At 54.7% G+C, this 109401-nt stretch carries 123 protein-coding genes, 3 tRNA genes and 4 rRNA genes (2 of these 130 only partly in view); 88 read left to right on the top strand and 42 right to left on the bottom strand.

Features of this window, described 5'->3' with window-relative positions; translation table 11 throughout:
• A protein-coding gene (gene envZ, locus ACX3P5_RS17070) for a two-component system sensor histidine kinase EnvZ (protein WP_233986911.1) crosses the window boundary here: on the top strand, positions 1 to 1262 show its 3' portion. Its footprint begins 106 nt before the window's first position; 1262 of the gene's 1368 nt are visible here — the last part of the coding sequence; its start codon lies off the left edge, out of view; the stop codon is at positions 1260 to 1262.
• Positions 1263 to 1299: 37 nt separating this feature from the next.
• Here envZ and pckA read toward each other — a convergent pair whose 3' ends face one another.
• The 5 genes from pckA to ACX3P5_RS17045 form a co-directional block, all read right to left on the bottom strand.
• Positions 1300 to 2919, bottom strand: coding sequence for a phosphoenolpyruvate carboxykinase (ATP) (pckA, locus tag ACX3P5_RS17065; RefSeq protein WP_458969027.1), 1620 nt, complete (start codon positions 2917 to 2919; stop codon positions 1300 to 1302).
• 351 nt (positions 2920 to 3270) lie between these two features.
• Positions 3271 to 4137 (bottom strand): Hsp33 family molecular chaperone HslO, encoded by an 867-nt coding sequence (hslO, locus tag ACX3P5_RS17060; protein WP_233986913.1) that lies wholly within the window; start codon positions 4135 to 4137, stop codon positions 3271 to 3273.
• Positions 4138 to 4187: 50 nt separating this feature from the next.
• Positions 4188 to 4589, bottom strand: coding sequence for a ribosome-associated heat shock protein Hsp15 (gene hslR / locus ACX3P5_RS17055; RefSeq protein WP_233986914.1), 402 nt, complete (start codon positions 4587 to 4589; stop codon positions 4188 to 4190).
• A gap of 13 nt (positions 4590 to 4602) precedes the next feature.
• Complete coding sequence (gene yrfG / locus ACX3P5_RS17050) at positions 4603 to 5253, bottom strand: GMP/IMP nucleotidase (protein WP_233986915.1); 651 nt, start codon at positions 5251 to 5253, stop codon at positions 4603 to 4605.
• A gap of 53 nt (positions 5254 to 5306) precedes the next feature.
• Positions 5307 to 7442 carry an intracellular growth attenuator family protein gene (locus ACX3P5_RS17045; RefSeq protein WP_233986916.1) on the bottom strand — a complete coding sequence of 712 codons (2136 nt, stop codon included), beginning with the start codon at positions 7440 to 7442 and terminating at the stop codon, positions 5307 to 5309.
• Positions 7443 to 7830: 388 nt separating this feature from the next.
• Here ACX3P5_RS17045 and nudE point away from each other — a divergent pair, with 388 nt between their 5' ends.
• A complete protein-coding gene (gene nudE / locus ACX3P5_RS17040; protein WP_233986917.1) occupies positions 7831 to 8394 on the top strand; it encodes an ADP compounds hydrolase NudE in 564 nt (187 codons plus the stop codon).
• 55 nt (positions 8395 to 8449) lie between these two features.
• On the opposite strand, the gene ACX3P5_RS17035 is transcribed toward nudE, so the two are convergent.
• From ACX3P5_RS17035 to mrcA, 4 genes are all read right to left on the bottom strand, one after another.
• Positions 8450 to 9748, bottom strand: a complete 1299-nt coding sequence (locus ACX3P5_RS17035; protein WP_233986918.1) for a cytosine permease — start codon at positions 9746 to 9748, stop codon at positions 8450 to 8452.
• A 20-nt stretch (positions 9749 to 9768) separates the two neighbouring features.
• Positions 9769 to 10530 (bottom strand): helix-turn-helix transcriptional regulator, encoded by a 762-nt coding sequence (locus ACX3P5_RS17030; protein ID WP_409520465.1) that lies wholly within the window; start codon positions 10528 to 10530, stop codon positions 9769 to 9771.
• Positions 10481 to 10891: a GNAT family N-acetyltransferase gene (locus ACX3P5_RS17025; protein ID WP_336756742.1), complete on the bottom strand. Its 411-nt coding sequence runs from the start codon at positions 10889 to 10891 to the stop codon at positions 10481 to 10483. Before ACX3P5_RS17025 ends, ACX3P5_RS17030 begins: the two co-directional genes overlap by 50 nt.
• 669 nt (positions 10892 to 11560) lie before the next feature.
• On the bottom strand, positions 11561 to 14104 hold the full coding sequence (gene mrcA, locus ACX3P5_RS17020) for a peptidoglycan glycosyltransferase/peptidoglycan DD-transpeptidase MrcA (protein WP_233986920.1): 2544 nt from the start codon (positions 14102 to 14104) through the stop codon (positions 11561 to 11563).
• 117 nt (positions 14105 to 14221) lie between these two features.
• On the opposite strand from mrcA, the gene pilM reads away from it, so the two are divergent.
• The 12 genes from pilM to trpS all read left to right on the top strand — a co-directional run bounded on the left by pilM (position 14222) and on the right by trpS (position 24109).
• Positions 14222 to 15028: a type IV pilus biogenesis protein PilM gene (gene pilM, locus ACX3P5_RS17015; protein ID WP_458969026.1), complete on the top strand. Its 807-nt coding sequence runs from the start codon at positions 14222 to 14224 to the stop codon at positions 15026 to 15028.
• A complete protein-coding gene (locus tag ACX3P5_RS17010) occupies positions 15028 to 15570 on the top strand; it encodes a PilN domain-containing protein (RefSeq protein ID WP_458969025.1) in 543 nt (180 codons plus the stop codon). Before pilM ends, ACX3P5_RS17010 begins: the two co-directional genes overlap by 1 nt.
• A complete protein-coding gene (locus tag ACX3P5_RS17005; protein WP_458969024.1) occupies positions 15563 to 16057 on the top strand; it encodes a HofO family protein in 495 nt (164 codons plus the stop codon). Before ACX3P5_RS17010 ends, ACX3P5_RS17005 begins: the two co-directional genes overlap by 8 nt.
• Positions 16047 to 16430 carry a HofP DNA utilization family protein gene (locus tag ACX3P5_RS17000; RefSeq protein ID WP_336756736.1) on the top strand — a complete coding sequence of 128 codons (384 nt, stop codon included), beginning with the start codon at positions 16047 to 16049 and terminating at the stop codon, positions 16428 to 16430. Before ACX3P5_RS17005 ends, ACX3P5_RS17000 begins: the two co-directional genes overlap by 11 nt.
• Entirely contained in the window at positions 16369 to 17640 is a 1272-nt protein-coding gene (gene hofQ, locus ACX3P5_RS16995) for a DNA uptake porin HofQ (protein WP_336756734.1), read from the top strand. Before ACX3P5_RS17000 ends, hofQ begins: the two co-directional genes overlap by 62 nt.
• Before the next feature lie 363 nt (positions 17641 to 18003).
• Entirely contained in the window at positions 18004 to 18525 is a 522-nt protein-coding gene (aroK, locus tag ACX3P5_RS16990) for a shikimate kinase AroK (RefSeq protein WP_003852989.1), read from the top strand.
• 38 nt (positions 18526 to 18563) lie between these two features.
• Complete coding sequence (gene aroB, locus ACX3P5_RS16985) at positions 18564 to 19652, top strand: 3-dehydroquinate synthase (protein WP_233986926.1); 1089 nt, start codon at positions 18564 to 18566, stop codon at positions 19650 to 19652.
• 72 nt (positions 19653 to 19724) lie between these two features.
• Positions 19725 to 20768: an SPOR domain-containing protein gene (locus ACX3P5_RS16980; protein ID WP_336756732.1), complete on the top strand. Its 1044-nt coding sequence runs from the start codon at positions 19725 to 19727 to the stop codon at positions 20766 to 20768.
• Between the two features lie 95 nt (positions 20769 to 20863).
• Positions 20864 to 21679 (top strand): adenine-specific DNA-methyltransferase, encoded by an 816-nt coding sequence (dam, locus tag ACX3P5_RS16975; RefSeq protein WP_458969023.1) that lies wholly within the window; start codon positions 20864 to 20866, stop codon positions 21677 to 21679.
• 67 nt (positions 21680 to 21746) lie between these two features.
• Positions 21747 to 22430, top strand: coding sequence for a ribulose-phosphate 3-epimerase (rpe, locus tag ACX3P5_RS16970; protein WP_458969022.1), 684 nt, complete (start codon positions 21747 to 21749; stop codon positions 22428 to 22430).
• Positions 22414 to 23091 carry a phosphoglycolate phosphatase gene (locus tag ACX3P5_RS16965; RefSeq protein ID WP_233986929.1) on the top strand — a complete coding sequence of 226 codons (678 nt, stop codon included), beginning with the start codon at positions 22414 to 22416 and terminating at the stop codon, positions 23089 to 23091. The genes rpe and ACX3P5_RS16965 overlap by 17 nt, the downstream gene beginning before the upstream one ends.
• Before the next feature lie 16 nt (positions 23092 to 23107).
• Positions 23108 to 24109 (top strand): tryptophan--tRNA ligase, encoded by a 1002-nt coding sequence (gene trpS, locus ACX3P5_RS16960; RefSeq protein WP_094120242.1) that lies wholly within the window; start codon positions 23108 to 23110, stop codon positions 24107 to 24109.
• A 470-nt stretch (positions 24110 to 24579) separates the two neighbouring features.
• Here trpS and cysG read toward each other — a convergent pair whose 3' ends face one another.
• The 3 genes from cysG to nirB are packed head-to-tail and all read right to left on the bottom strand — an operon-like array spanning position 24580 to position 28853.
• Positions 24580 to 25944 (bottom strand): siroheme synthase CysG, encoded by a 1365-nt coding sequence (gene cysG / locus ACX3P5_RS16955; RefSeq protein WP_336756729.1) that lies wholly within the window; start codon positions 25942 to 25944, stop codon positions 24580 to 24582.
• 45 nt (positions 25945 to 25989) lie between these two features.
• Positions 25990 to 26316: a nitrite reductase small subunit NirD gene (gene nirD, locus ACX3P5_RS16950; protein ID WP_233986931.1), complete on the bottom strand. Its 327-nt coding sequence runs from the start codon at positions 26314 to 26316 to the stop codon at positions 25990 to 25992.
• Entirely contained in the window at positions 26316 to 28853 is a 2538-nt protein-coding gene (gene nirB / locus ACX3P5_RS16945; protein ID WP_458969021.1) for a nitrite reductase large subunit NirB, read from the bottom strand. Before nirB ends, nirD begins: the two co-directional genes overlap by 1 nt.
• A 221-nt stretch (positions 28854 to 29074) precedes the next feature.
• On the opposite strand from nirB, the gene ACX3P5_RS16940 reads away from it, so the two are divergent.
• Positions 29075 to 30352, top strand: a complete 1278-nt coding sequence (locus tag ACX3P5_RS16940) for a cytosine deaminase (RefSeq protein WP_233986933.1) — start codon at positions 29075 to 29077, stop codon at positions 30350 to 30352.
• Between the two features lie 37 nt (positions 30353 to 30389).
• Here the strand turns inward: ACX3P5_RS16940 and tsgA are convergent, their stop codons facing one another.
• Positions 30390 to 31568: an MFS transporter TsgA gene (tsgA, locus tag ACX3P5_RS16935; RefSeq protein ID WP_031376798.1), complete on the bottom strand. Its 1179-nt coding sequence runs from the start codon at positions 31566 to 31568 to the stop codon at positions 30390 to 30392.
• Positions 31569 to 31828: 260 nt separating this feature from the next.
• Between tsgA and ppiA the strand changes: the two genes are divergently transcribed.
• The 5 genes from ppiA to argD all read left to right on the top strand — a co-directional run bounded on the left by ppiA (position 31829) and on the right by argD (position 35171).
• Positions 31829 to 32401, top strand: coding sequence for a peptidylprolyl isomerase A (gene ppiA, locus ACX3P5_RS16930; protein WP_094120247.1), 573 nt, complete (start codon positions 31829 to 31831; stop codon positions 32399 to 32401).
• A 97-nt stretch (positions 32402 to 32498) separates the two neighbouring features.
• Positions 32499 to 32669, top strand: a complete 171-nt coding sequence (locus ACX3P5_RS16925; protein WP_233986934.1) for a YhfG family protein — start codon at positions 32499 to 32501, stop codon at positions 32667 to 32669.
• Positions 32659 to 33252, top strand: coding sequence for a putative adenosine monophosphate-protein transferase Fic (locus tag ACX3P5_RS16920; protein ID WP_458969020.1), 594 nt, complete (start codon positions 32659 to 32661; stop codon positions 33250 to 33252). The genes ACX3P5_RS16925 and ACX3P5_RS16920 overlap by 11 nt, the downstream gene beginning before the upstream one ends.
• A 41-nt stretch (positions 33253 to 33293) precedes the next feature.
• Entirely contained in the window at positions 33294 to 33869 is a 576-nt protein-coding gene (locus ACX3P5_RS16915; protein ID WP_336756724.1) for an aminodeoxychorismate synthase component II, read from the top strand.
• Between the two features lie 81 nt (positions 33870 to 33950).
• A complete protein-coding gene (gene argD / locus ACX3P5_RS16910; protein ID WP_233986937.1) occupies positions 33951 to 35171 on the top strand; it encodes a bifunctional acetylornithine/succinyldiaminopimelate transaminase in 1221 nt (406 codons plus the stop codon).
• Between the two features lies 1 nt (position 35172).
• Here the strand turns inward: argD and ACX3P5_RS16905 are convergent, their stop codons facing one another.
• Both ACX3P5_RS16905 and crp read right to left on the bottom strand, forming a co-directional pair.
• Positions 35173 to 37248 carry a YccS/YhfK family putative transporter gene (locus ACX3P5_RS16905; protein WP_458969019.1) on the bottom strand — a complete coding sequence of 692 codons (2076 nt, stop codon included), beginning with the start codon at positions 37246 to 37248 and terminating at the stop codon, positions 35173 to 35175.
• A gap of 57 nt (positions 37249 to 37305) precedes the next feature.
• Positions 37306 to 37938, bottom strand: coding sequence for a cAMP-activated global transcriptional regulator CRP (gene crp, locus ACX3P5_RS16900; protein WP_000242758.1), 633 nt, complete (start codon positions 37936 to 37938; stop codon positions 37306 to 37308).
• A gap of 303 nt (positions 37939 to 38241) precedes the next feature.
• Here crp and ACX3P5_RS16895 point away from each other — a divergent pair, with 303 nt between their 5' ends.
• Complete coding sequence (locus ACX3P5_RS16895; protein WP_094120252.1) at positions 38242 to 38646, top strand: OsmC family protein; 405 nt, start codon at positions 38242 to 38244, stop codon at positions 38644 to 38646.
• Between the two features lie 27 nt (positions 38647 to 38673).
• Here the strand turns inward: ACX3P5_RS16895 and ACX3P5_RS16890 are convergent, their stop codons facing one another.
• The 3 genes from ACX3P5_RS16890 to ACX3P5_RS16880 all read right to left on the bottom strand — a co-directional run bounded on the left by ACX3P5_RS16890 (position 38674) and on the right by ACX3P5_RS16880 (position 40844).
• Positions 38674 to 39543, bottom strand: a complete 870-nt coding sequence (locus tag ACX3P5_RS16890; protein ID WP_233986939.1) for a phosphoribulokinase — start codon at positions 39541 to 39543, stop codon at positions 38674 to 38676.
• A 61-nt stretch (positions 39544 to 39604) separates the two neighbouring features.
• Positions 39605 to 39823 (bottom strand): YheU family protein, encoded by a 219-nt coding sequence (locus tag ACX3P5_RS16885; RefSeq protein ID WP_094120254.1) that lies wholly within the window; start codon positions 39821 to 39823, stop codon positions 39605 to 39607.
• 4 nt (positions 39824 to 39827) lie between these two features.
• On the bottom strand, positions 39828 to 40844 hold the full coding sequence (locus tag ACX3P5_RS16880) for a hydrolase (RefSeq protein WP_458969018.1): 1017 nt from the start codon (positions 40842 to 40844) through the stop codon (positions 39828 to 39830).
• Positions 40845 to 40904: 60 nt separating this feature from the next.
• Here ACX3P5_RS16880 and ACX3P5_RS16875 point away from each other — a divergent pair, with 60 nt between their 5' ends.
• Positions 40905 to 41507, top strand: coding sequence for a LysE family translocator (locus tag ACX3P5_RS16875; protein WP_233986941.1), 603 nt, complete (start codon positions 40905 to 40907; stop codon positions 41505 to 41507).
• A gap of 1 nt (position 41508) precedes the next feature.
• Here ACX3P5_RS16875 and ACX3P5_RS16870 read toward each other — a convergent pair whose 3' ends face one another.
• The gene (locus ACX3P5_RS16870) at positions 41509 to 42489 is read right to left on the bottom strand and encodes a LacI family DNA-binding transcriptional regulator (protein WP_233986942.1); all 981 of its coding nucleotides are present in this window, start codon (positions 42487 to 42489) and stop codon (positions 41509 to 41511) included.
• A gap of 236 nt (positions 42490 to 42725) precedes the next feature.
• Between ACX3P5_RS16870 and tauA the strand changes: the two genes are divergently transcribed.
• From tauA to tauD, 4 genes are read left to right on the top strand one after another with little or no spacing between them, the layout of a single operon-like run.
• Positions 42726 to 43706: a taurine ABC transporter substrate-binding protein gene (tauA, locus tag ACX3P5_RS16865; protein ID WP_233986943.1), complete on the top strand. Its 981-nt coding sequence runs from the start codon at positions 42726 to 42728 to the stop codon at positions 43704 to 43706.
• Between the two features lie 10 nt (positions 43707 to 43716).
• Complete coding sequence (gene tauB / locus ACX3P5_RS16860; protein ID WP_336756717.1) at positions 43717 to 44484, top strand: taurine ABC transporter ATP-binding subunit; 768 nt, start codon at positions 43717 to 43719, stop codon at positions 44482 to 44484.
• Positions 44481 to 45308 carry a taurine ABC transporter permease TauC gene (gene tauC, locus ACX3P5_RS16855; protein ID WP_233986945.1) on the top strand — a complete coding sequence of 276 codons (828 nt, stop codon included), beginning with the start codon at positions 44481 to 44483 and terminating at the stop codon, positions 45306 to 45308. Before tauB ends, tauC begins: the two co-directional genes overlap by 4 nt.
• Entirely contained in the window at positions 45305 to 46144 is an 840-nt protein-coding gene (tauD, locus tag ACX3P5_RS16850; protein WP_233986946.1) for a taurine dioxygenase, read from the top strand. Before tauC ends, tauD begins: the two co-directional genes overlap by 4 nt.
• Positions 46145 to 46194: 50 nt before the next feature.
• Here the strand turns inward: tauD and ACX3P5_RS16845 are convergent, their stop codons facing one another.
• The gene (locus ACX3P5_RS16845) at positions 46195 to 48099 is read right to left on the bottom strand and encodes an ABC transporter ATP-binding protein (RefSeq protein ID WP_336756714.1); all 1905 of its coding nucleotides are present in this window, start codon (positions 48097 to 48099) and stop codon (positions 46195 to 46197) included.
• A gap of 112 nt (positions 48100 to 48211) precedes the next feature.
• Between ACX3P5_RS16845 and kefG the strand changes: the two genes are divergently transcribed.
• The 4 genes from kefG to slyD all read left to right on the top strand — a co-directional run bounded on the left by kefG (position 48212) and on the right by slyD (position 51552).
• A complete protein-coding gene (kefG, locus tag ACX3P5_RS16840) occupies positions 48212 to 48763 on the top strand; it encodes a glutathione-regulated potassium-efflux system ancillary protein KefG (RefSeq protein WP_233986948.1) in 552 nt (183 codons plus the stop codon).
• The gene (gene kefB, locus ACX3P5_RS16835; RefSeq protein ID WP_233986949.1) at positions 48764 to 50569 is read left to right on the top strand and encodes a glutathione-regulated potassium-efflux system protein KefB; all 1806 of its coding nucleotides are present in this window, start codon (positions 48764 to 48766) and stop codon (positions 50567 to 50569) included. It begins immediately after the preceding gene.
• 23 nt (positions 50570 to 50592) lie between these two features.
• Positions 50593 to 50787: a YheV family putative zinc ribbon protein gene (locus ACX3P5_RS16830; RefSeq protein ID WP_233986950.1), complete on the top strand. Its 195-nt coding sequence runs from the start codon at positions 50593 to 50595 to the stop codon at positions 50785 to 50787.
• A 198-nt stretch (positions 50788 to 50985) separates the two neighbouring features.
• Positions 50986 to 51552 (top strand): peptidylprolyl isomerase, encoded by a 567-nt coding sequence (gene slyD, locus ACX3P5_RS16825; protein ID WP_458969017.1) that lies wholly within the window; start codon positions 50986 to 50988, stop codon positions 51550 to 51552.
• 90 nt (positions 51553 to 51642) lie between these two features.
• On the opposite strand, the gene ACX3P5_RS16820 is transcribed toward slyD, so the two are convergent.
• A complete protein-coding gene (locus ACX3P5_RS16820; RefSeq protein ID WP_013359251.1) occupies positions 51643 to 51861 on the bottom strand; it encodes a SlyX family protein in 219 nt (72 codons plus the stop codon).
• Positions 51862 to 52129: 268 nt separating this feature from the next.
• On the opposite strand from ACX3P5_RS16820, the gene fkpA reads away from it, so the two are divergent.
• The 11 genes from fkpA to bfr all read left to right on the top strand — a co-directional run bounded on the left by fkpA (position 52130) and on the right by bfr (position 60375).
• Positions 52130 to 52966 carry an FKBP-type peptidyl-prolyl cis-trans isomerase gene (gene fkpA, locus ACX3P5_RS16815; protein WP_233986952.1) on the top strand — a complete coding sequence of 279 codons (837 nt, stop codon included), beginning with the start codon at positions 52130 to 52132 and terminating at the stop codon, positions 52964 to 52966.
• A 165-nt stretch (positions 52967 to 53131) separates the two neighbouring features.
• On the top strand, positions 53132 to 53854 hold the full coding sequence (locus ACX3P5_RS16810; RefSeq protein ID WP_458969016.1) for a helix-turn-helix transcriptional regulator: 723 nt from the start codon (positions 53132 to 53134) through the stop codon (positions 53852 to 53854).
• Positions 53854 to 54240 carry a sulfurtransferase complex subunit TusD gene (tusD, locus tag ACX3P5_RS16805; protein ID WP_458969015.1) on the top strand — a complete coding sequence of 129 codons (387 nt, stop codon included), beginning with the start codon at positions 53854 to 53856 and terminating at the stop codon, positions 54238 to 54240. Before ACX3P5_RS16810 ends, tusD begins: the two co-directional genes overlap by 1 nt.
• Positions 54240 to 54599, top strand: coding sequence for a sulfurtransferase complex subunit TusC (gene tusC, locus ACX3P5_RS16800; RefSeq protein ID WP_233986954.1), 360 nt, complete (start codon positions 54240 to 54242; stop codon positions 54597 to 54599). Before tusD ends, tusC begins: the two co-directional genes overlap by 1 nt.
• A gap of 9 nt (positions 54600 to 54608) precedes the next feature.
• Positions 54609 to 54896 (top strand): sulfurtransferase complex subunit TusB, encoded by a 288-nt coding sequence (tusB, locus tag ACX3P5_RS16795; protein WP_458969014.1) that lies wholly within the window; start codon positions 54609 to 54611, stop codon positions 54894 to 54896.
• Positions 54897 to 55020: 124 nt separating this feature from the next.
• Positions 55021 to 55395 carry a 30S ribosomal protein S12 gene (rpsL, locus tag ACX3P5_RS16790; protein WP_003852912.1) on the top strand — a complete coding sequence of 125 codons (375 nt, stop codon included), beginning with the start codon at positions 55021 to 55023 and terminating at the stop codon, positions 55393 to 55395.
• 96 nt (positions 55396 to 55491) lie between these two features.
• Positions 55492 to 55962, top strand: coding sequence for a 30S ribosomal protein S7 (rpsG, locus tag ACX3P5_RS16785; protein ID WP_003852909.1), 471 nt, complete (start codon positions 55492 to 55494; stop codon positions 55960 to 55962).
• A gap of 90 nt (positions 55963 to 56052) precedes the next feature.
• Positions 56053 to 58167, top strand: coding sequence for an elongation factor G (fusA, locus tag ACX3P5_RS16780; RefSeq protein ID WP_031376823.1), 2115 nt, complete (start codon positions 56053 to 56055; stop codon positions 58165 to 58167).
• Positions 58168 to 58235: 68 nt separating this feature from the next.
• Positions 58236 to 59420, top strand: coding sequence for an elongation factor Tu (gene tuf, locus ACX3P5_RS16775; protein WP_105099977.1), 1185 nt, complete (start codon positions 58236 to 58238; stop codon positions 59418 to 59420).
• Between the two features lie 177 nt (positions 59421 to 59597).
• Positions 59598 to 59792 carry a bacterioferritin-associated ferredoxin gene (gene bfd / locus ACX3P5_RS16770; RefSeq protein WP_094121651.1) on the top strand — a complete coding sequence of 65 codons (195 nt, stop codon included), beginning with the start codon at positions 59598 to 59600 and terminating at the stop codon, positions 59790 to 59792.
• A gap of 109 nt (positions 59793 to 59901) precedes the next feature.
• Positions 59902 to 60375: a bacterioferritin gene (gene bfr, locus ACX3P5_RS16765; RefSeq protein ID WP_094121650.1), complete on the top strand. Its 474-nt coding sequence runs from the start codon at positions 59902 to 59904 to the stop codon at positions 60373 to 60375.
• On the opposite strand, the gene ACX3P5_RS16760 is transcribed toward bfr, so the two are convergent.
• Positions 60362 to 61141 (bottom strand): prepilin peptidase, encoded by a 780-nt coding sequence (locus ACX3P5_RS16760; RefSeq protein WP_458969013.1) that lies wholly within the window; start codon positions 61139 to 61141, stop codon positions 60362 to 60364. The genes bfr and ACX3P5_RS16760 overlap by 14 nt on opposite strands.
• Positions 61142 to 61539: 398 nt before the next feature.
• Between ACX3P5_RS16760 and rpsJ the strand changes: the two genes are divergently transcribed.
• From rpsJ to ACX3P5_RS16600, 32 genes are all read left to right on the top strand, one after another.
• The gene (gene rpsJ / locus ACX3P5_RS16755; protein WP_001181005.1) at positions 61540 to 61851 is read left to right on the top strand and encodes a 30S ribosomal protein S10; all 312 of its coding nucleotides are present in this window, start codon (positions 61540 to 61542) and stop codon (positions 61849 to 61851) included.
• Between the two features lie 32 nt (positions 61852 to 61883).
• Complete coding sequence (rplC, locus tag ACX3P5_RS16750) at positions 61884 to 62513, top strand: 50S ribosomal protein L3 (protein WP_003850712.1); 630 nt, start codon at positions 61884 to 61886, stop codon at positions 62511 to 62513.
• A 10-nt stretch (positions 62514 to 62523) separates the two neighbouring features.
• Complete coding sequence (rplD, locus tag ACX3P5_RS16745; protein ID WP_003850711.1) at positions 62524 to 63129, top strand: 50S ribosomal protein L4; 606 nt, start codon at positions 62524 to 62526, stop codon at positions 63127 to 63129.
• Positions 63126 to 63428: a 50S ribosomal protein L23 gene (gene rplW, locus ACX3P5_RS16740; protein ID WP_094121649.1), complete on the top strand. Its 303-nt coding sequence runs from the start codon at positions 63126 to 63128 to the stop codon at positions 63426 to 63428. The genes rplD and rplW overlap by 4 nt, the downstream gene beginning before the upstream one ends.
• Before the next feature lie 17 nt (positions 63429 to 63445).
• Positions 63446 to 64267 (top strand): 50S ribosomal protein L2, encoded by an 822-nt coding sequence (gene rplB, locus ACX3P5_RS16735; RefSeq protein ID WP_094121648.1) that lies wholly within the window; start codon positions 63446 to 63448, stop codon positions 64265 to 64267.
• A gap of 16 nt (positions 64268 to 64283) precedes the next feature.
• The gene (gene rpsS / locus ACX3P5_RS16730) at positions 64284 to 64562 is read left to right on the top strand and encodes a 30S ribosomal protein S19 (RefSeq protein ID WP_001138115.1); all 279 of its coding nucleotides are present in this window, start codon (positions 64284 to 64286) and stop codon (positions 64560 to 64562) included.
• 13 nt (positions 64563 to 64575) lie between these two features.
• Entirely contained in the window at positions 64576 to 64908 is a 333-nt protein-coding gene (gene rplV, locus ACX3P5_RS16725) for a 50S ribosomal protein L22 (protein ID WP_008927136.1), read from the top strand.
• Between the two features lie 17 nt (positions 64909 to 64925).
• Positions 64926 to 65624 carry a 30S ribosomal protein S3 gene (gene rpsC / locus ACX3P5_RS16720; protein WP_009087585.1) on the top strand — a complete coding sequence of 233 codons (699 nt, stop codon included), beginning with the start codon at positions 64926 to 64928 and terminating at the stop codon, positions 65622 to 65624.
• A gap of 12 nt (positions 65625 to 65636) precedes the next feature.
• Complete coding sequence (rplP, locus tag ACX3P5_RS16715) at positions 65637 to 66047, top strand: 50S ribosomal protein L16 (RefSeq protein ID WP_008927134.1); 411 nt, start codon at positions 65637 to 65639, stop codon at positions 66045 to 66047.
• On the top strand, positions 66047 to 66238 hold the full coding sequence (gene rpmC / locus ACX3P5_RS16710) for a 50S ribosomal protein L29 (protein WP_003850146.1): 192 nt from the start codon (positions 66047 to 66049) through the stop codon (positions 66236 to 66238). The genes rplP and rpmC overlap by 1 nt, the downstream gene beginning before the upstream one ends.
• A complete protein-coding gene (gene rpsQ / locus ACX3P5_RS16705; RefSeq protein WP_003850147.1) occupies positions 66238 to 66492 on the top strand; it encodes a 30S ribosomal protein S17 in 255 nt (84 codons plus the stop codon). The genes rpmC and rpsQ overlap by 1 nt, the downstream gene beginning before the upstream one ends.
• Positions 66493 to 66851: 359 nt before the next feature.
• Positions 66852 to 68204 carry an 8-oxoguanine deaminase gene (locus tag ACX3P5_RS16700; protein WP_233986957.1) on the top strand — a complete coding sequence of 451 codons (1353 nt, stop codon included), beginning with the start codon at positions 66852 to 66854 and terminating at the stop codon, positions 68202 to 68204.
• A gap of 248 nt (positions 68205 to 68452) precedes the next feature.
• Positions 68453 to 68824 (top strand): 50S ribosomal protein L14, encoded by a 372-nt coding sequence (gene rplN, locus ACX3P5_RS16695; protein ID WP_006120590.1) that lies wholly within the window; start codon positions 68453 to 68455, stop codon positions 68822 to 68824.
• 10 nt (positions 68825 to 68834) lie between these two features.
• On the top strand, positions 68835 to 69149 hold the full coding sequence (rplX, locus tag ACX3P5_RS16690; protein WP_003850150.1) for a 50S ribosomal protein L24: 315 nt from the start codon (positions 68835 to 68837) through the stop codon (positions 69147 to 69149).
• A gap of 14 nt (positions 69150 to 69163) precedes the next feature.
• Positions 69164 to 69703 (top strand): 50S ribosomal protein L5, encoded by a 540-nt coding sequence (gene rplE / locus ACX3P5_RS16685; RefSeq protein WP_031376676.1) that lies wholly within the window; start codon positions 69164 to 69166, stop codon positions 69701 to 69703.
• A 14-nt stretch (positions 69704 to 69717) separates the two neighbouring features.
• Complete coding sequence (rpsN, locus tag ACX3P5_RS16680) at positions 69718 to 70023, top strand: 30S ribosomal protein S14 (RefSeq protein ID WP_094121646.1); 306 nt, start codon at positions 69718 to 69720, stop codon at positions 70021 to 70023.
• A 32-nt stretch (positions 70024 to 70055) separates the two neighbouring features.
• The gene (gene rpsH, locus ACX3P5_RS16675) at positions 70056 to 70448 is read left to right on the top strand and encodes a 30S ribosomal protein S8 (protein ID WP_031376675.1); all 393 of its coding nucleotides are present in this window, start codon (positions 70056 to 70058) and stop codon (positions 70446 to 70448) included.
• A 12-nt stretch (positions 70449 to 70460) separates the two neighbouring features.
• Entirely contained in the window at positions 70461 to 70994 is a 534-nt protein-coding gene (rplF, locus tag ACX3P5_RS16670; RefSeq protein ID WP_003850161.1) for a 50S ribosomal protein L6, read from the top strand.
• Positions 70995 to 71003: 9 nt separating this feature from the next.
• Positions 71004 to 71357, top strand: a complete 354-nt coding sequence (rplR, locus tag ACX3P5_RS16665; RefSeq protein WP_031376674.1) for a 50S ribosomal protein L18 — start codon at positions 71004 to 71006, stop codon at positions 71355 to 71357.
• Positions 71358 to 71371: 14 nt separating this feature from the next.
• Entirely contained in the window at positions 71372 to 71872 is a 501-nt protein-coding gene (gene rpsE, locus ACX3P5_RS16660) for a 30S ribosomal protein S5 (RefSeq protein ID WP_003850164.1), read from the top strand.
• Between the two features lie 5 nt (positions 71873 to 71877).
• The gene (rpmD, locus tag ACX3P5_RS16655) at positions 71878 to 72057 is read left to right on the top strand and encodes a 50S ribosomal protein L30 (protein ID WP_031376672.1); all 180 of its coding nucleotides are present in this window, start codon (positions 71878 to 71880) and stop codon (positions 72055 to 72057) included.
• Positions 72058 to 72060: 3 nt separating this feature from the next.
• Complete coding sequence (gene rplO, locus ACX3P5_RS16650; protein WP_009087579.1) at positions 72061 to 72495, top strand: 50S ribosomal protein L15; 435 nt, start codon at positions 72061 to 72063, stop codon at positions 72493 to 72495.
• A 7-nt stretch (positions 72496 to 72502) separates the two neighbouring features.
• Complete coding sequence (secY, locus tag ACX3P5_RS16645) at positions 72503 to 73834, top strand: preprotein translocase subunit SecY (RefSeq protein WP_003850175.1); 1332 nt, start codon at positions 72503 to 72505, stop codon at positions 73832 to 73834.
• 32 nt (positions 73835 to 73866) lie between these two features.
• Positions 73867 to 73983 carry a 50S ribosomal protein L36 gene (gene rpmJ, locus ACX3P5_RS16640; RefSeq protein WP_004160566.1) on the top strand — a complete coding sequence of 39 codons (117 nt, stop codon included), beginning with the start codon at positions 73867 to 73869 and terminating at the stop codon, positions 73981 to 73983.
• A gap of 146 nt (positions 73984 to 74129) precedes the next feature.
• Positions 74130 to 74486: a 30S ribosomal protein S13 gene (gene rpsM / locus ACX3P5_RS16635; RefSeq protein ID WP_003850176.1), complete on the top strand. Its 357-nt coding sequence runs from the start codon at positions 74130 to 74132 to the stop codon at positions 74484 to 74486.
• A gap of 16 nt (positions 74487 to 74502) precedes the next feature.
• Positions 74503 to 74892, top strand: coding sequence for a 30S ribosomal protein S11 (gene rpsK / locus ACX3P5_RS16630; protein ID WP_004160563.1), 390 nt, complete (start codon positions 74503 to 74505; stop codon positions 74890 to 74892).
• 33 nt (positions 74893 to 74925) lie between these two features.
• Complete coding sequence (rpsD, locus tag ACX3P5_RS16625) at positions 74926 to 75546, top strand: 30S ribosomal protein S4 (protein WP_008927131.1); 621 nt, start codon at positions 74926 to 74928, stop codon at positions 75544 to 75546.
• Between the two features lie 25 nt (positions 75547 to 75571).
• Positions 75572 to 76561 (top strand): DNA-directed RNA polymerase subunit alpha, encoded by a 990-nt coding sequence (locus ACX3P5_RS16620; RefSeq protein WP_003850179.1) that lies wholly within the window; start codon positions 75572 to 75574, stop codon positions 76559 to 76561.
• 40 nt (positions 76562 to 76601) lie between these two features.
• Positions 76602 to 76988, top strand: coding sequence for a 50S ribosomal protein L17 (gene rplQ / locus ACX3P5_RS16615; RefSeq protein WP_009087575.1), 387 nt, complete (start codon positions 76602 to 76604; stop codon positions 76986 to 76988).
• 109 nt (positions 76989 to 77097) lie between these two features.
• Positions 77098 to 77469 (top strand): DnaJ family domain-containing protein, encoded by a 372-nt coding sequence (locus ACX3P5_RS16610; protein WP_233986958.1) that lies wholly within the window; start codon positions 77098 to 77100, stop codon positions 77467 to 77469.
• Complete coding sequence (zntR, locus tag ACX3P5_RS16605) at positions 77470 to 77886, top strand: Zn(2+)-responsive transcriptional regulator (RefSeq protein WP_233986959.1); 417 nt, start codon at positions 77470 to 77472, stop codon at positions 77884 to 77886.
• 59 nt (positions 77887 to 77945) lie between these two features.
• Positions 77946 to 78254, top strand: a complete 309-nt coding sequence (locus ACX3P5_RS16600; protein ID WP_458969012.1) for an alternative ribosome-rescue factor A — start codon at positions 77946 to 77948, stop codon at positions 78252 to 78254.
• Here ACX3P5_RS16600 and mscL read toward each other — a convergent pair.
• The 5 genes from mscL to def form a co-directional block, all read right to left on the bottom strand.
• Complete coding sequence (gene mscL, locus ACX3P5_RS16595; protein ID WP_031376667.1) at positions 78181 to 78591, bottom strand: large-conductance mechanosensitive channel protein MscL; 411 nt, start codon at positions 78589 to 78591, stop codon at positions 78181 to 78183. The two genes, ACX3P5_RS16600 and mscL, sit on opposite strands and share 74 nt — an antisense overlap.
• Before the next feature lie 110 nt (positions 78592 to 78701).
• On the bottom strand, positions 78702 to 80078 hold the full coding sequence (trkA, locus tag ACX3P5_RS16590) for a Trk system potassium transporter TrkA (protein WP_233986961.1): 1377 nt from the start codon (positions 80076 to 80078) through the stop codon (positions 78702 to 78704).
• 18 nt (positions 80079 to 80096) lie between these two features.
• The gene (gene rsmB / locus ACX3P5_RS16585; protein ID WP_458969011.1) at positions 80097 to 81398 is read right to left on the bottom strand and encodes a 16S rRNA (cytosine(967)-C(5))-methyltransferase RsmB; all 1302 of its coding nucleotides are present in this window, start codon (positions 81396 to 81398) and stop codon (positions 80097 to 80099) included.
• Positions 81399 to 81447: 49 nt separating this feature from the next.
• Positions 81448 to 82392, bottom strand: a complete 945-nt coding sequence (fmt, locus tag ACX3P5_RS16580; RefSeq protein WP_233986963.1) for a methionyl-tRNA formyltransferase — start codon at positions 82390 to 82392, stop codon at positions 81448 to 81450.
• A 20-nt stretch (positions 82393 to 82412) separates the two neighbouring features.
• Positions 82413 to 82925 carry a peptide deformylase gene (gene def / locus ACX3P5_RS16575; protein WP_233986964.1) on the bottom strand — a complete coding sequence of 171 codons (513 nt, stop codon included), beginning with the start codon at positions 82923 to 82925 and terminating at the stop codon, positions 82413 to 82415.
• A 115-nt stretch (positions 82926 to 83040) separates the two neighbouring features.
• Here def and dprA point away from each other — a divergent pair, with 115 nt between their 5' ends.
• The 6 genes from dprA to ACX3P5_RS16545 are packed head-to-tail and all read left to right on the top strand — an operon-like array spanning position 83041 to position 86826.
• Positions 83041 to 84156 carry a DNA-protecting protein DprA gene (gene dprA / locus ACX3P5_RS16570; RefSeq protein ID WP_458969010.1) on the top strand — a complete coding sequence of 372 codons (1116 nt, stop codon included), beginning with the start codon at positions 83041 to 83043 and terminating at the stop codon, positions 84154 to 84156.
• Positions 84128 to 84601 carry a DUF494 family protein Smg gene (gene smg, locus ACX3P5_RS16565; RefSeq protein WP_069729811.1) on the top strand — a complete coding sequence of 158 codons (474 nt, stop codon included), beginning with the start codon at positions 84128 to 84130 and terminating at the stop codon, positions 84599 to 84601. Before dprA ends, smg begins: the two co-directional genes overlap by 29 nt.
• A 24-nt stretch (positions 84602 to 84625) precedes the next feature.
• Positions 84626 to 85171 (top strand): DNA topoisomerase family protein, encoded by a 546-nt coding sequence (locus tag ACX3P5_RS16560; RefSeq protein ID WP_094121637.1) that lies wholly within the window; start codon positions 84626 to 84628, stop codon positions 85169 to 85171.
• 6 nt (positions 85172 to 85177) lie between these two features.
• Entirely contained in the window at positions 85178 to 85750 is a 573-nt protein-coding gene (gene tsaC, locus ACX3P5_RS16555; protein ID WP_233986967.1) for an L-threonylcarbamoyladenylate synthase type 1 TsaC, read from the top strand.
• Between the two features lie 3 nt (positions 85751 to 85753).
• The gene (gene aroE / locus ACX3P5_RS16550) at positions 85754 to 86572 is read left to right on the top strand and encodes a shikimate dehydrogenase (RefSeq protein WP_458969009.1); all 819 of its coding nucleotides are present in this window, start codon (positions 85754 to 85756) and stop codon (positions 86570 to 86572) included.
• On the top strand, positions 86569 to 86826 hold the full coding sequence (locus ACX3P5_RS16545) for a DUF1488 family protein (protein WP_233986969.1): 258 nt from the start codon (positions 86569 to 86571) through the stop codon (positions 86824 to 86826). Before aroE ends, ACX3P5_RS16545 begins: the two co-directional genes overlap by 4 nt.
• On the opposite strand, the gene ACX3P5_RS16540 is transcribed toward ACX3P5_RS16545, so the two are convergent.
• Positions 86793 to 87347, bottom strand: coding sequence for a gamma carbonic anhydrase family protein (locus ACX3P5_RS16540; protein WP_458969194.1), 555 nt, complete (start codon positions 87345 to 87347; stop codon positions 86793 to 86795). The two genes, ACX3P5_RS16545 and ACX3P5_RS16540, sit on opposite strands and share 34 nt — an antisense overlap.
• 490 nt (positions 87348 to 87837) lie before the next feature.
• On the opposite strand from ACX3P5_RS16540, the gene ACX3P5_RS16535 reads away from it, so the two are divergent.
• The 7 genes from ACX3P5_RS16535 to rrf (ACX3P5_RS16505) all read left to right on the top strand — a co-directional run bounded on the left by ACX3P5_RS16535 (position 87838) and on the right by rrf (ACX3P5_RS16505) (position 93431).
• A 16S ribosomal RNA gene (locus ACX3P5_RS16535) occupies positions 87838 to 89379 on the top strand.
• 74 nt (positions 89380 to 89453) lie between these two features.
• Positions 89454 to 89530, top strand: a tRNA-Ile gene (locus ACX3P5_RS16530).
• 142 nt (positions 89531 to 89672) lie between these two features.
• Positions 89673 to 89748: transfer RNA gene (locus tag ACX3P5_RS16525), tRNA-Ala, on the top strand.
• Positions 89749 to 89960: 212 nt separating this feature from the next.
• Positions 89961 to 92866: ribosomal RNA gene (locus ACX3P5_RS16520) — 23S ribosomal RNA — on the top strand.
• A 210-nt stretch (positions 92867 to 93076) separates the two neighbouring features.
• A 5S ribosomal RNA gene (rrf, locus tag ACX3P5_RS16515) occupies positions 93077 to 93192 on the top strand.
• Between the two features lie 14 nt (positions 93193 to 93206).
• Positions 93207 to 93282, top strand: a tRNA-Thr gene (locus ACX3P5_RS16510).
• A 33-nt stretch (positions 93283 to 93315) separates the two neighbouring features.
• A 5S ribosomal RNA gene (gene rrf, locus ACX3P5_RS16505) occupies positions 93316 to 93431 on the top strand.
• The 16S, 23S and 5S rRNA genes sit together here with 3 tRNA genes alongside, the layout of an rRNA operon.
• Positions 93432 to 93602: 171 nt before the next feature.
• Here rrf (ACX3P5_RS16505) and ACX3P5_RS16500 read toward each other — a convergent pair.
• The 14 genes from ACX3P5_RS16500 to msrP form a co-directional block, all read right to left on the bottom strand.
• Complete coding sequence (locus ACX3P5_RS16500) at positions 93603 to 94364, bottom strand: amino acid ABC transporter ATP-binding protein (protein WP_094121126.1); 762 nt, start codon at positions 94362 to 94364, stop codon at positions 93603 to 93605.
• A gap of 8 nt (positions 94365 to 94372) precedes the next feature.
• A complete protein-coding gene (locus ACX3P5_RS16495; RefSeq protein ID WP_336756681.1) occupies positions 94373 to 95473 on the bottom strand; it encodes an amino acid ABC transporter permease in 1101 nt (366 codons plus the stop codon).
• A gap of 15 nt (positions 95474 to 95488) precedes the next feature.
• A complete protein-coding gene (locus ACX3P5_RS16490) occupies positions 95489 to 96667 on the bottom strand; it encodes an amino acid ABC transporter permease (RefSeq protein WP_458969008.1) in 1179 nt (392 codons plus the stop codon).
• Between the two features lie 68 nt (positions 96668 to 96735).
• Complete coding sequence (locus ACX3P5_RS16485; protein ID WP_233986972.1) at positions 96736 to 97761, bottom strand: amino acid ABC transporter substrate-binding protein; 1026 nt, start codon at positions 97759 to 97761, stop codon at positions 96736 to 96738.
• 545 nt (positions 97762 to 98306) lie between these two features.
• A complete protein-coding gene (gene fis, locus ACX3P5_RS16480) occupies positions 98307 to 98603 on the bottom strand; it encodes a DNA-binding transcriptional regulator Fis (RefSeq protein ID WP_003855228.1) in 297 nt (98 codons plus the stop codon).
• Positions 98604 to 98626: 23 nt separating this feature from the next.
• The gene (gene dusB, locus ACX3P5_RS16475) at positions 98627 to 99592 is read right to left on the bottom strand and encodes a tRNA dihydrouridine synthase DusB (RefSeq protein WP_031375133.1); all 966 of its coding nucleotides are present in this window, start codon (positions 99590 to 99592) and stop codon (positions 98627 to 98629) included.
• A 369-nt stretch (positions 99593 to 99961) separates the two neighbouring features.
• Positions 99962 to 100843, bottom strand: a complete 882-nt coding sequence (prmA, locus tag ACX3P5_RS16470; RefSeq protein WP_233986973.1) for a 50S ribosomal protein L11 methyltransferase — start codon at positions 100841 to 100843, stop codon at positions 99962 to 99964.
• 16 nt (positions 100844 to 100859) lie between these two features.
• Positions 100860 to 102305, bottom strand: a complete 1446-nt coding sequence (panF, locus tag ACX3P5_RS16465; RefSeq protein WP_458969007.1) for a sodium/pantothenate symporter — start codon at positions 102303 to 102305, stop codon at positions 100860 to 100862.
• Positions 102295 to 102537: a YhdT family protein gene (locus ACX3P5_RS16460; RefSeq protein ID WP_233986975.1), complete on the bottom strand. Its 243-nt coding sequence runs from the start codon at positions 102535 to 102537 to the stop codon at positions 102295 to 102297. Before ACX3P5_RS16460 ends, panF begins: the two co-directional genes overlap by 11 nt.
• 72 nt (positions 102538 to 102609) lie before the next feature.
• A complete protein-coding gene (gene accC, locus ACX3P5_RS16455; RefSeq protein WP_233986976.1) occupies positions 102610 to 103959 on the bottom strand; it encodes an acetyl-CoA carboxylase biotin carboxylase subunit in 1350 nt (449 codons plus the stop codon).
• Positions 103960 to 103970: 11 nt separating this feature from the next.
• Complete coding sequence (accB, locus tag ACX3P5_RS16450) at positions 103971 to 104432, bottom strand: acetyl-CoA carboxylase biotin carboxyl carrier protein (RefSeq protein WP_031375128.1); 462 nt, start codon at positions 104430 to 104432, stop codon at positions 103971 to 103973.
• Positions 104433 to 104457: 25 nt separating this feature from the next.
• Entirely contained in the window at positions 104458 to 104910 is a 453-nt protein-coding gene (gene aroQ / locus ACX3P5_RS16445) for a type II 3-dehydroquinate dehydratase (RefSeq protein WP_233988118.1), read from the bottom strand.
• 232 nt (positions 104911 to 105142) lie between these two features.
• Positions 105143 to 105748, bottom strand: a complete 606-nt coding sequence (msrQ, locus tag ACX3P5_RS16440; RefSeq protein WP_233986977.1) for a protein-methionine-sulfoxide reductase heme-binding subunit MsrQ — start codon at positions 105746 to 105748, stop codon at positions 105143 to 105145.
• A complete protein-coding gene (gene msrP, locus ACX3P5_RS16435; protein WP_233986978.1) occupies positions 105749 to 106753 on the bottom strand; it encodes a protein-methionine-sulfoxide reductase catalytic subunit MsrP in 1005 nt (334 codons plus the stop codon). It abuts the gene before it with no gap.
• Positions 106754 to 107038: 285 nt separating this feature from the next.
• Here msrP and csrD point away from each other — a divergent pair, with 285 nt between their 5' ends.
• On the top strand, positions 107039 to 108988 hold the full coding sequence (csrD, locus tag ACX3P5_RS16430) for an RNase E specificity factor CsrD (protein ID WP_233986979.1): 1950 nt from the start codon (positions 107039 to 107041) through the stop codon (positions 108986 to 108988).
• Between the two features lie 310 nt (positions 108989 to 109298).
• A protein-coding gene (gene mreB / locus ACX3P5_RS16425) for a rod shape-determining protein MreB (protein ID WP_003855260.1) crosses the window boundary here: on the top strand, positions 109299 to 109401 show its beginning. 941 nt of this gene lie beyond the right edge of the window; 103 of the gene's 1044 nt are visible here — the first part of the coding sequence; its start codon is at positions 109299 to 109301; the stop codon falls past the right edge of the window.

Below are 109401 nucleotides of genomic sequence, written 5' to 3'. Positions count from 1 at the left end.
ACTTCGCCATTCTTCCCAGTCTGCAACAGTTCAATAAGGTGCTGGCCTACGAAGTGCGTATGCTGATGACCGACCGGCTGCAGCTGGAGGATGGCACGCAGCTGGAAGTGCCACCGGCGTTTCGCCGGGAAATCTACCGCGAACTGGGGATCTCGCTCTATACCAATGCAGCAGCAGAGGAGAGCGGATTGCGATGGGCGCAGCACTATGAATTTCTGAGCGAGCAGATGGGCCAGCAGCTTGGTGGTCCAACCGACGTGCGGGTTGAAGTAAACAAGAATTCGCCGGTGGTGTGGCTGAAAACCTGGCTGTCACCGGACATCTGGGTGCGGGTGCCGCTGACCGAAATTCATCAGGGCGACTTCTCACCGCTGTTCCGCTATACCCTGGCAATTATGCTGCTGGCGATCGGCGGGGCCTGGCTGTTTATCCGTATTCAGAACCGACCGCTGGTGGATCTGGAGCACGCCGCTCTGCAGGTCGGACGCGGGATTATTCCGCCGCCGCTGCGCGAATATGGCGCCTCGGAGGTGCGGTCGGTGACGCGTGCCTTTAACCAGATGGCCGCCGGCGTGAAGCAGCTGGCAGACGATCGCACGCTGTTAATGGCGGGCGTCAGCCACGATCTGCGTACGCCACTGACCCGCATTCGTCTCGCCACTGAGATGATGAGCGAGCAGGATGGCTATCTGGCCGAGTCGATCAATAAAGATATCGAAGAGTGCAACGCCATTATCGAGCAGTTCATCGACTACCTGCGTACCGGTCAGGAGATGCAGACCGAGCGGGCCGATCTCAACAGCGTACTGGGTGAGGTGGTCGCCGCCGAGAGCGGCTATGAACGTGAGATTGAAAACGCGGTGATGCCGGAAGAGTTAATGCTGGATATCAACCCGCTGTCGATCAAGCGGGCGCTGGCCAATCTGGTGGTGAATGCGGCACGTTACGGTAATGGCTGGATCAAGGTCAGCAGCGGACGGGAACTGCATCGCGCCTGGTTTCAGGTGGAAGATGACGGGCCGGGCATCAAGCCGGATCAGCTGGCGCATCTGTTCCAGCCGTTTGTACGCGGTGACAGCGCCCGCAGCACCAGCGGTACCGGGCTGGGACTGGCGATTGTTCAACGGATTATCGATGCGCATCAGGGATCGCTGGAGATTGGCGAGAGCGAACGCGGCGGGTTACGGATTCGTGCCTGGCTGCCGTTAGCGGAAACCCTGGCGCTGAGCCACAACACCAGCAGTAACAGCGTCTCAGGCTGATAAAAAAACGGCGCGGCATGAACACCGCGCCGATTTTTTAGCGTTGCGGACCGGCTTTCACCAGTGCGGCACCGGCTTCGTTATCGGTATATTTGGCGAAATTATCAATAAACCGCTGCGCCAGACCTTCGGCGGCCGCGGTCCACTTCTCCTCGCTTTCCCAGCCGCGACGCGGATCGAGCATTTCGGCATCCAGTTCGCCCAGGCTGACCGGCATCTGCAGATTAAAAATCGGCAGCGTTTCGGTCGGCGCATCATCCAGTTCACCCGCCAGAATCGCGTTGATGATGGCGCGGGTATTCTTCAGGGAGATGCGTTTGCCGCTGCCGTTCCAGCCGGTATTAACCAGATAAGCCTGCGCACCGGCGGCTTCCATTCGCTTCACCAGCACTTCAGCGTATTGCGTCGGATGCAGCGTCAGGAACGCCGCGCCAAAGCAGGCGGAGAAGGTCGGGGTTGGTTCGGTAACGCCGCGCTCGGTGCCTGCCAGTTTTGCGGTAAAGCCCGACAGGAAATGGTACTGAGTCTGTTCAGGCGTCAGGCGTGAAACCGGCGGCAGCACGCCAAAGGCATCGGCGGTCAGGAAGATCACTTTCTTGGCGTGGCCCGCTTTAGAGACCGGCCGCACAATATTGTCGATGTGGTTAATCGGATAGGAGACGCGGGTATTTTCCGTTTTGCTGCCGTCGGCGTAATCGACGCTGCCATCTTCGCGCACCACCACGTTTTCCAGCAGCGCATTGCGGCGAATCGCCCGGTAGATCTCCGGCTCGGCCTGCTCAGAAAGATTGATGGTTTTGGCGTAGCAGCCGCCTTCAAAGTTAAATACGCCGTCGTCGTCCCAGCCGTGCTCATCATCGCCAATCAGCTGACGATCAGGATCGGTAGAGAGTGTGGTTTTGCCGGTGCCGGAGAGGCCAAAGAATACCGCGACATCGCCCGCTTTGCCGACGTTGGCGGAACAGTGCATTGAAGCAATGCCTTTCAGCGGCAGCAGGTAGTTCATGACGGCAAACAGCCCTTTCTTCATTTCGCCGCCGTACCAGGTGCCGCCGATCAGCTGCATACGCTCAGTCAGGTTGAAGGCAACGAAGTTCTCTGAATGCAGCCCCTGTGCCTGCCAGTCCGGGTTGGTGCATTTCGCGCCGTTCATCACCACGAAGTCGGGCGTGAAACCAGCCAGCTCCGCCTCATCCGGCTGGATAAACATGTTTTTCACGAAGTGCGCCTGCCAGGCAACCTCGGTGACGAAGCGCACGCTCAGACGGGAATCGGCATTGGCACCGCAGAAGGCATCCACCACAAACAGACGTTTGCCGGAAAGCTGCCGGGTGACGCAGCCTTTCAGCGCGTTCCAGGTCTCCTGCGACAGCGGCTGATTGTCATTTTTGCCGGTGCCCTGATCGTTCCACCACAGGGTATCGCGCGTGGTGTCGTCACGCACAATGTACTTATCCTTTGGCGATCGCCCGGTGAAAATGCCGGTATCCACCGCAATCGCGCCGCTCTGCGTCAGGGTGCCGCGTGCAAAACCGTCGAGGTCCGGGCGTGTCTCTTCCTGAAACAGCGTATCGTAATCAGGGTTGTAGACCACTTCCGTGGTATCCACGATGCCCAAAGCGGCAAGGTCTTGCGAGGTCAGGCCGTTAACGCGCATTTTACTGCTCCTTAAATCGGTGTCTGTTCTGCAAAGCAGAGATAGGTTGGGATCGTGCCGCCAGGCACCCTCGCTGAAGATTCACAGCGCGTCGCCAGCTTGCCGCGTCCGGATAGCTCGCCGGTTCAGGCATCTGCCTCGGGATGATGGGCGGATGCACGATCGCGCGCAGTTTACTCCTCTGCGTTTCGGGAAAAAGTCTGGCGATCTAAAAATGCGACTCAGGGCGCGTTAAGACTATGTTTCGAACGTTTTGAAGATGTTATGAAAGTAAAAAAAGATAATTTTTCAAGAAAATTATGGGGATAGGCGGAGCGGGGAGGGAAAGGGCGGCGAATGCCGCCCGATAAATCAGTGCAGACGGTCGCTGTTTTCCAGCGAATGGCTACGGATGCCCGCAATATCCACCGCGTCAAACACATAGTTCGAGCCGCAGTAATCGCAGTGCATATCGATTTTGCCATCTTCCGCGATGATCTCATCGACCTCTTCCTGCGGCAGCGTTTTCAGCACTTCGCCACAGCGCTCACGCGAACAGGTACATTTGTAGATCACCGGTTGCGGATCGTAGAGCGTCGCTTCTTCCTGATGATAAAGACGCCACAGCACTTCATTGGCCGGCAGATCGATCAGCTCATCGGTTTTGATGGTTTCGGTCAGCGTCGCCAGATGGTCGAACGCCTCTTTCTCAGTTTCCTGCGCTGGCATCACCTGCAACAGAATACCGGCTGCGCCTTTCTCGCTGGTACGGATAAACAACCGCGTCGGCAGCTGCTCGGAACGCATAAAGTAATCTTCCAGGCATTCGGCCAGCGTTTCGCCTTCCAGCCCGACCACGCCCTGATAGCGTTCGCCTTTCTCCGGAGAGATAGTGATCACCAGATAGCCGTTACCGACCATGCTTTTCAGCGTGCTGTCGGCCGGAATATCGCCTTTGATCCGCGCCACGCCGCGCAGCTCCTGGTTGTTGTTGCCGTTAATCACCGCCAGGGATAACGGGCCGTCACCCTGCAACTGCACGGTGATTTCGCCGTCAAACTTCAGCGTGGCGGTCAGCAGGCTGGTCGCCACCAGCATCTCACCCAGCAGGGTATTCACCGCCGCCGGATAGTCGTGGTTCTTCACGGTTTCGCGCCAGGTGTTGGAGACATTCACCAGCTCGCCACGTACCGCGGCATTTTCAAACAGATAACGGTGCAGTTGATCCTGGACTGACATATTTTTTTCTCTCGTTGGGGCGGGGCGGTGACGCGTCAGCAAAGACGGCGCTACTCATCGCCCGATAATTTAAACTTCATCAAATCGCGACGCTCTTTCTTATCAGGTCGCCGATCGGGATGTGGCATTGTCAGGGCATTCATCTTGCGCGCCTGCGCCACTTTCTCGCGTTTTTCGATGCTGGCATCCGTTTCCCGGTAGAGCTGCTGGGCTTCGCTGGCCGGACGGCGTTGACTACTGATTTCTGCCACCACCACCGTACGTTCATCGTTGCCCTGCCGCAGGGTCAGCTCCGCATTCAGCTCCACCAGCTTGCCGGGTTTGCTGCGCTGACCGTTGTAATGCACTTTGCCGCCTTCAATCATCTCGCGCGCCAGCGCACGGGTTTTATAAAAGCGGGCTGCCCACAGCCACTTATCGAGGCGCACGCCTTCGCTGCTTTTCTCTTTCATTGCTGCTCCTGCTTCAGATCAGCGTCTGGTAATCGCTCACCGCGACGTGACGCTCGAAGATTTGCTCAGGACGGCCCGAATCGGGATTACTCACGCCTAAGCACCAGCCGATGCCCGCTAACTTCGCCGCATCCAGAATCACTTCGTTGTCATCGATAAACAGCGTACGCCGCGCACAATAGCCAGTGTGCTGTTGTACCGCCTGCCATAAACGTTGGTCTTCTTTCGGATACCCAAAGGTATGGGTAGAAAGTAATAAATCAAGGTGTGGCGCTAAACCGGTCTGCGCCAGTTTGACGTCCAGATTGTAAGGATGCGCGTTGGTAAGCAGGATGGTGCGCTTGCCTGCGCCTCGCAACGCCTGCAGAAACGGCAGCGTATCGGGGCGAAGCGCCACGCGGCTGCGCAGTTCCCAGGTCATGGTGCGGATATCCAGCGCCAGCGCCTGCGCCCAGTAATCCAGACAATACCAGTTTAGCGTATGGGCTACGGCCTGATACTTTTCCGCGATGATCTGATCCGCTTCCGCCAGCGTGATGCCGCGCTGCTGGCTGAGTAGTGCAGGCACATGCTCCAGCCAGAAATGACGATCAAACGCCAGATCCAGCAGCGTGCCATCCATATCCAGCAGTACGGTATCAATCTCAGACCAGTCGAACGTCATGGTGTCTCACCCTGTAAAAAACCGGGCGACAGGGTAGCACAGAAGGGCAGGGCTCAGAATAACGAGCGCACGCCCTGCAAAGTGCCGAGGTTATGGTTGAAGCACTTGTCGTAATAGTGCTGGATGTCGGTCATCCGCTGGCGATTACGGTGCATACGACGCAGGGCCAGCAGTCCGTTGATCAGCGCGCAGGTCACCAGCACCAGCAGCAGCAGCGCGGTACCGAGATAGCGCCACTGCGCCATCGCATCCGGCTCATTGTGCAGTGCAATGTGCCGCGTGCCGTTGGCATCGGTCGACAGGCTGGTGATGATGCCACTGGCGCTGAACGGCGTATGCAGCAGCATGGCGGACATCCGCTGCAGTTCGCGCCATTGCGACGGCGGATCGAGGTCAAACAGCGAGACCGTTGGCTGAGGCTGATTCACCAGCTGGCGTCCCTCATCGCTGATAATCAGGAAGCCGCCCGGTGGCGGGCTGTTGAGGTTTTCCGCTGCCCGTCGGGTTTCACGAAAGAAGAAGGTCGAGGTGGCGGTATTCACCAGATTTTCCAGCGCTTCGGCACTCACCGGGCGCAGCAACACATTCATCCCGTTCAGCTGGCCGGAGTCGGCACGGCGCACCAGCGCTTCCCAGTCTTTGGCGTTGCCTAAATTCACCAGCGCATTCTTCAGCCGGACGCAATCCTGCGGCTGATTACACAAGTCCTGGGTTTTCATCACCAGATCGGAGAAGTCATCCAGCAGGATCATGCCGGATTTCTGAATCGCTGAGGCCAGTTGCGGATTCAGCTTAGGATCGGTGTTGGTTTCCGGGTGTAGCTGCCGGGTGGTGGTCTCCAGCAGGGCTGCCGCCTTATCAATGATGTCCGATTGCGGCTGCGGCAGCGGTGTGGCGTTATTCCAGTAGACCGCGGAGCAGTCGAACGGCATAAAGGCGTAGCTGCGGTTACTCTGGTAGTTATCCGGAACCGAACACATGCCATTGCCGGTCACTTTCAGGTTGTCACCGATATTCAGGGCGACGCCGCTGAGCTTGTCTACGCTGCTCACTTCCAGGCTGTCGGTGCCTCTGGCCCAGGCCAGGCTGAGCTTAATCGGCATACTGAGCGGGATCCAGGTTACCAGCAGCGCCAGCACGGTTAACGATCCGCAGGCCAGCACCACGTTTTTACGCCAGCGCTGAATAGGAAAATTTTTCACCTCATCCTGCAGCGACAGGAACCGGCCCTGACGCACCACCTGACGGTTCAGGTAGATCTCCACGTCGGTCACCTGACCGAGATCGTGGGCCACGTAGGGTTGCCAGTGCGGTGGATAAGCGAGATCGATAATCCCCAGCGTGATGTTGCTCTGCTCCTGATTAGACTCACTGAACAGGCCCCAGCGCTTAGGTGCGCCGCGCAGACAGTGAATGTCACGCAGGCCGCGTTCACCAGGAATGCGGTAGAGCAGCCACAGGCTGGCGGCGATCATCGCCGCGCCAGCCAGCACCAGCCAGATCATGAACGTCGCCGGCACCAGCAGGCTGAAGAAGAATAACAACAGGGCGAGCGAGATAATGACCGCTTCACGCGTGCCATCCGGACGCGACAGGCGATACTCTTCTGGCGTCTCTTTACGCACCTTCAGCAGCTCAACGCTTTCGGTTTCTGCTTTACGGATGGAGGCATTGGTCGAGACCGGGCGCATCAGCGTCGGCAGGCTTTGCTGATCAACGGCGTAATCGACCAGAGAATGACCGTTTAATGAGATCACCAGCGGAATCGATTGAGTGCGAATCAGTTCAACGTAGTTTTCATCGGTGATGTACTGCTCCCACAGCGGCGGCAGATGCACTTCGACTTCGTCGAGGTAGTAGCGCCATTTATGGGGATCGTCGGTCGACAGGCCGTAGCGGGTAATCGCACGGGTGACCGGATAGACATTATTACTTTGTGCAGTCAGGGTCAGACGGTCAGGCGCAGCGCGTTTGTCCGTCGAGACGGCAGTACGCGGCTGTTTTTCCAGCGCAGCAACATACTTATCTACCGCTTTGCGCTCCTGATCGGAGAGTTTGCGGCAGGGCGGACTGATAAATGGCAGCGGTTTCGCCAACGGCGGACGATGCCGCATAGCGTACCAAAACCCAATGCCTGCCAGGATTGAACAGGTTAGCACTATGGCCAATATCGTAAAGATTGTGCTCATGCTCTGCTCAATTCAGCCAAAATGCTGCCTTCACTTTAAACTCATGCTCCCGGATACGCCCACTATATAAGACAAATTGTGGGGAATTAAACAACTCTGACGAGTCATACAGACAAAAAAATAGCGCTGTAAATCATTTAATTAGCAATTGTTAAACCCTGCCTTGCCCGAATGGTAACCGTCTGAGACTGAATTAAATATCGGTATTATCTGAAACTGATCCCGCGATATTGACTAATGCAAAATTTGTCTTATTGATAAACCCGGCCATTATCCCGTGAGCACGGTGATGAAACGATAACCTTATGGTCTGACTGTCGCACAATTGCCTGCGGTTAGGTATGCTAATTCGTTCCTGAGAGCCGGCGCAGTAAAGTTTGAGGCTGATATGAAAACTCCAAAAAAACCTGACATCCTCAATGTAGCCGCCGTGGCGCGTTCACGGCTGTTTACCATTGAATCGGTCGATCTGGCCTTCAGCAATGGTGCGCGGCGCGTCTATGAGCGGATGAAACCCTCGGAACGTGAGGCCGTCATGATTGTACCGATCATTGACGATCATCTGATCCTGATTCAGGAGTATGCGGTGGGGCTGGAAACCTACGAGCTTGGGTTTCCCAAAGGTCTGATCGATGCCGGTGAAACGGTGAATCAGGCCGCTGACCGTGAACTTAAAGAAGAAGTGGGCTTTGGCGCAGGTGAGCTGACTCCGCTGGGCAAGCTCACCATGGCCCCATCCTACTTTTCCAGCAAAATGAATATTGTGATCGCGGAAGGGCTGTATGCCGAAAAGCTGGAAGGCGATGAGCCAGAACCGCTGATTGTGCATCGCTGGCCGCTGAGCGATATGTTATCCCTGTTACAGGAGCCCGATTTCCGCGAGGCGCGTAACGTCAGTGCGCTGTTTATGGCGCGCGAATGGCTGGTGAAGCAGGGGCGTCTTCGCTACTGATAAACAACGAACTTCCCGGCGTCCGAAACGCGCCTGCCAGCAGGCGCGTTCGGGCTTATTCGGTCACGGCACTCTTCTGTCGGGCCGACGTCCACTTTAACGCCGGAGCAGTTACCAGATAAACCAGGCAGGCGACGATCAGCGAATTGAGTACCGGTACGCCGCGCTCGATAAGCAGCCCGGTTGCGCCTCCTGCTATGCTGGCGATGAGTGCCGGCCAGCCGATAAGCTGCGAGGTTGCTGGCAGGGTATGGCTGCGACGGCTCAGCGCCAGCGTCTGACGATCGGTTTTCAGCACGTAGTAATCAATAATCATCACGCCCAACACCGGCGGGAAGATGACGCCCAACAGCTCCAGAAAATCGACAAAACGATCGAGAATCCCAAGAATCGAGCAGAGTGTGCCAATCAGGCCGAGCACCAGCGTAATGATACGGTAATGCGGCTTATAGCCGGTCACGCCTTCAATGGCATTGGTGATCCCCAGCGTGGACGAATAGAGATTCAGGTCGTTAATGCGCAGGGTAGAAAAGACCACCGCGAACAAACCCAGCGTGCTGGTGGTTTGCGTAATGATTGCGATGATGTCCGACGTCTGCAACTCTCTGGCGATCAGAATCGCCAGACCATTGATCCCATACTCTCCCGCCAGAATGGTCAGTAGCGTAATAACGAACACATCTTTGCCGTTGCGGGAGAAACGCGTCAGATCGGGAGTCATCAGGCTGGCAAGGATTGCTCCACCCATCACCATGGTCATCGCCGCGCTGACGGTAATGGTTTCTGTTGCCATCACCGGCGGCGTGATTTGACCTGGCTGCGCATGGAAAGCGTGCCAGAAAATCCAGCCGACCAGCGCAATAAAGAGCGGAACGGCGATGCGTGCGGTAAAGCGCAGCGCCTTAAAGCCAAAAGTAACCAGTAAAGTCAGCACCGTGCCTGATAATGCGGCTGACTCTGTGAAGCTGAGTTTACCGTGCAGGGCATAGCTCAGCGAACGGGCGAAAACCGCATTCTGAATACCGAACCAGCCCAGCAGGCTGACTGCGACCAGCAGACCAACCAACACCGAGCCGTGACGACCAAAGCCACACCAGCGTGCCAGCAGACTGCCCGGCAGGCCTTCACGCATGCCGGCATAGCCGAGTGCGAAAGTCAGCACGCCAAACAGCAGGCTGGCCAGCGTAATGGCGATAAACGCTTCACCGAGCGTCATGCTGTTTCCCAGCACCGCGCCAAGCATAAACTGATCCAGCGCAGTCAACATGCCCATATGCACAATGGCAACGCTGAGCAGCGAAAGCCTTTTGTTTTCAGGCACCGGTTGTAACGGGTAATCATCAAATTTACTCACAACAGGGTATCCTTACCGGTTTATATAAAAATAACGCCTGTGCTGAGAAACTTCTCTGGCAGATAATTATCCAGTGATTCCGCACGGCAATAGTTTTCAAACTGTTGTAGCGAATGCACGCCCGCTTTTTGATAAAGGGTCGTGATACGGTTACTGATGGTTTTAACGCTGAGGTTATAGATACGCGCGATCTCTTTGGCATTAAATCGTCGCAGCAATAGAAAGATTACATCCAGCTCGGCCGGGGTAAAAAGCGGATGCTCCAGCTGCGTTGTCAGTACCGAGGCTTTTTTGGCATCGATAAAGCTGGTTGCCGTCAGGTTGTCTATCGGTCGTGCATTCCAGATGTAGCCAAGCAACTGCTTTTTATTATCGAAAACGGGATATTTTTCGCTGATGAAGGGGGTGAGATAGTTATTGCCATACCAGTAATGGGTTTCAATGACGGTGACGCAGCTTTTCAGGGCTTTTACTTTTTGATCGTGCAGGCAGAATTCCTCCGCACAGTCACTCCAGGGCGTCGGGAATTCACTGTCTTTTTTGCCCTGCAATGAAAAGGTTTTTGGTGTGGCAGTGTATGATATTGCTGCTTCATTCATATAAAGGTGCAGCGATGCTGCATCCTTAAAACCCCACGGCACGGGTAATAAATCCATTGTTGTGGCAAATGCAGCAATAAATTCATCAATATTGCGATATGAGCTGTCCATGGCGCCTCGCTGAAAATATCGGTTAGAGTTTTTTGGCCAGATAATAGCGTGCGAAACGCTGTGCATATCCATGCTGTTCACCATAAACGCGATAACCCAGCTTTTCGTAAAAACCGCGAGCCTGGAAACTCATGGTGTCAACGACCGACATATGACAGTCTCTGTTTCGCGCCTCCTCTTCTGCTGCCTGCATCAGTTGACGTCCGGTCCCCTGCTGACGGCAGGCATCCTCTATCCATAAGAAATGGATATCCAGAGTGCCACACCAGGTATGGGCCAACAGTCCGCCCTGAATATGGTGAAAGTCGTCATAAAGAATGACATTCAACGTTTTCAGATTGATATCGGCAAAGGATTCGTTGTGTTGCCAGAGGCGCTGAATAATATATCTTTCAGCGTCAGTCTCTTCAGTGTGACCGATTTTAATTTCCATATTAAGGTATCCATTAATGATTCAATTAAAAATATTCATTACCTTGTTCTGCTGGTCCATTTCATTCTTAACACGATGGTAAACGATGCGCAAGAGTTAATATTCCCCCTGTTATCGTGTGCTGTTAATATTATGCTGGCTGCAGTTTTGTTTCATATGACATTCGATTTTTTTGCTGGCATCAGGGAAACACTAACTATAACGTCATAATAATCGCATTATATTTTAGTTCATATGACATGAACGCTTTGTTCACCTATCCTTACTTCTGACGGGAAACGCATGCCGATTACCACAGGTGATCGGCATTCTTCTTAAAAACTCAATGCGTTATTCTGCCCTGATTTTATTTCTGCCATTGTTCGATTGTTATCCCTGTCTGGCTGGATGCTGAAAGCGAGTATGATTCCACTTTAATTAATCCTGTAAAACAGTATTCGGAACAGGTGGGAAAAGGCGAGGGTTAATAGAGATCCGCTGCCAGTTGAAAGGGCATGGGCTGATATGCCCCGCGGCTAATTGTGCCCGCAGTCAACGTTTACGGGAAACGGGTCTGATCATTCAACGCGTGCAGGCCAGCCAGGATGGCAAATTAAAAAGCACCGGATAAAAAAAAGGGTGGTCACATCAGGTGACCACCCATAGATATTTCACACTACGCTGAAAGCATCAGAACAGTTCGTGGCTCTCACCATTGTCCATAATGGTGGTGCCGACATCATGCACCGAGTACTCGGTCGGCTGCGTACCTTCAATGAAATACTCCTGACGGGTATTGCCGCCGCCGTTCGCCAGCTTACCGGTGCTGCGATCGATGGTCACCGTCACCACGCCTTCCGGTGGGGTTAACGGCTGAACCGGCACGCCCTCCAGCGCACTCTTCATGAAATCATCCCATGCCGGTTGTGCGCTCTTCGCGCCGCCTTCATAGCCGGAGATCTGATCGGGAATCGCCCCTGAGAGCGTGCTGCGGCCTAAATTGCGGCGGGCATCGTCAAAGCCGATCCACACTGAGGTCACCACGCCCGGGCCGTAACCCGAGAACCAGGCATCTTTCGAGCTGTTGGTGGTACCGGTTTTACCGCCGATATCATTACGCTTGAGGTCACGACCGGCACGCCAGCCGGTGCCCATCCAGCCTGGCTCGCCGAAGATATTCGAATTCAGCGCGCTCTTGATCAGGAAGGTCAGCGGCGTGTTGATGACGTGCGGCGCGTAGTTGCCCTGCTCAGGCGGGACAGGCACCTGCTCCAGTTCCGGCTGTGGCACCGCCTGATTCTGGTTTTTGTCCGACGCCGCCACGTTTTCCACGCTCTCTTCATTGAGCGCCAGCGCTTTTTTGGTATCACCGTAGATCACCGGCAGATTGCACTGCGGACAGGCAATTTTCGGTTTCTCTTCAAACACCAGGCCGCCCTGTTCATTCTCAATCCGGGTGATGAAATAAGGATCAACCAGGAAGCCGCCGTTGGCCATCACCGAGTAGCCGCGAACCACCTGTAACGGGGTAAATGAGGCTGCACCCAGCGCCAGCGATTCGGTATGTACGATATTTTGCGCCGGGAAGCCGAAACGCTGCAGATACTCGGCGGCATAATCGACGCCCATCGCACGCATCGCACGAACCATCACTACGTTCTTCGACTGACCTAACCCCTGACGCAGCCGAATCGGGCCATCATAGGTTGGCGGGGAGTTTTTCGGACGCCAGTCGGCACCGGCACCCGCATCCCAGCGTGAAATCGGCACGTCGTTAAGGATCGAGGCCAGCGTCAGACCACGGTCCATCGCAGCGGTATAGAGGAAGGGTTTGATGTTCGACCCGACCTGACGCAGCGCCTGCGTGGCGCGGTTAAACATGCTCTGGTTGAAATCAAAGCCGCCGACCAGCGCCCGGACGGCACCGTCATTCGGATCGAGGGAAACCAGCGCCGAGTTAACATCCGGTACCTGGCCCAGCCACCACGCATCATCAACTTTGCGGACCCAAATCTGCTGGCCGGGTTGTAAAACCTGGCTCACGCTTTTCGGTGTCGGGCCCTGAACGGTGTCAGACTTATAAGGACGAGCCCAGCGAACCCCGGCTAAGGTCAGCGAGACATTGCTGCCATCCTTCATCATCACGGTCGCTTCATCGCTCCGTGCTTCAGTCACGACGGCTGGCTGGAGCGGGCCGTAGACCGGCAGCGTCTTCAACGCCTTCTCGATTTTCGCCTGATCCCACGCCGGTTCGCCAACTTTCCACAACACGCTGGTCGGGCCGCGATAGCCGTGACGCATATCATAGGCCATCACGTTGTTGCGTACCGACGTCTGCGCGGCTTGCTGCAGGCGACGGGTCACCGTGGTGTAAACCTTATAACCGTCGGTATAGGCATTTTCACCGTAACGTTTCACCATCTCCTGACGCACCATCTCACTGAGATAAGGGGCAGAGAAGGCGATTTCCGGACCGTGATACTTCGCCACCAGCGGGGTATTACGCGCCTCGTCATACTGCTGCTGGGTGATGTAATGCTGATCTAACATGCGCGCCAGCACCACGTTGCGACGTGATAACGCGCGGCTGTGCGAGTAGAGCGGGTTGAACGTCGACGGTGCCTTCGGCAGACCGGCAATCATCGCCATTTCACTCAGCGACAGCTGATCGACCGGCTTACCAAAATAGACCTGCGAGGCGGCACCGACGCCATAAGCGCGGTAGCCGAGGTAGATTTTATTCAGGTAAAGCTCAAGAATTTCATCTTTATTCAGCAGTTGCTCAATGCGGATCGCCAGAAACGCTTCCTTTATTTTACGCATCAGCGTGCGTTCCGGACTCAGGAAGAAGTTACGCGCTAGCTGTTGAGTAATGGTACTGGCACCCTGCGAAGCATGGCCCGAAACCAGCGCAATGCTGGCGGCACGGAAGATGCCGACCGGATCGACGCCATGATGCTCATAAAAACGGCTATCTTCAGTCGCAATAAAGGCTTTCACCATCTCAGGTGGGATTTGCTGCAGCTTTAAAGGGATACGGCGCATTTCACCGTATTGCGCCATCAGCTCGCCCTCAGCGCTGTAAACCTGCATCGGCGTTTGCAGACGCACATCTTTCAGCGTGTTCACATCGGGCAACTGGGGCTCTATGTATTTGTACAAACCATAAATCGAGCCTGCTCCCAACAACATGCAACACACTGCAAGGATCAATAAATACTTTACGAACTTCACCTGGAATTTCCCATCTGTTGTCGTTTGAGCAGTTTATAAACAACCGCGCGGTAGTATAAAGGCAAGCCAGACGCTTTGATATGTCCATTTTCCCCGGACGATAAGGAGATCGCGCGCATGGCTTTTCATACCTGGCAAATTGGGCTGGATATTCAGAATAGGCAGATTTGTGCCCTGGCCCTCCAGCCTCAACGTGATGGCTGGCAGCTACGCCACTGGTGGCAGCAGCGGCTGCCGCAAGATACGTTAAGAAACGGCGTGCTGCAATCTTCGCCTGAATTACTGGCGGCCTTAACCGCCTGGCGACAGCGCCTGCCACGACGCTACTCCCTGCGTGTCGGGCTGCCAGCCCAACTGGTGTTACAGCGATCGCTGTCGCTTCCGGCGCAGCCACTCAGCGAGCCGGCGCTGGGGCACTATGTGCAGGCGGCGGCCCGACGGCTTTTCCCGCTGGAACCCGATGCGCTGGCGCTGGATTATCGGCCGGATGCGCAGAGTGGTCAGCTCTGTGTCACAGCCGCACGGCTGGAGATGATTGACCAGTGGGCAGCACCGCTGTTGCAGGCTGGATTAACGCCACAGGTATTTGAACTGACCACCGAGGCGCTGAAACGCCTGGCGCAGCAGGCCCGGCTGGCTGCCGGAGCGGTGCTGGTTCTGCAGCAGGACAAGCGCTGGCTGTGGAGCGACGGTCAGACCGCTGCGGATGCAGGCGACGCGATCTCCCTTGAGGCATTACAGCAACAGGCTTTCCCGCAGGCTTCGGCGCTGTTTGTCTGCGCCTCGCAGCCCGTGGCGTGGCCGGCCACTGCGAAGCCTTTCTCACCTTTCGATCTGATCCCGTTTCAGCAGCCACCGTTACCCGCCAATCCCGGAGCGTTCGCGCTGGCGGCGGGCCTGGCGTTGCGGGATAAGGATTGCTGATGGTGGCGGTCAATCTGCTGCCGTGGCGCCAGCGGCAGGCCGCAAAGCAGCGGCGACAAAGTCTGATGATGCTGGCAGGCGTTGCGGTCAGTCTGCTGTTGCTGGTGATGCTTCAGGTCTGGCGGCTGCATCGCGTGCAGCAGCAGGTTAGCGCAGAGACCGCGACGGCGCAGGTGGCGCTGGACGACCTGATATCACGTCTGGCCCGGCAAAAAACGCTGATGGCACAGCTCGCGGCGCAGCAAAAGCAGCGTAAGAAGGCGCAGCATCAGGCAATACAGCGGGCTGCCTGGCAGCAATTCTGGCTGGATTTACCGGGGCTGCTGCCCGACACCGTCTGGCTGAACCAGCTTGAGAAGCGTGAGGGCCAGTTCTCGCTGGAGGGCCAGGCGCAGGATATGCAGGCAATCCGGCAATTTCGTCAGCAGCTGGCGGCCCTGACACTGTTCAGCCAGGTGGAGCAGGGCAGCGTTCAGCGTCAGTCTGGCGGGGGATATCACTTTACCCTGCGTGCGCAGCTTCAGGCGGTGAAGGATGAGTGAGTGGTGGAGAGGCTGGTGGCAGATGAAGACGATCCCACGCTACGGCACGCTGGCGGCAGTCGCATCTGCCTTACTGATGCTGGGCTGGCTGGTGTGGCTGCGGCCGGAGCGGCAGGCGCTGGCAACCCAACAGCAGAAGCTACAACAGCTGACGAGCCAGCTGCAACTGCGCCAGCGGCAATGGCACCAGAATCCGTCAGACGCGCTGTTGCAGGCACAGTTCTTAACTCAGGCTGCGCCTGTAACAGCGGCGACGTCTGTGCAGGCGGTGGAAACGGTTCTTGCGTCACGGCGCGGCCAGCTTGAACAGTGGCAACCCGATGCCCGGCCACGCTCCCTGACGCTGCATCTGCCATGGCAGGCGTTTCAGCCGCTGTTTACCGAACTTGCTCAGGCTGCTGTACCGTTTCCGGCGCGTTTTCGGGTGCTTGCGCAGCCGCAGCATCTGGTCGTGCAACTCTGGCTGGAGCCTGACGATGCGCCATAGGCTGCTGGTGTTACTGCTGTGCTGCAGCAGCGCGCTGGCGCGCGATCCGTTTCATCCGGTTGCGGGTGCAGTCTGTCAGCCGTCGGTGGAGCCGCTAACCGGCTGGCACCTGCAAGGGATCATTGGACGGCCATCCCGCTTCTATGCCGTGCTGGTGACGCCGCAGAAAAAGGCGATGGTGGTGCGGGCCGGGCAACCGCTGGCACTGTCGCCGTGGCAGCTTAGCGATATTGACCGGCGTAGCCTGACTCTGGCGGTCAGGAATAGCTGCAGTGCGCAACGAACCGCATTTTATTTAAAAGGAGCTCCGCATGAAAAGGATTCTGACGTTATGGCTGGTACTCAGCTGCCTGCTGCCGGTCCACGCCGCTGACGATCAGCGTCTCAGCCTGGCATTTGATAACGCGCCGGTTGAGCGCATTTTACAGGCCCTGGCCGACTACCAGCAGATCAACCTGATTATCGCGCCGGAGGTGACGGGATCATTGTCGCTGCGGCTGGATGATCTGCCATGGCATCAGGCACTGGATCTGGTCGCTCAGATGGCAAAGCTGACGCTGATTGAGCACGAGAACGTGCTACTGGTCTATCCGGAAAGCTGGCAGCAGGCGCAGCGGCAGGCCCGCGATGAAGAGCAGAAAGATCGGTTGCAACAGGCACCGCTGCAACAGCGTGCAGTGCTGCTGCATTATGCCAGCGCCAGCGAGGTACACCGTAGCCTGCTGAGTGAGCGCCAGTCACTGATGACGCCGCGTGGTAGCGTCACGGTGGATAAACGCACCAACACACTGTTAATACGCGATACGGCTGCGGCGTTACAGGAGACGGAGCGCTGGCTAAGGGCGCTCGATCTGCCGCTGGAGCAAATCGAGCTGGCGGCACATATCGTCACCATCAGCGAGGAGCATTTACATGAACTCGGCGTCAACTGGGGACTACAGGCCGGTGACGCGGCGGTCACCCAGGCGCTTCATCATCCGCGGCTGGCGATTCCGCTGGCGGTGAGTTCGCCCGGCGTGAGTGTTGGCATGACGCTGGCGCGCATCGGCGGCCAGCTGCTGGATCTGGAGTTAAGCGCACTGGAACAGGAAAACCAGATCGAAATTATCGCCAGTCCGCGTCTGTTTACCTCTCATCAGCAAACGGCCTCGATTAAACAGGGCACTGAAATTCCTTATCAGGTCTCAGCCGGTAACAGTGGCGCAACCAGTATCGAATTTAAAGAAGCGGTGCTGGGTATGGAGGTGACGCCCAGCGTTTCCGGTCAGGGGCGTATCCAGCTTAAAATTCATATCAGTCAGAATATGCCGGGCCGCAATATTAAAACCGGTGACAATGAGGTGCTGTCGATTGATAAACAGGAGATTGAAACCCAGGTGACGGTCAGGGACGGGGAGACCCTGGCGCTGGGCGGTATCTTTCAGCAGCAGCGAACACGGGGAGAAAATCGGGTGCCGATACTGGGAAAAGTGCCGCTGATCGGCGGGCTGTTTCGTCAGCAATCTGAGCAGCGCAAAAAAAAGGAGCTGGTGATCTTCATTACGCCGCGATTGGTCAGGGAAGCAGCGCTTACGGCTGGATAAAACGGAAAATAGGTCCCAGAAGGCCATCCGATTTGACGCAGGACAGGAATTAGCTTACAAGGTTTAGCGATTTTCAATACGGTGTAACCGTCTATGTTGGGTAAATCCCAGCAAACAGATCAGAAAATTCCTCTGTGAGCAGCGTTGTAAAGACGCAGCGCTGGCGCGTTACAGTTTCGCGAACCACAGGCCAATTCAGAAATGGATTTGCTGCAGGCAATATAATCGGTTGCCAAACAGCCTTGAGTGTTGAGATAATTTTTCGTCTGACTCTTGCTAACGCTCATGAGGTCTCAGTTCCTGTCCCGCCAGCAAATGCTGAACGCGGGGTATCATTAACGAATTCTTAGTAATACCGACAAAATGGCAGAGAAACGCAATATCTTTCTGGTTGGGCCGATGGGTGCCGGCAAAAGCACTATTGGTCGTCAGTTGGCTCAGCAACTCAACATGGAGTTCTTCGATTCCGATCAGGAAATTGAGCGACGCACCGGAGCGGATGTGGGCTGGGTTTTTGACGTCGAAGGCGAAGCTGGCTTTCGCGATCGCGAAGAAAAAATCATTAACGAACTGACTGAAAAGCAAGGCATCGTCCTGGCGACAGGCGGTGGCTCCGTCAAATCCCGGGAAACGCGTAATCGTCTCTCCGCCCGCGGCGTTGTGGTTTATCTTGAGACCACCATCGAAAAGCAACTGGCGCGCACGCAACGTGATAAAAAACGTCCGCTGCTGCAGGTGGATTCACCGCCGCGTGAAGTGCTTGAAGCGCTGGCTGGCGAACGTAATCCGCTGTATGAAGAGATCGCCGACGTCACGATTCGCACAGATGATCAGAGTGCGAAAGTGGTGGCGAATCAGATTATCCACATGTTGGAAAAAAGTTGATCCAACGTTCGAAGGCTCTTTAACAGGTATCGAGCATCATGGAGAAGATCACCGTCTCACTGGGGGAACGCAGTTACCCCATCACTATCGCCGCCGGACTGTTTAACGATCCGGCTTCTTTTTGGCCGCTGACCGCGGGCGAAAACGCCATGGTGGTGACCAACCAGACGCTGGCACCGCTTTATCTCGACAAACTGTCGGCGCTGCTGACGGCGGCGGGCGTGAAAGTGGATCAGGTGATTTTACCCGACGGCGAGCAGTACAAAACGCTGGCCGTGATGGATCAGGTCTTTACCGCACTACTGCAAAAACCGCACGGTCGTGATACGACGCTGATCGCCTTAGGCGGCGGCGTTATTGGCGATCTGACCGGTTTTGCTGCGGCCAGTTATCAGCGTGGCGTGCGCTTTATTCAGGTGCCCACCACCTTACTGTCGCAGGTTGACTCTTCGGTTGGCGGCAAAACAGCCGTAAACCATCCGCTCGGCAAAAATATGATCGGCGCCTTCTATCAACCCGCTTCGGTGGTGATTGATACGGCGTGTCTGCAGACGCTACCGGCTCGCGAACTGGCGTCCGGTCTGGCTGAAGTGATCAAGTACGGCATCATCCTGGATGGTGCGTTTTTCCAGTGGCTGGAGCAGAATCTTGATGCACTGCTGGCGCTGGATGAACAGGCACTCGCCTACTGCATCCGCCGCTGCTGTGAATTAAAAGCCGACGTGGTGGCTGCCGATGAGCGGGAAACCGGACAACGCGCACTGCTCAATCTGGGTCACACCTTTGGTCACGCGATTGAAGCGCACATGGGCTACGGCAACTGGCTGCATGGCGAAGCGATTGCAGCGGGCATGGTAATGGCCGCGCGCACCGCCGAGCGTCTGGGGCAGTTCAGCCCGGAACAGACTGAACGTATCATCACGCTATTGCAGCGTGCCGGTTTACCGGTGCAGGGTCCGCAGGAGATGAGCGCAGAGATGTATCTGCCCCATATGATGCGCGACAAGAAAGTGCTGGCGGGTGAATTACGGCTGGTTCTTCCGTTGTCGATTGGCCGCTCTGAAGTGCGTGGCGGCGTGGCTCATGATATGGTGCTGGCTGCAATTAACGATTGCCAGACATCTTGATATTAAGCAGTTAAGTGGTGACGCGGCGCGCAGGGTGCGCAGTGCGGGATGCCGCTTTACGGAGGAGGCAAAATGGATGAGTTCAAACCGGAAGACGAGTTAAAACCTGACGCCAGTGACCGTCGTCCCTCGCGCCCACGTAAGCCGTCTACCGCAGCTAAAATACCGGTTTCGCGCCAGCGCATCATGATGGGCGTCGGGATTCTGGTGCTGCTGTTACTGGTGCTGGGTATTGGTTCGGCGCTGAATGGCCCGGACGATAAGAAACCGGCAACTGGCAGTAACGGCGCTAACACACCTGCCACTGGCGGCGGAACCAACAGCGAGAAAAACATCGATCTGACCGGCTCCTCCTCCATGTCCGGCGGACAGACCACGCCAGCGGCAACAGAGAACGCTGCGGCAACCCAGGGTGACGCGACCAGCAACCCGCCGCGCGATGTGTCCATGCCGCCGGTGGCCTCTACGCCTACCCAGGCCGCGCCGATTGAAACACCCGCGAACCAGCAACGTGTCACCTTACCGGGCGATCTCAATAGCGCGCTGAGTAATCAGCAGCAGCAGATCGACAGTGCCGCGACCGGCGCGCAAAATGGCAGTTCACTGCCGACTGCGCCTGCGACCGTCAGTGGTAATGCGGGCACGGCAGCGAATCCGGTCAGCGCACCGGCCAGCCGTCAGACGCCAAACAGATCCACAAGTCAGACGCGTCCTGCACATGAACCGGCGCACAAAACGGCCTCTAAGCCAGCGACCAGTGACAGCAGAACGCATACAACGCCGGCGCGTACGCCTGCCAGCAACACGGCGACCAGCAGTAACGCTGCCAGCAGCAGTTCAGCCAGCAAATCACTGCCAGGCGGCAGTTATACGCTGCAGCTGAGCGGTGCCTCTAAAGCGGAAAGCCTGAATGCCTGGGCGAAAAAACAGAATCTGAGTGCGTATCACGTCTACAAAACCACCCGTAACGGTCAGTCGTGGTACGTTCTGGTGAGTGGATCATACGCAACACCGGCAGAGGCCAAACGCGCTGTGGCATCGCTGCCTGCGGAAGTGCGTGCACAGAATCCGTGGGTTAAACCGGTTAGCCAGGTTAAGAAAGAAGCCAGTCAGTAATTGATGTGGGGCCAGGGTTACTGGCCCCGTTTTAAGCGCAGATCTGCTGTCGGTCCAGCCACAGCCTCACAATAAGATGTAATAACCACGACAGCATGAAAAAAAATCGCGCTTTCCTGAAATGGGCAGGGGGAAAATTTCCCTTAGTAGAAGAGATCCATCGCTACCTGCCACAAGGCGACTGTTTGATCGAGCCGTTTGTTGGGGCGGGATCGGTGTTTCTGAACACCGACTTCGATCGCTACCATCTTGCCGATATCAACAGCGATCTGATCAATCTCTATAACATCGTTAAAACGCGCACGGCGGATTTTATTCGTGACGCGCAGTTTCTGTTTACCCCGGAAGGGAACAACGAAGTCTGCTATTACCTGCGTCGTACCGAATTTAATACCAGCACCGATGCCTATCAGCGTGCGCTGCTTTTCCTCTATCTCAACCGTCACTGTTACAACGGCTTATGCCGCTATAACCTGCGCGGCGAATTTAACGTGCCGTTTGGCCGCTATCGCAAACCCTACTTTCCTGAAGCAGAACTGTTATGGTTTGCCGAGCGCGCGCAAAAAGCGACGTTTGTCTGTGAATCGTACGATGTTACCCTGACCAATGCCGGTAAAGGCTCCGTGGTATATTGTGATCCGCCCTATGCGCCGCTGTCGGCGACAGCGAACTTCACGGCTTATCACACCAACAGTTTTAGCCTGCGCGAGCAGCAGCATCTGGCGACGTTAGCGGCACAGCTGGCCTCGTCAGAACACCGGATTCCGGTACTGATTTCTAACCACGACACTGCACTGACGCGTTTGTGGTATCAGGATGCAGTGTTACATGTGGTCAAAGCCCGGCGTTCCATTAGCCGAAGCATAGCCGGTCGCACTAAGGTCGACGAACTGCTGGCGCTCTATAGCTAGTCTGTTTCGTCCGCGACCAACGCATTACGCCAGCCGCAGGGCTGGCGCACAACAGTGGGAGAATCGGATGAAACAATATTTGCTGGCCCCTTCAATCCTTTCGGCGGATTTTGCTCGCCTGGGCGAAGATACCGCGAAAGCGCTGGAGGCCGGAGGCGACGTGGTTCACTTCGACGTGATGGATAACCACTATGTGCCCAACCTGACTATGGGACCGATGGTTCTGAAAGCGTTGCGCGACTATGGCATCACCGCACCCATCGATGTGCATCTGATGGTTAAGCCGGTCGATGCGTTGATCCCCGATTTCGCCCGCGCCGGCGCGACCTACATTACTTTTCATCCTGAAGCCAGTGAACACGTCGATCGCACGCTGCAGCTGATTAAAGAGCATGGCTGTAAAGCCGGCCTGGTGTTCAATCCGGCGACTCCGCTGAGTTACCTCGATTACGTGATGGATAAGCTGGATATCATTTTGCTGATGTCGGTGAATCCGGGCTTTGGTGGCCAGTCGTTTATTCCCGGCACGCTGGATAAGCTGCGTGAAGCGCGCAAGCGTATCGACCAGAGCGGTTACAATATTCGTCTCGAAGTGGATGGCGGCGTGAAGATTGATAACATCGGTCAGATCGCGGCAGCAGGCGCCGACATGTTTGTCGCTGGTTCAGCCATCTTTGGTCACCCGGATTACAAAAAAGTGATCGACGAGATGCGCAACGAACTGGAGAAAGCCAATGGCTCCTTTCACTGATATCCGGGCGCTGGCGTTTGATCTCGATGGCACGCTGGTGGATAGCGCGCCAGGCCTTGCTGAAGCGATCGATCGGACGCTGAAAGATCTCAGCCTGCCGGTGGCCGGCCTTGAGCGCGTCTCGACCTGGATTGGCAACGGGGCTGATATCATGATGGCGCGCGCCCTGACTTACGCGCTGGGCCGTGAGCCGCAGCCGGACGAGCAGCATGATGCGCGAGCGCTGTTCGACAAACACTATGCCGACACGGTGGATGCGGGCAGCACGCTGTTCCCGCAGGTGAAGCAGACGCTGACTGCGCTGCAGGCCGCCGGTCTGCCGCTGGCGATTGTCACCAATAAGCCCACGCCGTTTGTCGCGCCACTGCTTCAGTCGCTTGGCATTGCGGATGCTTTTTCTCTGATCATCGGCGGTGACGATGTGCCGGTGAAGAAACCGCATCCGGCGGCGATCTTTATGGTGCTGGGCACCTTTGGTGTGCTGCCTGGCCAGCTGTTATTTGTTGGCGATTCGCGCAACGATATCCAGGCGGCTCAGGCGGCGGGCGTGCCAAATATTGGCATGACCTTTGGCTATAACTACGGTGAACCGATTGCCCGTAGCCAGCCCGATTTAACACTCGACTCTTTTGATCAACTTCTGCCCGCTCTCGGGTTGTAATTATCAGGAATTAAGTATGAAACCCATTGTTTTCAGCGGCGCACAGCCGTCCGGCGAACTGACCATTGGCAACTATATGGGTGCGCTGCGTCAGTGGGTGCAGATGCAGGATGATTTTCACTGCATTTATTGCATCGTCGATCTGCACGCCATTACCGTTCGTCAGGATCCCGTTGCGCTGCGTAAGGCAACGCTGGATACGCTGGCGCTCTATCTGGCCTGCGGTATCGATCCCGAAAAAAGCACCATCTTTGTCCAGTCGCACGTGCCAGAGCACACGCAGCTGAGCTGGATCCTTAACTGCTACGCCTATTTCGGTGAACTCAGCCGTATGACGCAGTTCAAGGATAAGTCAGCGCGTTACGAAGAGAACATCAATGCCGGTCTGTTCGACTATCCGGTGCTGATGGCGGCCGATATTCTGCTCTATCAGACCCATCAGGTACCGGTTGGCGAAGATCAGAAACAGCATCTGGAGCTGAGCCGCGATATCGCCCATCGCTTTAATGCGCTGTATGGCGACATTTTTAAAGTGCCAGAGCCGTTTATTCCGAAGTCAGGTGCGCGCGTGATGTCGCTGCTGGAACCGACGAAGAAGATGTCTAAGTCAGATGACAACCGTAACAACGTCATCGGTCTGCTGGAAGATCCGAAATCTGTCGTGAAGAAGATTAAACGCGCGGTAACCGACTCCGAAGAGCCGCCAGTGGTGCGCTATGACGTGAAAGAGAAAGCGGGCGTCTCTAACCTGCTGGATATCCTGTCGGGCGTGACCGGTAAAACCATCGTCGAGCTGGAGCAGGAGTTCGAAGGCAAGATGTATGGTCACCTGAAGGGCGCAGTAGCGGATGCGGTATCCGGTATGCTGACTGAGCTGCAGGAACGCTATCATCGCTTCCGCAACGACGATGCGTTGCTGGAGCAGGTGATGCGTGATGGCGCGGCGAAAGCCCGTGCGCAGGCGCAGGAAACGCTGAAGAAAGTCTACGAAGCCGTGGGTTTTGTTGCTATGCCGTAACGGCATCGCGGAGAGAAAAACGGCGGGCCTGTTGCCCGCCGTTTTTTATTGCCCAATCAAAACCACGTTCTATGGATGTAATGCGCGTCAGTTAAGTGGCAGGTGATAACGCAGTCTGGTGCCGCTCAGGGGCTGGCGGTCCCGCGGTACCTTCACTTCATTCCCCTGCCTGACGGACCGCCGGGGATGTCACATCCTGTGCCATCCCGTCTTTCGCCCGCGTCCTGCGGGCTCTCCTGGCTAATGTTCAGCGCTGCGGATTGCCTGCCCCTGATCGGCCCCAGCCTGCGCTGAAACTTCAGTGCGTGCAGTTTAAAAGGGCAGGAGAACAGAGGCGCTCAGGCCCGCACTTCGGCACGCCTGCCCAGAAAAAAAGCTGCCACGTTTGACCGTGACAGCCTTTGCAAATTTAACCTTAACTGACGAGCATTATCTTCTATGGCCGTGGTTATTTACCGGCCATATCCGCGTTAAAACCAGCGCAGCCTGTCACGCAGGCTCACCACGCTGCCAATGATCATCAGGCCTGGACTGCTGACCTGCTGCGCCAGCGACGCCAGTTCTACCAGCGTGCCGGTGATCACTCGCTGACGGGTGCTGGTGCCATTTTCCACCAGCGCCACCGGCATATCGCCTCGCATACCGTGCTGCAACAGCTGATGCTGAATTTCTGCGGCCTGTGCCAGACCCATGTAAAACACCAGCGTTTGTTGCTCCGCCGCCAGCGTCTGCCAGCAGAGCGAGCCCTCTTTCTGCACATGACCGGTGACCAGCCTGACGCTCTGAGCATGATCGCGATGGGTCAGGGGAATACCGCTGTAGGCGGCACAGCCCGAGGCCGCCGTGATGCCGGGCACTACGCTGAACGGAATCTGGTGCTGCGCCAGCAACTCCAGCTCTTCGCCACCGCGACCAAAAATAAAGGGATCGCCGCCTTTCAGCCGCACGACCCGTTTACCGCGTTGCGCCTGCTCCAGCAGCAGCTGATTAATCGCCTCCTGCGGGACGCAGTGATGACCGGCGCGCTTGCCGACAAAAATACGCTCGGCATCGCGCCGCACCAGGTTAAGCACTTCGTCAGAGACCAGCCGGTCATAGACCACGATATCCGCCTGCTGAATCTGCTGCAGTCCTTTCAGCGTCAGCAAGCCAGCATCGCCCGGACCGGCACCCACCAGCGTGACTTCGCCCTGGCTGGGCAAATCGGCTGCAAACAGCGCGTCAGTGAGCTGCTGCGCGCGTTCGTCGTCACCGTTGGCCAGGGTTTGTGCCAGCCGTTCACTGTTAAAAAAACGTTCCCAGAAGTGGCGACGCGCGGCAATTGACGCGAACTGCTGCTTCACTCGCACACGTAAACTGCCGGCCCGCTGCGCCAGCTGACCCAGATGTTGCGGCAGCATCGCTTCCAGCTTTTCCCGCAGTAAGCGAGCCAGCACCGGGGCGCGCCCGCCGGAAGAGACCGCCACCATCAGCGGTGAACGGTCAATGATGGACGGCATAATCGCGCTGGCCTGTTGCGGAGCATCGACCAGATTGCAGAAAATCCGCTGACGCTCAGCCACGTCGGCCACCTGTTGATTGACCGCATCGTCGTTGGTGGCGGCCACTACCAGCCAGCAATCGGTCAGCCAGAGTGGATCGAACTCGCCCGGTAACAGGGTGATGGCTTGCTGTTGCGCCCATTGCTGGAAGACAGGCGAGAAATCGCGGGCACCGACAAAAAGGTCGGCACCGGCCTCCAGCAGCAGGCGGGCTTTGCGCTCAGCCACTTCGCCGGCACCAACCAGCAGGCAACGTTTGCCCTGCAGGCGGCAAAACAGCGGAAAATAGTCCATACGCGGTCCTCTAAAAGTCCGCCAGCGGCGGACGGCAGACGGAGATCAGAGGAAAACTTCAACCTGGCCGGCATTCACCCGCACCGGCCAGCTGGCCACCGAGCGCGTTTCATCCTCCATGCAGTAGCCATCACGCAGCCGGAAATGCTGCTTTTTCAGCGGGCTGGCGACCCAGAGTTCCGCCTGATGTTCGGCGATGATGCCGCGTGACAGCACGCTGGCATCGGCAAACGGGTCGATATTACTGATGGCATAGAGTTGTTCGTCGTTGCGCGGACGAAAGATGGCAATCTGTTCGCCTTTCACCAGCGCGCAGACGCCGGTAGCGGGCAGGATTTGTGTCAGCTGACACACCGCATTCCACTGGCTCATTAGTCGGCCTCCTCAATCAGGGTCACGGCGATGCGTTCTTCCGGGCGTGCCGGGCGATGCTGATCGCGTTCGGCCACCACTTGTATCGCCGGATCGCGCTGCGGGGAATTGATAAAATGGGCAAAACGCGCCAGGCTGCTGCTCTCTTCCAGCGTGGTTTTCCATTCACAGCTGACGCTGGCGCGCAGCCGGTTCAGCTCCTGCTCCAGCTGGCTGTTCAGGCCGAGCTTATCGTCAACTATCACCTTACGCAGGTAGTCGATGCCGCCTTCGAGACTTTCCAGCCACAGCGACGTCCGCTGCAGGCGATCGGCAGTGCGGATATAGAACATCATGAAGCGATCGAGATAGGCGATCAGGGTTTGCTGATCGAGATCGGCCGCCAGCAAATCACCGTGGCGCGGTTTCATGCCGCCGTTGCCGCAGACGTAGAGGTTCCAGCCTTTCTCGGTGGCGATGATGCCGACATCTTTACCCTGGGCTTCCGAACATTCACGGGTACAGCCGGAGACACCAAACTTCATTTTATGCGGGGTGCGGATGCCTTTATAGCGGTTCTCCAGCATCACGCCAAAGCCCAGACTGTCGCCAACCCCGTAGCGACACCAGGCACTGCCGACACAGGTTTTCGCCATGCGTAACGCTTTTGCGTAGGCCTGGCCGGTCTCAAAGCCCGCAGCAATCAGCTGCGACCAGATAGCAGGCAGATCCTCTTTGCGCGCGCCAAACATGCCAATGCGCTGTGAACCGGTAATTTTGGTGTAGAGCTGATAGCGCTCGGCAATCTCGCCAATTACTTTCAATCCCTGTGGAGTGATCTCTCCGCCCGGCGAACGGGGAATCACCGAATAGGTGCCATCTTTCTGGATATTGCCGAGGTAGAGATCGTTACTGTCCTGCAACGGAGCGTGCTGCGGTTTGAGCACATACTCATTCCAGCACGACGCCAGCAGGGAACCAATCGTCGGTTTACACACTTCGCAGCCGTAGCCCTGACCATATTTCGCCAGCAGCTCGTCAAAGGTTTTGATCTCTTCAACCTGAATCAGGTGATACAGCTCCTGACGCGACCAGGCGAAGTGCTCGCAAAGATGGTTATTAACCTCAATTCCCTGGCGGCTGAGTTCACTGTTAAGTACCTGGGTGATCAGCGGGATACAGCCGCCGCAGCCGGTCCCGGCGCGGGTCGCGCTTTTCAGTGCCGCCACGGTATGACAGCCGCCCTGAACCGCGCTGATGATGTCGCCTTTGCTGACGTCAAAACAGGAGCAAATCTGCGCGCTGTCGGGCAGAGAATCGACCCCGATGGCCGGTTTTTCACCGCTGCCGGCCGGTAAAATCAGCGCTTCCGGATTAGCGGGCAGCGGGATGGCATTCAGTACCAGCTGCAGCAAATTGCCATAGTCGCTGGTGTCGCCCACCAGCACCGCGCCGAGTAAGGTTTGCTGGTCTTCACTGAGAATTAAGCGTTTATAGATCGATTTGCTCTCATCCAGCCATACCACACTGCGCGCGCCCGGCGTGGTGCCGCGTGCATCACCGATGCCGCCGACATCAACACCCAGCAATTTCAGTTTGGCGCTCATGTCGGCACCGGTGAAGGCGTTGTCACGGCCCAGCAGGGTATCGCTGGCCACCTGCGCCATTTTGTAGCCTGGCGCCACCAGTCCATAGACCCGATTCTGCCAGGCGGCGCATTCACCGATCGCATAGATGGCGTTATCGCTGGTCTGGCACTGGTCATTAATGGCGATGCCGCCGCGCGGCCCCAGCGCTAATCCACACTGCTTCGCCAGCTTGTCCTGCGGCCGGATACCGGTCGAGAAGACGATAAAATCGACCTCCAGCTCGCTGCCATCGGCAAACTGTAAGGTTTTTCCGCCCTGTTCATGATGGTGGATCTGCTGGGTATTTTTACCGGTATGGACGCGCACGCCCATCTGCTCAATTTTACGGCGAAGCTGCTCACCGCCTTGCTGATCGAGCTGCTCTGCCATCAGTACCGGCGCGAACTCAATCACATGGGTTTCGATGCCGAGATTCTTCAGCGCGCCTGCCGCTTCCAGTCCCAGCAGTCCGCCGCCAATCACCGCGCCGCGTTTGCTGCGACGCGAACAGGCTTCGATAGCATTCAGATCTTCAATGGTGCGGTAGACGAAGCAGTCGCTGCCTTCTGCGCCCTTGATCGGCGGGATCCACGGATAAGATCCGGTAGCGAACACCAGCGTGTCGTAGTGCACCGCGCGGCCAGTATTGGAGTGAATCAGCTTCTCATCGCGATTAATGGTAATGGCGCGTTCACCCAGCAGCAGATTGACCTGATGCCGCTCGTAATACCCTTCGCGAACCAGGGAGAGCTCTTCGGCTGTGTGATGGGAGAAATAGGCGGAAAGGTGGACACGATCGTAGGCGACGCGCGGCTCATCACAAAAGACGGTTAGCGAAAACTGGTCGGGTCCGGCTTTCTCAATCAGTTCCTCTATGAAGCGGTGACCGACCATGCCGTTACCGATAATGACGACATTGTGCTTGCTCATTTTTGCCTCAAACTTGTGATATCTGCGGCTACAATAGCGCGCCATTACGGACGCTTATTGATATACATCAACCGCCCTGCTATATACCTATTTAGAGGTATGTAGCTGATTTGAATTGAGTTTATTGAATGGGTCCGGCAGCGGAACAATCGGCGCTGATGCTGGCGGGATGAATCGTGCTAGCTTTAACGTCAGACGTTTAACCGGAAAAGGAGCGGGCAATGATTTCACCTAAGTGGATCAATAACGTGCGTTTACCCTGTCGTGAGGGATTGTGGCAAATCGAGGTGGTGGACGGCAAGATTGCCCGTCTCTCCGCCCAGCCGCAGCAACCTACTCCCGCAGAAGCCTCGCTGGACGGGGAAGGCGGCCTGGCCTGCGCGCCGTTCATCGAGCCGCATATTCACCTCGATACTACCCAGACCGCCGGTGAGCCAGCCTGGAATCAGTCCGGCACGCTGTTTGAGGGCATTGAACGCTGGGCTGAGCGCAAGGCGATGCTTAGCCATCAGGACGTGAAGCAGCGGGCGTTACAGACCCTGAAATGGCAGATCGCCAATGGCATTCAGTTTGTCCGCACCCATGTCGATGTTTCCGACCCGACGCTGACTGCGTTAAAAGCGATGCTGGAGCTCAAAGCGGAGATGGCACCCTGGATAACCCTTCAGATTATCGCCTTTCCGCAAGAGGGGATTCTCTCTTATCCCAATGGTGAAGCGTTGCTGGAAGAGGCGCTGCGGCTCGGCGCAGATGGGGTCGGGGCCATTCCGCATTACGAGTTCACCCGCGAATATGGCGTTGAGTCGCTGCACAAAACGTTCGCGCTGGCCAATCGCTACGACAAGCTGATTGATGTCCACTGCGATGAGATTGACGATGAGCAGTCACGCTTTGTTGAAACCGTGGCGGCGCTGGCGCATCGTGACGGCAACGGCGCGCGGGTCACCGCCAGCCACACCACCGCCATGCACTCTTATAACGGTGCCTACACCTCACGGCTGTTCCGTCTGTTAAAACTGTCAGGCATTAATTTCGTCGCCAATCCGCTGGTCAATATTCACCTGCAGGGCCGGTTCGATCACTATCCTAAGCGGCGCGGTATTACGCGGGTGAAAGAGATGCTGGAGGCGGAGATTAACGTCTGCTTCGGCCATGACGACGTGTTCGATCCCTGGTATCCGCTTGGCACCGCGAACATGCTACAGGTGCTGCATATGGGGTTGCACGTCTGCCAGTTAATGGGTTACGAACAGATTGATGCGGGCCTGGATCTGATTACCCACAACAGTGCCAGAACCCTGCATCTGTCCGGCTACGGCATTGAGAGCGGCCACGAGGCCAGCCTGATCATTCTGCCTGCAGAGAGCGGTTTTGATGCGGTAAGACGGCAGGTTCCGGTGCGCTATTCGCTGCGGCGTGGCGAAGTGATTGCGGCGACCAGACCGGCAGAGAGTGAGATTTACTGGCGGGAGCAGGAGCGCGTCAACTTCCGGCGCTAATAAGAAGAGGGCGGCAAAATTTCGCCGCCCGGAGAGATTAATGAGTGACGTGACCGTGTGAGCGATGTTTCGTGACCAGTCCCAGCAGGACGCACATCACAAACACCACGGCATAGAGACCGTTAGCGGTGACCAGCGCAGTATGGACGCCGCTCTTCTCAACGATCGGCGCGGTAACCACAAAGGTCAGCATGGTGCCGACGGTGCCGCAGGTCAGAATAAAGTTCACCAGTTTTGGCGACGCCACTTTGGTCTGCAGCGAGCCGAGCGTAATGATGGTGGTGTAAATGGCGCTGGAGCTGAAGCCCAGCACCATAATGATCCACTTCAGCATACCGGCATCCTGACTGCTGACGAACCAGTACATCAGCAGCGTTGCCAGACCCGCCAGCACCATCAGGATACGTTGCAGGTCGAAGAAACGCAGCAGGAAGCTGAACGCCCACATCCCGACCATATAGGCGGTCCAGAAGCTGCCGACCAGCTGTCCGGCGTTATCAATGTTCATGCCCATGACTTTGGTAGCGTATTCCGGTACCCAGGAGATAAAGCCAAGCTGACCCAGGATGTAGCACAGCGCGGCAACCGCCAGCAGCAGCACACCAACGCCCCATTTTTCCTTTTCGACGGTCGGGCTGTTTTCCGGCTTGCGCAGCACCGGAAACTCAACAAACAGCGTCATGATGAAAATCGCCACATAGATGAAGCCAATGCAGACGTAAACCCAGTACCATGGCAGCTGACGCGCCAGCAGAATACCCGCCAGCACCGGAAACAGCGTGCCCGCCATGCTGAAGAAGGAGTCGGTAAACAGCAGACGTGAGCCGCGCTGACGACCTTCGTACATGTGGGTAATCAGGAAGGTTCCGATCGACATGGTAATGCCGCTGACCACGCCCAGCACGAACATGCAGAGCGAGAAGATGCTGAGATCGCGGCTGGTCATTAAGCCAATGATCGCCAGTACCATCAGGACGAAACCGAAAATCAGCTGGCGCTTGAGTGGCACAATCACCATCAGCCAGGCATTAAGGAAAACGGCGGCCAGAATCCCGCTGTTAAGGAAGGTGAAGGTATTACTCATGCTGGAGATGGGGATCTGGAAATCTTTCGCGATATCGCCCATTACCATGCCGGTAACGATCACCAGCGCGCCGGTAAGCGCATACGAGAAAAAGCTTATCCAGGTAAGGCCGATACGATTACGGTTTGTCATGTTCTGAACCTGTTGGGAAACCGGTGGCAAAAAGTGTCAGAAAGTGTAAACGGAACTGTGATCTTAATAAACAACCAGTGAAACTGGAGATCTACATTTCATGTGTTGTGTGATTTTAATCACGCAAAAGAGAGGGTTTGAAGCGCGCTGGCGCTTTTTTAGCCGCAGCGTAAATATAGGTAAAACGCTGGTGCTTGCATTACATGCTCTTTACAATCAATCACGTTTTTGAGCTAGCTCTCCAAGGTAAGGAATCTTTCATGTTTAAACGTACTTTAACAGCGGCAATTACCCTGTTAGCGCTCTCATCTGTTTCCGCCTCGGCTCTGGCCGCAAAAGGCGATACCCACGTCCTGCTCACCACCTCTGCCGGCAACATCGAACTCGAACTGAATAACCAGAAAGCGCCGGTTTCGGTGAAAAACTTCGTTGATTACGTCAACAATGGTTTCTACAACAACACCATTTTTCATCGCGTGATCCCGGGCTTTATGGTGCAGGGCGGCGGCTTTACCACCGACATGCAGCAGAAGCAGACCAATGCGCCAATCAAAAATGAGGCGGATAACGGCCTGCGCAACCTGCGTGGCACTATCTCTATGGCACGCACTGCCGATAAAGACAGCGCCACCAGCCAGTTCTTTCTCAACGTGGCCGATAACGCCTTCCTCGATCACGGTCAGCGTGATTTTGGCTATGCGGTCTTTGGTAAGATTGTGAAAGGTCAGGATGTGGCTGACAAAATTTCTCAGGTACCGACCAAAGATGTGGGTCCTTACCAGAATGTCCCGTCTAAACCGGTAGTTATCCTCTCCGCTAAAGTTCTGCCTTAACGGTCCGGTCGCCATCTGCGGATGGCGACACCTTCCCGCATCCGGCAAAGCCAGAATTTGCTCTTATACTTAGGGCAAAACCGGAGCAGGAGGCGGCATGGCCAACAAACTCACCGAAAAACAAAAGGCCACACTGTGGCAGCAGCGGCGTAGCGCCAGCTATCAGGCCAGTTGTCGGCTGGAAGGCTTCAGCCACAATGAACCCGCGCTAAAAGGCGATGAGGCGGCGGCACGCCTGGCGTCGCTGAGGAGGCAATATGGTCTCTAATATCGCGGTCAGCCAGGATCCCTACCTGTGGCACAACGACAACGTACTGAAGAATTTGCTCGATATTCATGACGCCGCCCAGCTGCGTAAAGCCGAGCTGAGTTTCAGCGCTGCCCGGCTGGCGACGCTGGAGTTAGGTCCGCGTAATGCTGGCTTTCCCTGGCTGCGGCTGATCCACCGTACGCTGTTCCAGGATGTTTACAGCTGGGCCGGTGAGCTGCGCACCATTGATATCTGGCGCGATGAGACACCCTTCTGTCACTTCGAATATATCGAAAAAGAGGGCAACGCCCTGATGGCGGCGCTGGTAGATGAGAACGGGCTGGCGGATCTGCCACGCGATGCGTTTGTGCAGCGCATTGCGCATTACTATTGCGAAATCAACGTGCTGCATCCTTTCCGTGAAGGCAATGGCCGGGCGCAACGCATCTTTTTCGAGCAGCTGGCGCTGCATGCGGGTTATCTGCTGGCGTGGGAAGCGATTGATGCCGAAAGCTGGCTGGCGGCGAATCAGGCCGGTGTCGCGGGTGACCTGCAGCCGCTGGAGCAGGTTTTTGCGAAAGTGGTGAGCGAGCCGGCGTAACCGCGTAGAATAGCGGCGCTGATAACCACCCTGGATTCGTCATGCTGCTGCTGATCGACAACTACGACTCGTTTACCTGGAATCTCTATCAATATTTCTGTGAGCTGGGCGCGCAGGTGCGGGTGGTGCGCAACGATGCCATCACCCTGCAACAGATGGATGCGCTGCCGCTGACCCATCTGGTGATTTCACCTGGACCCTGCACGCCCAACGAAGCCGGTATTTCACTGGCGGCGATTCGCCATTTCGCCGGGCGGCTGCCGGTGCTGGGTGTCTGTCTCGGACATCAGGCGATGGCTCAGGCCTGGGGCGGCGAAGTGGTGCGCGCCCGCCAGGTGATGCACGGTAAAACCTCGCTGATCCAGCACAGCAACAGCGGCGTGTTCCGCCAGCTCAACAACCCACTCACCGTCACCCGCTATCACTCATTAATCGTCAAACGCGATACGCTACCCGACGCCTTTGAAGTCACCGCCTGGAGCCTGCGTGACGGCCAGCCCGACGAGATCATGGGAATCCGCCATAAAACCCTGGCGCTGGAAGGGGTGCAATTCCATCCTGAAAGCATTCTCAGCGAGCAGGGACACCAGCTGCTGCACAATTTCCTGACGCAATAGTTTGCCTTTGAGTGATTTTTTATGCATATTTTGTGATTATTATTTCACAGCAGCACAACAATCACTCAAAGGGAGTCACTCATGGCAGCTGAAAAAATTGCGGTCACACGGGAAACGTTCGATAACGTTATTTTGCCTGTTTATGCACCAGCGCAGTTCGTGCCGGTGAAAGGCAAGGGCAGCCGAGTCTGGGATCAGCAGGGCAAAGAGTATATCGACTTTTCTGGCGGCATCGCGGTGACTGCGCTCGGCCATTGCCACCCTGCGCTGGTAGAGACGCTGAAAAGCCAGGGCGAAACCCTGTGGCATACCAGCAACGTCTTCACCAACGAACCGGCGCTGCGCCTCGCCAGTAAGCTCATCAGCGCCACCTTTGCCGATCGGGTGTTTTTCGCCAACTCCGGTGCCGAAGCGAATGAAGCGGCGTTTAAACTGGCGCGCTATTACGCCTGCAAACGTCACAGCCCGTTCAAGAGCAAGATCATCGCCTTCCACAACGCCTTTCATGGCCGGACGCTGTTTACCGTGACGGTCGGCGGGCAGCCAAAATATTCTGATGGATTCGGTCCTAAACCGGCCGATATCGTCCATGTTCCCTTTAATGACCTGGATGCGGTGAAAGCGGTTATCGACGATCACACCTGCGCTATCGTGGTTGAGCCGATTCAGGGCGAGGGCGGCGTCGTGCCCGCCACGCAGGAATTTATGCAGGGGCTGCGTGACCTGTGCGATCAGCATCAGGCGCTGCTGGTGCTGGATGAAGTGCAGAGCGGCATGGGACGCAGCGGCAAGCTGTTTGCCTATGAGCATTACGGTGTGCAGCCCGATATTCTGACCTCTGCCAAAGCGCTGGGCGGCGGTTTTCCGGTCAGCGCCATGCTGACCACTAACGAGATCGCCTCGACTATGGCACCCGGCGTGCACGGCACGACCTATGGCGGCAATCCGCTGGCCTGCGCCATTGCGGAAACGGCGCTGGATATTATCAATACCCCTGAGGTGCTGGAAGGCGTTGATCTCCGGCGTCAGCAGTTTGTCAGCGCGCTGCAGGCGATAGATGCAAAATACGATCTGTTCAGCGACATTCGTGGTAAAGGCCTGCTGATTGGCGCGGCGCTGAAGCCGCAACACGCCGGCAAGGCGCGTGACATTCTGAATGCCGCCGCCGCGGAAGGCGTGATGGTGCTGGTGGCTGGCACCGACGTGATGCGTTTCGCGCCTTCACTGATCATCGAGCCCGCCGATATCGAAGAGGGTATGCGTCGCTTTGCGACCGCCGTCGGTAAGGTGATCGCCGGCTGATTTAGTTTTTGCGTAACCGTCTGATCAGCCAGCGGCCATGCTGTGGTCGCTGGCTCCACGCCAGCGATGAAATGGTGTGCATCACGCTCAGATGATCCAGAATGCGGCGCACATGCTGCTCCAGCACCGTCACCGGCCCTTCATTAATATTTTCCAGCTCATCCAGCAGATTGACCTGCGAACTGGCACCATCATATTCCAGCCGCTGCTGGCAACGTTGCAGCGCAATTTCGCACGACTGCAGATAGCGCTCCGCCAGCGTGGCGGTCAGCATGGTATGTTCCCGCGCCAGTATCGTCATCGCATTGATGTGCTCAACAATGAACTGGCTATGGGTGACCCACAGCCGCATATCCTTGAGATACTGGGCGTTAAAAGCCGGTTCCTGCATCGCCTGGTTCAGGGAGTTAAACAGCGCATTGTGCGCCTGATTAACCCGCACCCGCTGATAAGCGAGCTTCTCCGGCGACTGTTCCGCGCCCAGCAGCAGCCGCAGCGCATCCTGGTAAGTTTCCAGCGCGTCATGGGCGTTCTGTCGCAGCAAGCCGCTCTGCCACTGCGGCCAGAGCCACAGCATCCCGCCGAAGGCGATCAGGCAGCCCATCAGGGTATCCATCAGGCGCGGCAGCAGGAACTGCGCGCCATTCAGCGACAGCAGTTGCAGCGAGTAGACCGCCGTCACCGTGAAGCCAATCATCGACCAGCCGTAAAACTGGCGGGTAAAGCGGTAGCTGATAAAAGTGATCACCAGCATGATCATCAGCACCAGCGACTCCGGTACTGCGAGACGTAAGGTGGCGGCGGCAATCACCAGTCCGACAAAAGTGCCCAGCGCCCGGTGCTGAATACGAACCCGGGTGGCGCTGTAGCCGTTCTGGCTGACGAACATAATGGTCATCAGAATCCAGTAGGGCTTCGGAATATTGAAAAACAGCGCCAGCGCACTGCCCAGCATCAGCATCACGGCAAAACGACCGGCGGTGCGCAGTGCAGACGAACGCCAGGAAAGATAACTGCGCAGCGCCGGCAGCAGCGGCAGACGGCGCTGGCGATCGGCCATCAGGTCACGCTGATAGAGCGGCTTTTGCGTACGCAGCACCCGCGCGATGCGGTTAAAGTGATAAAGACAGAAATTTCCCACCGGATTATCAGGATGCTGGCGGGCAATTTTTTCCAGCGCGCCGAGCTGCTTCTCCATGCCAAACCGATCGGGTAACTGGTGATAGAGAATGTTATCCGCCAGCACCCGTAAGCGGGCCGAGATGGTCTGAGCATTCCAGCGGATCACCGCTTCCGCATGGCTCTGCTCCACCAGTTTCTGCACCTCTTCCGGCTGATGCAGGCTGACCGAGATATGTTCCTGCAGATCCAGCGCCACCTGAAAAGCACGGGTCAGCCGCTTATGGCTGTGATCCCGACTGGCGGACAGCATGTGCATCTGCTGGTAACAGGTGGTGATCAGATCGACCACTTTTTGCTGACGCGCCAGCAGCGGTGGCAGGGCCTTTTCCGGATCGGTCAGCTGGGTCAGCAGGGTATATTTGGCGTCGCAATAGTTGGCCAGTTCACGGTAGATCAGGCTCAGGCTTTCGCGCATCGGCTGCTCTTTCCACAGCCAGAACCAGAACCAGTTAAACAGCCCGTACCACAGCGTGCCGGCGATATAGAGCAGCGGCGGTACGTAGATCGGCATACGGCCAATCAGACTCAGCGTGAAGATGGCGGCGATCAGCGAGCCCGGCAACAGACGGCCGTGCAACGGGCTAATTTCACCGGTGACGCCCAGCAGCAGCGGCATCGCGAACAGAATCAGCGGCAAAGGAATCGCGTGCAGCGTCAGCCACTGAATCAGAAAACTGCCGAGCGCAAACAGGCTGCCGCCAACAATCAGGCGTTTGAAGAAACGTTTATGCGGGGTATCCAGACCGGCGATATTGCAACAGGCGGGGACTAACGAGAACAGCAGACCTTTTTGCAGGTCGCCAGCCAGCCAGCCCAGCGCCACTGGCAGACAGAGCACCAGCGTTTGCCGCAAGGCGTAATTGACTTCAGGATGGTAAATAATTCGACGCCACATCGGCCCAACACAAACAATAACGGCGCGATGTTGCCATCACGCCGTGGGTGACAGGAATTAGCGGGTGCCGTAAACGACGATGGTTTTGCCGTGTGCGGAGATCAGGTTCTGATCTTCCAGCATCTTCAAAATACGGCCCACGGTTTCACGTGAGCAACCAACGATTTGGCCAATTTCCTGACGAGTAATTTTAATTTGCATGCCGTCGGGATGCGTCATGGCATCTGGCTGCTTCGCCAGGTTAAGCAGAGTCTGAGCAATGCGTCCGGTGACGTCGAGGAAAGCGAGGTTACCCACTTTTTCAGACGTAACCTGCAGGCGACGCGCCATCTGCGACGAGAGTCGCATCAGGATATCGGGGTTAACCTGGATCAGCTGACGGAATTTCTTGTAGGAAATCTCCGCCACTTCGCACGCGGTTTTCGCACGTACCCAGGCGCTGCGCTCCTGACCTTCTTCGAACAGGCCAAGCTCGCCAATAAAATCGCCCTGATTCAGGTAAGAAAGAATCATCTCTTTGCCTTCTTCATCTTTAATCAGAACCGCGACGGAACCTTTCACGATGTAGTAAAGCGTTTCTGCTTTTTCACCTTGGTGAATCAGCGTACTTTTGGATGGATACTTGTGAATATGGCAATGGGACAGGAACCATTCGAGTGTAGGGTCTGTTTGCGGTTTGCCGAGAACCATTCGCTATTATCCTCTGTTGTAATCGTGCCCAAAATACAGGGGGCAGTTTTCCCTGTCAGGCGATGAAAGCTTCAAGCGTTTCCCTTACAGGAAATTATTCGGGCTGCATTCGGCGCAGTGCGCATCATTCTTCCCGGCTTCGCCATCGGGTGACGAAAAATATTTTCAGCACTGTTTGTAGCACAGCTTTTGCCGACTGTCTTCTGTTGTCTCGCTTCAGCTAACAGCGGATTTCTCTGGATTGCTGTTTACCAGGCGAAAGCGTACTCTGACGGCAAAACCGCATATTCTGGAGCGAAAATCATGCAGGCAAGAGTGAAATGGGTAGAAGGGCTGACATTCCTCGGTGAGTCGTCGTCCGGCCATCAGGTATTAATGGATGGCAATTCGGGTGATAAAGCGCCCAGCCCAATGGAGATGGTGCTGATGGCGGCGGGCGGATGTAGCGCCATCGACGTGGTTTCAATTCTGCAAAAAGGCCGCAACGATGTGGCTGATTGTGAAGTGAAACTGACCTCAGAACGTCGTGAAGAGGCGCCGCGAATCTTTACGCACATCAACCTGCACTTTATCGTTAGCGGCAAAGCGCTCCAGGATAAAGCGGTCTCACGCGCGGTGGATCTTTCTGCAGAAAAATATTGCTCGGTTGCCATCATGCTGGGCAAAGGCGTCACCATTACCCACAGCTATGAAGTGATCGAACGCTGATCTCTGCGGGGGCCGCTCTGCGGCCTCTTATTCTATTCGCTTGCCTTCCACCAGTCGCTTCACCAGTGGTCCCATGATCAACTCCATCGCCAGCCCCATCTTTCCGCCCGGCACCACCAGCGTATTAATGTGCGAGATAAACGATCCCTGCAGCATCGCCAGCAGGTAAGGGAAGTCGATATCGTCCAGCGCCTGGAAGTGGATCACCACGAAACTCTCATCCAGTGACGGAATAGCACGGGCGGCAAACGGGTTCGAGGTATCCACCGTCGGCACGCGCTGGAAGTTAAGGTGAGTGCGCGAGAACTGCGGCGTAATGAAGTTGATGTAATCTTCCATCGAGCGCACCACCGAGTCCATCACCGCTTCCCGCGAATGGCCGCGTTCGCTGGTGTCACGCACCAGCTTCTGAATCCACTCCAGGTTGACAATTGGTACCACGCCGACCAGTAAATCGACATGCTCAGCCACGTTATGCTGGGCGGTCACCACGCCGCCGTGCAGTCCTTCGTAAAACAGAATATCGGTGTTTTGCGGCAGCGGCTGCCACGGCGTAAAGGTACCGGGTACCTGATTCCACGGAACGGCTTCGTCATAGGTATGCAGGTATTTACGCGACTGGCCCTCACCGTTGAGCCCATACTGTTTAAAGCTCTGCTCCAGCAGGCCAAAGTCATTGGCTTCCGGACCGAAGTAACTGACATGACGGCCCAGATCGCGCGCTTTGCGGATCGCCATATCCATTTCCGGCCGGGTGAAGCGATGAAAACTGTCGCCTTCCAGTTCGGCAGCGTGCAGATCGAGCTGCTGAAAGATTTTACGGAACGCGAGGCTGGTGGTGGTGGTTCCCGCGCCGCTGGAACCGGTGACGGCAATTATCGGATGGCGTGCAGACATAAAAAAGCTCCCTGTGAGGTCGGGCCATGGGCATTGTTACCATGAATTGCCGATCGGCGCATCAGCCGCGAAATTCTTTGCGCGGCATAATATTGACCGATTCATGCAGCTCCGACCACACCAGCACCACTTCACCGGTTTCCAGCTGGCGGCGGACGTCAGCCACTTTTTCGTTCAGGCTGCGCTCCTGCTCGCCGTAGTCGGTGCCTTCACGCAGCACGAAGGTTTCAATCAGATTTTCGAGGGTCTCAGGTGAGACCTGTTGCCAGGGAATAATCACAACGTCAGGTATCCAGAAAAGGGGTCATCCATTGGGGTATGCGCTGTTCAAGCCACATTTCGGGCTGGCGCAATGTCCCGCCGACAAAGCCAACGTGACCGCCGTGTGGGGTCAGCTGATAAGTAATAGTGGCAGATAATTGGCTGCTGTGCGGTATCACCTCATCACTCATGAACGGGTCATCTTTGGCATGAATGATCAGCAGCGGCTTAGCGACCTGTTTCAGCCAGGGCAGGGCGCTGGCACGCCGATAGTAATCAGCGGCATCGATAAAACCGTGGGCGCGAGCGGTGATCGCATCATCGAAGTCACGCAGACGCCGCAACGCTTTCAGTTGCGCCAGATTGACCGGCAAGGTTTCTGGCCAGGCGTGCAGTTTGCGCCGCGCATTCTTCTTTAGCTGGGCCAGCAGGTAGTATTGATAAAAGCGCGAGAAACCGCGCTCCAGTCTGATGCTGCACGGTTCCAGCATCAGCGGCGCAGAGACAATGACGCCGGCATCAACCGGCGCATCCGACCCCTGCTGGCCCAGCAGACAACCCAGCATATTGCCGCCCAGTGAAAAGCCCACCGCGACGGTCGGAACCCGGCTCCAGCGGGATTGCAGCCAGTGCAGGAAATAGCGCGCATCTTCGGTTTCGCCGGAGTGATAGATGCGGTTCTGCCGGTTAGGTTCGCCGCTGCAGCCGCGGAAATGCATCACCACCGCCAGCCAGCCACGCGCGCGGCAGATTGCCATCAGCCCGTGGATATAGGGGCTGTGGAAGCTGCCTTCCAGCCCGTGAAACAGCACTACCCGGGGTTTATGCAGCGCCCGCTGCGGATCTTCACTCCAGGCGAGATCGACAAAATCGCCATCGGGCAGATCGAGACGCTGCCAGTGCGGATCGACGTTGATCTGCCGCCGCAACAGACGGGGCAACACCGTTTGCAGATGGGCATTGCGCAGACCCGCTAACGGGATAAATTGATCGGTGTCGGGTCCGGTGAATTTCATTCGGTAAAAGCTTGTCTGATCCATATCACACTGTTAGCTTCGATAGGTTTTTTGCTTGCTGGGGGTGAGGAGCACCCGATTGCTATGGAACTCAGTCTTTTCTTGTCGATGTTAGGATTCCTTTGGGTCGCCGCGATCACGCCAGGCCCTAATAATATGTTACTTACCGCAGGCGGCGCCAATTTTGGCTTTCTGCGTACGCTTCCCCTGATGATTGGCATCATGATCGGCATGCAGGTGATGCTGCTGATGGTGGCGTTTGGCGTCGGCGGGCTGATTCTGCTCTATCCCTCGCTGCATCTGGTGCTGAAAATCGCCGGTAGCCTCTACCTGCTGTGGCTGGCCTGGAAAATTGCCACCGCCAGCTATGAAAAACTGGATACCGATCAGGTGCCGGTTAAACCGATGCCGTTCTGGCAGGGTGGCTTACTGCAGCTGATTAATCCCAAAGCCTGGCTGATGGCACTGGGCGCGGTCGCCAGCTTTAGTCTGGCTGGCGACGCCTATCGTCAATCGGTGATGGCGATCAGTCTCGGCATGTTTATCGTCAATCTGGTGTCCGGGCTGATCTGGATGGGCTTCGGCGCGATGATTGGCCGTATCTTACGCAGCCGCCGTGCCTGGAAAATCTTCAATATTTCAATGGGGCTGCTGACGGCGGCCTGCGTTCTGCTCATCTGGCACTGAGTTAACTGGAGGCGCGTTCGACGCGCCTCCAGGGCAATACCTCGCGGATCACCGGCGCGTGCGGCTGACGAATTTTCTGCAACAGCAGCTGCACGCTTCGCGCCCCGAGCTGATACATCGGTTGTTCGATGGTGGTCAGCGGCGGGTTCAGGCTGCGGGTAAATGGAATGCCGTCAAAACCGACCACCGCCAGATCTTCCGGCACCCGCAGTCCCGCCTCCAGCGCCGCATGAATCACGCCTACCGCCAGCACATCTGACACCGCAAATACCGCATCCGGCGGCTGCGGCAGCGCCAGTAACTGCTGCAAAGCCTGGCTGCCCGCTTCGGTGGAGATATCGCTGGCGTAGGCGACACCAGACCACTCAAGTCCCAGCGCACTTATCGCCTGACGGTAACCCTGTTCACGGTGATGTGAATAGAGATAGCGCATATCCCCGTTAACCAGCCCGATGCGTTTGCGGCCTTTGCCGGCCAGGTAGTGCACGGTATCGCGCGCCGCATCAAGATGATCAATGGTGACGGAGGAAGCCGGAATGGCGGGATCAAACTCCGAGCACTGCACCCAGGGCGCGCCCGCGATGATGTTCTGGAGATCCTGCAATCCCGAGGCCGCATCCATAGTGATGACGCCATCCACCACTTTGCCGGTCAGCAGCGTAAGGTAGGCGGCTTCGCGCTGGAGTTGCGACGCAGAGTGGCAGAGCAGGATGTGATAGCCGTGCAGCTCTGCTTCGGCCTCAATCCCCTGTACCACGCGCGAGCAGAATGGGTTGGTGATATCGGAAATCAACACCAGCAACATGTGACTTTGCGCGGTGCGCAGCTGCCGGGCTAATAAATTGGGCTGGTAGTCACAGGCGGCGATAGCCGACAGCACTTTCTCACGCGTATCGGGTTTGACGCCGGGATGGGCGTTGAGAACCCGCGACACCGTGGCTTTAGAGACGCCAGCCAGCTGAGCGACTTTCTCAATCGACATCGAACACAAAGACCTTTGCAGACAATAAACAGGAACGCATATCAATAACACAGGCCGAATGTGAGCGCCTGACATTTTTTGAGCCTCGGCTGTTTTTCAGCATTTGCGCTTTTTGACTTTGTTATGCAGATAGTGATCTAAGAACTTATTTCTATTAGGGATAATTTTTAATTCCTTGGTGAAACTATTCCCGCCAGAGACACTGCTGCCATCATAAAAAGGGTGGGGTAATAATCATGGCAGTCACAGCACGTTTAACGTTATTAGCCGCAGCGCTGGCGCTGCTGGCCTTCCGGGCAGACGCGGTCAATGTCACCGTGGCGTATCAGACGTCAGCCGAGCCAGCCAAAGTGGCGCAGGCTGACAACCGTTTCGCCAGCGAGAGTGGGGCCAGCGTCGACTGGCGCAAGTTTGACAGCGGCGCTGGCGTACTGCGGGCGCTGGCATCCGGCGACGTGCAGATTGGTAATATTGGCTCCAGCCCGCTGGCCGTAGCCGCGGCGCAGAAGCTGCCGATCGAAGCATTTCTGCTGGCTTCCCAGCTCGGTAACTCTGAGGCGCTGGTGGTGAAAAAGAGCATCGCCACGCCGCAGGATCTGATTGGTAAGCGCATCGCAGTGCCGTTCATTTCAACCACCCATTACAGCCTGCTGGCAGCGCTGAAACACTGGGGTATCAAGCCGTCGCAGGTGCAGCTGGTCAATCTGCAACCGCCCGCCATTATTGCCGCCTGGCAGCGCGGCGACATTGATGGTGCCTATGTCTGGGCGCCTGCCGTCAATGAACTGGAGAAAAACGGCAAGGTGTTAACCGATTCGGCGCAGGTGGGTAGCTGGGGATCGCCAACCCTCGACGTCTGGGTGGTGCGCAAAGACTTTGCTCAGCAGCATCCGGAGATCGTTACTGCGTTTGCCCGCAGCGCGCTGGCGGCTCAGCAAGCCTATCTCGACAATCCTGACAGCTGGCTGAAGCAGCCCGATAACCTCAGCAAACTGTCACGCCTGAGCGGCGTACCGGAAGCACAGGTGCCAGGCCTGGTGAAAGGCAACACCTACCTGACGGCGCAACAGCAGGTTGAGCAACTGGGCAAGCCGGTCAACAAGGCGATTGTCGACACGGCGCAGTTTCTGAAAGCGCAGGGCAGAGTGCCGCAGGCGGATAACGATTACAGCAGTTATGTCACCTCTCGCTTTGTTGAGCCGTTAGCCAAACCTTAAGGAGACGCCCATGCTACGCATCGCTCATCTGAATGCGCGTTATGCCGGGCAACCGGTGTTGCAGGATATCAATCTGCAGCTCGATCGCCGTGAACTGCTGGTGGTGCTGGGGCCGTCAGGCTGCGGCAAGACCACGCTGCTCAACCTGGTGGCCGGTTTTTTGCCGGTGGAGTCGGGCAGCATCACGCTGGATAACCAGCCGGTCACCGGACCGGGTGCTGAACGCGGCGTGGTCTTTCAGCATGAGGGGTTATTGCCGTGGCGTAACGTGCTGGATAACGTCGCCTTTGGATTGCAGCTGGCGGGCATGGCGCGTCAGGAGCGCGAAACTATCGCCCGCCGCCTGATCAGACAGGTCGGGCTGGAAGGGGCAGAAAAGCGGGCGATCTGGCAGCTGTCGGGCGGTCAGCGGCAGCGGGTGGGCATTGCGCGCGCACTGGCGACCGATCCGCAACTGCTGCTGCTGGATGAACCCTTTGGCGCGCTCGATGCCTTTACCCGGGAGCAGATGCAGACCTTGTTACTGACGCTGTGGCGCGACAGCGGTAAACAGATCCTGCTGATCACCCACGACATTGAAGAAGCCATTTTCCTCGCCAGCGATCTGGTGCTGCTGTCGCCTGGACCTGGGCGGATTGTCGAGCGGCTCAGGCTCGATTTCGGTCAGCGCTTTGCCGATGGGGAGCCGTGCCGCAGTATCAAATCCGATCCGCAGTTTATTGCCCAGCGCGAATATGTGCTGAGCCGGGTGTTTGAACAGCGGGAGGCGTTTGCATGAGTGCGTTAATCAACGACAAAACCCTGCCGGTGCGACGCCGGTTACGCTGGCCGTTTTCCACCCGATTCTCGTTAAGCGTGCTGAGCGTCATGCTGCTGTTGCTGCTGTGGTGGGGCGTGACCGCGCTGGGATTGATCGCGCCCCTGTTTTTACCGCCGCCGCAGCAGGTGTTCAGCAAACTACTGCTGATTGCCGGCCCGCAGGGCTTTATGGATGCCACGCTGTGGCAGCATCTGGCGGCCAGTCTGACCCGTATGCTGATCGCGCTGTTTGCTGCTGCGGCCATCGGGATTCCGGTCGGGATTCTGATGGGCCTCAGCCCGGTGGCGCGTGGCCTGCTTGATCCACTGATCGAGCTCTATCGTCCCATCCCGCCACTGGCCTATCTGCCCTTAATGGTGATCTGGTTCGGCATTGGTGAAACCTCGAAAATTCTGCTGATTTACCTGGCCATTTTTGCGCCGGTGGCTCTCTCTACCCTGGCCGGCGTGCGCAATACCCAACAGGTGCGCATCCGGGCGGCGCAGTCGCTGGGCGCGACCCGCTGGCAACTGCTGCGCTGGGTGATCCTGCCTGGCGCGCTACCCGAAATCCTCACCGGGCTGCGCATCGGTCTGGGGGTTGGCTGGTCAACGCTGGTAGCGGCGGAGCTGATTGCGGCAACCCGTGGTCTCGGCTTTATGGTGCAGTCAGCCGGCGAGTTTCTCGCTACCGACGTGGTGCTGGCGGGCATCGCGGTCATCGCCCTGATTGCGTTTAGTTTAGAACTCGGCTTACGTGCCCTGCAGCGCCGTCTGACGCCGTGGAATGGAGAACAATCATGAATGAACGTCTGAATTTTCAACCGCTGGGTCCCTATATTGGTGCTCAGGTTTCTAACCTTGATGTTTCACGGCCGCTCAGCGATGCGCAGTTTGAACAGCTCTATCACGGTCTGCTGCGTCATCAGGTGCTGTTTCTGCGCGATCAGGTGATTACGCCGGAGCAGCACCGGGCGCTGGCAATCCGCTTTGGCGATTTGCACATTCATCCGGTCTATCCGCACGCCGACGGGGTTGAAGAGATCATCGTGCTGGATACGCATCAGGACAATCCGCCGGATAACGATAACTGGCATACCGACGTCACGTTTATCGAAACGCCACCGGCGATCGCGTTGCTGTCGTCAAAGGTGCTGCCGGAAGCGGGCGGTGACACGCTCTGGACCAGCGGCATTGCTGCGTATGAGGCGCTCTCAGCACCGTTTAAAACGCTGCTGGCTGGCCTGACCGCCGAGCACGATTTCAAAAAGTCTTTCCAGGAATATAAGTACCGCAAAACGGCAGAGGAGCATCAGCGCTGGCAGCAGGCGGTGGCGAAGCATCCGCCGGTGCAGCATCCGGTGATCCGCACCCATCCGGTCAGCGGCAAAAAGGCGCTGTTTGTGAATGAAGGCTTTACCACGCGGATTGTTGATCTGAGCGAGAAAGAGAGTGAGACGCTGCTGGGGTTCCTGTTCAGCCACGTTACTAAGCCGGAGTTCCAGGTGCGCTGGCGCTGGCAGCCGAACGATCTGGCTATCTGGGATAACCGGGTGACCCAGCATTACGCTAATGCCGATTATTATCCGGCGCGGCGGATCATGCAGCGGGCAACGGTTCTGGGGGATAAGCCGTTTTAAGACGCGGCGACGGAGGCGTTCTCCCCGATGAAGAGGAGAACGCCAGCCGTTTAACTGGCCAGCATCTGTTCTAGTTTTTCCTGCGCTTCCAGCCAGGCCATCTCGACCTCTTCCAGCGCGGACTTACTTTCCGCCTGGCGCTGCAGGGCGGCGGTCAGATCCGTTTTCCGGCTTTGCTCGTAAATGGCGCTGTCGGCCAGCTGATTTTCGGCTTCGGCCAGCTGTTTTTGCCATTGAGTCATCTGTTTTTCCAGCTTCTCAATCTCTTTGCGCAGCGGCTGCGTCTGGGTTCGCAGTTCTGCATCGCGGCGCTTCTGGTCTTTACGCGCCTGGGCGCTGTTGCCGTTATCCAGCTTTGGCGGGGCATCCTGTTGCGCCTGCTGCTTCTGCAGATCGCTCAGCCACTGCTGGTAATCTTCGAGGTCGCCCTCAAACACATCTACTTTGCCATCATGCACCAGATAGAGATCGTCGGTGGTCGCACGTAACAGATGGCGATCGTGCGAGACCACTACCAGCGCACCTTCAAAATCGATCAGCGCTTCGGTCAGCGCCTGACGCATATCGAGATCGAGATGGTTGGTCGGTTCATCGAGCAGCAGCAGGTTAGGGCGCTGCCAGACAATCAGTGCCAGCACCAGGCGCGCTTTCTCACCGCCGGAGAAGCGCTCGGTGATCTCAGTGACTTTATCGCCACGGAAATCGAAGCCGCCGAGATAGTCGCGTAGCTGCTGTTCCAGCACGTTTGGCGCAATGCGCGACAGATGCTGCAGCGGTGACTCATCGGCCCGCAGGTATTCCAGCTGATGCTGCGCGAAATAACCGAGCTTGATCCCTTTCGCCAGCCCCATCTTGCCCTCCATCGCCTCCAGCTCACCCGCCAGCAGCTTAATCAGGGTCGATTTACCGGCACCGTTACGTCCCAGCAGCCCGATGCGCGAGCCTGGGACCAGGTTGAGCTTGATGGCGTCGAGAATAATACGATCGCCATAACCCGCCGTGACCCTCTCCATCTTTATAAGCGGATTAGGCAGGTTCTCCGGCTTGCGGAAGGTAAATTTGAACGGGTTATCGACATGGGCAGGGGCGATCAGCTCCATGCGCTCCAGCATCTTGATGCGGCTCTGCGCCTGCTTCGCCTTGGTGGCCTGAGCACGGAAGCGATCAATGTAGCTGTGTAAATGCGCCACTTTCTCTTGCTGGCTCTCATACAGCGACTGCTGCTGAGCCAGCTTGGCGACGCGCTGCCGCTCAAAGGAGCTGTAGTTGCCGGTATATTCGAACATCGATTCCTGTTCGATATGGATAATTTTGTCGATGACCGGATCGAGGAAGTCACGGTCATGGGAGATCAGGATCAGCGTGCCTTCGTAGCTTTTCAGCCAGCGCTCCAGCCAGATCACCGCATCGAGATCGAGGTGGTTAGTCGGTTCATCAAGCAGCAGCAGATCGGAGCGGCAGATCAGCGCCTGCGCCAGGTTAAGGCGCATACGCCAGCCACCGGAAAAGTCGCTGACCGGACGCTGCAACTGCTCCTGACTGAAGCCCAGGCCGTGCAGCAGGCTGGCGGCGCGCGCATGGATGCTCCACGCCTGTACCGCATCGAGCTTGCCATGCAGCAGGGCAATGGCATTGCCGTCGTCGCGCTGGTTAGCGTCTGCCAGTTCCGCCTCAAGCTGGCGATACTCACGGTCCCCGTCAATCACATACTCCAGGGCCGGTTTACCCAGCGCTGGCGTCTCCTGATTGACCCAGGCCAGCGCCCAGTTGGACGGAAAAGTGACGGAGCCGGCGTCGCTGGTGATCTCACCTTTTAACAGCGACAGCAGCGTGGATTTACCACAGCCGTTTTTACCCACCAGACCGACCTTCTGGCCAGGATTGATGGTAGCGGTAGCGTTATCGAGCAGAACGCGGATGCCGCGGCGAATTTGTAAGGCAGAGAAGACAATCATGTAAGCGCCGTATCGTCAGAATATGTTAATTTACTGGCAACATAATGAGATTTTGCTGCGTCGTGCATGGTAGCGGAAAACCGCACCAATGACGACGCTTTGGAGGGAAAGGATGTCGCAACCACCCAGGGTTTTGCTGCTTTATGCTCATCCGGAATCGCAGGATTCGATCGCCAATCGAATTTTACTGCAGCCGGCTCAGGCACTGGAACATGTCACGGTGCACGATCTCTACGCGGCCTATCCCGATTTTTTCATCGACATTCATCATGAACAACAGCTGCTGCGCGACCATGAGGTGATCATTTTCCAGCATCCGCTCTACACCTACAGCTGTCCGGCACTGCTGAAAGAGTGGCTGGATCGGGTGCTGTCACGCGGCTTTGCCAACGGTGTCGATGGCAATGCGCTGGAAGGTAAATACTGGCGCAGCGTGGTCACCACCGGCGAACCGGAAAGCGCCTTTAAGCACCATGGTCTGAATCGCTATTCGATGAACGACATTATGCGGCCTTTCGAACTGACGGCGCAGATGTGTCGCATGCACTGGATGCCACCGATGGTGGTCTACTGGGCGCGCCGTCAGAATCCCGATTTAATGAAAAATTATGCCCGCGCTTATGGTGACTGGCTGGCAGCACCGCTGCCGAATGGAGGGGTGTAAATGGAAGGACAAACGCTGCTGACCGCGGGGGTAATCTACCTGGTGGCGGCGGTACTGATCGTCCCGGTGGCGGCTCGCCTCGGTATTGGTGCCGTTCTGGGCTATCTGGTGGCGGGTATTGCCATCGGCCCGTGGGGATTAGGGTTTATCAGCGACGTTGATGAGATCCTGCACTTCTCTGAGCTCGGTGTGGTGTTTCTGATGTTTATCATCGGGCTGGAACTGAATCCGGCCAAGCTGTGGGCGCTGCGTCGTTCAATCTTTGGCGTCGGCGCGGCACAGGTCATCTTCTCGGCGGCGATTCTGGGCGGCTTATTGTGGCTGACCGACTTTAGCTGGCAGGCGGCGGTGATTGGCGGGATAGGCCTGGCGATGTCCTCTACCGCCATGGCGTTACAGCTGATGATGGATAAAGGCATGAACCGCAGCGAATCGGGCCAGCTCGGCTTTTCGGTGCTGCTGTTTCAGGATATCGCGGTGATCCCGGCGCTGGCGTTGATTCCGCTGCTGGCGGGCACCGATAGCGGCCATATCGACTGGATGAAGGTTGGCATGAAGGTGCTGGCCTTTGCCGGCATGCTGGTGGGCGGCCGCTATCTGTTACGGCCGATCTTCCGTTATATCGCGGCTTCCGGCGTGCGCGAAGTGTTTACCGCCGCCTCGCTGTTGCTGGTGCTGGGCTCGGCGCTGTTTATGGACGCGCTCGGCCTGTCGATGGCGCTCGGGACCTTCATCGCCGGGATCCTGCTGGCGGAGAGTGAATATCGGCACGAGCTGGAAGTCGCCATCGATCCATTTAAAGGGCTGCTGCTTGGACTGTTCTTTATTTCGGTGGGGATGGCGCTCAACCTGGGTGTGCTCTATACCCATATTATGACCATCCTGCTCGGCGTGCTGACGCTGGTGGTGGTAAAAACGCTGGTGCTCTATGTGCTGGCGCGGGTATACGGTCTGCGCAGCTCCGAACGCCAGCAGTTTGCCGGGGTACTGAGCCAGGGTGGCGAATTTGCCTTTGTGCTGTTTTCCGCCGCTGCCTCGGCGAAGCTGTTTTCCGGCGATCAGCTGCCGATGCTGCTGGTGACGGTGACGCTGTCGATGATGACCACGCCGCTGCTGATGCAGGGGATTGATCGCCTGCTGGCACGCCGTTTCAACGAGCCGGACGACGAGGCGGAAAAACCGTTCGTCGAGGACGATCAGCCGCAGGTGATTGTGGTGGGCTTTGGTCGATTCGGGCAGGTCGTGGGCCGTTTGCTGATGGCGAACCATAGCCGTATCACCGTACTGGAGCGCGATATCAGCGTCGTCAGCCTGATGCGGAAATATGGCTATAAGGTTTATTATGGCGACGCGACTGAACTGGAACTGTTACGCGCCGCCGGGGCCGCCAGCGCGCAGTCGATCGTGATTACCTGTAACGAACCTGAAGATGCGATGACGATCGTGCATTTATGTCAGCAGCATTTTCCCCATCTGCAGATCCTGGCGCGTGCCCGTGGCCGTGTTGAAGCACACGAGTTGTTGCAGGCGGGGGTCACCCAGTTCTCGCGTGAGACTTTCTCCAGCGCGCTGGAACTGGGACGTAAGACGCTGATGTCACTGGGCATGCATCCGCATCAGGCGCATCGCGCCCAGCAGCATTTCCGTCGGCTGGATATGCGTATGCTGCGTGAGCTGATGCCGAATCTCACTGACAGTGCGCAGGTTTCACGCGTCCGTGAAGCGCGGCGTGAACTGGAGGATATCTTCCAGCGGGAAATGCAGCAGGAGAAGCGGCAGCTGGATGGCTGGGATGATGATGAATAACGTGATTAAACAGGCGAAATATCATGCGTAAACGTTTTATTGCCGGTGCGACCTGTCCGCACTGCCAGGAAAAAGACACGCTGGCGATGTGGCGTGAAAACAATGTCGATGTGGTGGAGTGCGTTAAGTGCGGCCACCAGATGCGTGAGGCTGATAAGCAGGCGCGCGATAAGGTTCGCACTAACGAGCAGGTTATCGGAATTTTCCATCCTGAGTAGCGTAATGGCTCAGCTTTTTTTAAGCTTAAACTTACAGCGGGATTGAATTCCGTTACAATTGACGCCATTAACGCTGAGGTCGCAAGAGAAAAGGTTAACCCCTCTTGCACTCAGCCCCGAACCTTTCTGGTTGGTGTTATTGCACGCAAGAATAGACCAATGAGACGGGATCTCAGCTCTCAACGGTTAGGAGATATCATGAAAGTAGCAAAAGACCTGGTGGTAAGCCTGGCCTATCAGGTACGTACAGAAGACGGCGTGTTAGTTGACGAGTCACCGGTGAGTGCACCGTTAGACTATCTGCACGGTCATGGTTCCCTGATTTCTGGTCTGGAAAATGCGCTGGAAAACCACGTAGCAGGCGACAAGTTTGACGTGCATATCCCGGCGAACGACGCGTACGGTCAGTACGATGACAACCTGGTGCAGCGTGTACCGAAAGACGTCTTTATGGGCGTTGACGAACTGCAGGTTGGCATGCGCTTCCTGGCAGAAACCGATCAGGGCCCGGTACCGGTAGAAATTACCGAAGTGGAAGACGATCACGTCGTGGTTGATGGTAACCACATGCTGGCGGGTCAGAACCTGAACTTCAACGTTGAAGTGGTTGCGATTCGTGAAGCCACACCGGAAGAACTGGCCCATGGTCACGTTCACGGTGCAGATGGCCATCATCACGACCACGACCATGATCACGGTCATGACCATGACCACGACCATGGTAAAGGCGGTTGCGGTACGGGCGGTTGTGGCTGCAGCCACTAAGTCTGAGTATCCGCTTCAGGGCCACCTTCGGGTGGCCTTTCTTTTGGCTGCAGCGCACGGGTTTACCTGTCAGGATGCGCCGGCGGCAAATTAATAGTGCGGCGGCGGCGTCTCTTCAGACTGTGACGCGACCATCGACGGCGCGTTAGCTTTGAGCTTGTCAGTCAGAATACGCATCTGCTCACGCATCTTATTCATCTCCAGTTCGTGCTGAACCACTGCGCTGTTCAACTGCTCAATGGTCATCTCCTGAAAGGCCAGTTTGCTCTCTAACGTCTCCAGACGCTGTTCCCACTCAGATTGTTGCATGACCTGTTCCTCTGTTAAGGTGCGACTCGGGCGTGATTCTACGGCCTGGCAGCAAAGAATCACCTGATTTTTAAACTATCTGCGGCGTCTCGCTTGAAAAAGCGCAGCGCGGCATCATCTCTGATGAAACTTCCTGATGCAAAAAAGGTCGGAGGTTAACCGGGTAATTACATTGTGGTAGTGTTCGCCACTGCCACGTAAAGTTATAGTGTGGACTCTGAAGTCCGCAATGATTCCCGAGGTTAGACGCTTCGGTTTTGGAGAATGGATGAAATCACTGTTTAAAGTCACATTGTTAGCTACCACTATGGCCGTTGCGCTGAATGCTCCGCTGACCATGGCGGCAGAAACGGCTGCTGCACCGGCAACGGCTGCTGCGCCACAGTCTGCTCCTCAGGCACCGAAAAATGCTGCCTTCAAAGATGAAGACCAGCAATCTGCCTACGCGCTGGGTGCCTCGCTGGGTCGCTACATGGACAACTCCCTGAAGGAACAGGAAAAACTGGGCATCAAACTGGATAAGCAACAGCTGATTGCCGGTGTTCAGGATGCGTTTGGCGGCAAGAGCAAGCTCTCTGATGAAGAGATCGAGCAGACGCTGCAGGCGTTTGAAGGCCGCGTGAAAGGCGCAGCTTCCGCGAAAATGGAAAAAGATGCGAAAGAGAACGCCGAAAAGGGTGACGCTTACGCAACCAAATTCGCGAAAGAGAGCGGCGTGAAGAAAACCGAAAGCGGCCTGCTGTATAAAGTCGAGAAAGAAGGGACCGGCGACGCCCCTACCGATAGCGATACGGTTGTTGTGAACTACAAAGGTACGCTGATCGACGGTACCGAGTTCGATAACTCCTATACCCGTGGTGAGCCGCTCTCCTTCCGTCTGGATGGTGTGATTCCGGGCTGGACTGAAGGTCTGAAGCATGTGAAGAAAGGCGGTAAGATTAAGCTGGTGATCCCACCACAGCTGGCTTACGGCAAAAATGGCGTTCCGGGTATCCCGGCTAACTCCACGCTGGTGTTTGATGTCGAGCTGCTTGATATCAAACCGGCCCCTAAAGCAGACGAAAAAGCGCAGGCACCTGCTGCTGACGCGAAAAAAGCACAGTAATCTGCTCACCGCCGCCTTCGGGCGGCGGTTTCATTTCTGCGTCATGACAAACCACTGGCATAAGCCGACGACATTTGCCAGACTAGCGCCTGCCTAATTATCCCAATATTGAGTCTGCCCATAAGCCGCTGTGACAGGCTCCAGCCATTCAGGGTGATCTCTTCAATGTCTAATCCATTCAATCCCGGTGAACTGAACGACTTCGATCTGCTGGAGCAGCGCCCGTTCGAGCAAACAGATTACGATATTCTGAAATCATACGAGGCTGTCGTCGATGGTCTGGCGATGCTGATCGGTTCACACTGTGAAATTGTCCTGCACTCGCTGGAAGATCTGAAATGTTCCGCGGTGCGTATCGCCAATGGTGAGCACACCGGCCGTAAGGTGGGATCGCCGATTACCGACCTGGCGTTGCGGATGTTACATGACATGCACGGCGCCGACAGTAACGTCTCGCGCGCCTACTTTACCCGCGCCAAAAGCGGCGTGCTGATGAAGTCGGTCACTATTGCGATCCGTAACCGACAGCAGCGGGTGATTGGCCTGCTCTGTATCAACATGAACCTGGATGTGCCGTTCTCTCAGATTATGTCGACCTTTATGCCGCCGGAGATGCAGCAGGTTGACTCCAGCGTCAACTTTGCCAGTTCCGTTGATGACCTGGTGATGCAGACGCTGGAGTTCACGATTGAAGAGGTCAGCGCTGACCGCAATGTATCCAACAACGCCAAGAATCGCCAGATTGTGCTGAATCTGTATGAGAAGGGCATCTTCGATATTAAAGATGCAATTAACCAGGTTGCTGATCGGCTCAACATTTCGAAGCACACGGTCTATCTCTACATTCGCCAGTTCAAAAACGGCGATTTTCAGGGGCAGGATCGGTAATGCGCTACACCTTACTGGTTACCGGTCCGGCTTACGGCACGCAGCAGGCGACCAGTGCCTTGCTGTTTGCCCACGCGCTGCTGGCGGCAGGTCATCAGCTTGAGAGCGTCTTCTTCTATCGCGAAGGCGTGCTGAATGCAAACCAGCTGACCGCACCAGCCAGTGATGAATATGATGTGGTTCGGGCCTGGCAGGCACTGCATCAGCAGCAGGGCGTGGCGCTTAATATCTGTGTGGCGGCTGCGCTGCGTCGTGGCGTGACGGATGAACAGGAGGCGGCACGCCTGCAACTGCCCGCCAGTAATCTCCAGCCCGGCTTTACGCTGAGCGGGCTGGGTGCGCTGGCCGAAGCCGCGTTAGGCTGCGAACGTCTGGTGCAATTCTGATGAATCGAGTGGCTTTTGTCTTTACCCGCGCACCGCATGGCAGCAGCGCAGGACGTGAAGGGCTGGATGCCGCGCTGGCAACCGGTGCGCTGAGCGAGGATATCGGGTTATTTTTCATTGGCGATGGCGTGCTGCAGCTGAATTCACAGCAGCAGCCCGACGCGATTGCCAGTCGTCACTATGCGCCGACCTTTGGCGTGCTGGCGCTGTATGACATCGATCACTGTTATCTCTGTCGGGCGTCGCTGGCCGCGCGTGGAATGCAGGTTGACGCCGACCGGGTAATGGATGTTACGCTATTGTCTGCGCTGGAACTGCGTCAGACACTGGCCGGTTACGATCGCATTCTTACCTTTTAGAGGCTTTTCATGCTGCACACGCTCCTGCATTCACCGGCCTACAGCGATCTTGAGACACTGCTGTTAATGGCTGGCGCGGATGACGACATACTGCTGTTGCAGGATGGCGTGCTTGCCGCTCTAGCCGGAAGCCGGGCGCTGCAACAGCTTTCAGGCTGTGCGGCAGCACTGTGGGTGCTGGAAGAAGATGTTCGCGCCCGCGGCCTGGCTGGACAAATTTCAACCAATGTGCGTCCGGTGGACTATACTGGTTTCGTCGCACTGACGGTAAAGCATCCACAACAAATGACCTGGTAATCGTCTAAAACCTGGTTATTTCTTGACACCCTTTTGACGCAGCCCTAAAATTCTGCCTCCTCGTAATTCTACGAGGCGATTTATTACGTGTTTACGAAGCAAAAGCAAATCCAGGAGCTATTTAATGGCAACAGTTAACCAGCTGGTTCGCAAACCACGCGTCCGCAAAGTTGCAAAGAGCAACGTGCCGGCGCTGGAAGCTTGCCCGCAAAAACGTGGCGTTTGTACTCGTGTGTACACCACCACTCCTAAAAAACCAAACTCAGCACTGCGTAAAGTTTGCCGTGTGCGTTTGACTAACGGTTTTGAAGTTACCTCCTACATTGGTGGTGAAGGTCACAACCTGCAGGAACACTCCGTGATCCTGATCCGTGGCGGTCGTGTAAAAGACCTGCCAGGTGTGCGTTACCACACCGTTCGTGGCGCGCTTGACTGCTCAGGTGTTAAAGACCGTAAGCAGGCTCGCTCCAAGTACGGCGTGAAGAAGCCAAAGGCTTAATGGTTCTCCGTTAAGTAAGGCCAAACGTTTTAAATTAAATGTCAAAATAAACTCATAGAGTTTTGGACAATCCTGAATTAACAACGGAGTATTTCCATGCCACGTCGTCGCGTCATTGGTCAGCGTAAAATTCTGCCAGATCCTAAGTTCGGATCAGAGCTGCTGGCCAAATTTGTAAATATCCTGATGGTAGATGGTAAAAAATCTACTGCAGAATCAATCGTTTATACCGCGCTTGAGACCCTGGCTCAGCGTTCAGGTAAAAACGCGCTGGAATCTTTTGAAGTAGCCCTGGAAAACGTGCGTCCGACTGTCGAAGTTAAGTCACGTCGCGTTGGTGGTTCTACTTATCAGGTACCAGTAGAAGTCCGTCCGGTTCGTCGTAATGCTCTGGCAATGCGCTGGATCGTAGATGCTGCTCGTAAACGCGGTGATAAATCAATGGCTCTTCGCCTGGCGAACGAACTTTCTGATGCTGCAGAGAACAAAGGTACAGCAGTTAAGAAACGTGAAGACGTTCACCGCATGGCAGAAGCCAACAAGGCGTTCGCACACTACCGTTGGTAATCACCACGTAGATGTTAAACCAGCGGGCGCTCAATCAGCCAACCCGCTGGGGTCGACTTACCTTGAACGTCCGAGAATCAGAGGAATCAAATGGCTCGTAAAACACCCATTGCTCGCTACCGTAATATCGGTATCAGTGCGCACATCGACGCCGGTAAGACTACCACTACCGAACGCGTTCTGTTCTACACCGGTGTAAACCACAAAATCGGTGAAGTACATGACGGCGCAGCAACCATGGACTGGATGGAGCAGGAACAGGAACGTGGTATTACCATCACTTCCGCTGCGACCACCTGTTACTGGTCTGGTATGGCCAAGCAGTTTGAACCACACCACATCAACATCATCGACACCCCAGGACACGTTGACTTCACCATCGAAGTTGAACGTTCTATGCGTGTGCTTGATGGCGCGGTAATGGTTTACTGTGCAGTTGGTGGCGTTCAGCCACAGTCTGAGACCGTATGGCGTCAGGCTAACAAATATAAAGTTCCACGCATTGCGTTCGTTAACAAAATGGACCGCATGGGTGCTAACTTCCTGAAAGTTGTTAACCAGATGGAAGTTCGTCTGGGCGCAACTCCAGTTCCTCTGCAGCTGGCTATCGGCGCAGAAGAGAAATTCACTGGTGTTGTTGACCTGGTGAAAATGAAAGCAATCAACTGGAACGACGCAGATCAGGGTGTAACCTTCGACTACGAAGATATTCCAGCTGATATGCAGGAACTGGCTGAAGAATGGCACGCGAAGCTGGTTGAAGCCGCTGCTGAAGGCTCTGATGAGCTGATGGAGAAATTCTTCGGTGGTGAAGAACTGACTGAAGAAGAGATCAAAACATCTCTGCGTAAGCGTGTTCTGAACAACGAAATTATCCTGGTAACCTGTGGTTCTGCATTTAAGAACAAAGGTGTTCAGGCGATGCTGGATGCAGTTGTTGAATATCTGCCAGCACCGACTGACGTTACCGCGATCAACGGTATGCTGGACGACGGTAAAGACACGCCGGCTGTTCGTCACTCTGATGACAACGAGCCGTTTGCTGCACTGGCGTTCAAAATCGCTACCGACCCGTTCGTGGGTAACTTAACCTTCTTCCGCGTTTACTCTGGTGTTGTTAACACGGGTGACACCGTGTTTAACCCGGTTAAGTCAAACCGTGAGCGTCTGGGCCGTATCGTTCAGATGCACGCTAACAAGCGTGAAGAGATTAAAGAAGTTCGTGCGGGCGATATCGCAGCTGCGATCGGCCTGAAAGATGTGACCACTGGTGACACCCTGTGTGACCCAGATAACGTCATCATCCTTGAGCGCATGGAGTTCCCGGAGCCGGTAATCTCTATCGCCGTTGAGCCAAAAACCAAAGCTGACCAGGAAAAAATGGGTCTGGCTCTGGGCCGTCTGGCAAAAGAAGACCCATCATTCCGCGTATGGACTGATGAAGAATCTAACCAGACCATCATCGCCGGTATGGGTGAATTGCACCTCGACATCATCGTTGACCGTATGAAGCGTGAGTTCAACGTTGAAGCAAACGTGGGTAAACCACAGGTTGCTTACCGTGAAGCGATTCGCACCAAAGTTACCGATGTTGAAGGTAAACATGCCAAGCAGTCTGGTGGTCGTGGTCAGTATGGTCATGTTGTTATCGACATGTACCCACTGGAGCCAGGTTCGAACCCGAAAGGCTACGAATTTGTCAACGACATCAAAGGTGGTGTGATTCCTGGTGAATACATCCCTGCGGTTGACAAAGGTATCCAGGAGCAGCTGAAATCAGGCCCTCTGGCTGGTTACCCGGTTGTGGATCTGGGCGTGCGTCTGCACTTCGGTTCTTACCACGATGTCGACTCCTCAGAACTGGCGTTTAAACTGGCCGCGTCTCTTGCCTTCAAACAAGGCTTTAAACAAGCGACACCTGTTCTGCTTGAACCTATCATGAAGGTTGAAGTTGAAACGCCAGAAGAGAACACGGGTGATGTCATCGGTGACCTTAGCCGTCGTCGTGGTATGCTCAAAGGGCAGGAATCTAACGCTACTGGCGTTCAGATTCACGCTGAAGTTCCGTTGTCTGAGATGTTCGGATACGCAACTCAGCTGCGTTCTCTGACCAAAGGTCGTGCTTCTTACTCCATGGAGTTCCTGAAGTATGACGATGCGCCAAACAACGTAGCGCAGGCCGTTATTGAAGCTCGTAGCAAATAAGCTACGGTTTAAATTTGAACTGATGCCTTCACCCAGATGGTGAAGGCACAACGTAAGGAATTATCGCCATGGCGAAAGAGCAATTTCAGCGTAACAAACTGCACGTAAACGTGGGCACCATCGGTCACGTCGACCACGGTAAAACCACCCTGACTGCAGCTATCACCACCGTACTGTCTAAAACTTACGGCGGCCAGGCGCGTGCATTCGATCAGATCGATAACGCACCAGAAGAGAAAGCACGTGGTATCACCATCAACACTTCACACGTTGAGTATGAAACCCCGACCCGTCACTACGCACACGTTGACTGCCCAGGCCACGCCGACTATGTGAAAAACATGATCACCGGTGCTGCGCAGATGGACGGCGCGATCCTGGTTGTTGCTGCGACTGATGGCCCAATGCCACAGACCCGTGAGCACATCCTGCTGGGTCGTCAGGTTGGCGTTCCTTACATCATCGTGTTCCTGAACAAGTGCGACATGGTTGATGATGAAGAGCTGCTGGAACTGGTTGAGATGGAAGTTCGTGACCTGCTGTCAGCTTATGACTTCCCAGGCGACGATACTCCAATCGTTCGTGGTTCTGCGCTGAAAGCGCTGGAAGGCGAAGCTGAGTGGGAAGCGAAAATCATCGAACTGGCTGAGCATCTGGATAACTACATCCCAGAACCACAGCGTGCGATCGATATGCCGTTCCTGCTGCCAATCGAAGACGTATTCTCAATCTCTGGCCGTGGTACTGTTGTTACCGGTCGTGTTGAGCGCGGCATCGTTAAAGTCGGCGACGAAGTTGAAATCGTAGGTATCAAAGATACTGCGAAATCAACCTGTACCGGTGTTGAGATGTTCCGTAAGCTGCTGGACCAGGGTCAGGCAGGCGAAAACTGTGGTGTTCTGCTGCGCGGTATCAAGCGTGAAGACATCCAGCGTGGCCAGGTTCTGGCTAAGCCAGGCAGCATCAAGCCACACACCCAGTTCGAGTCAGAAGTTTACGTTCTGTCTAAAGACGAAGGTGGCCGCCATACTCCGTTCTTCAAAGGTTACCGTCCTCAGTTCTACTTCCGTACAACTGACGTAACTGGCTCAGTAGAGCTGCCAGAAGGCGTGGAAATGGTAATGCCAGGCGACAACATCAAAATGGTTGTTACCCTGATCCACCCAATCGCTATGGACGAAGGTCTGCGCTTCGCAATCCGCGAAGGCGGCCGTACCGTTGGCGCGGGTGTTGTTGCTAAAGTTATCGCTTAATTGTGATATCTGCTGTGGTCGTGTAAACGGCCACTGCAACAGAATAAAAGAGCACTTCGGTGCTCTTTTTTTTTGTCGGCCGAAAAGGCAAGGGTAAGTCCCCACAAAGGCTGGGTTTGAAATAAAAACGATTCGCATTTACACTGTGTACAGAAAATGTACCTGAGTGATGAGTCAATGTACGTCTGCCTGTGTAATGCCGTAAGTGATAAAACCCTTCGTGAAGTTGTACGCCGCTATCAGCCCAAATCTATCCAGCAGCTTCGTCAACTTGTTCCGGTTGGCAAGCAGTGTGGTAAATGTATTCGCGCTGCGCGTGAAATCATGAACGAAGAGATGCAGCATGCCCCGCTGTATAAAGAGATTGCCTGAGCATCGGGCAATCTGTTCTCTGTGTGAATAACCACATTATTTGTCGCGTTTTTTTGACTTCTTTTTAACCGCATCTACGCTCTAATAAACCGGACGCGGAGGGTTAACAATGAAGGGCGACATAAAAGTTATCAGTCATCTCAATAAACTGCTTGGAAATGAGCTGGTTGCCATCAATCAGTACTTTTTGCATGCACGGATGTTCAAAAACTGGGGGCTGACACGCCTCAACGATGTCGAATACCACGAATCGATCGATGAGATGAAGCATGCCGACAAGTACATTGAACGCATTCTTTTTCTGGAAGGCATTCCCAACCTGCAGGACTTAGGCCGGCTTCGCATTGGTGAAGATGTTGAAGAGATGCTGGGTTCCGATCTTGCGCTGGAGCTGGAAGGGGCAAAAGATCTGCGTGAAGCGATCTCCTATGCAGACAAAGTTCATGACTACGTCAGTCGTGACATGATGATAGAAATCCTCGCCGATGAGGAACACCATATCGACTGGATCGAAACCGAACTTGAGCTTATCCGGAAAATGGGGATTCAGAACTATCTGCAGGCGCAGATCAAAGAAGAGTAAAGCGCGTCTGAAGCACAATCATCACCCAGCCCGCGATGGCCAGGAATGGGCCAAACGGCAGCGGGCTGTTACTTAACGCTTTAGATCCACGCCAATACCCAATCACCACACACCCCAGTGCCAGCGATGTCGCTCCCACGGCTATCCAGGGTAATGCCTGCCAGCCACAACAGCTACCCAGCGCCGCAAACAGCTTCATGTCGCCATATCCCAGCCCGTCACGCCTTCGATACAACCGATAGCCCCAGCCCAGCAGCCAAAGCGAGCAATAGCCTGCCAGGCCACCTGCAATCGCTATCGCTTCAGATCCCGTCGTCATCGCATGGGTTAAACCCAGCCAGAGCAGCATAGCGTTGAGCGGGTCAGGCAGACAGAGATGCCGAAGGTCAATCGCGGCCAGTAACAGCAGCAGGCAAGAGCAGGCAATAATGAACAGGCAGTCCGTTATCTGCGTAAACGTATTGAGTGCCAGCAGGCAGAGCAGGGCGATCAGCATCTCTGTCATCAGGCTGCACGGGCTAACAGGCTGACGGCAGAAGCGGCATCTACCCTTTAAGGCTGGCCAGCTTATCAGCGGTAAGCTGTCGCGCCACAGGAGCCGATGTTGGCAGCAGTCACACTGCGAGCCGGGTGAGCAGAGTGCGCCAAACCAGCGGGCAGGCGAGAAAGCGGGTGAGTAGCGATGAGAGGCCAGTGCGATAAAGCTGCCTAATGCACTGCCAGCGATAAGGGTAACGGCGTTAATCGCCATCTGAAGCGAGTTCATAGCGGTTCCTGAGTGGAATAAAAGGTCTGGCGTGAATCTGCGCGTAATCCGCTTGGCTGTCATGGCGCCGATCGCCTTATTGGGAAATGGCGCGCAGTAAAAGATTGAAACAGAGCCGAATAGGATGGTGTAGAGCGAGGCCGATCGAAAAACATCCGGCGATAATCCCAGGGAAAAGGTCAACACGGGTTGCTTCCTGAGCAGATTTACGTATAATGCGCGGGCCTGCAGATATTGCAGGCGCGATTCGAGCAGAATCGCAGACGGCAGAATTTTAGGCCGCCTGACAATACTCCCAATTGGGGAGTTATATGCTGAACGATTACACTCTCCCATCAATCGTAATGGGCTCGAGTAGTAATTTTTTTCGTCTATAAAAAGTTTGGAGCTCTGGTCTCATGCAGAACCAAAGAATCCGTATCCGTCTTAAAGCGTTTGATCATCGTCTGATCGATCAATCAACCGCGGAAATCGTTGAGACCGCCAAGCGCACTGGTGCGCAGGTTCGTGGTCCGATCCCGCTGCCAACCCGCAAAGAGCGCTTTACCGTTCTGATCTCTCCGCACGTTAACAAAGATGCGCGTGATCAGTACGAAATCCGCACTCACAAGCGTCTGGTAGACATCGTTGAGCCAACTGAAAAAACCGTTGATGCTCTGATGCGTCTGGATCTGGCTGCCGGTGTTGACGTGCAGATCAGCCTGGGTTAATCAGGTCATCGAGCGATTGAGAGGTTGAAACAATGATTGGTTTAGTCGGTAAAAAAGTGGGCATGACCCGCATCTTCACTGAAGATGGCGTTTCTATCCCCGTCACCGTAATCGAAGTTGAAGCGAACCGCGTTACTCAGGTCAAAGGCCTGGAAAACGATGGTTACCAGGCAATTCAGGTTACCACCGGTGCTAAAAAAGCAAACCGTGTGACCAAACCTGAAGCTGGTCATTTTGCTAAAGCTGGCGTTGAAGCTGGCCGTGGCCTGTGGGAATTCCGCACCGCTGAAGGTGAAGAATACTCTGTAGGTCAGAGCATCAGCGTTGAGATTTTCGCTGAAGTTAAAAAAGTTGACGTAACCGGTACCTCTAAAGGTAAAGGTTTCGCCGGTACCGTTAAGCGCTGGAACTTCCGTACCCAGGACGCGACTCACGGTAACTCCTTGTCTCACCGCGTTCCGGGTTCAATCGGTCAGAACCAGACTCCGGGCAAAGTGTTCAAAGGCAAGAAAATGGCAGGTCAGCTGGGTAATGAGCGCGTAACCGTTCAGAGTCTGGACGTAGTACGTGTTGACGCTGAGCGCAACCTGCTGCTGGTTAAAGGTGCAGTTCCCGGTGCAACCGGTAGCGACCTGATCGTTAAACCAGCTGTGAAGGCGTAAGGGGATAGCAATGGAATTAGTATTGAAAGACGCGCAGAGCGCGCTGACTGTTTCCGAAACTACCTTCGGTCGTGATTTCAACGAAGCGCTGGTTCACCAGGTTGTTGTTGCTTACGCATCTGGCGCCCGCCAGGGTACTCGTGCGCAGAAAACGCGTGCTGAAGTAACTGGTTCAGGCAAAAAGCCATGGCGTCAAAAAGGCACCGGCCGTGCGCGTGCAGGTTCTGTAAAGAGCCCAATCTGGCGTTCAGGTGGCGTGACCTTTGCTGCGAAGCCGCAGGACCACAGTCAAAAAGTTAACAAAAAGATGTACCGCGGCGCGCTGAAAAGCATCCTGTCCGAGCTGGTACGTCAAGATCGTCTGATCGTTGTCGAATCATTTGCTGTAGAAGCACCGAAAACCAAGCTGCTGGTACAGAAACTGAAAGACATGGCGCTGGAAGACGTGCTGATCATCACTGGCGAACTGGATGAGAATCTGTTCCTGGCTGCGCGTAACCTGTACAAGGTAGACGTGCGTGATGCATCAGGTATCGACCCAGTTAGCCTGATCGCCTTCGACAAAGTCGTTATGACTGCTGATGCAGTTAAGCAAGTTGAGGAGATGCTGGCATGATCCGTGAAGAACGTCTGCTGAAAGTACTGCGCGCGCCGCACGTATCTGAAAAAGCATCTAGCGCGATGGAAAAAACCAATACCATCGTTCTCAAAGTTGCTAATGACGCGACCAAAGCAGAGATCGTTGCTGCTGTTGAGAAACTGTTCGAAGTAGAAGTTAAAGACGTAAACACCCTGGTTGTTAAGGGTAAAGTTAAGCGTCACGGACAGCGTATCGGTCGTCGTAGCGACTGGAAAAAAGCTTACGTCACCCTGAAAGAAGGCCAGAATCTGGACTTCGCTGGCGGCGCTGAGTAAGTCGGAGGAGAAAGACAATGGCAGTTGTTAAATGTAAACCGACATCTCCGGGTCGTCGCCATGTAGTTAAAGTGGTAAACGCGGAGCTGCACAAGGGCAAACCATTTGCCCCGCTGGTAGAAAAAAACAGCAAATCCGGTGGCCGTAACAACAATGGTCGTATCACTACCCGTCACATCGGTGGTGGTCATAAGCAGGCTTACCGTCTGGTTGACTTCAAACGCAACAAAGATGGTATCCCGGCAGTTGTTGAACGTCTTGAGTACGATCCGAACCGCTCTGCGAACATCGCACTGGTTCTGTACAAAGACGGCGAGCGCCGTTATATCCTGGCCCCTAAAGGCCTGAAAGCCGGCGACCAGATCCAATCTGGCGTTGATGCTGCGATCAAAGCAGGTAACACTCTGCCGATGCGTAACATCCCGGTGGGTTCTACTGTGCATAACGTAGAAATGAAACCAGGCAAAGGCGGTCAGATTGCTCGCTCAGCCGGTGCTTACGTGCAGATCGTTGCGCGTGAAGGTTCTTACGTTACCCTGCGTCTGCGTTCTGGTGAAATGCGTAAAGTCGAATCTGACTGCCGCGCAACACTGGGCGAAGTCGGCAACGCTGAGCATATGCTGCGCGTTCTGGGTAAAGCTGGTGCAGCCCGTTGGCGTGGTGTTCGTCCGACCGTTCGTGGTACCGCGATGAACCCAGTTGATCACCCGCACGGTGGTGGTGAAGGTCGTAACTTTGGTAAGCACCCGGTCACTCCGTGGGGCGTTCAGACCAAAGGTAAGAAGACCCGTAGCAACAAGCGTACCGATAAGTTTATCGTACGTCGCCGTAGCAAATAATATTAGAGGATAAGCCATGCCACGTTCTCTCAAGAAAGGTCCTTTTATTGACCTGCACTTGCTGAAGAAGGTAGAGAAAGCGGTGGAAAGCGGTGACAAGAAGCCTTTGCGCACTTGGTCCCGTCGTTCAACGATCTTTCCTAACATGATCGGTTTGACCATCGCTGTCCATAATGGTCGTCAGCACGTTCCTGTCTTTGTTTCCGACGAAATGGTTGGTCACAAGCTGGGTGAATTCGCGCCGACACGTACTTATCGCGGTCACGCGGCTGATAAAAAAGCCAAGAAGAAATAAGTAGGAGGAAGAGATGGAAACTTTAGCTCAACATCGCCACGCTCGTTCTTCTGCTCAGAAGGTTCGCCTTGTTGCTGACCTGATTCGCGGTAAGAAAGTGTCGCAGGCACTGGACATTTTGACCTACACCAATAAGAAAGCGGCTGTACTGGTCAAAAAAGTTCTGGAATCTGCCATTGCTAACGCCGAACACAACGATGGCGCTGATATCGACGATCTGAAAATCACGAAAATTTTCGTTGATGAAGGTCCGACCATGAAACGCATTATGCCGCGTGCCAAAGGTCGTGCAGATCGCATCCTGAAGCGCACCAGCCACATTACTGTGGTTGTGTCCGATCGCTGAGACTCTGGAGACTAGCAATGGGTCAGAAAGTACATCCTAATGGTATTCGCCTGGGTATTGTAAAACCATGGAACTCTACCTGGTTTGCGAACACCAAAGAATTCGCTGACAACCTGGACAGCGACTTTAAAGTACGTCAGTTTTTGACTAAAGAACTGGCTAAAGCATCTGTCTCTCGTATCGTTATCGAGCGTCCAGCGAAGAGCATCCGTGTGACTATTCACACCGCTCGTCCGGGCATCGTTATCGGTAAGAAAGGCGAAGATGTAGAAAAACTGCGCACGGTCGTCGCGAATATCGCTGGCGTTCCTGCACAGATCAATATCGCCGAAGTCCGCAAGCCGGAACTGGACGCGAAACTGGTAGCTGACAGCATCACTTCACAGCTGGAGCGTCGTGTGATGTTCCGTCGTGCTATGAAGCGTGCGGTTCAGAACGCCATGCGTCTTGGCGCGAAGGGTATTAAAGTCGAAGTTAGCGGCCGTCTGGGTGGCGCCGAGATCGCACGTACCGAATGGTATCGTGAAGGTCGCGTGCCATTGCACACACTGCGTGCTGACATTGACTACAACACCTCTGAAGCGCACACCACTTATGGTGTAATCGGCGTTAAGGTATGGATCTTCAAAGGTGAGATCCTGGGTGGTATGGCTGCTGTTGAACAACCGGAACCGGCTGCTCAACCTAAAAAGCAGCAGCGTAAAGGCCGTAAGTAAGGAGAGTCGCTGATGTTACAACCAAAGCGTACGAAATTCCGTAAAGTGCACAAAGGCCGTAACCGCGGTCTGGCTGCGGGTACGGATGTCAGCTTCGGTACTTTCGGTCTGAAAGCTGTTGGCCGTGGTCGTCTGACTGCTCGTCAGATCGAAGCAGCACGTCGTGCTATGACCCGTGCAGTTAAGCGTCAAGGTAAGATCTGGATCCGAGTATTCCCGGACAAACCGATCACCGAGAAGCCGCTGGAAGTGCGTATGGGTAAAGGTAAGGGTAACGTGGAGTATTGGGTTGCCCTGATCCAGCCTGGTAAAGTCCTGTATGAAATGGACGGCGTACCAGAAGAGCTGGCCCGTGAAGCATTCAAGCTGGCAGCAGCAAAACTGCCTATCAAAACCACCTTTGTAACTAAGACGGTGATGTAATGAAAGCAACAGAGCTGCGTGAAAAAAGCGTTGAAGAGCTGAACACTGAGCTGCTTAATCTGCTGCGTGAGCAATTTAACCTGCGCATGCAGGCAGCATCTGGCCAACTGCAGCAGACTCATCTGCTGAAGCAAGTGCGCCGTGATGTTGCACGCGTTAAGACTTTACTGACTGAGAAGGCGGGTTCGTAATGACCGATAAAATCCGTACTCTGCAGGGTCGTGTAGTAAGTGACAAAATGCAGAAATCTGCAGTTGTTGCTATCGAACGTTTCGTGAAACACCCGATCTACGGCAAATTCATTAAGCGTACGACTAAGCTGCACATCCATGACGAGAACAATGAATGTGGAATTGGTGACGTGGTAGAAATCCGCGAATGCCGTCCACTGTCCAAGACTAAATCCTGGACCCTGGTTCGCGTAATTGAGAAAGCTGTTCTGTAATAAGAATCGTTTTTTCTGAGAAAACCCTCTGCTTCGGCAGGGGGTTTTTTTTTGCCTTGAGTCTGGAGCTTGATCCATTTGTGCCTGTGCGATTACAGAAGTGATGGCGCTCACAAATTTCGCAGGATCTGCGGCTTATGCTGCGGATCTCCGGGCCTGTCGCCTGGAAACCCTGATCTCAGTCAGAACAGGGTTATCATAACCGTACAAGGAAATGTGCTGTGAATATGGAGAGTCCAGACCGCTTGCGGCGGTCGCTGTTAAAATTGCCTCTGCTGGCTGCGTTACCTGCGATTAGCTCAGCGAAAAACTTGCCGCTATTATCAGGAGCTACACAACAGCAACCTGCAGGCAATCAGATGGAACGAACGCTATTACTAAAGAACGCCGACTGTGTGGTTTGCATGGATGCCGACCGTCGTGAAATAGGTCACGCCAGTATCCTGATAAAAGGGAATCAGATCGTTGCCGTCGGGGCAGCAGCAACGCTTCCAGACCATGCTGATGAGGTGATCGACCTCAAAGGCCATATCGTCATTCCAGGGCTGATTAATACGCATCACCACATGTATCAGAGCCTGACCCGTGCAATCCCCGCCGTCCAGAATGGTGAGCTGTTTAACTGGCTGACTCACCTCTATCCGCTATGGCAGAACCTGACGCCGGAGATGATTCGAATCTCGACAAAAATCTCGATGGCGGAACTGATGCTATCGGGCTGCACTACAACCAGCGACCATCTCTATGTTTATCCTAACGGCTGCCGGCTTGATGACAGTATTGAAGCGGCGCAAGAGATGGGGATGCGTTTTCATGCCAGCCGCGGCAGTATGAGCGTCGGTAAGTCACTGGGCGGCCTGCCGCCGGACAGTCTGGTGGAGAACGAGGCTGCAATCTTAAAAGATACTCAGCGTGTCATAGAGCGCTATCACGACGCCAGCCACGGGTCGATGTTACGGGTGGTAGTGGCGCCCTGCTCGCCGTTCTCCGTTAGCCGAGAGCTGATGAAGCAGTCTGCAACGATGGCGCGTCACTATGGCGTTTCAATGCATACCCACCTGGCTGAAAACGACAGTGATATCCGTTACAGCCGCGAGAAGTTCAATATGACGCCAGCACAGTATGTAGAGGACCTCGGCTGGGTAGGTCCGGACGTCTGGCATGCGCACTGTGTGAAGCTGGATCAGCACGGTATTGAGCTCTTTGCCCGCACCGGTACCGGTATCGCGCACTGTCCCTGCTCGAATATGCGACTGGGCTCGGGTATCGCGCCTGTACGTCACATGTGCGATGCCGGTGTGCACGTTGGTATGGGTGTCGATGGTTCCGCCTCCAATGACAGCTCAGACATGATTGCAGAGGTGCGTCAGGCGCTGCTGCTACAGCGTGTCGGCTTTGGCCCGGACGCGATGACGGCACGACAGGCACTGGAACTGGCGACGCTTGGCGGGGCGAAGGTACTGAACCGCGATGATGTCGGAACGATTGCGCCGGGCATGATGGCCGATTTGGCGGTTTTTGACCTGAATCAGATTGGGCTGGCCGGGGCAGGGCACGATCCGGTTGCCTCGCTGGTCTTCTGTAATCCCGGTCAGGTCGCTTACAGCATCATCAACGGCAATGTCAGGGTGCGTAACGGCCAACTGACGGGAATTGAGCTGCCAGCGGTGTTGCGTCAGCATAACCAACTGGCCAGAAAGTTGGTCAGTTAGTCCATTCGGGCACTTTATTCAGGAAGCGACGAAAAATAAGGCAGATTACATTTGCTACTGTTCGCACTATTCCCTAGAATACGCCCTCCCTGTCATCAGGGAAAATCAGCGGCTCGATTGAGAGCCGTTTATTTTTTCTACCCATCTGTGAGAACCGGTGTTACAATGCCGCGCCCTCAATTATGGGGCTTTCTAACGACCTGAGGTTTAGGTCCCGAAGTAGTAGTTGACATTAGCGGAGCACTAAAATGATCCAAGAACAGACTATGCTGAACGTCGCCGACAACTCCGGTGCACGTCGCGTAATGTGTATCAAGGTTCTGGGTGGCTCGCACCGTCGCTACGCAGGCGTCGGTGACATCATCAAAGTTACCATCAAGGAAGCAATTCCTCGTGGTAAAGTCAAAAAAGGTGATGTCCTGAAGGCGGTAGTGGTGCGCACCAGGAAGGGTGTTCGTCGCCCGGACGGTTCTGTCATTCGCTTCGATGGTAATGCATGCGTTATTTTAAACAATAACAGTGAGCAGCCTATCGGTACGCGTATTTTTGGGCCGGTAACTCGTGAACTTCGTACTGAAAAGTTCATGAAAATTATCTCTCTGGCACCAGAAGTACTCTAAGGAGCGAACAATGGCAGCTAAAATCCGTCGTAACGACGAAGTTATCGTGTTAACCGGTAAAGATAAAGGTAAGCGCGGTAAAGTTAAGAATGTCCTGTCTTCTGGTAAGGTCATCGTTGAAGGTATCAACCTGGTGAAGAAACATCAGAAGCCGGTTCCGGCTCTGAACCAACCAGGTGGCATCGTTGAAAAAGAAGCTGCAATTCAGGTTTCTAACGTTGCACTGTTCAATGCGGCAACTGGTAAGGCTGACCGTGTAGGCTTTAGATTCGAAGACGGCAAAAAAGTCCGTTTCTTCAAGTCTAACAGCGAAACTATCAAGTAATTTGGAGTAGTACGATGGCGAAACTGCATGATTACTACAAAGACGAAGTAGTCCAGAAACTCATGACAGAGTTTGGCTACAATTCTGTCATGCAAGTCCCTCGGGTCGAGAAGATCACCCTGAACATGGGTGTTGGTGAAGCGATCGCTGACAAGAAACTGCTGGATAACGCAGCAGCTGACCTGGCAGCAATCTCCGGTCAAAAACCGCTGGTCACCAAAGCACGCAAATCAGTTGCAGGCTTCAAAATCCGTCAGGGCTATCCGATCGGCTGTAAAGTAACTCTGCGTGGCGAACGCATGTGGGAGTTCTTTGAGCGTCTGATCACCATTGCTGTTCCACGTATCCGTGACTTCCGTGGCTTGTCCGCTAAGTCATTCGATGGTCGTGGCAACTACAGCATGGGTGTACGTGAGCAGATCATCTTCCCAGAAATCGACTACGACAAAGTCGATCGCGTTCGTGGTTTGGATATTACCATTACCACTACTGCGAAATCTGATGATGAAGGCCGTGCTCTGCTGGCTGCCTTTGACTTCCCGTTCCGTAAGTAAGGTAGGGTTACTTAATGGCTAAGCAATCTATGAAAGCACGCGAAGTTAAGCGTGCAAAATTAGCAGACAAATTCTTCGCTAAACGCGCTGAACTGAAAGCGATCATTTCTGATGTGAACGCTTCCGACGAAGATCGTTGGGGTGCCGTTCTGAAGCTGCAGAGTCTGCCGCGTGATTCCAGCCCTTCACGTCAGCGTAACCGCTGCCGTCAAACAGGTCGTCCGCACGGTTTCCTGCGGAAGTTTGGGTTGAGCCGTATCAAGGTCCGCGAAGCCGCCATGCGCGGTGAAATCCCGGGCCTGAAAAAGGCTAGCTGGTAATTGTCACCAATTGAATCACGGGAGTAACACAGATGAGCATGCAAGATCCGATCGCGGATATGCTGACCCGTATCCGTAACGGTCAGGCCGCGAACAAAGTTGCGGTCACCATGCCTTCCTCCAAGCTGAAATTGGCAATTGCCAACGTTCTGAAGGAAGAAGGATATATTGAAGATTTTAAAATCGAAGGCGACACCAAGCTGGAACTGGAACTGACTCTTAAGTATTTCCAGGGCAAAGCGGTTGTGGAAAGCATTCAGCGAGTAAGCCGTCCTGGTCTGCGCATCTATAAGAAAAAAGATGAGCTGCCAAAGGTAATGGCTGGTATGGGCATCGCTGTAGTTTCTACATCTAAAGGTGTCATGACTGATCGTGCAGCGCGCCAGGCAGGTCTTGGTGGCGAAATTATCTGCTACGTAGCGTAATCGGAGGATACTATGTCTCGTGTTGCTAAAGCACCTGTCGTTGTTCCTGCCGGCGTAGAGGTAAAACTCAACGGTCAGGTAATTTCGATTAAAGGTAAAAACGGCGAGCTGACTCGTACTATCAATGATGCTGTTGAAGTTAAGCATGCTGACAACGCTCTGACTTTCGCTCCGCGCGAAGGTTTCGTTGACGGCTGGGCGCAGGCGGGTACGTCTCGCGCGCTGCTGAACGCAATGGTTATCGGTGTTACCGAAGGCTTCACTAAGAAGCTGCAGCTGGTTGGTGTAGGTTATCGTGCAGCCGTTAAAGGCGACGTGGTTAACCTGTCTCTGGGCTTTTCTCATCCAGTCGATCACCAGCTGCCCGCAGGTATCACTGCAGAATGTCCGACTCAGACTGAAATCGTGCTGAAAGGCGCTGATAAACAGCTGATTGGTCAGGTTGCAGCTGACTTGCGCGCCTACCGTCGTCCTGAGCCTTATAAAGGCAAGGGTGTCCGTTACGCCGACGAAGTCGTGCGTACCAAAGAGGCTAAGAAGAAGTAAGGTAACACTATGGATAAGAAATCTGCTCGTATCCGTCGTGCGACCCGTGCACGTCGCAAGCTCAAAGAGCTGGGTGCTACTCGCCTGGTGGTACATCGTACCCCGCGTCATATTTACGCACAGGTAATCGCCCCGAACGGTTCCGAAGTTCTGGTCGCTGCTTCTACAGTAGAAAAAGCTATCACTGAACAACTGAAGTATACCGGTAATAAAGAAGCCGCAGCTGCAGTAGGTAAAGTTATTGCAGAACGCGCAATCGAAAAAGGCATCACTGGTGTTTCTTTCGACCGTTCCGGTTTCCAATATCATGGTCGCGTCCAGGCACTGGCAGATGCTGCCCGTGAAGCTGGCCTTCAGTTCTAAGGTAGAGGTCTAAGATGGCACACATCGAGAAACAAGCTGGCGAACTGCAGGAAAAACTGATCGCGGTAAACCGTGTATCTAAAACTGTTAAAGGTGGTCGTATTTTCTCCTTCACAGCACTGACTGTGGTAGGCGATGGTAACGGTCGCGTTGGTTTTGGTTACGGTAAAGCGCGTGAAGTTCCAGCAGCGATCCAGAAAGCGATGGAGAAAGCCCGTCGCAACATGGTTAACGTCGCGCTGACCAACGGCACCCTGCAGCACCCAGTTAAAGGTGCACACACGGGTTCCCGCGTGTTCATGCAGCCGGCTTCTGAAGGTACCGGTATTATTGCCGGTGGTGCAATGCGCGCCGTCCTGGAAGTCGCTGGAGTTCATAACGTTCTGGCAAAAGCCTATGGTTCCACCAACCCGATTAACGTGGTTCGTGCAACTATCGACGGCCTGGGCAATATGAAATCTCCGGAAATGGTCGCTGCTAAGCGTGGTAAATCCGTTGAAGAAATTCTGGGGTAATCACGATGGCTAAGACTATTAAAATCACTCAAACCCGCAGTGCTATTGGCCGTTTGCCTAAGCATAAAGCCACTCTGGTTGGCCTGGGTCTGCGTCGTATTGGCCACACCGTTGAGCGTGAAGATACGCCTGCAGTACGCGGTATGGTTAACGCGGTTTCCTATATGGTTAAAGTGGAGGAGTAAGAGATGCGTTTAAATACTCTGTCTCCGGCCGAAGGGTCTAAGCACGCTACCAAGCGTCTGGGTCGTGGTATCGGTTCTGGCCTCGGAAAAACCGGTGGTCGTGGTCACAAAGGTCAGAACTCACGTTCTGGCGGTGGCGTACGTCGCGGTTTCGAAGGTGGTCAGATGCCTCTGTACCGTCGTCTGCCGAAGTTCGGTTTCACCTCTCGCAAAGCAATGATCACCACAGAGATTCGTCTGTCTGATCTGGCGAAAGTTGAAGGCGGTATCGTCGACCTGAACGCGCTGAAAGCAGCCAACATTGTCGGTGTTCAGATTGAATTCGTTAAAGTAATTCTTTCTGGTGAAGTTTCTGCACCGGTAACGGTTCGCGGTCTGCGTGTCACCAAAGGTGCACGTGCTGCAATCGAAGCTGCTGGCGGTAAAATCGAGGAATAAGTAGCAGATGGCTAAACAACCGGGATTAGATTTTCAAAGTGCCAAAGGTGGCTTTGGTGAGCTGAAACGCAGACTGCTGTTTGTAATCGGCGCACTGATTGTCTTCCGAATTGGCTCTTTCATTCCAATCCCTGGTATTGATGCCACTGTACTTGCCAAACTGCTTGAGCAACAGCGTGGCACCATCATTGAAATGTTCAACATGTTCTCTGGTGGTGCTCTCAGCCGTGCTTCTATTTTCGCACTGGGTATCATGCCGTATATTTCGGCATCAATTATTATCCAGCTATTAACGGTGGTTCATCCAGCGTTAGCGGAAATTAAGAAAGAAGGGGAGGCTGGCCGTCGTAAGATTAGCCAGTACACCCGATACGGTACGTTGGTATTGGCCATATTTCAGTCAATCGGTATTGCTACCGGTTTACCGAATATGCCAGGGATGCAGGGCCTGGTGATGAATCCAGGCTTTGCCTTCTATTTTACCGCTGTTGTGAGTCTGGTCTCAGGGACAATGTTCCTGATGTGGCTGGGCGAACAGATTACTGAGCGCGGTATCGGTAACGGTATTTCGATCATTATCTTCGCAGGTATTGTTGCGGGTCTCCCGCCGGCCATTGGCCATACCATCGAGCAAGCGCGGCAAGGTGACCTGCACTTCCTTCTGTTGCTGTTGGTTGCAGTACTCGTATTCGCCGTGACCTTCTTTGTTATTTTCGTTGAGCGTGGTCAACGCCGCATTGTGGTGAACTATGCAAAACGTCAGCAAGGTCGTCGTGTATACGCTGCACAGAGCACACATTTACCGTTGAAAGTGAACATGGCGGGCGTAATCCCGGCTATTTTTGCTTCCAGCATTATTCTGTTCCCGGCAACGATTGCATCGTGGTTCGGGGGCGGTACCGGTTGGAACTGGCTGACAACAATTTCGCTGTATTTGCAGCCAGGACAGCCGCTTTATGTGCTACTCTATGCGACTGCAATCATCTTCTTCTGTTTCTTCTATACGGCGTTGGTTTTCAACCCACGTGAAACAGCAGATAACCTGAAGAAGTCTGGTGCATTCGTACCGGGAATTCGTCCGGGAGAGCAAACGGCGAAGTACATCGATAAAGTTATGACGCGTTTAACCTTAATCGGTGCGCTGTATATTACTTTTATCTGCCTTATCCCGGAGTTCATGCGTGATGCGATGAAGGTTCCCTTCTACTTTGGCGGTACGTCACTGCTTATCGTAGTTGTCGTCATCATGGACTTTATGGCTCAAGTGCAAACTCTGATGATGTCAAGTCAGTACGAGTCGGCATTGAAGAAAGCTAACCTGAAGGGCTACGGCCGTTAATTCAGGTGGTTGAGAAGTTACGGAGAGTAAAAATGAAAGTTCGTGCTTCCGTCAAGAAATTATGTCGTAACTGCAAAATCATTCGTCGCGACGGTGTCGTCCGTGTGATCTGCAGCGCCGAGCCAAAGCATAAACAGCGCCAAGGCTGATTTTGTCACATATTTTTCTTGCAAAGTCGGGTTGAGCTGGCTAGATTAGCCAGCCAATCTTTTGTATGTCAGTGCGTTTCCATTTGAGTATCCTGAAAACGGGCTTTTCAGCATGGGACGTGCTTATTTAATTATAGGAGTGCATAGTGGCCCGTATAGCAGGCATTAACATTCCTGATCAAAAACATACCGTTATCGCATTAACTTCGATCTTCGGTATCGGTAAAACTCGTTCTAAAGCCATCTGCGCTTCAACGGGTATTGCTGAAAATGTTAAGATCAGTGAGCTGTCTGAAGAACAAATTGATCAGCTGCGTGATGCAGTTGCGAAATTCGTTGTAGAAGGTGATCTGCGCCGTGAAATCACCCTGAGCATCAAGCGTCTTATGGACCTTGGTTGCTACCGTGGTTTGCGCCATCGTCGTGGTCTCCCGGTTCGCGGTCAGCGTACCAAGACCAACGCACGTACCCGTAAGGGTCCGCGTAAACCGATCAAGAAATAATCGGGGTGAGTAAATAATGGCAAAGGCACCAGTTCGTGCACGTAAGCGTGTAAGAAAACAAGTCTCAGATGGCGTGGCTCATGTCCATGCTTCTTTTAACAACACCATCGTTACCATTACTGATCGTCAGGGTAACGCACTGGGTTGGGCAACCGCCGGTGGTTCCGGTTTCCGCGGTTCACGTAAATCCACTCCGTTTGCTGCTCAGGTCGCTGCAGAGCGCTGTGCAGAAGCGGTAAAAGATTACGGTATTAAGAACCTGGAAGTTATGGTTAAGGGTCCGGGTCCGGGTCGCGAATCTACGATTCGTGCCTTGAACGCCGCTGGTTTCCGCATCACTAATATTACTGATGTGACTCCGATCCCTCATAACGGTTGTCGTCCGCCGAAAAAACGTCGCGTATAACGCCCGTTTTTTTAGGATAGTTGGAGAAAGAAAATGGCAAGATATTTGGGTCCTAAGCTCAAGCTGAGCCGTCGTGAGGGCACTGACTTATTCCTTAAGTCTGGCGTTCGCGCGATTGATTCCAAGTGTAAGATCGAACAAGCGCCTGGTCAGCATGGTGCGCGTAAACCGCGTCTGTCTGATTACGGCGGTCAGTTACGTGAGAAGCAAAAAGTTCGTCGTATCTACGGCGTGCTGGAGCGTCAGTTCCGTAACTACTATAAAGAAGCAGCACGTCTGAAAGGCAACACAGGTGAAAACCTGCTGGCTCTGCTGGAAGGCCGTCTGGACAACGTAGTTTATCGTATGGGCTTTGGTGCCACTCGTGCGGAAGCACGTCAGCTGGTGAGCCATAAGTCTGTTCTGGTAAATGGCCGCGTTGTTAACATCGCTTCTTATCAGGTATCTCCGAATGATGTCGTTAGCATCCGTGAGAAAGCCAAAAAGCAATCTCGCGTGAAGGCCGCTCTGGAGCTGGCTGAGCAGCGTGAAAAGCCAACCTGGCTGGAAGTTGATGCGACTAAGATGGAAGGTGTGTTCAAGCGTATTCCTGAGCGTACTGATCTGTCTGCGGACATTAACGAACACCTGATCGTCGAGCTTTACTCTAAGTAAAGCTTAGTACCAAAGAGAGGACACAATGCAGGGTTCTGTGACAGAGTTTCTAAAACCGCGCCTGGTAGATATCGAGCAAGTGAGTTCGACGCACGCCAAGGTGACCCTTGAGCCTTTAGAGCGTGGCTTTGGCCATACTCTTGGTAACGCACTGCGCCGTATTCTGCTTTCTTCCATGCCGGGTTGCGCGGTGACCGAGGTTGAAATTGATGGTGTACTACATGAGTACAGCACCAAAGAGGGCGTACAGGAAGATATCCTGGAAATCCTGCTCAACCTGAAAGGGCTGGCGGTAAGAGTTCAGGGTAAAGATGAAGTCATTCTGACCCTGAATAAATCTGGCATTGGCCCTGTGACTGCAGCCGACATTACCCATGATGGTGATGTCGAAATCGTCAAGCCTCAGCACGTGATCTGCCATCTGACCGATGAGAACGCTGCTATCAGCATGCGTATCAAAGTTCAGCGTGGTCGTGGTTATGTGCCGGCTTCTGCCCGAATTCATTCGGAAGAAGATGAGCGCCCAATCGGCCGTCTGTTAGTTGATGCTTGCTACAGCCCTGTAGATCGTATTGCCTACAATGTTGAAGCAGCGCGCGTCGAACAGCGTACCGACCTGGACAAGCTGGTCATCGAAATGGAAACCAACGGCACAATCGATCCTGAAGAGGCGATTCGTCGTGCGGCTACCATCCTGGCAGAACAACTGGAAGCTTTCGTTGACTTACGTGATGTACGTCAGCCGGAAGTGAAAGAAGAGAAACCAGAATTCGATCCGATCCTGCTGCGCCCTGTTGACGATCTGGAATTGACTGTCCGCTCTGCTAACTGCCTTAAGGCAGAAGCTATCCACTACATCGGTGATCTGGTACAGCGTACCGAGGTTGAGCTGCTTAAAACGCCTAACCTGGGTAAAAAATCTCTTACTGAGATTAAAGATGTGCTGGCCTCACGTGGTCTTTCTCTGGGCATGCGCCTCGAGAACTGGCCGCCGGCAAGCATTGCTGATGAATAACCCGATCACAGGTTAAGGTTTCACTGAGAAGGATAAGGTCATGCGCCATCGTAAGAGTGGTCGTCAACTGAACCGCAACAGCAGCCATCGTCAGGCTATGTTCCGTAACATGGCTGGCTCTCTGGTTCGTCATGAGATCATCAAGACGACTCTGCCGAAAGCCAAAGAGTTGCGCCGCGTAGTTGAGCCGCTGATTACTCTTGCCAAGACCGACAACGTAGCTAATCGTCGTCTGGCATTCGCCCGCACTCGTGATAACGAGATCGTGGCAAAACTGTTTAATGAGCTGGGCCCGCGTTTCGCGAGCCGTGCCGGTGGTTACACTCGCATTCTGAAGTGTGGCTTCCGCGCTGGTGACAACGCTCCGATGGCATACATCGAGCTGGTTGATCGTCCAGAAGCTCAAGCAGAAGCAGCCGCAGAGTAATCTGTAGCAATGTAAAAAACCCGCTTCGGCGGGTTTTTTATTACCCGGAATTTACTATCTTTAGGTCTTATCATCAGGTTGCGCTATCTGGAGAGCAGAGGAGTTGACCATGTGGTTGATTGATCAGCTTGCAGAACAACACATCAAAGCCGCGCTGGATAAGGGAGAGCTGAGCCAGTTGCCCGGTGAAGGCAAGCCGCTTCAGCTTGATGACGATAGTCATGTCCCGCCAGAGCTTCGTGCCGGTTATCGGCTGCTAAAGAATGCCGGTTTTCTGCCGCCCGAACTGGAACTACGTCGTGAAGCGATCGAAGTTAACGATCTGATTCGCCAGCTTGATCCTGCCGATCCGCGCTATCAGGATCATTGCCGCCGCCTTAAAGTTCTGGAGCTGAGGCTACAGCAGGCCGGTATGCGCACCGATTTTCTGCACGGTGACTATGCCGACGCCATCCAGCAACGTTTTTCTCAGGAGAAATAGATGTACAGAATTGGTCAGTTGGCAAAACTTGCCGATGTTACGCCCGATACTATCCGTTTCTACGAGAAGCAGCAGATGATGGACCATAACGGGCGGACGGAAGGCGGTTTTCGTTTATACAGTGAAAATGATCTGCAACGGCTTAAATTTATCCGTTACGGTCGTAAACTCGGCTTCAGCCTTGAAGCTATCAGAGAGCTACTTTCCATTCGCGTTGATCCGGCACACCATACCTGTCAGGAGTCGAAGTCGATCGTTGAAAAACGGCTTGGGGAAGTTGCGGAGATGATTGCCGAGTTAGAATCAATGCAACGCTCGCTTCAGCATCTGTCAGATGCCTGCTGTGGTGATAGTCACAGTAGCGTTTCGTGCTCAATTCTTGAAGCGCTTGAACGAGGAGAAGGGATCAGCAGTTAGGGATATTGTTTTTTTTGTGCAAAGGAATAAAGTATCTCGCTATTCCAACAGGAGGAATCATGAGTAAATATCAGCACACTAAAGGGCAGATACGCGATAACGCGATTGAAGCACTGTTACACGATCCACTGTTCCGGCAGCGCATAGAACAGAAGCAAAAAGGGAAAGGAAGTTTTAAACGGAAAGAGAAACACGCGAAGGGACAGAACTGGGAGGCCAGTGATAAGACAGCATCTTATCACTGGCCTTCTGCTTTCAGCGGGAAAAAAAACCGCCTGGCAGGCGGCTTATTATTTAAACCCGGGTATTCTGCTGCTTCAGTAAGTCACGAATTTCAGTCAGTAAGACTTCTTCATTCGATGGCTTAGCCGCTGGCTTTTCGACTTCTTTTTTCGTATAGAGACGGTTCATCAGTTTAATCGCCATGAAAATGGCAAAAGCAATGATGACGAAGTCGAAGATTGTCTGCAGGAAAACACCGTACTGCATGACAACAGCAGGCGTATCGCCCACCGCAGGTTTAAGTACCCAGCTGAACGATTTGAAATCAACGCCACCAATCAGCAGCCCGAGCGGCGGCATAATGATGTTGGCGACGAGCGACGACACGATCTTACCAAACGCGGCACCGATAATTACACCCACCGCCAAATCCACCACGTTGCCGCGCATTGCAAAATCACGAAACTCTTTGAATAAACTCATACTTATCTCCTTGCCCTGGCCAATGCCCTAAAGTCTAACAAACCCTGCTGTTTTTGCCATAAGCTCAGGGAATTAAGCGGCAGTTTCCCGCTGGGTTTATCCCATTGCTGTTACAGGAAGAAAGGGCTCGGCTGGAACAGGCGTTCCACATCTGACACAAACTTTTTGTCAGTCAGGAACATGATGACATGATCGCCTTGCTCAATACGCAGGTTGTCATTGGCTATCATCACATCATCACCGCGCACCACCGCACCGATAATGGTGCCAGGCGGCAGTTTGATATCATCGATGGAACGTCCGACAACGCGGGAGGTAGTTTCGTCGCCGTGGGCGATGGCTTCGATGGCTTCAGCGATGCCGCGCCGCAGGGAGGAGACGCCAACGATATCGGCTTTACGCACATGACCCAGCAAAGCAGAAATAGTGGCCTGCTGTGGGGAGATTGCGATGTCGATGACGCTGCCCTGGACCAGGTCGACATAAGCGCGACGCTGGATCAGCACCATCACTTTCTTCGCCCCCATCTTTTTCGCCAGCATGGCTGACATGATGTTAGCTTCATCATCATTGGTGACGGCGATAAACAGATCGACCTGCTCAACATGCTCTTCTGCCAGCAACTCCTGATCCGAAGCATCACCATAGAAAACGATCGTGTCCTGAAGATGCTCTGCCAGTTCCGCCGCGCGTTGCGGATTACGTTCAATCAGCTTCACGCTGTAATTTTTTTCCAGCCGCTGCGCCAGGCCGAAACCGATATTGCCGCCGCCGACCAGCATAATACGTTTATAGGGTTTCTCCAGACGCTGCATTTCACTCATCACCGCACGAATATTCTGGCTGGCAGCGATGAAAAACACTTCATCACCCGCTTCCACAATGGTTGAACCTTGCGGGCGAATAGGGCGGTCCTGACGAAAAATGGCGGCGACGCGGGTGTCAATGTGCGGCATATGCTCGCGCATGATGGAGAGCGGATTACCCACCAGCGGTCCGCCATAGTAGGCTTTGACTACCGCCAGGCTGACTTTGCCTTCTGCAAAGTTCACCACCTGTAACGCGCCCGGATACTGGATCAGACGATAGATATTGTCGATCACCAGCTGCTCGGGTGAGATCAAATGATCGATCGGTACCGCTTCAGGGATAAAAAGTTTATCGGCGTCACGCAAGTAATCCGCAGCGCGGATCCGGGCGATCCGGTTAGGCGTGTTGAAGAGCGAATAAGCGATCTGACAGGCGATCATATTGGTTTCATCGGAGTTGGTAACGGCAACCAGCATATCGGCATCTTCTGCGCCTGCTTCTCGCAATATCCGTGGATGGGAACCGTGACCCTGCACCACACGCAGATCGAATTTATCCTGCAAATGACGTAAGCGCGAAGAGTCAGTATCGACCACCGTGATATCGTTATTCTCACCGACCAGGTTTTCTGCCAGCGTGCCGCCGACCTGTCCTGCACCCAGAATGATTATTTTCATCGCTTATCAACGCTCATATCAATTAGCATCCGCTTTTTTTATCAGCTTAGCGTAGAAGAAACCATCTCCGCCCTCGGCCTCAGGAAAGAGCTGCCAGCCATTAGCTGGCGCATTCTGCAGCGGCTTCGCTTCGGCATCCGGCTGACGCTGTAAAAAGGCCTCAATTTGCTGCTGATTCTCTTCAGGCAGAATCGAGCAGGTGGCGTAAATCAGGGTGCCACCAGGTTTGAGGTGGGGCCAGACCGCATCCAGGATTTCGCGTTGCAGCTTCGCCAGTTCAGCGATGTCACGATCGCGACGCAGCCACTTAATATCCGGATGACGGCGAATGACGCCCGTTGCTGAGCAGGGCGCATCCAGCAGAATACGGTCAAACTGACGATCGCCGCACCACTGCTGTGGCGTGCGTCCATCACCCTGTTTCACCTCAGCCTTCATCCCCAGACGCTGAAGGTTTTCTTCAACGCGCTTGAGACGCTGTGCATCCACATCTACCGCCAGCACCTGAGCTTCGGGCGCCACCTCAAGAATATGTGTTGTTTTGCCGCCCGGCGCGGCACACAGGTCGAGAATCTGCTCACCATTCTGCGGCTCCAGCAACAAGGCGCAACGCTGGGCGGAGAGATCCTGAACGGTTACCCAGCCCTGATCGAAGCCCGGTAGCTGGCTGACCGATGCCGGCGATTCAAGACGCAGGGCATCCGGCACGTCTGCTGCGGGATGGGCGAGCTTGCCGCTTTCATTCAGCATCGCCAGCCAGCCATCACGGTCGTGATGCTGACGGTTAACGCGCAACCACATTGGCGGGCGCAGATTGTTCGCTTCAACGATCTGCTGCCATTGTTCCGGCCAGGCGTGCTGTAACCGCTTTAACAGCCAGCCCGGATGCAGATAGCGCTGCGGGCCATCCTGAATGCTGGCAAGCAGCTCTTCTCTCTGGCGTTGATACTGGCGTAAAACACCGTTAAGCAACCCTTTCAGGCTGGTGCGTTTCAGTACTTCCGCGCCAGCCACGGTTTCAGCCAGCGCTGCATGAGCGGGAACGCGGGTATATTCCAGCTGATAGAGGCCGACCATGATCAGGTAATGCAGAACACGCTGTTTGCCGGTCAGTGGACGCTCCATCAGCTTGCCAATTAAGGCCTCAAGCTGCGGCAACGTACGCAACACACCAAAGCAGATCTCCTGCACTAAAGCGCTGTCTTTGTCAGAAAGTTTTTTCTGCGCCGCTGGTAATGCCGTATTAAGCGATTCGCCTTTATCGACAACGCGCTCAATGAGCTGAGCGGAGAGGCTACGCAGGTTGGTTGATTTATTCATAGGATTTTGTCATCAAACAAAAAGCCCGGTGCATGACCGGGCCAGAGAGTCAGTCGAGAAGGGTTCCAGCTTCAAACCATTCCCGGCGCGAGTTGAGAAGATCCTGAGCCGACATCGGTTTTTTACCGGCGGGCTGCAACTGCAACAGATTAAGCACACCCTGAGCGGTCGCCACCTGGATGCCATGTTTGTCAGCACGGATGATTTGACCGGGCTGATGATCGCTGTGTGGCAACACGCTGGCCTGCCAGACTTTAACCAGCTGGTCATCAACCATGAAGAAACTCATCGGCCAGGGGTTAAAGGCGCGAATACAGCGTTCGAGCTGTTCAGCCGGGAGCATCCAGTCCAGACGCGCCTCTTCTTTACTCAGTTTCTCCGCGTAATTAGCGAGTGATTCGTCCTGTTTTTCGGGTACAGCCTGCTGGCTGGCAACTAAGCTCAGCGTGTCAAGTAAGCCCTGCGGTCCCAGTTGCGCCAGCTTGTCGTACAGTGTCGCGCTGGTGTCCTGTGCCGTAATCGGACAGGTCAGTTTATACAGCATGTCTCCGGTATCTAATCCCACATCCATTTGCATGATGGTGATACCTGTCTCACTGTCGCCAGCCCAAAGCGCACGCTGGATAGGCGCGGCACCACGCCAGCGCGGCAGCAGAGAACCATGCACGTTGATACAGCCAAGACGCGGCATATCAAGTACCGGTTTCGGTAAAATCAACCCATATGCCACCACAACCATCACATCGGCCTGTAAATCGGCGACCAGCTGCTGGTTCTCTTCGGGTCGCAACGACTTAGGCTGATAAACCGGAATATTGTGAGCCAGTGCCAGCGTTTTAACCGGGCCGGGCGTTAACTTATTGCCGCGACCTGCGGGACGGTCAGGCTGGGTGAATACGCCGACTACCTGATGCTCAGAAGCAAGCAGCGCGTCAAGATGACGCGCTGCAAAGTCAGGTGTGCCGGCAAAGATAATTTTTAGCGGGGCAGACACGTTTATCCCTTCTCAGAAACTCAGGAAGCCTGCGCGTTCTGGCGCGCCAGCTTCTCTAACTTTGTTTTGATTCGCTGACGCTTTAAAGGCGACAGATAATCAATAAACAGTTTGCCATCCAGATGATCGATCTCATGCTGAATGCAGATGGCCAGAAGCTCACTGGCTTCCAGTTCAAAGCTGTTGCCGTCACGATCCAGCGCGCGAACCTTGACCCGTTCCGCGCGCGGCACAAAGGCACGCTGTTCAGGGATAGAGAGACAGCCCTCTTCGATACCGGTTTCGCCGCTTTTTTCCAGCAGTTCAGGGTTGATCAATACCAGACGCTCTTCACGACTTTCAGAAACATCAATGACGATGATGCGCTGGTGGATGTCCACCTGTGTCGCAGCAAGACCGATGCCTTCTTCGGCATACATGGTCTCGAACATATCATCAACGATACGCTGAATGTCTGCGTTAACTTCTTTAACGGGCGCAGCGATTTTGCGAAGGCGCTCGTCAGGGAAATGTAATACCTGCAAAACTGACATAAATATCCAGATCTGTATTCGGTTAAGAAAAGATTACTACCTCATATTGTAGACTTTTTGAGGCCTGATTGACAGCATTCTGCGGCAGGAAGCAAGCGGGATCAGGGAGTCAGAGATGGACAAAATAGCGCGCTATGTACGGCTGGCTGCGATCAGCGGAATGACCGGCAGAGGCTGGATTGAGGTCGCCACCCAACTGGAGGTCGCGGATGGCGATCTGCGGCACACCAGACTGGATGCTGCACAATGCCTGCAGTATCAGGCACTGCCCGAAAAGCAGGTGGATGAGGTACGGCGCTGGCTGACAAGCAGCCCTGACCATCATCTGCTTACCGCTCTGGATGCGGGCTATCCTGTCCGGCTGAAAGAAACTGCGCGCTTTCCGCCCGTGCTGTACATCCAGGGCGATCCCGGCGTACTGAATACGCCTCAGCTTGGTGTGGTAGGCAGCCGTAATAGTTCGCACGCTGGCCGCTACTGGTGCGACTGGTTTACCCAGCAGCTGGCACTTAGCGGGCTGACTATTACCAGCGGTTTAGCGCGCGGGATTGACGGTGTGGCACATCAGGCCGCACTCAATGTGGGTGGCAAAACGGTGGCGGTGTCAGGCAGCGGCCTTCAGCATCTCTATCCGAAGAGCCATCTGCGGCTGGCCGGCGAGATTACAGAACAGGGCGGGGCGATCATTTCTGAATTTCCGCTGGCCACTCTTCCCCATCCACACAATTTTCCACGCCGGAATCGTATCATCAGCGGTTTAAGCCTCGGCGTGCTGGTGGTTGAAGCCTCGCTGAAGAGTGGTTCACTGGTTACTGCTCGTTATGCGCTGGAGCAGAACCGGAATGTTTATGCGCTGCCTGGTGCGCTGGGCAATCCATCAGGCGAGGGCGTTAACTGGCTGATTCAGCAGGGGGCGCTGCTGGTGGCGCATCCGAATAATATCCTGGAGGATCTGGCGAGTGTCCTGAGCTGGTTGCCCGATACACAAACAGACCAAATTTATTCTGATGACAGTGACGATGCTCCATTGCCATTTGCTGATGTGTTGGCTAACGTAGGTGATGATGTTACACCTGTTGACGTTGTCGCTGAACGTGCCGGCCAACCTGTGCCAGTTATCTCAGCTCAGTTGCTGGAACTGGAGTTAGCAGGATGGATCGCAGCTGTACCCGGCGGCTATGTCCGATTAAGGAGGGCATGCCATGTTCGACGTACTCATGTACTTGTTTGAGACATATATCCACAACGAAGCAGAAATGGGTGTTGATCAGGACAGATTGACAGATGACTTGACGGATGCCGGGTTTCATCGTGAAGATATTTACAGCGCGTTGAACTGGTTAGAAAGGTTGGCCGACTATCAGGAAGGGCTGGTTGCGCCAATTTTACTGGCAAATGATCCGCTCTCTATGCGCATCTATACCGATGAAGAGAGCAACCGTTTAGATGCTGAAAGCCGTGGTTTCCTGCTTTTCCTGGAACAAATTCAGGTGCTGAGTCTGGAAACGCGCGAGATGGTCATCGAACGAGTCATGGCGCTTGATACCCCTGAGTTTGACTTAGAGGATCTCAAATGGGTGGTGCTGATGGTGCTGTTTAACATCCCCGGATGTGAAAATGCTTATCAGCAGATGGAAGAACTGCTATTCGACGTCAATGAAGGTATGCTGCATTAAAATTCCTTTCATGCATTCATCGTTATGAGTAAAGCTGCACTCTTCACCGTGCGTAAACAGGATCCCTGCCCCGCTTGCGGGGCAGAACTGGTTATACGCTCCGGCAAACATGGCCCTTTTTTGGGCTGCGCAAATTATCCAGCGTGCGACTATATCCGGCCTTTAAAAAGCCAGGCTGACGGACATGTCGTTAAAGTGCTGGAAGGCCACGCCTGTCCGGACTGCGGCGCAGACAAAGTTTTGCGTCAGGGACGCTTTGGCATGTTTATCGGCTGCAGCCACTACCCGGAATGTGGCTACACGGAAACCATCGATAAACCGGATGAAACGACACTGACATGTCCGCAATGTCAGCAAGGTAAATTAGTCCAGCGGCGTTCACGCTATGGCAAAACCTTTCATTCCTGCGATCGTTATCCGGCCTGCCAGTTTGCAGTTAATCTGACACCCGTAGCCGGGACCTGTCCCCATTGTCAGTTTCCGCTATTAGTAGAAAAGAAGACGGCGCAGGGCGTGAAACGCTTTTGTGCCAGTAAGAGTTGTGGCAAAGCCATCGCTGAAGAGAACTGAGACATTATGGATAATCAACATCTCGCCGGCTCCATTGAGCGCTGCGTGAGTCATCTGAATCGTCAGGCAGTGATCGCCTATCCCACTGAAGCTGTGTTTGGGCTGGGCTGTGATCCAGACAGTGAGTCTGCCGTTATGGCGTTGCTGGCGCTGAAACAGCGCCCGGTGGAGAAGGGGCTGATCCTGATTGCTGCTGATTATTCGCAGCTCGAACCCTATATCTCCGATCGCGAACTCTCGGTGATTCAGCGTGAACGGATGTTTGCCTGCTGGCCGGGCCCGGTGACCTTTGTGGTTCCCGTTCCACCGCAGACCCCACGCTGGTTAACCGGGCAGTTTGATTCGCTGGCGATTCGCGTCAGCGATCATCCTGATGTCCAGGCGCTTTGCCGTGCGTTTGGTAAACCGCTGGTTTCTACCAGTGCCAACCTGTCGGGTCAGCCTCCGTGCCGCACGGCCGAAGAGGTTAAGCAGCAGTTTGGGGATGATTTTCCGGTCCTGTCGGGCAAAACCGGTGGGCGGCAAAACCCTTCTGAAATCCGCGATGTCATCAGCGGCGAACTCATACGTCAGGGCTAAATCATGGACCAATTCGCCGTTTTCGGTAATCCAATCAACCACAGCAAATCACCGTTAATCCATCAGGCTTTTGCAGAACAGACCGGGATAGAGCACCGTTATGGCCGGATCTGCGCGCCGGTTGATGGTTTTCCGCAGGCTCTGACGGCGTTTTTTGAACAGGAAGGCCGCGGGGCGAATGTCACTCTGCCTTTCAAGCAGCAGGCGTGGGAGTTTGCCGATCGGCTCAGCGATCGGGCTGCCCGTTCGGGTGCGGTGAATACCCTGAAGAAACTCAGCGACGGACAGATTTATGGCGATAACACCGATGGTATTGGCTTACTGAGCGATCTTCAGCGGCTGGCAATGATCAAACCCGGCGATAATGTGTTGCTGGTGGGAGCGGGCGGGGCAGCTCGCGGCGTGATCCTGCCGCTGCTGTCAGCCGGGGTCTCAATGACTATCGTCAACCGTACCTTTGCCCGTGCTGAGGAACTGGCAGAGCTGTTCCGGCAGAATGGCGCAATTAATGCGTGTGGCTTTGAGCAACTGGCAGACAAAACTTTTGATCTGGTCATCAATGCGACCTCAAGCGGCGTAGAGGGAAAAACGCCGCCTCTGCCAGTAACACTTATTCATCCTGAACTGCGCTGTTATGACATGTTCTACCAACGCGGTCTGACCCCTTTCCTGCAGTGGTGTCAGGAGCAGGGTGCGCAACATCTGGCAGATGGATTAGGCATGCTGGTGGGCCAGGCGGCGCATGCTTTTCATTTATGGCACGGCGTAATGCCAGACATCACGCCGGTTATTGCTCAGTTGAAGCAGGCGATGCAGTCGTGAATCAGGCCATCCAGTTTCCCGATGATGAGATTTATGACGCGGCGCGGCAGGCGATCTGTTTTCCGGTGCTGGTTAACGGTATGCGGTTGACCTGTGCCATCAGCGCCGCGACATTACGATCCCGCTTTGGTGAGGAAGACGCGATGACGCTGTTTCAGCATCACCGCTGGGATCTGGAAGAGGAAGCCGAAACGGCGATTCGTCAGGATGATATTGATACTCAGGGCTGGATCTGGTTGTCTTCGCCAGAGTAATTATTTTTCCAGCTGACATAGTTGTTGGCTGAATAGCGTAAACCTTCTTTTTCCTGCTCATTGAGCGGACGAACCTGCCTGACCGGGCTGCCAAGGTAAAGGTAGCCACTCTCCAGCCGTTTACCCGGCGGCACCAGACTTCCGGCACCGATCATCACCTCTTCTTCTACTATTACGCCATCCAGCAGGATTGACCCCATTCCAACCAATACGCGATCGCCAATGGTACAGCCATGCAGCATCGCTTTATGCCCGACTGTCACATCCTGCCCAATAATCAGCGGAAAGCCTTCTGGGTTGGAGGCCGACTTATGGGTGACATGCAGCACGCTGCCATCCTGAATGTTGGTGCGGGCGCCAATGCGAACCTGGTTCACGTCACCGCGAATCGCAACCAGCGGCCAGATGCTGACGTCATCTTCCATAATCACATCGCCGACGACGACGCTACTCGGATCGACCATCACGCGCTGGCCGGTTTGCGGGAAGAGATGTTTATAGGGGCGTAAGGCGGAAGTCATCATGTTCTCCTTGATACTGAATTTATTGCAGCCTGATGTTATTTCAGGCAACTGACAAGCCAATTCTGACCCGGATCGCTGGCGATCTCACCAATCTGGATCATTTATAACCACTCAGGAAAAAGATCCAAAAAAAGGGTTGTGCTCTGAAGCGGGATCCCTATAATGCGCCTCCATCGACACGGAACAACGGCTTACAGGCCGCCGGGTTGAGAGGCACAGGAGACTGCGCCGCCGGAGAAAACTTCTGAAAAAGAAGTTGACTCTGAAGGAGGAAAGCGTAATATACGCCACCTCGCGACAGACGGTTAACCCGCTGCTCGCACTGCTCTTTAACAATTTATCAGACAATCTGTGTGGGCACTCGCAGGATTGATATCAGCGTCTCCGGACGTAAAAAATATCAAGTCTCACGAGTGAACACATAATGAAATTCATTATGACGTTTTACAGATGAGCACCGCTTAACTTGTTTAAGCAAATCAAACTTAAATTGAAGAGTTTGATCATGGCTCAGATTGAACGCTGGCGGCAGGCCTAACACATGCAAGTCGGACGGTAGCACAGAGGAGCTTGCTCCTTGGGTGACGAGTGGCGGACGGGTGAGTAATGTCTGGGGATCTGCCCGATAGAGGGGGATAACCACTGGAAACGGTGGCTAATACCGCATAACGTCGCAAGACCAAAGAGGGGGACCTTCGGGCCTCTCACTATCGGATGAACCCAGATGGGATTAGCTAGTAGGCGGGGTAATGGCCCACCTAGGCGACGATCCCTAGCTGGTCTGAGAGGATGACCAGCCACACTGGAACTGAGACACGGTCCAGACTCCTACGGGAGGCAGCAGTGGGGAATATTGCACAATGGGCGCAAGCCTGATGCAGCCATGCCGCGTGTATGAAGAAGGCCTTCGGGTTGTAAAGTACTTTCAGCGGGGAGGAAGGCGATGTGGTTAATAACCGCGTCGATTGACGTTACCCGCAGAAGAAGCACCGGCTAACTCCGTGCCAGCAGCCGCGGTAATACGGAGGGTGCAAGCGTTAATCGGAATTACTGGGCGTAAAGCGCACGCAGGCGGTCTGTTAAGTCAGATGTGAAATCCCCGGGCTTAACCTGGGAACTGCATTTGAAACTGGCAGGCTTGAGTCTTGTAGAGGGGGGTAGAATTCCAGGTGTAGCGGTGAAATGCGTAGAGATCTGGAGGAATACCGGTGGCGAAGGCGGCCCCCTGGACAAAGACTGACGCTCAGGTGCGAAAGCGTGGGGAGCAAACAGGATTAGATACCCTGGTAGTCCACGCCGTAAACGATGTCGACTTGGAGGTTGTTCCCTTGAGGAGTGGCTTCCGGAGCTAACGCGTTAAGTCGACCGCCTGGGGAGTACGGCCGCAAGGTTAAAACTCAAATGAATTGACGGGGGCCCGCACAAGCGGTGGAGCATGTGGTTTAATTCGATGCAACGCGAAGAACCTTACCTACTCTTGACATCCAGCGAACTTTCCAGAGATGGATTGGTGCCTTCGGGAACGCTGAGACAGGTGCTGCATGGCTGTCGTCAGCTCGTGTTGTGAAATGTTGGGTTAAGTCCCGCAACGAGCGCAACCCTTATCCTTTGTTGCCAGCGATTCGGTCGGGAACTCAAAGGAGACTGCCGGTGATAAACCGGAGGAAGGTGGGGATGACGTCAAGTCATCATGGCCCTTACGAGTAGGGCTACACACGTGCTACAATGGCGCATACAAAGAGAAGCGACCTCGCGAGAGCAAGCGGACCTCACAAAGTGCGTCGTAGTCCGGATCGGAGTCTGCAACTCGACTCCGTGAAGTCGGAATCGCTAGTAATCGTGGATCAGAATGCCACGGTGAATACGTTCCCGGGCCTTGTACACACCGCCCGTCACACCATGGGAGTGGGTTGCAAAAGAAGTAGGTAGCTTAACCTTCGGGAGGGCGCTTACCACTTTGTGATTCATGACTGGGGTGAAGTCGTAACAAGGTAACCGTAGGGGAACCTGCGGTTGGATCACCTCCTTACCTGAAGATACCTTCCCGCGAAGTGCTCACACAGATTGTCTGATAGAAAAGTAACGAGCAGAAAAAACCTCTACAGGCTTGTAGCTCAGGTGGTTAGAGCGCACCCCTGATAAGGGTGAGGTCGGTGGTTCAAGTCCACTCAGGCCTACCAAATTCGCACTCACGCTGCGTTATGTCTCCGGCTCGCATAGTTCACTATGCTTCGCGGAAACATGCCTTGCCTGAGCACGAATTGCATTTCTTACGGAATGTACTCGGTTGAGTGGTAGTAGTGGTCTCTGCAGTAACTGTATGGGGCTATAGCTCAGCTGGGAGAGCGCCTGCCTTGCACGCAGGAGGTCAGCGGTTCGATCCCGCTTAGCTCCACCATACCGTCTTACTGTTTTTTCTGAAAAAAATACTTCAGAGCGTACCGGCAACGGTGTGCTGCGAAGTATTATGCTCTTTAACAATCCGGAACAAGCTGAAAATTGAAACGACATGTCGTTTTCATTCTCCGTAATAAGAATGAAAAACACGATATGTTCGAGTCTCTCAAATGCTTGCAGTCTGCAGCGTTGAAAAACGCCTGTGGGTTGTGAGGTTAAGCGACTAAGCGTACACGGTGGATGCCCTGGCAGTCAGAGGCGATGAAGGACGTGCTAATCTGCGTAAAGCGACGGTAAGGTGATATGAACCGCTACAGCCGTCGATGTCCGAATGGGGAAACCCGGTGCACTCAGTGCATCATTGCAGCATGAATACATAGTGCTGCAAGGCGAACCGGGGGAACTGAAACATCTAAGTACCCCGAGGAAAAGAAATCAACCGAGATTCCCCCAGTAGCGGCGAGCGAACGGGGAGCAGCCCAGAGCCTGAATCAGCTTGTGTGTTAGTGGAAGCGTCTGGAAAGTCGCAGGGTACAGGGTGATACTCCCGTACACAAAAACACACATGCTGTGAGCTCGATGAGTAAGGCGGGACACGTGGTATCCTGTCTGAATATGGGGGGACCATCCTCCAAGGCTAAATACTCCTGACTGACCGATAGTGAACCAGTACCGTGAGGGAAAGGCGAAAAGAACCCCGGCGAGGGGAGTGAAACAGAACCTGAAACCGTGTACGTACAAGCAGTGGGAGCCTTCTTTATGGGGGTGACTGCGTACCTTTTGTATAATGGGTCAGCGACTTATATTCTGTAGCAAGGTTAACCGTATAGGGGAGCCGCAGGGAAACCGAGTCTTAACTGGGCGTTAAGTTGCAGGGTATAGACCCGAAACCCGGTGATCTAGCCATGGGCAGGTTGAAGGTTGGGTAACACTAACTGGAGGACCGAACCGACTAATGTTGAAAAATTAGCGGATGACCTGTGGCTGGGGGTGAAAGGCCAATCAAACCGGGAGATAGCTGGTTCTCCCCGAAAGCTATTTAGGTAGCGCCTCGTGAACTCATCTTCGGGGGTAGAGCACTGTTTCGGCTAGGGGGCCATCCCGGCTTACCAACCCGATGCAAACTGCGAATACCGAAGAATGTTATCACGGGAGACACACGGCGGGTGCTAACGTCCGTCGTGAAGAGGGAAACAACCCAGACCGCCAGCTAAGGTCCCAAAGTCATGGTTAAGTGGGAAACGATGTGGGAAGGCACAGACAGCCAGGATGTTGGCTTAGAAGCAGCCATCATTTAAAGAAAGCGTAATAGCTCACTGGTCGAGTCGGCCTGCGCGGAAGATGTAACGGGGCTAAACCATGCACCGAAGCTGCGGCAGCGACACTATGTGTTGTTGGGTAGGGGAGCGTTCTGTAAGCCGTCGAAGGTGTGCTGTGAGGCATGCTGGAGGTATCAGAAGTGCGAATGCTGACATAAGTAACGATAAAGCGGGTGAAAAGCCCGCTCGCCGGAAGACCAAGGGTTCCTGTTCAACGTTAATCGGAGCAGGGTGAGTCGACCCCTAAGGCGAGGCCGAAAGGCGTAGTCGATGGGAAACAGGTTAATATTCCTGTACTTGGTGTTACTGCGAAGGGGGGACGGAGAAGGCTATATCAGCCGGGCGACGGTTGTCCCGGTTTAAGCGTGTAGGTGTGTGTTCCAGGCAAATCCGGTTCACTTTACACTGAGGCGTGATGACGAGGCACTACGGTGCTGAAGTGATAAATGCCCTGCTTCCAGGAAAAGCCTCTAAGCATCAGGTAACACAAAATCGTACCCCAAACCGACACAGGTGGTCAGGTAGAGAATACCAAGGCGCTTGAGAGAACTCGGGTGAAGGAACTAGGCAAAATGGTGCCGTAACTTCGGGAGAAGGCACGCTGGCGCGTAGGTGGAGGGACTTGCTCCCCGAGCCGAAGCCAGTCGAAGATACCAGCTGGCTGCAACTGTTTATTAAAAACACAGCACTGTGCAAACACGAAAGTGGACGTATACGGTGTGACGCCTGCCCGGTGCCGGAAGGTTAATTGATGGGGTTATCCGCAAGGAGAAGCTCTTGATCGAAGCCCCGGTAAACGGCGGCCGTAACTATAACGGTCCTAAGGTAGCGAAATTCCTTGTCGGGTAAGTTCCGACCTGCACGAATGGCGTAATGATGGCCAGGCTGTCTCCACCCGAGACTCAGTGAAATTGAACTCGCTGTGAAGATGCAGTGTACCCGCGGCAAGACGGAAAGACCCCGTGAACCTTTACTACAGCTTGACACTGAACATTGAGCCTTGATGTGTAGGATAGGTGGGAGGCTTTGAAGCGCAGACGCCAGTCTGCGTGGAGCCAACCTTGAAATACCACCCTTTAATGTTTGATGTTCTAACGTGGCCCCGTGATCCGGGGTGCGGACAGTGTCTGGTGGGTAGTTTGACTGGGGCGGTCTCCTCCTAAAGCGTAACGGAGGAGCACGAAGGTCAGCTAATCACGGTCGGACATCGTGAGGTTAGTGCAATGGCATAAGCTGGCTTGACTGCGAGAGTGACGGCTCGAGCAGGTGCGAAAGCAGGTCATAGTGATCCGGTGGTTCTGAATGGAAGGGCCATCGCTCAACGGATAAAAGGTACTCCGGGGATAACAGGCTGATACCGCCCAAGAGTTCATATCGACGGCGGTGTTTGGCACCTCGATGTCGGCTCATCACATCCTGGGGCTGAAGTAGGTCCCAAGGGTACGGCTGTTCGCCGTTTAAAGTGGTACGCGAGCTGGGTTTAGAACGTCGTGAGACAGTTCGGTCCCTATCTGCCGTGGGCGCTGGAGAATTGAGGGGGGTTGCTCCTAGTACGAGAGGACCGGAGTGAACGCACCACTGGTGTTCGGGTTGTCATGCCAATGGCATTGCCCGGTAGCTAAGTGCGGAAAAGATAAGTGCTGAAAGCATCTAAGCACGAAACTTGCCCCGAGATGAGTTCTCCCTGACTCCTTGAGAGTCCTGAAGGGACGTTGAAGACGACGACGTTGATAGGCCGGGTGTGTAAGCGCAGCGATGCGTTGAGCTAACCGGTACTAATGACCCGTGAGGCTTAACCTTACAACGCCAGAGGCGTTTTTGAGAGACAGATTTTCAGCTTGTTACCGGATACGTTTGTGTCCTGCGGACACGGGTCCGGAGGATTTTGCGCTGAGGCAGGGCGGCAACCGAGCGATACGAAGGAGCATACTGAAGTATGTGACGGAGTAGCGCGAGGGCGGCCAACGCAGCATCAGCACAAAAGACACAGGACAGAGCACAAAGAATTTGCCTGGCGGCTGTAGCGCGGTGGTCCCACCTGACCCCATGCCGAACTCAGAAGTGAAACGCCGTAGCGCCGATGGTAGTGTGGGGTCTCCCCATGCGAGAGTAGGGAACTGCCAGGCATCAAATTTAGTGTGCTGATATGGCTCAGTTGGTAGAGCGCACCCTTGGTAAGGGTGAGGTCCCCAGTTCGACTCTGGGTATCAGCACCAGTTAAGGCATGAGTTCGGTAAATAAAGAATTTGCCTGGCGGCTGTAGCGCGGTGGTCCCACCTGACCCCATGCCGAACTCAGAAGTGAAACGCCGTAGCGCCGATGGTAGTGTGGGGTCTCCCCATGCGAGAGTAGGGAACTGCCAGGCATCAAATAAGAGAGAGCCCTTCGCATATGCGAAGGGCTTTTTTCGTTGTGGCAATCGCCAGAATCTCTCCTTTTCTCCATTGCAAACCACCCTGTCCAGCACTAGCCGCCTCTGTTATACAGCCAATAAAAAACCCGGCACCAGGCCGGGTAATAGAGATTGTGTGCTACGTCAGTGAATCACCTGCGACAGGAAGGCGCGGGTGCGTTCTGATTTAGGATGAGCGAAGAACTCCTGCGGTGGCGCCACTTCAACGATCTCACCCCGATCCATAAAGATCACACGGTCCGCAACGGTACGGGCAAAGCCCATTTCATGGGTAACGCACAGCATGGTCATGCCATCCTCAGCCAGCCCAATCATAGTATCCAGCACTTCCTTCACCATCTCAGGATCGAGCGCTGAGGTCGGCTCATCAAACAACATGATTTTGGGTTTCATGCAGAGCGAGCGGGCGATGGCAACACGCTGCTGCTGACCGCCGGAGAGCTGGCCAGGAAACTTGTGCGCATGTTCGGCGATACGCACCCGCTGCAGATAATGCATCGCCAGCTCATCGGCCTCTTTCTTAGGGATCTTTCTGACCCAGGACGGCGCCAGCGTACAGTTCTGTAATACGGTCAGATGCGGAAACAGATTAAAGTGCTGGAAGACCATTCCCACTTCGGTACGGACCCGCTCAATGTTGCGCACATCCTCATTCAGATGAATACCATCGACGACAATGCGCCCCTGCTGATGCTCTTCAAGATGGTTTATGCAGCGAATGGTGGTCGACTTACCGGAGCCGGATGGACCACACAGCACGATGCGCTCGCGGGGTTTAACCTGCAGGTTGATGTCTTTCAGTACGTGAAACTGCCCGTACCATTTATTCACGTTCTCAAGCGAGATCATCAACGCGTCGGAAGAGTGTGTCATAGAGTGTGTCATGTAAAACCTCAGTGCGATTTACGCCCGGTGTGAAAGCGCTTTTCCAGGTACTGGCTGTAGCGCGACATGCTAAAACAGAAAATCCAATAGACCAGCGCAGCAAAGACATAACCTTCAGTCGACATGCCCAGCCACGTCGGATCGACGGTAGCCTGCTGGACGCTGCTGAACAGATCGAACAGGCCGATGATGATCACCAGGCTGGTATCTTTAAACAGCGCAATGATGGTATTCACCAGGCCCGGGATGGTCATCTTGAGGGCCTGCGGCAGAATCACCAGCATCTGCGTCTTCCAGTAGCCCAGCGCCAGTGACTCGGCGGCTTCATACTGGCCTTTCGGCAGCGCCTGCAAACCGCCACGCACCACCTCAGCCACATAGGCGGACTGGAATAAAATGACCCCAACCAGCGCACGCACCAATTTGTCGATGGTAGTGCCTTCAGCCATAAACAGCGGCAGCATCACGGATGACATAAATAGCACGGTGATCAGAGGTACGCCGCGCCAGAACTCGATGAAGATAATCGACAGCGTACGCACGACCGGCATCTTTGAGCGACGTCCCAGCGCCAGTAAAATTCCCAGCGGCAAAGCGCCGGCAATCCCGACCGATGCGATAATCAGCGTCAGGGTTAAGCCGCCCCACTGGCGGGTTTCGACCCGCTCCAGTCCCAGATAGCCGCCATAAAGCAGAAACCAGACGATGACCGGATAAGCAATTGCCCAGAGTGCAATGTAGCGTCCACGGTACGGCAGGCTTTTGATAAACATCGGGATAATCGACAGCAGTCCAATTACCAGCGCCAGGTTAATCCGCCAGCGCAATTCATGCGGATAAAGCCCATACATGAACTGGCCAAAACGGGCATGGATAAAGACCCAACAGGCGCCCTCTTTGGTGCAGTCAGCACGGGTGGTACCGAACCAGTTAGCCTGAAAGATCAGCCAGTTCAGCGCAGGCGGAATAACGTGCCAGATCACCCAGATGCAAAACAGCGTGAGCAGGGAGTTAAACCAGCTGGAAAATAAATTCTTACGCGCCCAACGCCAGGCGCGACTCGCCAGATTCGTCGGGACGGGGGGCGTTTCATGTGTGGTAACAGACATAGTCATCCCGTTCTCTTAACGCTCAACCAGCGCAATTTTGCGGTTATAGAGGTTCATTAGCAGTGAAATCAGCAGGCTGATGATCAGATAAACGCCCATGGTGATAGCAATGGTCTCAATCGCCTGGCCGGTCTGATTCAGTACTGAACCGGCAAACAGCGACACCATATCGGGATAACCGATGGCGGCAGCCAGTGAGGAGTTTTTCACGATGTTCATATACTGGCTGGTCAGCGGAGGAATAATCACGCGCATTGCCTGCGGGATAATCACCTGCCGCAGCGTTACCGGATTAGGCAGGCCCAGCGAACGTGCCGCCTCATGTTGCCCGTACGGTACCGACTGAATCCCCGAGCGAATCACTTCAGCAATAAACGATGAGGTATAGATCGACAACGCCAGGGTCAGCGCCGCCAGCTCAGGGATCATCACTGAGCCGCCACGGAAGTTAAAACCGCGTAGCTGTGGCACGTCCCAGTGGGTCGCCGCGCCAAAACCGAGATGCGCAATCAGCGGGAACAGAATCAGCATCGCGATAGCCGCCGGCCATGAGCGACGTAACTGACCAGTTTTCAGCTGATGTTTACGGTTAAAACGGTACAGGCCGTAACTGCCGGCAATAGCCAGCAGCAGCGCAATCACAAACGGCCAGCTGCCTGCTGCATAGGTTGGCCAGGGGACGTATAAACCACGGTTGCTGACATAGGCCAGGTCAAAAGCATTCAGCGCCTGACGCGGGCCAGGCAGATTGCGTAACACCGCAAAGTACCAGAAGAAGATCTGCAGCAGCGGCGGAATATTACGGAAAGTTTCGATATAGATATTGGAAAGTTTCCGCAACAGCCAGTTGTCAGAAAGCCGCGCAAGACCAATAGCGAAGCCGAGAATGGAGGCAAAGACGATACAGAGCGCGGAGACCAGCAGGGTATTGGTCAACCCGACCATAAACACGCGCGCGTAAGTATCTCCTTCGGTGTACTCAATCAGGTGCTGAACAATACCAAAACCGGCAGTGCGCTCAAGGAATCCAAACCCGGAAGTGATACCGCGATTGGCCAGGTTGATAATGGTGTTATGCACCAGATAACCCACCACACCAAGCACCGCGACTATCGCTATGAGCTGATAAAGCCAGGCGCGAACCGTGGGATTACCGAATGAAAAATCCCTTTTCACGGTTGGGCGTTGTGACATGTTGAAACCTCAGTAACGAAAGCTGGGGTAGGGCACCGCAGAATACGGTGCCCGATTGGCGAGGAGTATTAACGTACTGGCGGTGCGTACTGAATGCCGCCCTGGTTCCACAACGCATTCTGACCACGAGCGATCTTCAATGCGCTATCTTTACCCACGTTACGATCGAAACTTTCCTGATAGTTGCCCACTTGCTTGATGATGTTGTAGGCCCATTTGTTGTCCAGTTTCAGATCCTTGCCAAAATCACCCTCAGCACCCAGCAGATGGGCCATATCTGGCGTAGTCGGTTTGGCGGTCATCTCATCAACGTTTTTCGAGGAAACGCCCATCTCTTCAGCATTCAGCATGGCGTAGAGTGACCACTTAACGATGGTGAACCAGTCATCATCACCGCGGCGAACGACCGGGCCCAGCGGTTCTTTAGAAATCACTTCTGGCAGCACGATAAATTCGTCAGGCTTGCCCAGCTTGATGCGTAACGCATAGAGCTGAGACTGGTCAGAGGCCAGCGTATCGCAGCGGCCGCTATCCAGCGCTTTGGCCGATTCGTCGGAGCGATCAAAGGTCACCGGCGTATATTGCATCTTATTGGCTTTAAAGAAGTCCGCCACGTTCAGCTCGGTATCGGTACCCGCCTGAATACAGACAGTAGCGCCGTCCAGTTCTTTAGCACTTTTCAGCCCAGCTTTCTGGTGAGTCAGGAAGCCAATACCGTCGTAATAATTGACGCCAGCAAACAGGAAGCCCATGCCGCCATCACGTGATGAGGTCCAGGTGGTATTGCGCGACAGGATATCGACTTCACCTGACTGCAGCGCGGTAAAACGCTCTTTAGCGGTCAGCGGGGTATATTTCACTTTGGTCGCATCGCCAAACACCGCTGCGGCCGCCGCACGGCAGACATCAACATCGATACCGGTAAACTTGCCGCTGGCATCGGCATAGGAGAAGCCGGGTAAACCGTCACTGATACCGCATTGAATAAAGCCTTTCTTCTTTATCGCATCCAGCGTCGTGCCAGCGTGAGCCTGCTGAGCAACGGCCAACAGCGAGGCCGCAGCAACCAGCGTGGAGAGCATCATCTTTTTCATAAAGCATCCTGTGTGGAGGAATCATGTTGTTATGTTTGCGCACTTTAGTGTGCGTTTTTCCTGTCTGTGGCGGTCAGCCATCCACGACTCTGCAAACCTGATGCCAGGTTTGCAGGGCCCTGAATTATCATGAAAGAACGGTTAATAATCGGAAGCAGCGGGAAAGTTCCGCTAATATGGCGCACCAAAAGGAAGCAATGCGAGTCGACCCGATCACATTTAGTGCAAATAGTTTCACTATATGGAAGCAATGTGAGCCATCACTCAGGCGCAAATGTATGCAGGAGATGCTTTGCTTTTAAAGGCGTGCAGGATCACAGAAGCCAGCGCTGACCGGGAATCGCCGGGCGGGCTGACGTACCGGAGAGGCGACGTCGGGAGAGAAGAGTGAGAAAGCGAGGCAGTGAAATATCACGGCAGCGATTGCAACTATAGTTACCATATTGACGATAACTGTTTCACCTGAATTGCCGATGCTTTGTGGAACAGCGCACAAATAAAAACGCCAGCCCGAAGGCTGGCGTAATTAACAGACAGAACCAGAATCAGTTCATGCCGTATTTTTTCAATTTCTTACGCAGCGTACCGCGGTTGATACCCATCATCAGGGCAGCACGGGTCTGGTTGCCACGGGTATACTGCATCACCATGTCCAACAGAGGCTGCTCGACTTCAGCCAAAACCAGCTCATACAGGTCACTTACATCCTGACCGTTCAGTTGAGCAAAATAGTTCTTCAGTGCCTGTTTAACCGAATCACGCAAAGGTTTTTGAGTTACCTGATCCTGTGAGTTAACGGTAGAAACGGTCAGTACGTCAGAATTTACGCGTTGTTCGAACATAGTTCTTTCAGCTCTTTATTTCGTTACGCAAGATTTTCGAAGTATGCCTCCAACGCCTCCAGCTGTTCGCTGGCATCCTCAATGGCGTTGAATGTGCGCCGAAACTGGTCATTCGGGGCGTGCTCCTGGAGATACCAGGAGACGTGCTTTCGCGCTATACGGTATCCCTTGCCTGAACCGTAAAAGTCGTGCAGCTCACGTATATGCGAAACAAGCAAGCGCTTGACCTCTGCCATTGGCAGCGGGGCAAGCAGCTCCCCAGTGTCCAGATAATGCTGGATTTCCCGGAAGATCCACGGTCTTCCCTGAGCAGCGCGTCCTATCATCAGAGCATCGGCCCCTGTATAGTCGAGCACCGCTCTGGCTTTATGCGGGTCAGTTATGTCTCCATTCGCGATAATCGGAATAGAGACACTCTGCTTAACTGTCCGAATGCTGTCATATTCAGCTTCCCCGTTGAACAGGCAGGCACGAGTGCGGCCATGTATCGTCAGAGCCTGAATACCACAACGTTCAGCCAATTGGGCAATCGCGACACAGTTCCTGTTTTCAGGATCCCAGCCAGTACGAATTTTCAGTGTTACCGGCACATCCACTGCATTGACCACTGCGGAGAGAATTGACTCCACCACGGCGGGATATTGCAGCAAGGCTGAACCCGCCATTTTGCGGTTAACCTTTTTGGCAGGGCAGCCCATATTAATGTCGATAACCTGTGCACCGGCCTCAACATTAATCCGTGCAGCTTGCGCCATTTCGCTGGGATCGCAACCGGCAATTTGCACGGCGCGAATGCCTGGCTCATCACTGTGCACCATGCGTAAACGAGATTTGTCACTGGCCCAGACTTCCGGGTTCGAAGACAACATCTCAGAAACTGCCATGCCTGCACCCATTTCATGACACAGCGTCCTGAATGGCCTGTCGGTAATCCCGGCCATAGGGGCTGCAATCAGTCGATTTCTCAGCTGGAGGTTTCCAATACGCATGAAGTCAGAATGGCCATACTGTGTCTGCAAGGCGGCGTATATTACGCATTTTTTCCTGAAGATGAAAGGCCAAACTTTGAACAATCAGCAAGAAAGATCAATGAAATCCGGGTGATCACTCCGCCATTTACAAAATAACCATAATTATCAGACAATTAGATATTAATGCTGAAATTGTGAACAAACGTTTTTCCGAAAAAGCAGCCTGTTTAACCAGATAATAAACGTCACATGCCGTGATTAACGATACAAGCAACCATTCAGCATGCAGAAAGCCCGCACCTTACGCTACGGGCTGGCCGGAGAGGCTCTGCAGCCGGTTCAGTGCAAATCCGGGAGGCTGTCAGGCGACAAAATCATGCGCTGGATTCAGGCCTTCACGCCGGTGATCCGGCACCACTCTTCTTTGACCGCAACCGGGTCGAGCGCGAACTGCTCAGCATAGGCTTCGCAGACGCCTTCGGCCTGGCTCTCTAATACACCAGAGAGTCCAAGGTGACCGCCCGGCTTTGGCAGTACGCTAATCAGCGGGGCCAGTTCACGTAATGGACCGGCCAGGATATTAGCGACCACCACATCCGCTTGCAGGTTCTCCGGCTGCTGGTGGGGCAGATAGAGCGACAGACGATCGGAAACGCCATTGCGTTCAGCATTATCGCGACTGGCCTGGATCGCCTGCGGATCGATATCAATACCAATGGCCTGCGCTGCACCGAGCTTCAGCGCAGCGATCGCCAGGATCCCCGAGCCACAGCCAAAGTCGATCACCGTTTTCCCGGTCAGATCCAGTCCATCCAGCCAGGTCAGGCAGAGCGAGGTGGTGGGATGGGTGCCGGTGCCAAAGGCCAGGCCTGGATCGAGCATCACATTCACCGCCGTCGGATCGGGCACATCGCGCCAGCTTGGGCAGATCCACAGCCGTTCGCCAAAACGCATCGGGTGGAAGTTCTCCATCCATTCGCGTTCCCAGTCTTTATCTTCGATCTGTTCGATCTTGTGTCGGAAATCAGCACCTAACAGCGGATGTTGTGCCAGTTCAGCGACAATGGCGTCCATGTCACTTTCCGCATCGAACAGGCCGATCACATCCGTATCGCCCCACAGGCGGGTTTCGCCCGGCAGTGGCTCATAGACCGGATTATCATGGGTATCCTGAAAGGTGACGGAGACCGCACCGGTCTCCATCAGCGCATCGCTCAGCGTTTCAGCATGTTCACCCGAGCTGTTTATCTTGATTTGAATCCACGGCATAACGTCTCTCTTACGTTCATTGTTGCGGCGCGTCGGCAGTTTGCGGCGCGCGTCCAAACAGGTTACCCACTAAAAACGCCAGCAGGCTTAAAAGCAGGGAAGGCACAATCGGATGGAAGCCCATGATTTGCAGGTTAAGGCTCGCCAGAAACGCGTAGCAACCGCCACCGGTAACCATACCGGTGATGGCTCCTGCCGCATTGGCACGTTCCCAGTAAAGGCCCAGCACCAGCGGCCAGAGGAATACCGCCTCCAGGCCGCCAAACGCCAGCAGGTTGAGCCAGATGATCATATCAGGCGGATTCCAGGCGGCAATCAGCAGCAGAATGCCCAGCACAAAGGTAATGCCGCCAGATAACAGCCGCAGCCGCGGCTCATTTTCCATCTGCTGCGGCGCAACGCGCAGATAGAGATCTTTAATCAGCGTAGCGGATGCCTGCAACAGTTGGGCATTGATGGTCGACATAATCGCCGCCATCGGGGCCGCCAGAAACAGTCCAGCGGCCAGCGGCGGCAGCACGGTGATCATTAAGGTGGGGATCACCCGGTCCGGCACCGTCAGATCGGGCAGGATGGCCCGTCCCAGCGCGCCCGCCAGATGCATACCCAGCATCAGGATCACCACCACAATGGTGCCAAGGATAATCGCCCGATGTACCGCCTTGCTGTCTTTATAGGAGATGCAGCGTACCGCGGTATGCGGCAGGCCGATCACGCCAAAGCAGACCAGCACGATAAATGAGCTCAGAAAGGTCGGGGTAATGATCTCGCCTGGTCCCTGCGGCGACAGTAATTGCGGATCTATAGCGTGCAGCTTCTGCACGGCGGTGCTCAGCCCGCCCGCCTGATGGATCACGGCGAACAGCAGCAGGAAGGTGCCGATCAGCATCACCACGCCCTGCATCGCGTCATTGAGCACGCTGGCGCGGAAGCCACCAAAGGCGGTATAGAGCGCAATGGTGCCGCCGAAAATCAGTAAGCCGGTGTCATACGGAATCCCCGCCGCGGTTTCCAGCAATCGCGCACCGCCGATAAACTGCACCGTCATGGCACCAATGAACGCCACCAGCAGGCTCAGGCTGGCCAGCCAGATCAGTAGCGGACTCTGATAGCGCGCATAAAGCATGTCATTCAGCGTCACCGCATTATGCTTACGCGCCAGGATAGCGAATTTCTTGCCCAGCACGCCGAGCGACAGCCAGACGGCAGGAACCTGAACCATCGCCAGCAATACCCATCCCAGGCCATATTTATAGGCGGCACCGGGTCCGCCAATAAACGAGCTGGCGCTGATATAGGTGGTCGTGAGGGTCATGGCCAGCACAAACCCGCCCATTGAGCGGCTGCCAAGAAAATATTCGGTCAGGAAGTTGCCCTGACGCTGTTTACGGACCGCGAAGACTGACAGCGCGGCGATCAGCACCAGATAAATTAAGAGAGGCAGGATAATGTCAAAATTCATTTTTATCCTCCAGCGACATGTCGCGGAAAATCACGCGGACCATCAGCCAGCATAAAAAAATGAACAGCAGAGGCGCAAAGACGCAGGAGAGTTCGAACCAGCGCGGTAAGCCGGTGATCCCCATTTCGCTCCCGCCCAGCCAGGCGGAAAGCCCCCAAACAGCCAGCCAGAGCAGGGTCAGATAGAGTGACCAGCGGGCCTCTTTATGCGCCTGAATAAAACGAGCATCCATGATTCAACCTTAACGCCAGCGGCAAAAGAAAAAGGCCGGATTAACCGGCCTCTGACTAACTCAGCGTTGCGATTACTTCTCGTGCAAGCCGAGTTTTTTCTCCAGATAGTGGATATTGGTTCCACCGTGCTGGAAGTTTTCGTCGGACATGATCTTCATCTGCAGTTCAATGTTGGTCTTGATACCGTCGATGATCAGTTCCGCCAGCGCATTCTTCATGCGGGCAATGGCCACTTCACGGGTTTCGCCGTAGGTGATCAGCTTGCCGATCATGGAATCGTAGTAAGGCGGTACGCTGTAACCCGAATAGATGTGCGATTCCCAGCGCACGCCAAAACCGCCTGGCGCGTGGAAGCGGGTGATTTTACCCGGGCTCGGCAGGAAGGAAACCGGATCTTCAGCGTTGATACGGCATTCAACCGCATGTCCGCGAATGATCACATCTTCCTGTTTGATCGACAGTGGCTGACCAGCAGCGATACGCAGCTGCTCTTTGATCAGATCGACGCCGGTGATCATCTCGGTCACCGGATGCTCAACCTGAATACGGGTGTTCATCTCAATGAAGTAGAACTCACCGTTTTCATACAGGAACTCGAAGGTGCCTGCGCCGCGGTAGCCAATCTCAATACAGGCTTTGGCACAGCGATCGCCGATGAAGCGACGCTGTTCCTCAGTGATACCTGGGCCTGGCGCTTCTTCCACGACTTTCTGATGACGACGCTGCATTGAGCAGTCGCGCTCGCCCAGATAGATGGCGTTGCCCTGACCGTCAGCCAGTACCTGAATCTCGATGTGGCGAGGATTCTCCAGATACTTCTCCATGTAAACCATGTCGTTGTTGAAAGCCGCTTTGGCTTCCGCTTTCGTCATGTTGATGGATTGTTCCAGATCTTTGTCGCCGCGCACGACGCGCATACCACGACCGCCGCCGCCGCCGGACGCTTTGATGATCACCGGATAACCGATGCGCTTCGCAAAGGCACGGTTCTTTTCCATATCATCGGTCAGCGAGCCGTCGGAGCCCGGTACGGTTGGCACACCGGCTTTCTTCATCGCGTTAATCGCCGACACTTTGTCGCCCATCAGGCGAATGGTGTCTGCTTTCGGGCCGATAAAGATAAAGCCTGAGCGCTCAACCTGCTCGGCAAAATCAGCATTCTCAGAGAGGAAGCCGTAGCCTGGGTGAATCGCCACCGCGCCGGTGATCTCCGCTGCGGAGATCAACGCCGGGATGTTGAGGTAACTTTTGACTGACTGCGCCGGGCCGATGCAGACGGTTTCGTCCGCCAGCAGCACGTGCTTCAGGTCACGATCCGCGCTTGAGTGGACCGCCACAGTCTTGATGCCCAGCTCTTTACAGGCACGCAGAATGCGCAGCGCGATCTCACCGCGGTTAGCAATAACAATTTTATCCAGCATGGTCCGCCCCGTTATTCGATGACAACCAGTGGCTCGTCAAATTCGACCGGCTGACCGCTCTCGACCAGAATGGCTTTCACCACACCAGACTTGTCGGCTTCGATCTGGTTCATCATCTTCATGGCTTCAACGATACACAGGGTATCGCCGGCATTCACTTTCTGACCCACTTCGATGAAGGCTTTTGCGTCCGGGCTTGGCGTGCGATAGAACGTCCCGACCATTGGTGAACGCACAATATGGCCGCTGATTTCAGCCGGTGCGGCTTCAGCAATGGCCGCAACGGGCGCGACAGCTGTCGCCAGAGCGGGTTGCTGTACCGGCGCAGCATAAGCCTGCTGCATCATCGGATAACCAACATTTGCAGGTGCACGGCTGATACGAACGGACTCTTCGCCCTCGGAGATTTCCAGCTCGGAGATGCCAGATTCTTCAACCAGTTCGATCAGTTTTTTAATTTTACGAATATCCATGAGTGGGGTTCCGTACTCAGTTTGATTAATTAGTTTGAGACAGGCGTTTTACTGCCGTTTGTAAAGCCCATGTGTAGCCGTCAGCGCCAAGCCCACAGATGACGCCAGCAGATACATCAGATAGATAGGAGTGATGGCGGAAGGGCTCGCGTGCATGCACATTTGAGAGATGAACCTCAATAAACGGAATCGATACCGCTAACAGGGCATCACGCAGCGCGACGCTGGTATGGGTAAACGCGGCAGGATTGATAATGATGTAATCCACATTGCCTTTGGCCTCATGAATGCGATCAATCAGCTGAAACTCAGCGTTGGATTGCAAGTGGCTTAATTCCACATTCAGCTGGTCTGCCTGACGTGCAAGATCGTCCACAATCTGCTGCAGTGTGGTGTGACCATACTTCTCTGGCTCGCGCGTTCCCAACAGATTCAGGTTGGGTCCGTTTAAAAGCAGAATATGTAATTTATGCGCCATCTTGCTGCCATCTCCCGCAATCATTGAGGCATCGCGTAAAATACCTTGCCAATTTCCTTTTGTCACCTTTCACGATGAAAAAGAAGACCCGCCTTGCAATAAAGCCGGGCATTATATCCGTTTCGTGTCATTTCGCAGCAAAATACTGGTCTTATCTGCGAAGATGATCGGATGTGACCCGAAGGCCACATCTTTTAGCAGATAGTCAGGGAGGAAAACAACCACAGAAGGACTAGCGGGGCCACCATTTGAGAAACTTTTTGTAACGCCACGCTAACAACAGCGCAGCGAGCAGTGCATAGATAAGTGGCTGCGGCGACAGGATTTTGACTGACCAGATGTAGTGGATCGGGGCGAGAATTGCGACCAGATAGATGGCGTTATGCAACGTCTGCCAGCGTTTGCCGAGCTTACGTTGCGCCCGCTGGAAAGAGGTCAGCGCCAGGGCCAGTAATATCACCCAACTGATGATACCCAGTGTCAAATAGGGACGAGAAATTAACTCGCTGCCCAGCAGACGCAGATTATCAGCGCCTAATTCCAGCAGGTAGTAGCTCAGCAGATGGAGGCAGGCCCAGACAAAGGTCCAGATACCCAGCAGGCGACGCGTGCGGATCAACAGCGGCTGCTTGCCATAGCGCGCCAGCGGAGAGACCAGCAGCGTGCCCAGCAGCAATTTCAGCGCCATCCGCCCGGTAAAGTGCTGAATATCTTTGGCCGGATCAGCACTTAATCCGCCCTGCATAGCGGCAAGGATCAGATAAACCAGCGGCAGCAGAGCCGCCAGATGCAGAATCACCTTGAGCCAGGTGATCTGTTTTAGCGACAGGCGTACCACTCAGTAATTCTCCCGCAGGTCGAGGCCGCGATAGAGCGAAGCCACCTGCTCGGCATAGCCGTTAAACAGCAGAGTGGGCTGACGCTCCACTTTCAGGCTGCCGCCGGGACCAATAAAGCGCTCGGTGGCCTGCGACCAGCGCGGGTGGTTAACGTGCGGATTAACGTTGGCATAGAAACCATATTCATCCGCCGCGATCTGGTTCCAGGTGGTTGGTGGCTGATTGGCGGTCAGGGTGATTTTGACGATCGACTTAATGCCCTTAAAGCCATATTTCCATGGCACCGTCAGGCGAATCGGCGCGCCATTTTGTGGCGGAAGCGCCTTGCCGTAGACGCCGGTGCTCAGCAGTGTCAGCGGGTGCATCGCTTCATCAAGCCGTAATCCCTCAACATAAGGATAATTAAGCCCGCCACCAATAAAGCGATCTTTCTGACCCGGCATCTGCTCGGGATCGTACAGCGTCTGGAAAGCCACAAAACGTGCTTTGCTGGTGGGTTCGGCCAGAGAGAGAAGCTTGCCCAGCTCAAAGCCGACCCACGGCACCACCATCGACCAGGCCTCGACACAACGCATGCGGTAGATACGCTGCTCCATGGCAAAACGTTTGAAGATGTCATCCATATCCAGAGTGATCGGCCTGGCTACCTCACCATCAATAGTGAGTTTCCAGGGATCGGTTTTCAGCGTGCCGGCATTGGCGGCGGGATCGGCTTTATCCAGACCAAACTCATAGAAGTTGTTATAGCCAGAAACCTTTTCCGCTGGCGTCAGTGTCAGGTCGGCCTGGTACTGCGGCGGCTTGCTAAAGTCCAGCGCACGGCCGGCGGGTGCAGCGGGACGATCGTTGCCTTTAAACCAGCTGAGAATATCGGCCTTTGCCACGCCCGGCATACCCATCGCGGCCGCGCTCAGTCCCAGCGTCTTCAGCACCTGGCGGCGCTTCATATTAAAAATCGTTTCCGGCGTTACGTCGGCTTCCGTCAGAACATTGTTGCGCTTCATGGTGCACTCTCCAGCCGTGGTCTTATTGACCAGCATGATGACTATTACCGATCGCAGCCAGTTTCGCCGATAAAATGTGAAATTTCCTGGCTGACCGGTGCGATGAGAATGCACCGAAAAGCGCCGGGATCAACATCAGCGCTGCTTTCCCGACGATATACTTCCGCTTCAGTCGTCACGGCGCTGTCGCTAAACGCAAATTATGCTATTTTGCTCGCGTTTTCGTCAGGCTGACGGTACAAGGTTGGGTGATCCGGTTATCACCGCAGTAACACAGGCACAGGGATGCGATTAACCACAAAACTTTCTGCGTTTATTACCTTTCTTAGCATACTGGCCATCATATTGATGCTGGTTGGCTGTGCTTTTAGCGTTTTCTGGTTCAGCCATCAGCGTGGCGAACAGCGCGCGCAGGTACTGGCAACCGAAGTGGACAAGGCGCTGTTTACCCAGACTCCTGCTCAGTTAGATAGCTGGATTACGCGATTAATGCCGATCATTAATGCCGAGCAGGTTTCACTCTACAGCGGTGACCACACCTTTTTTACGCTATCCCGTCACGAAAATCTGATGCTGGATAACCAGCCTAATCGTTTTATTCAGTTCGACGTGCCGTTGATCCATCAGCCTGGTATGCATCTGCGGGTGGTGACTCTCGATCCGGCCAGGACCTGGCTGCGTTCCATTATCGGAGCGTACGCGCTGGGCACGCTGTCAACGGTGATGCTGGTGATGAGTCTGCTGCTGTTTATTCTGCATCGCTGGCTCCGCCGTCAGTGGCGCGGCATGGAGCACCTTGAAGTCCGTGCCGGGGCGATCATCGACGGTGAACGCGGCGTGATGCCGAAACGTAATCTGGATGAGTGGCCGCCGAAAGCAAGCCGCGCGCTGGATGTGCTGCTCTCCGATCTGCAGGAAGCGGGTGAACAGCGTCTGCGCATCGATACGCTGATCCGTACCTTTGCGGCGCAGGATGGTCGTACCGGCCTGAATAATCGACTGTTCTTTGATAACCAGCTCGCCACGTTGCTGGAAGATCAGGAGGATGTCGGTACCCACGGCGTTGTGATGATGATTCGCCTGCCGGATCTGGACATGCATAGCGAAACGCTGGAGCCAGGCCTGGTCGACGAGTACCTGTTTAATTTCGTCAACATGCTCTCGACCTTTGTGCTGCGCTATCCTGGCGCATTGCTGGCCCGCTACTTTCGCAGTGATTTTGCCGTATTGCTGCCGCACCGCAGCCTGAAAGAGGCCAACAGCATTGCCGATCAGCTGATTAACGCCGTCGATTCTCTGCCGCCGATGCGGATGGTGAACCGCGATGATCTGATTCATATCGGTATCAGCGCCTGGCACAGCGGACAGACCGTGCCACAGGTGATGGAAAACGCCGAAATGGCGACCCGACGGGCGGCGCTGTTAGGCGGCAATAACTGGACCAACGGTGCCGGTAATCCGCTGGATGCCGGGCGCGGAAGCGTGCGCTGGCGAACGCTGCTGGAAAATACCCTGAGCCGCGGCGGCCCGCGTCTGTATCAGAAACCGGCGGTGAGTATCGAGGGTAAGGTGCAGCATCGCGTGATGCTGACCCGGATTTTTGACGGCGATAAAGAGGTGCTGGCGGCCGAATATATGCCGCTGGTGCAACAGCTCGGCATGGCCGACAGCTGGGATCGCCAGCTGGTGACGCGCATCGCGGCCTTATCGGAGCTCTGGCCGGAAGAGACGCTGGTATTGCCGGTCACGATCGACTCGCTGTTACACCGTTCTTTTGTGCTCTGGCTGCAGAATATGTTGCTGCAATGCCCGAAAGGACAAAGAAAGCGATTTTTATTTGAACTTGCCGAGGCAGATGTCTGTCAACACATCAATCGTTTAACGCCAGTATTTCGCGCACTTAAGGCATTTGGTTGTCGTATCGCGGTCAATCAGGCGGGTTTAACGGTGGTCAGTAGCGCCTATATCCGACAACTTCCGGTGGAACTGATCAAGCTTGATGCCGGTCTGGTGCGCAACATTGAGCGCCGTACCGAAAATCAGCTCTTTGTGCAGAGCCTGCTGGAAGTCTGTAAATCAACCCATACCCAGGTGTTTGCTGCCGGGGTGCGGACGAAAGCCGAGTGGCAGACGCTGGTGGCATTGGGTGTTGCAGGCGGTCAGGGCGACTTCTTTGCGCCTTCGCTTCCGGTAAACAGTAACGTGAAGAAGTATTCCCAACGTTACCGTATTTAGCGGATTGCGAACTTTTTGACGGCGACGCCGCCCTTTTTTAGCGTTGAGTCAGGATGACGTCGCAAATGAGCCTGTCGGAAATGTTAGATTTTATGTCGGAAACAAGGGTGCGAAATGCCATGAAAACCGGAGCCGATGGCGTGTTGTCGCCATTCTGCTGCCACTGATGGCCGGTTCAGATGACTTAAACGCAATTTGGCGTCTTTTTTCACCGAAGCAGAACGTTTTTGCGCCTTGTGGCAGCTTCGTGTGGTTGGTAAAGTAAGCGGATTTTATTTTCCGCCCCCAGCTTGCAGGATTATCCCTTAGTATGTTTAAAAAATTTCGTGGCATGTTTTCCAATGACTTGTCCATTGACCTGGGTACCGCGAATACCCTGATTTATGTGAAAGGACAGGGCATCGTGCTGAACG

The sequence above is a fragment of the Pantoea sp. S-LA4 genome (assembly GCF_054482835.1).
This window is presented reverse-complemented; position numbering and strand designations above follow the sequence as displayed.

Bases quoted from the DNA above. Each gene is read 5' to 3' on its own strand.
- dprA (WP_458969010.1), top strand. From the start codon at position 83,041: ATGGACAAAATAGCGCGCTATGTACGGCTGGCTGCGATCAGCGGAATG.
- bfr (WP_094121650.1), top strand. From the start codon at position 59,902: ATGAAGGGCGACATAAAAGTTATCAGTCATCTCAATAAACTGCTTGGA.
- accB (WP_031375128.1), bottom strand. From the start codon at position 104,432: ATGGATATTCGTAAAATTAAAAAACTGATCGAACTGGTTGAAGAATCT.
- argD (WP_233986937.1), top strand. From the start codon at position 33,951: ATGGCAGCTGAAAAAATTGCGGTCACACGGGAAACGTTCGATAACGTT.
- ACX3P5_RS16820 (WP_013359251.1), bottom strand. From the start codon at position 51,861: ATGCAACAATCTGAGTGGGAACAGCGTCTGGAGACGTTAGAGAGCAAA.
- rplB (WP_094121648.1), top strand. From the start codon at position 63,446: ATGGCAGTTGTTAAATGTAAACCGACATCTCCGGGTCGTCGCCATGTA.
- def (WP_233986964.1), bottom strand. From the start codon at position 82,925: ATGTCAGTTTTGCAGGTATTACATTTCCCTGACGAGCGCCTTCGCAAA.
- rsmB (WP_458969011.1), bottom strand. From the start codon at position 81,398: ATGAATAAATCAACCAACCTGCGTAGCCTCTCCGCTCAGCTCATTGAG.
- rpsE (WP_003850164.1), top strand. From the start codon at position 71,372: ATGGCACACATCGAGAAACAAGCTGGCGAACTGCAGGAAAAACTGATC.
- hofQ (WP_336756734.1), top strand. From the start codon at position 16,369: ATGAAAAGGATTCTGACGTTATGGCTGGTACTCAGCTGCCTGCTGCCG.
- ACX3P5_RS16495 (WP_336756681.1), bottom strand. From the start codon at position 95,473: ATGTCTGTTACCACACATGAAACGCCCCCCGTCCCGACGAATCTGGCG.
- tuf (WP_105099977.1), top strand. From the start codon at position 58,236: ATGGCGAAAGAGCAATTTCAGCGTAACAAACTGCACGTAAACGTGGGC.
- rpsG (WP_003852909.1), top strand. From the start codon at position 55,492: ATGCCACGTCGTCGCGTCATTGGTCAGCGTAAAATTCTGCCAGATCCT.
- dusB (WP_031375133.1), bottom strand. From the start codon at position 99,592: ATGCGTATTGGAAACCTCCAGCTGAGAAATCGACTGATTGCAGCCCCT.
- ACX3P5_RS16845 (WP_336756714.1), bottom strand. From the start codon at position 48,099: ATGATTGTCTTCTCTGCCTTACAAATTCGCCGCGGCATCCGCGTTCTG.
- dam (WP_458969023.1), top strand. From the start codon at position 20,864: ATGAAAAAAAATCGCGCTTTCCTGAAATGGGCAGGGGGAAAATTTCCC.
- rplQ (WP_009087575.1), top strand. From the start codon at position 76,602: ATGCGCCATCGTAAGAGTGGTCGTCAACTGAACCGCAACAGCAGCCAT.
- rpmD (WP_031376672.1), top strand. From the start codon at position 71,878: ATGGCTAAGACTATTAAAATCACTCAAACCCGCAGTGCTATTGGCCGT.
- tsgA (WP_031376798.1), bottom strand. From the start codon at position 31,568: ATGACAAACCGTAATCGTATCGGCCTTACCTGGATAAGCTTTTTCTCG.
- rpsJ (WP_001181005.1), top strand. From the start codon at position 61,540: ATGCAGAACCAAAGAATCCGTATCCGTCTTAAAGCGTTTGATCATCGT.
- ACX3P5_RS16540 (WP_458969194.1), bottom strand. From the start codon at position 87,347: ATGACTTCCGCCTTACGCCCCTATAAACATCTCTTCCCGCAAACCGGC.
- bfd (WP_094121651.1), top strand. From the start codon at position 59,598: ATGTACGTCTGCCTGTGTAATGCCGTAAGTGATAAAACCCTTCGTGAA.
- rpsC (WP_009087585.1), top strand. From the start codon at position 64,926: ATGGGTCAGAAAGTACATCCTAATGGTATTCGCCTGGGTATTGTAAAA.
- ACX3P5_RS16610 (WP_233986958.1), top strand. From the start codon at position 77,098: ATGTGGTTGATTGATCAGCTTGCAGAACAACACATCAAAGCCGCGCTG.
- tauB (WP_336756717.1), top strand. From the start codon at position 43,717: ATGCTACGCATCGCTCATCTGAATGCGCGTTATGCCGGGCAACCGGTG.
- fusA (WP_031376823.1), top strand. From the start codon at position 56,053: ATGGCTCGTAAAACACCCATTGCTCGCTACCGTAATATCGGTATCAGT.
- trpS (WP_094120242.1), top strand. From the start codon at position 23,108: ATGAAACCCATTGTTTTCAGCGGCGCACAGCCGTCCGGCGAACTGACC.
- pilM (WP_458969026.1), top strand. From the start codon at position 14,222: ATGGCTTTTCATACCTGGCAAATTGGGCTGGATATTCAGAATAGGCAG.
- ACX3P5_RS16620 (WP_003850179.1), top strand. From the start codon at position 75,572: ATGCAGGGTTCTGTGACAGAGTTTCTAAAACCGCGCCTGGTAGATATC.
- ACX3P5_RS17000 (WP_336756736.1), top strand. From the start codon at position 16,047: ATGCGCCATAGGCTGCTGGTGTTACTGCTGTGCTGCAGCAGCGCGCTG.
- aroE (WP_458969009.1), top strand. From the start codon at position 85,754: ATGGACCAATTCGCCGTTTTCGGTAATCCAATCAACCACAGCAAATCA.
- aroB (WP_233986926.1), top strand. From the start codon at position 18,564: ATGGAGAAGATCACCGTCTCACTGGGGGAACGCAGTTACCCCATCACT.
- ACX3P5_RS16915 (WP_336756724.1), top strand. From the start codon at position 33,294: ATGCTGCTGCTGATCGACAACTACGACTCGTTTACCTGGAATCTCTAT.
- trkA (WP_233986961.1), bottom strand. From the start codon at position 80,078: ATGAAAATAATCATTCTGGGTGCAGGACAGGTCGGCGGCACGCTGGCA.
- nirD (WP_233986931.1), bottom strand. From the start codon at position 26,316: ATGAGCCAGTGGAATGCGGTGTGTCAGCTGACACAAATCCTGCCCGCT.
- rpsN (WP_094121646.1), top strand. From the start codon at position 69,718: ATGGCTAAGCAATCTATGAAAGCACGCGAAGTTAAGCGTGCAAAATTA.
- rpsD (WP_008927131.1), top strand. From the start codon at position 74,926: ATGGCAAGATATTTGGGTCCTAAGCTCAAGCTGAGCCGTCGTGAGGGC.
- ACX3P5_RS16870 (WP_233986942.1), bottom strand. From the start codon at position 42,489: ATGTCGATTGAGAAAGTCGCTCAGCTGGCTGGCGTCTCTAAAGCCACG.
- hslO (WP_233986913.1), bottom strand. From the start codon at position 4,137: ATGTCAGTCCAGGATCAACTGCACCGTTATCTGTTTGAAAATGCCGCG.
- ACX3P5_RS17030 (WP_409520465.1), bottom strand. From the start codon at position 10,530: ATGGATATGCACAGCGTTTCGCACGCTATTATCTGGCCAAAAAACTCT.
- rpe (WP_458969022.1), top strand. From the start codon at position 21,747: ATGAAACAATATTTGCTGGCCCCTTCAATCCTTTCGGCGGATTTTGCT.
- rplV (WP_008927136.1), top strand. From the start codon at position 64,576: ATGGAAACTTTAGCTCAACATCGCCACGCTCGTTCTTCTGCTCAGAAG.
- rpsL (WP_003852912.1), top strand. From the start codon at position 55,021: ATGGCAACAGTTAACCAGCTGGTTCGCAAACCACGCGTCCGCAAAGTT.
- nirB (WP_458969021.1), bottom strand. From the start codon at position 28,853: ATGAGCAAGCACAATGTCGTCATTATCGGTAACGGCATGGTCGGTCAC.
- rplP (WP_008927134.1), top strand. From the start codon at position 65,637: ATGTTACAACCAAAGCGTACGAAATTCCGTAAAGTGCACAAAGGCCGT.
- ACX3P5_RS17045 (WP_233986916.1), bottom strand. From the start codon at position 7,442: ATGAGCACAATCTTTACGATATTGGCCATAGTGCTAACCTGTTCAATC.
- ACX3P5_RS16560 (WP_094121637.1), top strand. From the start codon at position 84,626: ATGAGTAAAGCTGCACTCTTCACCGTGCGTAAACAGGATCCCTGCCCC.
- ACX3P5_RS16810 (WP_458969016.1), top strand. From the start codon at position 53,132: ATGTCTAATCCATTCAATCCCGGTGAACTGAACGACTTCGATCTGCTG.
- ACX3P5_RS16895 (WP_094120252.1), top strand. From the start codon at position 38,242: ATGCAGGCAAGAGTGAAATGGGTAGAAGGGCTGACATTCCTCGGTGAG.
- kefG (WP_233986948.1), top strand. From the start codon at position 48,212: ATGTCGCAACCACCCAGGGTTTTGCTGCTTTATGCTCATCCGGAATCG.
- ACX3P5_RS16890 (WP_233986939.1), bottom strand. From the start codon at position 39,543: ATGTCTGCACGCCATCCGATAATTGCCGTCACCGGTTCCAGCGGCGCG.
- zntR (WP_233986959.1), top strand. From the start codon at position 77,470: ATGTACAGAATTGGTCAGTTGGCAAAACTTGCCGATGTTACGCCCGAT.
- ACX3P5_RS16485 (WP_233986972.1), bottom strand. From the start codon at position 97,761: ATGAAAAAGATGATGCTCTCCACGCTGGTTGCTGCGGCCTCGCTGTTG.
- tauC (WP_233986945.1), top strand. From the start codon at position 44,481: ATGAGTGCGTTAATCAACGACAAAACCCTGCCGGTGCGACGCCGGTTA.
- fkpA (WP_233986952.1), top strand. From the start codon at position 52,130: ATGAAATCACTGTTTAAAGTCACATTGTTAGCTACCACTATGGCCGTT.
- ACX3P5_RS17010 (WP_458969025.1), top strand. From the start codon at position 15,028: ATGGTGGCGGTCAATCTGCTGCCGTGGCGCCAGCGGCAGGCCGCAAAG.
- rplF (WP_003850161.1), top strand. From the start codon at position 70,461: ATGTCTCGTGTTGCTAAAGCACCTGTCGTTGTTCCTGCCGGCGTAGAG.
- nudE (WP_233986917.1), top strand. From the start codon at position 7,831: ATGAAAACTCCAAAAAAACCTGACATCCTCAATGTAGCCGCCGTGGCG.
- kefB (WP_233986949.1), top strand. From the start codon at position 48,764: ATGGAAGGACAAACGCTGCTGACCGCGGGGGTAATCTACCTGGTGGCG.
- ppiA (WP_094120247.1), top strand. From the start codon at position 31,829: ATGTTTAAACGTACTTTAACAGCGGCAATTACCCTGTTAGCGCTCTCA.
- rplX (WP_003850150.1), top strand. From the start codon at position 68,835: ATGGCAGCTAAAATCCGTCGTAACGACGAAGTTATCGTGTTAACCGGT.
- panF (WP_458969007.1), bottom strand. From the start codon at position 102,305: ATGAATTTTGACATTATCCTGCCTCTCTTAATTTATCTGGTGCTGATC.
- secY (WP_003850175.1), top strand. From the start codon at position 72,503: ATGGCTAAACAACCGGGATTAGATTTTCAAAGTGCCAAAGGTGGCTTT.
- rpmJ (WP_004160566.1), top strand. From the start codon at position 73,867: ATGAAAGTTCGTGCTTCCGTCAAGAAATTATGTCGTAACTGCAAAATC.
- mscL (WP_031376667.1), bottom strand. From the start codon at position 78,591: ATGAGTTTATTCAAAGAGTTTCGTGATTTTGCAATGCGCGGCAACGTG.
- ACX3P5_RS16965 (WP_233986929.1), top strand. From the start codon at position 22,414: ATGGCTCCTTTCACTGATATCCGGGCGCTGGCGTTTGATCTCGATGGC.
- ACX3P5_RS16490 (WP_458969008.1), bottom strand. From the start codon at position 96,667: ATGTCACAACGCCCAACCGTGAAAAGGGATTTTTCATTCGGTAATCCC.
- rpsS (WP_001138115.1), top strand. From the start codon at position 64,284: ATGCCACGTTCTCTCAAGAAAGGTCCTTTTATTGACCTGCACTTGCTG.
- ACX3P5_RS16920 (WP_458969020.1), top strand. From the start codon at position 32,659: ATGGTCTCTAATATCGCGGTCAGCCAGGATCCCTACCTGTGGCACAAC.
- tsaC (WP_233986967.1), top strand. From the start codon at position 85,178: ATGGATAATCAACATCTCGCCGGCTCCATTGAGCGCTGCGTGAGTCAT.
- accC (WP_233986976.1), bottom strand. From the start codon at position 103,959: ATGCTGGATAAAATTGTTATTGCTAACCGCGGTGAGATCGCGCTGCGC.
- rplW (WP_094121649.1), top strand. From the start codon at position 63,126: ATGATCCGTGAAGAACGTCTGCTGAAAGTACTGCGCGCGCCGCACGTA.
- slyD (WP_458969017.1), top strand. From the start codon at position 50,986: ATGAAAGTAGCAAAAGACCTGGTGGTAAGCCTGGCCTATCAGGTACGT.
- ACX3P5_RS16940 (WP_233986933.1), top strand. From the start codon at position 29,075: ATGATTTCACCTAAGTGGATCAATAACGTGCGTTTACCCTGTCGTGAG.
- rplC (WP_003850712.1), top strand. From the start codon at position 61,884: ATGATTGGTTTAGTCGGTAAAAAAGTGGGCATGACCCGCATCTTCACT.
- rplR (WP_031376674.1), top strand. From the start codon at position 71,004: ATGGATAAGAAATCTGCTCGTATCCGTCGTGCGACCCGTGCACGTCGC.
- pckA (WP_458969027.1), bottom strand. From the start codon at position 2,919: ATGCGCGTTAACGGCCTGACCTCGCAAGACCTTGCCGCTTTGGGCATC.
- rplE (WP_031376676.1), top strand. From the start codon at position 69,164: ATGGCGAAACTGCATGATTACTACAAAGACGAAGTAGTCCAGAAACTC.
- ACX3P5_RS16600 (WP_458969012.1), top strand. From the start codon at position 77,946: ATGAGTAAATATCAGCACACTAAAGGGCAGATACGCGATAACGCGATT.
- fis (WP_003855228.1), bottom strand. From the start codon at position 98,603: ATGTTCGAACAACGCGTAAATTCTGACGTACTGACCGTTTCTACCGTT.
- aroQ (WP_233988118.1), bottom strand. From the start codon at position 104,910: ATGGCGCATAAATTACATATTCTGCTTTTAAACGGACCCAACCTGAAT.
- ACX3P5_RS16500 (WP_094121126.1), bottom strand. From the start codon at position 94,364: ATGACACACTCTATGACACACTCTTCCGACGCGTTGATGATCTCGCTT.
- csrD (WP_233986979.1), top strand. From the start codon at position 107,039: ATGCGATTAACCACAAAACTTTCTGCGTTTATTACCTTTCTTAGCATA.
- hslR (WP_233986914.1), bottom strand. From the start codon at position 4,589: ATGAAAGAGAAAAGCAGCGAAGGCGTGCGCCTCGATAAGTGGCTGTGG.
- msrP (WP_233986978.1), bottom strand. From the start codon at position 106,753: ATGAAGCGCAACAATGTTCTGACGGAAGCCGACGTAACGCCGGAAACG.
- ACX3P5_RS16980 (WP_336756732.1), top strand. From the start codon at position 19,725: ATGGATGAGTTCAAACCGGAAGACGAGTTAAAACCTGACGCCAGTGAC.
- rpmC (WP_003850146.1), top strand. From the start codon at position 66,047: ATGAAAGCAACAGAGCTGCGTGAAAAAAGCGTTGAAGAGCTGAACACT.
- rplO (WP_009087579.1), top strand. From the start codon at position 72,061: ATGCGTTTAAATACTCTGTCTCCGGCCGAAGGGTCTAAGCACGCTACC.
- ACX3P5_RS16875 (WP_233986941.1), top strand. From the start codon at position 40,905: ATGGAACTCAGTCTTTTCTTGTCGATGTTAGGATTCCTTTGGGTCGCC.
- rplD (WP_003850711.1), top strand. From the start codon at position 62,524: ATGGAATTAGTATTGAAAGACGCGCAGAGCGCGCTGACTGTTTCCGAA.
- rpsQ (WP_003850147.1), top strand. From the start codon at position 66,238: ATGACCGATAAAATCCGTACTCTGCAGGGTCGTGTAGTAAGTGACAAA.
- crp (WP_000242758.1), bottom strand. From the start codon at position 37,938: ATGGTTCTCGGCAAACCGCAAACAGACCCTACACTCGAATGGTTCCTG.
- tusB (WP_458969014.1), top strand. From the start codon at position 54,609: ATGCTGCACACGCTCCTGCATTCACCGGCCTACAGCGATCTTGAGACA.
- ACX3P5_RS16905 (WP_458969019.1), bottom strand. From the start codon at position 37,248: ATGTGGCGTCGAATTATTTACCATCCTGAAGTCAATTACGCCTTGCGG.
- ACX3P5_RS16880 (WP_458969018.1), bottom strand. From the start codon at position 40,844: ATGGATCAGACAAGCTTTTACCGAATGAAATTCACCGGACCCGACACC.
- ACX3P5_RS16700 (WP_233986957.1), top strand. From the start codon at position 66,852: ATGGAACGAACGCTATTACTAAAGAACGCCGACTGTGTGGTTTGCATG.
- tauD (WP_233986946.1), top strand. From the start codon at position 45,305: ATGAATGAACGTCTGAATTTTCAACCGCTGGGTCCCTATATTGGTGCT.
- ACX3P5_RS16460 (WP_233986975.1), bottom strand. From the start codon at position 102,537: ATGGATGCTCGTTTTATTCAGGCGCATAAAGAGGCCCGCTGGTCACTC.
- ACX3P5_RS17025 (WP_336756742.1), bottom strand. From the start codon at position 10,891: ATGGAAATTAAAATCGGTCACACTGAAGAGACTGACGCTGAAAGATAT.
- ACX3P5_RS16925 (WP_233986934.1), top strand. From the start codon at position 32,499: ATGGCCAACAAACTCACCGAAAAACAAAAGGCCACACTGTGGCAGCAG.
- ACX3P5_RS16760 (WP_458969013.1), bottom strand. From the start codon at position 61,141: ATGAACTCGCTTCAGATGGCGATTAACGCCGTTACCCTTATCGCTGGC.
- ACX3P5_RS16830 (WP_233986950.1), top strand. From the start codon at position 50,593: ATGCGTAAACGTTTTATTGCCGGTGCGACCTGTCCGCACTGCCAGGAA.
- smg (WP_069729811.1), top strand. From the start codon at position 84,128: ATGTTCGACGTACTCATGTACTTGTTTGAGACATATATCCACAACGAA.
- prmA (WP_233986973.1), bottom strand. From the start codon at position 100,843: ATGCCGTGGATTCAAATCAAGATAAACAGCTCGGGTGAACATGCTGAA.
- aroK (WP_003852989.1), top strand. From the start codon at position 18,004: ATGGCAGAGAAACGCAATATCTTTCTGGTTGGGCCGATGGGTGCCGGC.
- tauA (WP_233986943.1), top strand. From the start codon at position 42,726: ATGGCAGTCACAGCACGTTTAACGTTATTAGCCGCAGCGCTGGCGCTG.
- yrfG (WP_233986915.1), bottom strand. From the start codon at position 5,253: ATGACGTTCGACTGGTCTGAGATTGATACCGTACTGCTGGATATGGAT.
- cysG (WP_336756729.1), bottom strand. From the start codon at position 25,944: ATGGACTATTTTCCGCTGTTTTGCCGCCTGCAGGGCAAACGTTGCCTG.
- rpsH (WP_031376675.1), top strand. From the start codon at position 70,056: ATGAGCATGCAAGATCCGATCGCGGATATGCTGACCCGTATCCGTAAC.
- tusD (WP_458969015.1), top strand. From the start codon at position 53,854: ATGCGCTACACCTTACTGGTTACCGGTCCGGCTTACGGCACGCAGCAG.
- tusC (WP_233986954.1), top strand. From the start codon at position 54,240: ATGAATCGAGTGGCTTTTGTCTTTACCCGCGCACCGCATGGCAGCAGC.
- ACX3P5_RS17005 (WP_458969024.1), top strand. From the start codon at position 15,563: ATGAGTGAGTGGTGGAGAGGCTGGTGGCAGATGAAGACGATCCCACGC.
- rplN (WP_006120590.1), top strand. From the start codon at position 68,453: ATGATCCAAGAACAGACTATGCTGAACGTCGCCGACAACTCCGGTGCA.
- rpsK (WP_004160563.1), top strand. From the start codon at position 74,503: ATGGCAAAGGCACCAGTTCGTGCACGTAAGCGTGTAAGAAAACAAGTC.